Annotated in this window: 101 protein-coding genes and 8 pseudogenes (1 of these 109 running past the window's edge); 48 read left to right on the forward strand and 61 right to left on the reverse strand. The window is 71.8% G+C overall.

Annotated features, from left to right (window positions below; all coding sequences use genetic code 11):
- The 3 genes from ACU6P3_RS21245 to ACU6P3_RS21255 all read left to right on the forward strand — a co-directional run.
- On the forward strand, positions 1-210 hold the 3' end of the coding sequence (locus ACU6P3_RS21245; protein WP_447193661.1) for a cytidine deaminase. 234 nt of this gene lie to the left of the window's left edge; the window shows 210 of its 444 coding nt (coding positions 235-444); the start codon falls outside the window, past its left edge; its stop codon occupies positions 208-210.
- 212 nt (positions 211-422) lie between these two features.
- Positions 423-1,700 (forward strand): thymidine phosphorylase, encoded by a 1,278-nt coding sequence (locus ACU6P3_RS21250; RefSeq protein ID WP_447193662.1) that lies wholly within the window; start codon positions 423-425, stop codon positions 1,698-1,700.
- 97 nt (positions 1,701-1,797) lie between these two features.
- Positions 1,798-2,382 carry a Uma2 family endonuclease gene (locus ACU6P3_RS21255; protein ID WP_447193663.1) on the forward strand — a complete coding sequence of 195 codons (585 nt, stop codon included), beginning with the start codon at positions 1,798-1,800 and terminating at the stop codon, positions 2,380-2,382.
- Here ACU6P3_RS21255 and ACU6P3_RS21260 read toward each other — a convergent pair.
- On the reverse strand, positions 2,375-3,061 hold the full coding sequence (locus tag ACU6P3_RS21260; RefSeq protein ID WP_447193664.1) for an HAD family hydrolase: 687 nt from the start codon (positions 3,059-3,061) through the stop codon (positions 2,375-2,377). The genes ACU6P3_RS21255 and ACU6P3_RS21260 overlap by 8 nt on opposite strands.
- 69 nt (positions 3,062-3,130) lie before the next feature.
- Here ACU6P3_RS21260 and ACU6P3_RS21265 point away from each other — a divergent pair, with 69 nt between their 5' ends.
- The gene (locus tag ACU6P3_RS21265) at positions 3,131-3,517 is read left to right on the forward strand and encodes an STAS domain-containing protein (protein WP_447193665.1); all 387 of its coding nucleotides are present in this window, start codon (positions 3,131-3,133) and stop codon (positions 3,515-3,517) included.
- Positions 3,518-3,564: 47 nt separating this feature from the next.
- Here the strand turns inward: ACU6P3_RS21265 and ACU6P3_RS21270 are convergent, their stop codons facing one another.
- The 4 genes from ACU6P3_RS21270 to ACU6P3_RS21285 all read right to left on the reverse strand — a co-directional run bounded on the left by ACU6P3_RS21270 (position 3,565) and on the right by ACU6P3_RS21285 (position 6,601).
- On the reverse strand, positions 3,565-4,554 hold the full coding sequence (locus tag ACU6P3_RS21270) for a sigma-70 family RNA polymerase sigma factor (protein ID WP_447193666.1): 990 nt from the start codon (positions 4,552-4,554) through the stop codon (positions 3,565-3,567).
- Positions 4,555-4,632: 78 nt separating this feature from the next.
- Positions 4,633-5,364, reverse strand: coding sequence for a L,D-transpeptidase family protein (locus ACU6P3_RS21275; RefSeq protein WP_447193667.1), 732 nt, complete (start codon positions 5,362-5,364; stop codon positions 4,633-4,635).
- A gap of 191 nt (positions 5,365-5,555) precedes the next feature.
- Entirely contained in the window at positions 5,556-5,768 is a 213-nt protein-coding gene (locus ACU6P3_RS21280) for a DUF397 domain-containing protein (RefSeq protein ID WP_447193668.1), read from the reverse strand.
- Positions 5,765-6,601, reverse strand: coding sequence for a helix-turn-helix domain-containing protein (locus tag ACU6P3_RS21285; protein ID WP_447193669.1), 837 nt, complete (start codon positions 6,599-6,601; stop codon positions 5,765-5,767). The genes ACU6P3_RS21280 and ACU6P3_RS21285 overlap by 4 nt, the downstream gene beginning before the upstream one ends.
- Positions 6,602-6,706: 105 nt before the next feature.
- Between ACU6P3_RS21285 and ACU6P3_RS21290 the strand changes: the two are divergent.
- From ACU6P3_RS21290 to ACU6P3_RS21305, 4 genes and pseudogenes are all read left to right on the forward strand, one after another.
- Positions 6,707-6,958 (forward strand): annotated as a pseudogene (locus tag ACU6P3_RS21290) (hypothetical protein); the annotation flags it as partial.
- 63 nt (positions 6,959-7,021) lie between these two features.
- A complete protein-coding gene (locus tag ACU6P3_RS21295) occupies positions 7,022-7,279 on the forward strand; it encodes a DUF7848 domain-containing protein (RefSeq protein ID WP_447198000.1) in 258 nt (85 codons plus the stop codon).
- A complete protein-coding gene (locus ACU6P3_RS21300; protein WP_447193670.1) occupies positions 7,276-7,569 on the forward strand; it encodes a hypothetical protein in 294 nt (97 codons plus the stop codon). Before ACU6P3_RS21295 ends, ACU6P3_RS21300 begins: the two co-directional genes overlap by 4 nt.
- A 264-nt stretch (positions 7,570-7,833) precedes the next feature.
- A complete protein-coding gene (locus ACU6P3_RS21305) occupies positions 7,834-8,907 on the forward strand; it encodes an alkene reductase (protein WP_447193671.1) in 1,074 nt (357 codons plus the stop codon).
- A gap of 108 nt (positions 8,908-9,015) precedes the next feature.
- Here ACU6P3_RS21305 and ACU6P3_RS21310 read toward each other — a convergent pair whose 3' ends face one another.
- A complete protein-coding gene (locus tag ACU6P3_RS21310) occupies positions 9,016-9,441 on the reverse strand; it encodes a VOC family protein (RefSeq protein ID WP_447193672.1) in 426 nt (141 codons plus the stop codon).
- A 63-nt stretch (positions 9,442-9,504) separates the two neighbouring features.
- Between ACU6P3_RS21310 and ACU6P3_RS21315 the strand changes: the two genes are divergently transcribed.
- Positions 9,505-10,590 carry a helix-turn-helix transcriptional regulator gene (locus ACU6P3_RS21315; RefSeq protein ID WP_447193673.1) on the forward strand — a complete coding sequence of 362 codons (1,086 nt, stop codon included), beginning with the start codon at positions 9,505-9,507 and terminating at the stop codon, positions 10,588-10,590.
- A gap of 323 nt (positions 10,591-10,913) precedes the next feature.
- Here ACU6P3_RS21315 and ACU6P3_RS21320 read toward each other — a convergent pair whose 3' ends face one another.
- Positions 10,914-12,233 carry an MFS transporter gene (locus tag ACU6P3_RS21320; protein ID WP_447193674.1) on the reverse strand — a complete coding sequence of 440 codons (1,320 nt, stop codon included), beginning with the start codon at positions 12,231-12,233 and terminating at the stop codon, positions 10,914-10,916.
- 63 nt (positions 12,234-12,296) lie between these two features.
- On the opposite strand from ACU6P3_RS21320, the gene ACU6P3_RS21325 reads away from it, so the two are divergent.
- Positions 12,297-13,283: a LysR family transcriptional regulator gene (locus ACU6P3_RS21325; protein WP_447193675.1), complete on the forward strand. Its 987-nt coding sequence runs from the start codon at positions 12,297-12,299 to the stop codon at positions 13,281-13,283.
- 175 nt (positions 13,284-13,458) lie between these two features.
- Here the strand turns inward: ACU6P3_RS21325 and ACU6P3_RS21330 are convergent, their stop codons facing one another.
- The 4 genes from ACU6P3_RS21330 to ACU6P3_RS21345 all read right to left on the reverse strand — a co-directional run bounded on the left by ACU6P3_RS21330 (position 13,459) and on the right by ACU6P3_RS21345 (position 17,819).
- Positions 13,459-14,022 carry a carboxymuconolactone decarboxylase family protein gene (locus ACU6P3_RS21330; protein WP_447193676.1) on the reverse strand — a complete coding sequence of 188 codons (564 nt, stop codon included), beginning with the start codon at positions 14,020-14,022 and terminating at the stop codon, positions 13,459-13,461.
- Positions 14,023-14,034: 12 nt separating this feature from the next.
- Positions 14,035-15,246, reverse strand: a complete 1,212-nt coding sequence (locus ACU6P3_RS21335; protein WP_447193677.1) for a metal-dependent hydrolase family protein — start codon at positions 15,244-15,246, stop codon at positions 14,035-14,037.
- A 62-nt stretch (positions 15,247-15,308) separates the two neighbouring features.
- On the reverse strand, positions 15,309-16,712 hold the full coding sequence (locus tag ACU6P3_RS21340; protein ID WP_447193678.1) for an L-serine ammonia-lyase: 1,404 nt from the start codon (positions 16,710-16,712) through the stop codon (positions 15,309-15,311).
- A 51-nt stretch (positions 16,713-16,763) separates the two neighbouring features.
- Entirely contained in the window at positions 16,764-17,819 is a 1,056-nt protein-coding gene (locus ACU6P3_RS21345; protein ID WP_447193679.1) for an Lrp/AsnC family transcriptional regulator, read from the reverse strand.
- Positions 17,820-18,151: 332 nt separating this feature from the next.
- On the opposite strand from ACU6P3_RS21345, the gene ACU6P3_RS21350 reads away from it, so the two are divergent.
- Together ACU6P3_RS21350 and ACU6P3_RS21355 are read left to right on the forward strand one after the other, a co-directional pair.
- Entirely contained in the window at positions 18,152-18,997 is an 846-nt protein-coding gene (locus tag ACU6P3_RS21350) for an enoyl-CoA hydratase/isomerase family protein (RefSeq protein ID WP_447198001.1), read from the forward strand.
- A 304-nt stretch (positions 18,998-19,301) separates the two neighbouring features.
- Positions 19,302-20,567: an IS701 family transposase gene (locus ACU6P3_RS21355; protein WP_447193680.1), complete on the forward strand. Its 1,266-nt coding sequence runs from the start codon at positions 19,302-19,304 to the stop codon at positions 20,565-20,567.
- Between the two features lie 275 nt (positions 20,568-20,842).
- Here the strand turns inward: ACU6P3_RS21355 and ACU6P3_RS21360 are convergent, their stop codons facing one another.
- On the reverse strand, positions 20,843-21,592 hold the full coding sequence (locus tag ACU6P3_RS21360) for an SDR family oxidoreductase (RefSeq protein ID WP_447193681.1): 750 nt from the start codon (positions 21,590-21,592) through the stop codon (positions 20,843-20,845).
- A gap of 107 nt (positions 21,593-21,699) precedes the next feature.
- A complete protein-coding gene (locus ACU6P3_RS21365; protein ID WP_447193682.1) occupies positions 21,700-22,452 on the reverse strand; it encodes an SDR family NAD(P)-dependent oxidoreductase in 753 nt (250 codons plus the stop codon).
- Between the two features lie 118 nt (positions 22,453-22,570).
- On the opposite strand from ACU6P3_RS21365, the gene ACU6P3_RS21370 reads away from it, so the two are divergent.
- Positions 22,571-23,170: a TetR/AcrR family transcriptional regulator gene (locus ACU6P3_RS21370; RefSeq protein ID WP_447193683.1), complete on the forward strand. Its 600-nt coding sequence runs from the start codon at positions 22,571-22,573 to the stop codon at positions 23,168-23,170.
- Between the two features lie 156 nt (positions 23,171-23,326).
- On the opposite strand, the gene ACU6P3_RS21375 is transcribed toward ACU6P3_RS21370, so the two are convergent.
- Positions 23,327-24,055, reverse strand: a complete 729-nt coding sequence (locus ACU6P3_RS21375) for an alpha/beta hydrolase (RefSeq protein WP_447198002.1) — start codon at positions 24,053-24,055, stop codon at positions 23,327-23,329.
- Positions 24,056-24,469: 414 nt separating this feature from the next.
- Between ACU6P3_RS21375 and ACU6P3_RS21380 the strand changes: the two genes are divergently transcribed.
- Together ACU6P3_RS21380 and ACU6P3_RS21385 are read left to right on the forward strand one after the other, a co-directional pair.
- Positions 24,470-25,627, forward strand: coding sequence for an adenosine deaminase (locus ACU6P3_RS21380; RefSeq protein WP_447193684.1), 1,158 nt, complete (start codon positions 24,470-24,472; stop codon positions 25,625-25,627).
- A 152-nt stretch (positions 25,628-25,779) separates the two neighbouring features.
- On the forward strand, positions 25,780-26,154 hold the full coding sequence (locus ACU6P3_RS21385) for an ATP-binding protein (protein WP_447193685.1): 375 nt from the start codon (positions 25,780-25,782) through the stop codon (positions 26,152-26,154).
- A 188-nt stretch (positions 26,155-26,342) separates the two neighbouring features.
- On the opposite strand, the gene ACU6P3_RS21390 is transcribed toward ACU6P3_RS21385, so the two are convergent.
- From ACU6P3_RS21390 to afsQ1, 5 genes are all read right to left on the reverse strand, one after another.
- A complete protein-coding gene (locus ACU6P3_RS21390; RefSeq protein WP_030746929.1) occupies positions 26,343-26,543 on the reverse strand; it encodes a PspC domain-containing protein in 201 nt (66 codons plus the stop codon).
- Between the two features lie 180 nt (positions 26,544-26,723).
- A complete protein-coding gene (locus tag ACU6P3_RS21395; protein ID WP_447193686.1) occupies positions 26,724-27,395 on the reverse strand; it encodes a VanZ family protein in 672 nt (223 codons plus the stop codon).
- Positions 27,396-27,568: 173 nt separating this feature from the next.
- The gene (locus tag ACU6P3_RS21400; RefSeq protein WP_447193687.1) at positions 27,569-28,237 is read right to left on the reverse strand and encodes a hypothetical protein; all 669 of its coding nucleotides are present in this window, start codon (positions 28,235-28,237) and stop codon (positions 27,569-27,571) included.
- A 140-nt stretch (positions 28,238-28,377) separates the two neighbouring features.
- On the reverse strand, positions 28,378-30,060 hold the full coding sequence (locus ACU6P3_RS21405; RefSeq protein WP_447193688.1) for an ATP-binding protein: 1,683 nt from the start codon (positions 30,058-30,060) through the stop codon (positions 28,378-28,380).
- Positions 30,057-30,734, reverse strand: a complete 678-nt coding sequence (afsQ1, locus tag ACU6P3_RS21410) for a two-component system response regulator AfsQ1 (protein WP_078854534.1) — start codon at positions 30,732-30,734, stop codon at positions 30,057-30,059. Before afsQ1 ends, ACU6P3_RS21405 begins: the two co-directional genes overlap by 4 nt.
- Before the next feature lie 201 nt (positions 30,735-30,935).
- Here afsQ1 and ACU6P3_RS21415 point away from each other — a divergent pair, with 201 nt between their 5' ends.
- Complete coding sequence (locus ACU6P3_RS21415) at positions 30,936-31,748, forward strand: SigE family RNA polymerase sigma factor (RefSeq protein ID WP_447193689.1); 813 nt, start codon at positions 30,936-30,938, stop codon at positions 31,746-31,748.
- 427 nt (positions 31,749-32,175) lie between these two features.
- On the opposite strand, the pseudogene ACU6P3_RS21420 reads toward ACU6P3_RS21415, so the two are convergent.
- A pseudogene (locus ACU6P3_RS21420) lies at positions 32,176-32,799 on the reverse strand (uridine kinase family protein); the annotation flags it as partial.
- Between the two features lie 205 nt (positions 32,800-33,004).
- On the opposite strand from ACU6P3_RS21420, the gene ACU6P3_RS21425 reads away from it, so the two are divergent.
- Positions 33,005-33,436 (forward strand): hypothetical protein, encoded by a 432-nt coding sequence (locus ACU6P3_RS21425; protein WP_447193690.1) that lies wholly within the window; start codon positions 33,005-33,007, stop codon positions 33,434-33,436.
- A 136-nt stretch (positions 33,437-33,572) separates the two neighbouring features.
- On the opposite strand, the gene ACU6P3_RS21430 is transcribed toward ACU6P3_RS21425, so the two are convergent.
- From ACU6P3_RS21430 to deoC, 3 genes are read right to left on the reverse strand one after another with little or no spacing between them, the layout of a single operon-like run.
- Complete coding sequence (locus ACU6P3_RS21430) at positions 33,573-34,583, reverse strand: aldehyde dehydrogenase family protein (protein WP_447193691.1); 1,011 nt, start codon at positions 34,581-34,583, stop codon at positions 33,573-33,575.
- The gene (locus tag ACU6P3_RS21435; protein ID WP_447193692.1) at positions 34,576-36,087 is read right to left on the reverse strand and encodes an aldehyde dehydrogenase family protein; all 1,512 of its coding nucleotides are present in this window, start codon (positions 36,085-36,087) and stop codon (positions 34,576-34,578) included. The genes ACU6P3_RS21430 and ACU6P3_RS21435 overlap by 8 nt, the downstream gene beginning before the upstream one ends.
- A 60-nt stretch (positions 36,088-36,147) precedes the next feature.
- Positions 36,148-37,095 (reverse strand): deoxyribose-phosphate aldolase, encoded by a 948-nt coding sequence (gene deoC, locus ACU6P3_RS21440; protein ID WP_447198003.1) that lies wholly within the window; start codon positions 37,093-37,095, stop codon positions 36,148-36,150.
- A 436-nt stretch (positions 37,096-37,531) separates the two neighbouring features.
- Here deoC and ACU6P3_RS21445 point away from each other — a divergent pair, with 436 nt between their 5' ends.
- The 6 genes from ACU6P3_RS21445 to ACU6P3_RS21470 all read left to right on the forward strand — a co-directional run bounded on the left by ACU6P3_RS21445 (position 37,532) and on the right by ACU6P3_RS21470 (position 41,976).
- A complete protein-coding gene (locus tag ACU6P3_RS21445) occupies positions 37,532-38,089 on the forward strand; it encodes a PH domain-containing protein (RefSeq protein WP_447198004.1) in 558 nt (185 codons plus the stop codon).
- Between the two features lie 164 nt (positions 38,090-38,253).
- The gene (locus ACU6P3_RS21450; RefSeq protein WP_447193693.1) at positions 38,254-38,994 is read left to right on the forward strand and encodes a MerR family transcriptional regulator; all 741 of its coding nucleotides are present in this window, start codon (positions 38,254-38,256) and stop codon (positions 38,992-38,994) included.
- A 26-nt stretch (positions 38,995-39,020) separates the two neighbouring features.
- Entirely contained in the window at positions 39,021-39,914 is an 894-nt protein-coding gene (locus tag ACU6P3_RS21455) for a hypothetical protein (RefSeq protein WP_447193694.1), read from the forward strand.
- Between the two features lie 161 nt (positions 39,915-40,075).
- Positions 40,076-41,245 (forward strand): serine hydrolase domain-containing protein, encoded by a 1,170-nt coding sequence (locus ACU6P3_RS21460; RefSeq protein WP_447193695.1) that lies wholly within the window; start codon positions 40,076-40,078, stop codon positions 41,243-41,245.
- Positions 41,246-41,320: 75 nt separating this feature from the next.
- Positions 41,321-41,593, forward strand: coding sequence for a hypothetical protein (locus ACU6P3_RS21465; protein ID WP_447193696.1), 273 nt, complete (start codon positions 41,321-41,323; stop codon positions 41,591-41,593).
- Positions 41,590-41,976 carry a hypothetical protein gene (locus ACU6P3_RS21470; protein WP_447193697.1) on the forward strand — a complete coding sequence of 129 codons (387 nt, stop codon included), beginning with the start codon at positions 41,590-41,592 and terminating at the stop codon, positions 41,974-41,976. Before ACU6P3_RS21465 ends, ACU6P3_RS21470 begins: the two co-directional genes overlap by 4 nt.
- Before the next feature lie 78 nt (positions 41,977-42,054).
- Here the strand turns inward: ACU6P3_RS21470 and ACU6P3_RS21475 are convergent, their stop codons facing one another.
- The 3 genes from ACU6P3_RS21475 to ACU6P3_RS21485 form a co-directional block, all read right to left on the reverse strand.
- Complete coding sequence (locus ACU6P3_RS21475; protein WP_447198005.1) at positions 42,055-43,689, reverse strand: phospho-sugar mutase; 1,635 nt, start codon at positions 43,687-43,689, stop codon at positions 42,055-42,057.
- 317 nt (positions 43,690-44,006) lie between these two features.
- A complete protein-coding gene (locus tag ACU6P3_RS21480; protein WP_344272242.1) occupies positions 44,007-44,837 on the reverse strand; it encodes a purine-nucleoside phosphorylase in 831 nt (276 codons plus the stop codon).
- A gap of 109 nt (positions 44,838-44,946) precedes the next feature.
- The gene (locus ACU6P3_RS21485) at positions 44,947-45,384 is read right to left on the reverse strand and encodes a gamma-glutamylcyclotransferase family protein (protein WP_030750233.1); all 438 of its coding nucleotides are present in this window, start codon (positions 45,382-45,384) and stop codon (positions 44,947-44,949) included.
- A gap of 365 nt (positions 45,385-45,749) precedes the next feature.
- Between ACU6P3_RS21485 and ACU6P3_RS21490 the strand changes: the two genes are divergently transcribed.
- Both ACU6P3_RS21490 and ACU6P3_RS21495 read left to right on the forward strand, forming a co-directional pair.
- A complete protein-coding gene (locus ACU6P3_RS21490) occupies positions 45,750-47,189 on the forward strand; it encodes an NAD(P)H-quinone dehydrogenase (protein ID WP_447193698.1) in 1,440 nt (479 codons plus the stop codon).
- A 181-nt stretch (positions 47,190-47,370) separates the two neighbouring features.
- Entirely contained in the window at positions 47,371-48,450 is a 1,080-nt protein-coding gene (locus ACU6P3_RS21495; protein WP_447193699.1) for a DeoR/GlpR family DNA-binding transcription regulator, read from the forward strand.
- A gap of 109 nt (positions 48,451-48,559) precedes the next feature.
- Here ACU6P3_RS21495 and ACU6P3_RS21500 read toward each other — a convergent pair whose 3' ends face one another.
- A complete protein-coding gene (locus tag ACU6P3_RS21500) occupies positions 48,560-49,108 on the reverse strand; it encodes a TetR/AcrR family transcriptional regulator (protein WP_030750224.1) in 549 nt (182 codons plus the stop codon).
- Between the two features lie 231 nt (positions 49,109-49,339).
- Positions 49,340-52,504, reverse strand: coding sequence for an FG-GAP repeat domain-containing protein (locus ACU6P3_RS21505; protein WP_447193700.1), 3,165 nt, complete (start codon positions 52,502-52,504; stop codon positions 49,340-49,342).
- A 245-nt stretch (positions 52,505-52,749) separates the two neighbouring features.
- On the opposite strand from ACU6P3_RS21505, the gene ACU6P3_RS21510 reads away from it, so the two are divergent.
- The 7 genes from ACU6P3_RS21510 to ACU6P3_RS21540 all read left to right on the forward strand — a co-directional run bounded on the left by ACU6P3_RS21510 (position 52,750) and on the right by ACU6P3_RS21540 (position 62,829).
- Positions 52,750-59,244: an RHS repeat domain-containing protein gene (locus ACU6P3_RS21510; protein WP_447193701.1), complete on the forward strand. Its 6,495-nt coding sequence runs from the start codon at positions 52,750-52,752 to the stop codon at positions 59,242-59,244.
- Between the two features lie 26 nt (positions 59,245-59,270).
- The gene (locus ACU6P3_RS21515) at positions 59,271-59,573 is read left to right on the forward strand and encodes a hypothetical protein (protein WP_344284570.1); all 303 of its coding nucleotides are present in this window, start codon (positions 59,271-59,273) and stop codon (positions 59,571-59,573) included.
- A gap of 398 nt (positions 59,574-59,971) precedes the next feature.
- The gene (locus ACU6P3_RS21520; protein ID WP_447193702.1) at positions 59,972-60,181 is read left to right on the forward strand and encodes a hypothetical protein; all 210 of its coding nucleotides are present in this window, start codon (positions 59,972-59,974) and stop codon (positions 60,179-60,181) included.
- Between the two features lie 237 nt (positions 60,182-60,418).
- Positions 60,419-60,841, forward strand: coding sequence for a hypothetical protein (locus ACU6P3_RS21525; RefSeq protein WP_447193703.1), 423 nt, complete (start codon positions 60,419-60,421; stop codon positions 60,839-60,841).
- Between the two features lie 484 nt (positions 60,842-61,325).
- Positions 61,326-61,610 carry a hypothetical protein gene (locus tag ACU6P3_RS21530; RefSeq protein WP_447193704.1) on the forward strand — a complete coding sequence of 95 codons (285 nt, stop codon included), beginning with the start codon at positions 61,326-61,328 and terminating at the stop codon, positions 61,608-61,610.
- A 152-nt stretch (positions 61,611-61,762) separates the two neighbouring features.
- Positions 61,763-62,263, forward strand: coding sequence for a hypothetical protein (locus tag ACU6P3_RS21535; protein WP_447193705.1), 501 nt, complete (start codon positions 61,763-61,765; stop codon positions 62,261-62,263).
- Between the two features lie 23 nt (positions 62,264-62,286).
- Positions 62,287-62,829, forward strand: coding sequence for a hypothetical protein (locus ACU6P3_RS21540; protein ID WP_447193706.1), 543 nt, complete (start codon positions 62,287-62,289; stop codon positions 62,827-62,829).
- A gap of 81 nt (positions 62,830-62,910) precedes the next feature.
- Here ACU6P3_RS21540 and ACU6P3_RS21545 read toward each other — a convergent pair whose 3' ends face one another.
- Positions 62,911-63,063, reverse strand: coding sequence for a hypothetical protein (locus ACU6P3_RS21545; RefSeq protein WP_344284547.1), 153 nt, complete (start codon positions 63,061-63,063; stop codon positions 62,911-62,913).
- Positions 63,060-63,530, reverse strand: a complete 471-nt coding sequence (locus ACU6P3_RS21550; RefSeq protein ID WP_447193707.1) for an ATP-binding protein — start codon at positions 63,528-63,530, stop codon at positions 63,060-63,062. Before ACU6P3_RS21550 ends, ACU6P3_RS21545 begins: the two co-directional genes overlap by 4 nt.
- Before the next feature lie 182 nt (positions 63,531-63,712).
- Between ACU6P3_RS21550 and ACU6P3_RS21555 the strand changes: the two genes are divergently transcribed.
- From ACU6P3_RS21555 to ACU6P3_RS21570, 4 genes are read left to right on the forward strand one after another with little or no spacing between them, the layout of a single operon-like run.
- Entirely contained in the window at positions 63,713-64,564 is an 852-nt protein-coding gene (locus tag ACU6P3_RS21555; protein WP_447193708.1) for a helix-turn-helix domain-containing protein, read from the forward strand.
- An 11-nt stretch (positions 64,565-64,575) separates the two neighbouring features.
- Complete coding sequence (locus ACU6P3_RS21560) at positions 64,576-64,779, forward strand: DUF397 domain-containing protein (protein ID WP_447193709.1); 204 nt, start codon at positions 64,576-64,578, stop codon at positions 64,777-64,779.
- Between the two features lie 10 nt (positions 64,780-64,789).
- Complete coding sequence (locus tag ACU6P3_RS21565; RefSeq protein ID WP_447193710.1) at positions 64,790-65,287, forward strand: YxzC family protein; 498 nt, start codon at positions 64,790-64,792, stop codon at positions 65,285-65,287.
- A gap of 14 nt (positions 65,288-65,301) precedes the next feature.
- The gene (locus ACU6P3_RS21570; RefSeq protein WP_447193711.1) at positions 65,302-65,694 is read left to right on the forward strand and encodes a hypothetical protein; all 393 of its coding nucleotides are present in this window, start codon (positions 65,302-65,304) and stop codon (positions 65,692-65,694) included.
- A 219-nt stretch (positions 65,695-65,913) separates the two neighbouring features.
- On the opposite strand, the gene ACU6P3_RS21575 is transcribed toward ACU6P3_RS21570, so the two are convergent.
- Positions 65,914-67,668, reverse strand: a complete 1,755-nt coding sequence (locus ACU6P3_RS21575; protein WP_030750197.1) for an acetyl/propionyl/methylcrotonyl-CoA carboxylase subunit alpha — start codon at positions 67,666-67,668, stop codon at positions 65,914-65,916.
- 400 nt (positions 67,669-68,068) lie between these two features.
- On the opposite strand from ACU6P3_RS21575, the gene ACU6P3_RS21580 reads away from it, so the two are divergent.
- A complete protein-coding gene (locus ACU6P3_RS21580) occupies positions 68,069-68,587 on the forward strand; it encodes a hypothetical protein (protein ID WP_447193712.1) in 519 nt (172 codons plus the stop codon).
- On the opposite strand, the gene ACU6P3_RS21585 is transcribed toward ACU6P3_RS21580, so the two are convergent.
- From ACU6P3_RS21585 to ACU6P3_RS21605, 5 genes and pseudogenes are all read right to left on the reverse strand, one after another.
- Positions 68,568-69,185: a Maf family protein gene (locus tag ACU6P3_RS21585; RefSeq protein WP_344284527.1), complete on the reverse strand. Its 618-nt coding sequence runs from the start codon at positions 69,183-69,185 to the stop codon at positions 68,568-68,570. The genes ACU6P3_RS21580 and ACU6P3_RS21585 overlap by 20 nt on opposite strands.
- A gap of 253 nt (positions 69,186-69,438) precedes the next feature.
- Positions 69,439-69,567, reverse strand: coding sequence for a morphogenic membrane protein MmpB (gene mmpB, locus ACU6P3_RS21590; protein WP_267958523.1), 129 nt, complete (start codon positions 69,565-69,567; stop codon positions 69,439-69,441).
- 78 nt (positions 69,568-69,645) lie between these two features.
- Positions 69,646-71,175: a sensor histidine kinase gene (locus tag ACU6P3_RS21595; RefSeq protein WP_447193713.1), complete on the reverse strand. Its 1,530-nt coding sequence runs from the start codon at positions 71,173-71,175 to the stop codon at positions 69,646-69,648.
- 149 nt (positions 71,176-71,324) lie between these two features.
- Positions 71,325-71,603 (reverse strand): annotated as a pseudogene (locus ACU6P3_RS21600) (winged helix-turn-helix domain-containing protein); the annotation flags it as partial.
- Between the two features lie 594 nt (positions 71,604-72,197).
- Positions 72,198-72,548, reverse strand: a pseudogene (locus ACU6P3_RS21605) (response regulator transcription factor); the annotation flags it as partial.
- A 236-nt stretch (positions 72,549-72,784) separates the two neighbouring features.
- Between ACU6P3_RS21605 and ACU6P3_RS21610 the strand changes: the two are divergent.
- Together ACU6P3_RS21610 and ACU6P3_RS21615 are read left to right on the forward strand one after the other, a co-directional pair.
- A pseudogene (locus ACU6P3_RS21610) lies at positions 72,785-73,424 on the forward strand (carbonic anhydrase).
- An 808-nt stretch (positions 73,425-74,232) separates the two neighbouring features.
- Entirely contained in the window at positions 74,233-75,903 is a 1,671-nt protein-coding gene (locus ACU6P3_RS21615; protein WP_447198006.1) for a SulP family inorganic anion transporter, read from the forward strand.
- Positions 75,904-76,067: 164 nt separating this feature from the next.
- On the opposite strand, the gene ACU6P3_RS21620 is transcribed toward ACU6P3_RS21615, so the two are convergent.
- Complete coding sequence (locus tag ACU6P3_RS21620) at positions 76,068-76,283, reverse strand: acyl-CoA carboxylase epsilon subunit (protein ID WP_447198007.1); 216 nt, start codon at positions 76,281-76,283, stop codon at positions 76,068-76,070.
- A gap of 26 nt (positions 76,284-76,309) precedes the next feature.
- A complete protein-coding gene (locus tag ACU6P3_RS21625) occupies positions 76,310-77,905 on the reverse strand; it encodes an acyl-CoA carboxylase subunit beta (protein ID WP_447193714.1) in 1,596 nt (531 codons plus the stop codon).
- Positions 77,906-78,100: 195 nt separating this feature from the next.
- On the opposite strand from ACU6P3_RS21625, the gene ACU6P3_RS21630 reads away from it, so the two are divergent.
- A complete protein-coding gene (locus ACU6P3_RS21630) occupies positions 78,101-79,048 on the forward strand; it encodes a biotin--[acetyl-CoA-carboxylase] ligase (protein ID WP_447193715.1) in 948 nt (315 codons plus the stop codon).
- Between the two features lie 77 nt (positions 79,049-79,125).
- Here the strand turns inward: ACU6P3_RS21630 and ACU6P3_RS21635 are convergent, their stop codons facing one another.
- The 3 genes from ACU6P3_RS21635 to ACU6P3_RS21645 form a co-directional block, all read right to left on the reverse strand.
- A complete protein-coding gene (locus tag ACU6P3_RS21635) occupies positions 79,126-80,505 on the reverse strand; it encodes a GGDEF domain-containing protein (RefSeq protein WP_447193716.1) in 1,380 nt (459 codons plus the stop codon).
- A 204-nt stretch (positions 80,506-80,709) separates the two neighbouring features.
- A complete protein-coding gene (locus ACU6P3_RS21640) occupies positions 80,710-81,390 on the reverse strand; it encodes an NAD(P)H-dependent oxidoreductase (RefSeq protein ID WP_447193717.1) in 681 nt (226 codons plus the stop codon).
- Positions 81,391-81,424: 34 nt separating this feature from the next.
- Complete coding sequence (locus ACU6P3_RS21645; protein WP_447193718.1) at positions 81,425-81,760, reverse strand: ArsR/SmtB family transcription factor; 336 nt, start codon at positions 81,758-81,760, stop codon at positions 81,425-81,427.
- 632 nt (positions 81,761-82,392) lie between these two features.
- Between ACU6P3_RS21645 and ACU6P3_RS21650 the strand changes: the two genes are divergently transcribed.
- Entirely contained in the window at positions 82,393-83,079 is a 687-nt protein-coding gene (locus ACU6P3_RS21650; protein ID WP_447193719.1) for a zinc-binding dehydrogenase, read from the forward strand.
- A 37-nt stretch (positions 83,080-83,116) separates the two neighbouring features.
- Here the strand turns inward: ACU6P3_RS21650 and ACU6P3_RS21655 are convergent, their stop codons facing one another.
- The 4 genes from ACU6P3_RS21655 to ACU6P3_RS21670 all read right to left on the reverse strand — a co-directional run bounded on the left by ACU6P3_RS21655 (position 83,117) and on the right by ACU6P3_RS21670 (position 87,936).
- Positions 83,117-83,884 carry an enoyl-CoA hydratase/isomerase family protein gene (locus tag ACU6P3_RS21655; RefSeq protein ID WP_447198008.1) on the reverse strand — a complete coding sequence of 256 codons (768 nt, stop codon included), beginning with the start codon at positions 83,882-83,884 and terminating at the stop codon, positions 83,117-83,119.
- A 398-nt stretch (positions 83,885-84,282) separates the two neighbouring features.
- Positions 84,283-84,540: a hypothetical protein gene (locus tag ACU6P3_RS21660; RefSeq protein WP_447193720.1), complete on the reverse strand. Its 258-nt coding sequence runs from the start codon at positions 84,538-84,540 to the stop codon at positions 84,283-84,285.
- Positions 84,541-84,746: 206 nt separating this feature from the next.
- The gene (locus ACU6P3_RS21665; protein ID WP_344284594.1) at positions 84,747-85,898 is read right to left on the reverse strand and encodes an adenylate/guanylate cyclase domain-containing protein; all 1,152 of its coding nucleotides are present in this window, start codon (positions 85,896-85,898) and stop codon (positions 84,747-84,749) included.
- Between the two features lie 310 nt (positions 85,899-86,208).
- Positions 86,209-87,936, reverse strand: coding sequence for a protein kinase domain-containing protein (locus ACU6P3_RS21670; RefSeq protein WP_447193721.1), 1,728 nt, complete (start codon positions 87,934-87,936; stop codon positions 86,209-86,211).
- A gap of 229 nt (positions 87,937-88,165) precedes the next feature.
- Between ACU6P3_RS21670 and hutH the strand changes: the two genes are divergently transcribed.
- Positions 88,166-89,707: a histidine ammonia-lyase gene (gene hutH / locus ACU6P3_RS21675; RefSeq protein ID WP_447198009.1), complete on the forward strand. Its 1,542-nt coding sequence runs from the start codon at positions 88,166-88,168 to the stop codon at positions 89,705-89,707.
- A gap of 214 nt (positions 89,708-89,921) precedes the next feature.
- On the opposite strand, the gene ACU6P3_RS21680 is transcribed toward hutH, so the two are convergent.
- Positions 89,922-90,236 (reverse strand): hypothetical protein, encoded by a 315-nt coding sequence (locus ACU6P3_RS21680; protein WP_447193722.1) that lies wholly within the window; start codon positions 90,234-90,236, stop codon positions 89,922-89,924.
- A 380-nt stretch (positions 90,237-90,616) separates the two neighbouring features.
- Between ACU6P3_RS21680 and ACU6P3_RS21685 the strand changes: the two genes are divergently transcribed.
- Positions 90,617-91,885 carry a L,D-transpeptidase gene (locus ACU6P3_RS21685; RefSeq protein WP_447198010.1) on the forward strand — a complete coding sequence of 423 codons (1,269 nt, stop codon included), beginning with the start codon at positions 90,617-90,619 and terminating at the stop codon, positions 91,883-91,885.
- 192 nt (positions 91,886-92,077) lie between these two features.
- Here ACU6P3_RS21685 and ACU6P3_RS21690 read toward each other — a convergent pair whose 3' ends face one another.
- From ACU6P3_RS21690 to ACU6P3_RS21710, 5 genes are all read right to left on the reverse strand, one after another.
- The gene (locus ACU6P3_RS21690) at positions 92,078-93,742 is read right to left on the reverse strand and encodes a DUF8823 domain-containing protein (protein WP_447198011.1); all 1,665 of its coding nucleotides are present in this window, start codon (positions 93,740-93,742) and stop codon (positions 92,078-92,080) included.
- A 196-nt stretch (positions 93,743-93,938) separates the two neighbouring features.
- Positions 93,939-95,666, reverse strand: coding sequence for an ABC-F family ATP-binding cassette domain-containing protein (locus tag ACU6P3_RS21695; protein ID WP_447193723.1), 1,728 nt, complete (start codon positions 95,664-95,666; stop codon positions 93,939-93,941).
- 328 nt (positions 95,667-95,994) lie between these two features.
- Positions 95,995-96,918 (reverse strand): zf-HC2 domain-containing protein, encoded by a 924-nt coding sequence (locus tag ACU6P3_RS21700; protein WP_447193724.1) that lies wholly within the window; start codon positions 96,916-96,918, stop codon positions 95,995-95,997.
- Entirely contained in the window at positions 96,915-97,487 is a 573-nt protein-coding gene (locus tag ACU6P3_RS21705; protein ID WP_447193725.1) for an RNA polymerase sigma factor, read from the reverse strand. Before ACU6P3_RS21705 ends, ACU6P3_RS21700 begins: the two co-directional genes overlap by 4 nt.
- 400 nt (positions 97,488-97,887) lie before the next feature.
- On the reverse strand, positions 97,888-99,210 hold the full coding sequence (locus ACU6P3_RS21710; RefSeq protein ID WP_447193726.1) for an HNH endonuclease signature motif containing protein: 1,323 nt from the start codon (positions 99,208-99,210) through the stop codon (positions 97,888-97,890).
- 107 nt (positions 99,211-99,317) lie between these two features.
- Here ACU6P3_RS21710 and ACU6P3_RS21715 point away from each other — a divergent pair.
- Positions 99,318-99,692, forward strand: a pseudogene (locus ACU6P3_RS21715) (helix-turn-helix domain-containing protein); the annotation flags it as partial.
- Positions 99,693-100,019: 327 nt separating this feature from the next.
- Here the strand turns inward: ACU6P3_RS21715 and ACU6P3_RS21720 are convergent.
- Positions 100,020-100,622 carry a ClpP family protease gene (locus ACU6P3_RS21720; RefSeq protein WP_447193727.1) on the reverse strand — a complete coding sequence of 201 codons (603 nt, stop codon included), beginning with the start codon at positions 100,620-100,622 and terminating at the stop codon, positions 100,020-100,022.
- A 1-nt stretch (position 100,623) separates the two neighbouring features.
- Positions 100,624-101,277 carry a ClpP family protease gene (locus ACU6P3_RS21725; protein WP_447193728.1) on the reverse strand — a complete coding sequence of 218 codons (654 nt, stop codon included), beginning with the start codon at positions 101,275-101,277 and terminating at the stop codon, positions 100,624-100,626.
- A gap of 200 nt (positions 101,278-101,477) precedes the next feature.
- On the opposite strand from ACU6P3_RS21725, the pseudogene ACU6P3_RS21730 reads away from it, so the two are divergent.
- Positions 101,478-101,832, forward strand: a pseudogene (locus ACU6P3_RS21730) (sigma-70 family RNA polymerase sigma factor family protein); the annotation flags it as partial.
- A 260-nt stretch (positions 101,833-102,092) separates the two neighbouring features.
- On the opposite strand, the gene ACU6P3_RS21735 reads toward ACU6P3_RS21730, so the two are convergent.
- From ACU6P3_RS21735 to ACU6P3_RS21745, 3 genes are all read right to left on the reverse strand, one after another.
- A complete protein-coding gene (locus tag ACU6P3_RS21735; RefSeq protein WP_447193729.1) occupies positions 102,093-102,509 on the reverse strand; it encodes a Rossmann-fold NAD(P)-binding domain-containing protein in 417 nt (138 codons plus the stop codon).
- Positions 102,491-102,784, reverse strand: a complete 294-nt coding sequence (locus ACU6P3_RS21740) for a fibroblast growth factor (protein ID WP_447193730.1) — start codon at positions 102,782-102,784, stop codon at positions 102,491-102,493. Before ACU6P3_RS21740 ends, ACU6P3_RS21735 begins: the two co-directional genes overlap by 19 nt.
- A gap of 197 nt (positions 102,785-102,981) precedes the next feature.
- On the reverse strand, positions 102,982-103,881 hold the full coding sequence (locus ACU6P3_RS21745; RefSeq protein WP_447193731.1) for an aminoglycoside phosphotransferase family protein: 900 nt from the start codon (positions 103,879-103,881) through the stop codon (positions 102,982-102,984).
- Between the two features lie 573 nt (positions 103,882-104,454).
- Between ACU6P3_RS21745 and ACU6P3_RS21750 the strand changes: the two genes are divergently transcribed.
- Entirely contained in the window at positions 104,455-105,339 is an 885-nt protein-coding gene (locus tag ACU6P3_RS21750) for a helix-turn-helix domain-containing protein (RefSeq protein ID WP_447193732.1), read from the forward strand.
- Positions 105,340-105,357: 18 nt separating this feature from the next.
- Positions 105,358-105,591 (forward strand): DUF397 domain-containing protein, encoded by a 234-nt coding sequence (locus ACU6P3_RS21755; RefSeq protein ID WP_447193733.1) that lies wholly within the window; start codon positions 105,358-105,360, stop codon positions 105,589-105,591.
- A 202-nt stretch (positions 105,592-105,793) separates the two neighbouring features.
- Here the strand turns inward: ACU6P3_RS21755 and msrA are convergent, their stop codons facing one another.
- Both msrA and ACU6P3_RS21765 read right to left on the reverse strand, forming a co-directional pair.
- Positions 105,794-106,459 (reverse strand): peptide-methionine (S)-S-oxide reductase MsrA, encoded by a 666-nt coding sequence (gene msrA / locus ACU6P3_RS21760; protein WP_447193734.1) that lies wholly within the window; start codon positions 106,457-106,459, stop codon positions 105,794-105,796.
- Between the two features lie 279 nt (positions 106,460-106,738).
- Positions 106,739-107,944 carry a hypothetical protein gene (locus ACU6P3_RS21765; protein ID WP_447193735.1) on the reverse strand — a complete coding sequence of 402 codons (1,206 nt, stop codon included), beginning with the start codon at positions 107,942-107,944 and terminating at the stop codon, positions 106,739-106,741.
- 102 nt (positions 107,945-108,046) lie between these two features.
- Between ACU6P3_RS21765 and ACU6P3_RS21770 the strand changes: the two genes are divergently transcribed.
- Entirely contained in the window at positions 108,047-109,270 is a 1,224-nt protein-coding gene (locus ACU6P3_RS21770) for a cystathionine gamma-synthase (RefSeq protein ID WP_447193736.1), read from the forward strand.
- A gap of 107 nt (positions 109,271-109,377) precedes the next feature.
- Here the strand turns inward: ACU6P3_RS21770 and ACU6P3_RS21775 are convergent, their stop codons facing one another.
- From ACU6P3_RS21775 to ACU6P3_RS21785, 3 genes and pseudogenes are all read right to left on the reverse strand, one after another.
- Positions 109,378-109,632, reverse strand: coding sequence for a hypothetical protein (locus tag ACU6P3_RS21775; protein WP_447193737.1), 255 nt, complete (start codon positions 109,630-109,632; stop codon positions 109,378-109,380).
- A gap of 278 nt (positions 109,633-109,910) precedes the next feature.
- A pseudogene (locus tag ACU6P3_RS21780) lies at positions 109,911-110,333 on the reverse strand (sigma factor-like helix-turn-helix DNA-binding protein); the annotation flags it as partial.
- A 126-nt stretch (positions 110,334-110,459) separates the two neighbouring features.
- On the reverse strand, positions 110,460-110,930 hold the full coding sequence (locus ACU6P3_RS21785; RefSeq protein WP_447198012.1) for a MarR family winged helix-turn-helix transcriptional regulator: 471 nt from the start codon (positions 110,928-110,930) through the stop codon (positions 110,460-110,462).
- Positions 110,931-111,348: the final 418 nt, after the last annotated feature.

Consider the following 111,348-nt stretch of genomic DNA (forward strand, 5'->3'; position numbering starts at 1 on the left):
GTCTCGGCCCTCCGCCTGAGCGGCGGCGGCCGGCTCACCCACTTCACCTGCGTGGACGGTACGGGCCAGGTGCTGGTGCCGTGCGGCCGCTGCCGGCAGCTGCTGTACGAGTTCGGCGGCCCGGACCTGGTGCTGGACACCCCGGCGGGGCTGCGGAGGCTGGAGGAGATGCTGCCGCAGTCCTTCGGCCCGGAGCACCTGCGGAAGTAATGGCCCCGGGTCCGTCCACAGGGTGCCTGATGCGTCCCGGCTGCGCACGTCTGCCGGCGAGTGAGCCGAAGGGGGCGCGGCCGCTGTCGAAAGGGAGAGCGCGCGGAGGTTTGTGAGGTACGAGCAAACCGAGCACGGTCGACCGTCGACAGGGGCTTGAAGCGCCCCCGGAGGCGAACCGAGCCTTGAAAAAACAGAACGAAGGGAAAGCCATGGACGTCATCTCCGTCATCCGCACCAAGCGTGACCGGGGCGAGCTGAGCCCGGAGCAGATCGACTGGGTGATCGACGCCTACACGCGGGGCGAGGTCGCCGACGAGCAGATGTCGGCGCTCGCGATGGCGATCCTGCTCAACGGCATGAACCGCGCCGAGATCGCCCGCTGGACCGCCGCCATGATCGCCTCCGGCGAGCGCATGGACTTCTCCGCGCTCTCCCGGCCCACGGCCGACAAGCACTCGACGGGCGGCGTCGGCGACAAGATCACGCTGCCGCTGGCCCCGCTGGTGGCGGCGTGCGGCGCGGCCGTACCGCAGCTCAGCGGGCGCGGCCTCGGCCACACCGGCGGCACCCTGGACAAGCTGGAGGCCATCCCCGGCTGGCGGGCGCTGCTGTCGAACGCCGAGATGCTGGACGTCCTGGACTCCACCGGCGCCGTCATCTGCGCGGCGGGCGACGGGCTGGCCCCGGCGGACCGCAAGCTCTACGCGCTGCGCGATGTCACGGGCACGGTGGAGGCGATCCCGCTGATCGCCTCCTCGATCATGTCCAAGAAGATCGCCGAGGGCACCGGCTCGCTGGTCCTGGACGTCAAGGTCGGCTCCGGCGCCTTCATGAAGACTGTCGAGGACGCCCGTGAGCTGGCCTCCACCATGGTGGGCCTGGGCACCGACCACGGGGTACGGACGGTGGCCCTGCTCACCGACATGTCCACCCCGCTCGGCCGTACGGCGGGCAACGCGCTGGAGGTCCGCGAGTCCGTCGAGGTCCTCGCGGGCGGCGGCCCGGCGGACGTGGTGGAGCTGACCCTGGCCCTGGCGCGCGAGATGCTCGACGCGGCGGGCCTGACGGACGCGGACCCGGCGAAGGCGCTGGCCGACGGCTCGGCGATGGACGTCTGGCGCCGGATGATCAGTGCTCAGGGCGGCGACCCGGACGCGAAGCTCCCGGTGGCCCGCGCACAGCACGTGGTCACGGCCCCGGCGTCCGGCGTCCTGACCCGCCTCGACGCCTACGGGGTCGGCGTCGCCGCCTGGCGCCTCGGCGCGGGCCGCGCCCGTAAGGAGGACCCGGTCCAGGCGGGCGCGGGCGTCGAGCTCCACGCCAAGCCGGGTGAGACGGTCACGGCGGGACAGCCGCTGCTGACCTTGCACACGGACACGCCGGAGAGGTTCGACTACGCGCTCCAGGCGCTGGCGGACACGTACGATGTCGCCCCGGCGGGGACGGCGTACGAGGCGACGCCGGTGGTGCGGGAACGTATCGCCTGATCAGCGAGGACACCCATTCGGATGAACGGGACCGGTGGACGGCCACCGGTCCCGTTCGGCATGCTGAGATCGGTGACGCAACGAAATGGAGACCGCCATGAGCGCACTCACCGTCGACCACGAGCCGGGCCACGGCTGGGACGACCTCGTCCGTATCTGGAAGGAGACGGACGCACCCGAGGGCTACAAGGTGGAGATCATTGAGGGGATCGTCACCGTGTCACCGCCGCCGTCCTGGGACCACAACTTCACTGCCGGCAGGCTGCAGCGTCGTCTGTACACCGTGCTTCCCGAGGAGTGGGAGATCGTCCAAACCCTAGGGACGTCCGTACCGAGCCGTAGAGGCCTTTACATTCCCGATCTCCTGGTGGTGGCGGAAGAAGACAAGCCCGCGCCCGGAGAACTGTTCCCGGCGGGCCGGGCCAAGCTCGCCGTCGAGATCACCTCACGCGGCAACGCCAACCATGACCGCATCGCCAAAGCTCACGGTTACGCCCAGGCCGGCGTCCCGCTCTACCTGCTGCTCGATCCCTGGCACTCGGGCCGGCCGACGGCGACGCTCTACGGGGAACCCCAGGGCGGTACCTACCGCGTCCTGGAGTCGGTCGAGTACGGCGACAAGCTCACCCTCCCCGCCCCCTTCGACCTCACCCTCGACACCGCCACCTTCCCGGTCAGCTGACCGGGAACCCGGCCGCCAGCAGCCCCGGCAACGCGCGCATGTCCTCGAAGACGACCGTGCCGGGGCCCTCCAGGCGGTGCGCCGCCGTCAGGCCGCCCGCGTAGCCGAACGACCGCATGCCGGCGGCCCGGGCCGCCTGGACGCCGTACGGGCTGTCCTCCACCACCACGCAGCGCGCCGGGTCCGCCCCGAGCGTGCGGGCCGCGTGCAGGAACAGGTCCGGGGCGGGCTTGCCCCGGGCGACGTCCTCGGCGCTGAAGATCCGGCCCTCGAAGTGGCCGTACAGCCCCGTCGTCCGAAGATTGCGGCGGATGCCCTTGTGCCCGCCGTTCGAGGCGAGGCAGAACGGGAGCCCGAAGCTCTCCAGCACCTCGGCGATGCCGTCGACCGCCGTCAGTTCCGTGGCGAACGCCTCCTCGTAGAGATGCTTGTACGGCAGGTGCCAGCCCGGCTCCAGCGGGCGCCCCAGCCGCTCCTCGACGGCGGCCTCGTAGATCTCGGACGACGAGCCGACGAAGCGCTCGATGATCTCCTCTTCCGTGAAATGGCAGCCCAGCGCGGCGAATACCCGCGCGTCCACCCGTACGGCGATGCGCTCGCTGTCCACGAGTACGCCGTCGCAGTCGAAGATCACCAGTTCGATCGGCTGGTCGTCGGCAGGTGCGGGATCGAAGGTCATGCCCGGCAGCGTACGGGCCGTGCCGAGGGCGTCGCGATGAGTTCCGGGTGTGTGGCCGGTCTCTTCCGTGTGGATGCCACGGAACCGATCTCGCTCGCCCTTGTCGGCACGCTCACCCCGGCCGACGTGCCGAGGCTGTGCGCGGAGCTGAGCCTCAAGCTCCGCGACACGCCCCGAGCCCCTGGAGACGCCGGCCCGCCCGGGGACATCGGCCCACCCTGGGGCGACGCGGCCCCCGAGGTGGTCCATGACGTGATCTGCGACGTCACCCGGCTCGACCGCGCCAACCTCGCCGCCGTCGACGCCCTGGCCCGGCTGCGCCTCACCGCGCTCCGGCACGGACGCCGACTGCGGCTGGTGGGGGCCGGACGGGAACTGCGGCTGCTGCTGGACCTCGTGGGGCTGGCGGAGGTGGCGGAGGCGCAGCCGTTCGAGCCGTCCGGGGACCCGCCCTGACCGCACCGTCCGCCCCTGTGACGGGCAGCCGCCCGTCCCTGTGACCGTCAGCCGTCAGCCTTCTCCAGCCGAGGCGGCAGGTCGAACAGCGGGAACCAGCGATCCGTGTCCAGGAAGCAGTGCAGCCCGGCGATCCTGCCGTCCTCGATCTCCAGGACCTGGAGCGCCCACGGCACGAACCCGTCGCCCGACTCCGCCGGCTTGTAGTGCGCGAAGGCGGGCGTGCCGTTGGCCACCGTCGGCACCAGGCGCGAGCCCCGGCAGCCCGCGCCGATGGTGAGCATGAAGCCGGTGATGTCGTCGTGGCCCTGGAGCCACAGGTCGAACGGCGGCATCGTGAACTTCGCGTCGTCGTGCAGGAGGGTGGTCAGCGCCTTCATGTCGTAGTCCTCGAACGCCGCCACGTACCGCTCCAGCAGGGCCTTCTGCTCCTCGTCCAGCGGGTTCGCCGGATCGGAGGCGGCAGGGGGCGAGTCGGCGAGCGTGGCGCGCGCACGCTGGAGCGCGCTGTTGACCGAGGCGACCGACGTGTCCAGCAGCTCGGCCACCTCGCTCGCCTTCCACGCCAGCACCTCCCGCAGGATCAGTACGGCGCGCTGCTTGGGCGGCAGGTGCTGGAGCGCGGCGACGAAGGCCAGCCGGATCGTCTCTCGCTCCACCGCCGCCTCGGCCGGGTCCGCCACCGAGGGCAGCACCCGGCCGTCCGGCACCGGCTCGAGCCAGGTCGTCTCCGGGCGGGCGGTGAGCTGGGCCTGAGCCACCGGTGTGGCGGCGGTCAGGTCCATGGGACGGGCCCGGCGATTGCCCGCGTTCAGCATGTCCACGCAGACGTTCGTCGCGATCCGGTACAGCCAGGATCTGAGCGACGACCGCCCCTCGAACTTCTCGAAGCTCCGCCACGCGCGCACCAGCGTGTCCTGCACGGCGTCCTCGGCCTCGAAGGACGACCCGAGCATCCGGTAGCAGTAACCGGTCAGCTCCGTCCGGTACTGCTCCAGCCGGGAATCCGGTTCCTGCGCCGCAACAAGATCACTCATCGGTCACCCCACTCGCCCCGGAGGTCACCCCAAAGACCCCCACACCCCGGAAGCTACAGCAGGGCACTGACAAACGGCTCAGGTTCCCGGCTTACGGCCATAAACGTAGACATCGTCGCCCGTCTTCAGCCGCGACCAGTACGCCGCCGCGTCCTTCGACGTCATGTTCACGCAGCCGTGCGAACCGGGCGGGTTCCACATGCTCAGGTTCGCCGAGTGGAAGGCCTGGCCGCCGTCGAAGAACTGGCTGTAGGGCATGGGCACGTCGTAGATCGTGGAGACGTGGTTCTTGTGCTTCCAGTAGATCTTCTTGAGCCCGGTCCTGGTCTCGTAGCCGTCGCGCCCGGTGCGCACCGGCACGGGCCCGTACACCAGCTTCTTGCCGTCCTGGATCCAGCTCAGCTGCCGCGTGAGGTCGACGCAGGCGATACGGCCCTTGTTCGTCGGGCACTTCTTCGCCTTGTCGGGCGTCTTGCCCGCCGCCTTCTGCTTGTTCATCAGGTCCATCACGCCCCAGGTGACGGGTCCCGCGTAGCCGATCGTCGGGGTGATGCCGTGCTTGGCCTGGAAGGCGCGGGTGGCCTTGCAGTCGGCGGCGGACTGCTTGCCGTCCACCGGCCTGCCCAGGAACTTCTCGACCTTCTTCTGGTACGGGCCGGTGCTGGTGGTGCAGGAGGCCGCCTGCGCGGGCGCGGCCGTGGCCAGCGATACGGCCAGCGGGACCACGAGGCCGGCGATCCCGGCCGTGGCGATCCCCGCGCGACGAGCGCGCGTCAGTCGTTCGGAATGTTGCCGTCTGCGATGTTCCATGTGCCCGGCCCCCTTCAACCCTCAACTCGACGCGTGCCTTTACGCGTTGACGCGTCCTGAAGGGTTGGACACGCCGGGGGCACGCATGGTTGCGCGAGCACGCACGGAAACGACCCCGTCGTACCTCCGACTCGGAGGTACGACGGGGCCGTTCCTGTGGTGGCGCGTACGGAGCCGGGTGCCGGGAAAGGTCAGGCCGCCCCGAACTCCGCGACCTTGACGCCGGCCACGAACGAGGCGAACGCGTCGACGGGGAAGTCCAGGACCGGGCCGCCCGGGTTCTTGGAGTCACGGACGGGGACGATGCCGCGCCCGGCGGCAAGGTTGGCGGCGACCTCGACGCAGTTACCACCGTTGTTGCTGTAGGAGGATTTGAACCAGCGGGGGGTTTCGTCGGACGTCACTGGATGCCCTTTCGTGCCTCTTTGATCACGGCCACGGATGCTGCCTGCGAGAGCGCTTCTGCCTGCAGTTGATGGTAGGCCGTCAGTATGGGAAGCACAGAGGTGGCCTCACGGTCCAAGTGCCCTTGAGCTTGAGACTCGGCATAGGCGACGACCGATCGGTCAGCCATCGTCAGCAAGTTGACCGGCAGATCGAACGGGCGGCGTTCACCTATGTCGAACGGTGCCATCTGGAGCATCGTGTTGGGGCGAGCGGCGAACTCGACCAGTCGTTCAAGCTGAGCGCCCATGACATCGAGCCCGCCGACAGTCCGGCGGACGCAACTCTCGTCCATCACCACGAAGACCATGGGCGGACGTTTTCGCTCCAGTGCCTCTTGTCGCTCCATCAGGAACGACACTCGCTCGCTTGCTTGCTCGGGTGAAATGGCCCCTCTCTGTACGGCGCTCTCGGCCAACACCCGGGCGTAGTCCGGTGTCTGCAACAGTCCGGGAATGATCCCGATCTCGTACAGTCTGATTTCCACTGCCCGGCCCTCGTACCCGACGTACTCGGGAAAGCCCTCCAGCAGGCTGCCGTGCCGAATCTCGCGCCACTGACGCTCGAACGTGTCCGCCGAGTCTCCGGTGCCGAATGCTCGGTCGGCGCTGCGCGCGAAGCGAAAAGTTGGCATCTTGCGACCGGTTTCCACGGCCGAAATATGCGTGCTGGAATATTCCATCCGCTCGGCGAGGTCTTCCTGCTTCCAACCTCGCCCCTCCCGTGAACTGCGGACACGCGCCCCGAAGGCAGCTTCCGGACTGCTCTCCGGGTTCAACTCCTTGCGGTTCAACGGCTGGTACCAGCCTTTCGTCCGTGTCTGACACGTTGAACGGGTCTCGACTCTAGGCCACGCTGAGCCGTGCTGGTAGTCAAACGGTTACGGAGAGGAGTGGTCATGTGTGGAGAGAACGTCCCGTCGACTGGGCAGAATCCCCCGCCCGTCCCCGCCCACGGCGCGCTCATGGTGGACACCAGTCGTGGTGACCGAGTTGGAGAGTTCCGAGGGCTCGCCGGCCCGTACTGGTCCCTGCGTCCCGTCGGCGGCGGGCACGAGTGGGAGGCCGAGCCCCGGCACGTCCGGCCGCCGACCGTCGCCGAACGGCTGCGTATCGAGAACGCGCGGCAGAACGCCCGGAGCCGGGGCGACGCGCACTCGGCCGTCTTCACCGCCGCCCTCGCCTCGATCCTCACGCCCGAACGGAGCGCGGACATGGGGCGGCGCCACGGATTCGTCGACTGGACCATCACGCCGAACCGCGCGGGCGATCCGCCCACCCTTCACACCTTCCGGTGCGCGGCCGAGAGTGACGACGGGAAGCGGTGCGGCGCGGAATCCCCCACCTCCGAGCTGTTCGAGACCGCCAGAGGCTGGACGTTCTCCCACGTGAGGGACCACCCGCAGCACACGGACTTCACGGAAGTGATCCAACGCCCATGGACGCTGCTGCGCACGGAGGCCCCGTCGTGAGCCCGATCGCCCGGTACGGCGCACCGCGCGCCGACCGGCCCAGCACTCCCGCGCCCGCCCGGACGGAGGACGGCAACGACTGGACCTGGGGAGCGTGTTGGGGCTGGTGCGAGCGGCCATGGCTTCGCGTGCTGTGGGTGGGAACCGCCACCATCCCCGGTGGCCAGGTCGCGGATCTCTACTACTGCGGCTCCTGCGTCCGGCGCATGTGCCGCAGCGTACAGAGCCACGCCCGGCCGCACACGCACCTGCGTGTGCTCGACTCCGGGCAGGAGGAGGCCGGGAAGTGAAGTCCGTCAAGCACGTCGGATGGTGGCTGCTCGCCTCCGGCGCCACGGTGTTGGTGTGCTCGGCCGCGCTGTGCTTCCTGATCATCGGTCTTGCCGTTGACGGCTTCCGGTAGCACGCCGTCAAGCGGCGGCGGGGCGGGCGTCGTGGCGGGCCCGGGCTGTGACCCCGGCCACATGGCTTGTCTCTCACATTGACGTCAGGTTTTAGCGTGCTTGTCGGGCCCGCCTTTCCAGGGCCTCTGACGCGTACGAAGGAGTTCCGCCATGACCACGCTGTTCGACCGCCACCGCCTCGGCGGTCTGGAGCTGCCCAACCGTGTCGTGATGGCCCCGATGAGCCGGGTCCGGGCCGCGGCCGGGGGCCTCGCGACCCCGTCCATGGCGGTCTACTACGCCCAGCGGGCCACCGCCGGGCTGATCATCAGCGAGGGGGTGCAGCCGAGCCTGGTCGGGCAGTCCAACCCGGGCACCCCGGGTCTGCACACCGACGAGCAGGTGGCGGCGTGGCGGCCCGTCACCGACGCGGTGCACGCCAACGGCGGGCGCATCTTCGCCCAGATCATGCACGGCGGCCGGGTCTCGCACCCCGACACCACCGGTCTCCAGCCGGTCGGGCCCTCGGCCGTCGCCGCCGTGGGTGACGTGTTCACCCCGACCGGGCCGCAGCCCGCGCCGGTCCCGCGCGCCCTGGACACCTCCGAGGTGCCCGAGCAGGCCCGTTCGTACGCCGAGGCCGCCCGGCGCGCTGTCGACGCCGGGTTCGACGGCGTCGAACTGCACGGCGCGAATGGCTACTTGATCTCGCAGTTCCTGTCCTCCAACGCCAACCTGCGCACCGACTCCTACGGCGGCCCCATCGCCCACCGCATCCGCTTCGCCGTCGAGGCGGTCGCCGCCACGGTGGACGCGGTGGGCGCGGCCCGCACCGCCATCAGGCTCTCGCCCGGCGGCACCTTCTGGGGCGTCGAGGAGACGGAGGTGCCGGAACTGTACGCGGCCCTGCTCGCCGAACTCGCCCGCTTCGACCTCGCCTACGTGCACCTGGAGGCGACCGCCGAGGAGGAGGTACTGCTCGGGCTGCGCCGCGCGTGGCCCGGCACCCTGATCGTGAACCCGGTGCTCCCGATGGGCCCGAAGCAGACCGACCGGGCCGAGGCCGACCACTGGCTCGGTCTGGGCGCTGACCTGATCAGCTTCGGCCGCGCCTTCATCGCAAATCCCGACCTGGTGGAACGGCTCCGCACCGGCCTGCCGGTCGCCCCCGTCGACACGGCCACGTACTACCAGGGTGGCGACGCGGGCTACCTCACCTACCCGGCGTACCAGTACACCGCCTGATCGGAGCGGGCGAGCGGGCGAGCGGGCGGACAGGCGAGCGGGCGGACAGGCGTCAGAGTTCCTCCTGTCCGCCGACGGGCGGGCCGGCCCGCCCCGTGCCCGTCGCGGTCAGGCCAGGTTCGTGACGCAGAAGGGGTGACCGGCAGGGTCCAGCAGTACCCGCCACCGGTCCGGGTTCGGCTGCTCCTGCGCCTTGACGGCACCCAGCGACACCAGCCGGGCCTCGGCCTCGTCCAGGTCCGCCACCCCCAGCTCCAGGTGCGCCTGCTTTCCCCGTTCCCCCGTGGGGTCCGGCCAGGCCGGCGGGCGGTAGTCGGGCAGCCGGTAGAAGCCCAGCCCCGGGGCCCCCTCCTGGCCGAGCATGATGAAGTCGTCGCCGGCGTACACCGTGGGCAGGGCGAGGGCCTCGCCGTAGAAGCGGGCCAGTTCGGCGGGGTCCGCGCAGTCGAAGGTGACGGCGGCGTAGCGGATGGCGGGCGCGGCGGCCGCCGGGGTTCCCGTGGTTCCCGTGGATTCCGTGGTTTCTGCGTTCATGCGGACGACGTTAGAACCGGACCAGGACAGTTACGGTCCTGGTCGTGCCGCACACTTCCGGGTGTGATCAGTACCTCCGCCCGGCTGCTGCGCCTGGTCTCCCTGCTGTCCTCACGTCCGTCCTGGACCTGTGACGAACTCGCCGAGCGCATGGGCGTCACCGACCGCACGGTCCGCCGCGACGTCGCCCGGCTGCGCGAACTGGGCTACGGCGTCGAGTCCGACCCGGGGCCGTGGGGCGGCTACCGCATGGGCCGGGGGACGCGGGTGCCCCCGCTGATCCTGGACGACGAGGAGGCGCTGGCGGTGGCCGTCGGGCTGCGCGAGGCAGCGCTGAGCGGGGTGCTCGGCAGCGACCAGGCCGCGCTGTCCGCGATGCTCAAGCTGCGCCAGGTGCTGCCGGGGCGGGTCGCGGACCGGCTCGGTGATCTGGACGCGGCGTTCGTCACCGCGCCCTGGCCCGGGGGGTGGCAGATACGGCCCGGCGTGCTGCTGAACCTGGCCACCGTGTGCCGTGCGGGTGAGCGCGTCCGGCTCTCGTACCGCGACCGGGAGGGCAGGAGCACGGTACGGGAGGCCGACCCGTACCGGCTGGTGCGCGCGCGGCGCCGCTGGTACCTGGTGGCGCGGGACGTGGCCCGGGACGAGTGGCGGACGTTCCGTGCCGACCGGGTGGTGGAGGCGCGGCCGACCGGGGAACCGGTGGACATCTCGGAGCCGCCCGATCCGGCACTGCTCGTCGCCCACGGCATCGCGGCGAGCGCGTACCCGATGTCCGTGACGGTCCGCCTGCCGATGCCGATGGACCGCGCGCTGCGGCTGATACCGGCGACGGTCGGCACCCACCGCCCGGACGGCCCGGACGCGACGATCACCGAGGTCGGCGGCCCGGACGCGGACGGCCTGGCGCGCTACCTGCTGGGCCTGGCCACGCCGCTACGGGTGCTGGCGCCCGACGAGGTACGCGAGGCGCTGCTGCGCCACACGCGAGAGCTGCTGGCCGCCAATGTCTCTTCGAGGCCGGACGCCGCGCCGGGCGCCGCGCCGGAGGCCGACGCTCCGCCGACGCCGGACGGACCGCTCCTGACCGAGGTCCCGCCCGCCACCGACGCGCCGACAGCGACCGACGGCGTCACGCCGACCGGATGACGTGCCCCCGGTGCCTGCCGTCCGGACCGCCACGGGCCCGGGGCACGGGGGCCGCGCCCCGAGGCGCACGTCACAGGACACCACGCCGTCGAACAGCCACCGGCCTTTCGCCGCCCTTGGGCGCTCCGCGCCGCGTCGCCCCGGAGACCCGCAGCCCTGGGCGACCCGCGCCGACGACGGTCCAGGCCCGTGCGGGGGGCCAAGGCCTGGACTGAGCCGGTCAGTCCGGATCCGGTCCGGACCGCGCTGGGCCAGGTCCGAGGGCTGCCCGGGCCGGGCCCGAACCGTGCACCCGCGCCGACCGGGCCCGCACCACCGCCGCGTCAGCGCCCCACGGCTTCCGCGCGCGTCAGCGCGCCGCCGCGGCGTTCGATACGGGCCGCCCTCGTCCCGTACAGCGTGATCGACACGACCCCGAGCACCGCCAGCAGGCCGAGGCCCACCGTCGCCGCCCAGCCGCCCGCGTGGAAGGCCACCGCGCCGAGCGTGCCGCCCGCGCTGGAGCCCAGGTAGTACGCCGACTGGTAGAGCGCGGACGCCTGCGCGCGGCCCGTCTTCGCCGTACCGCTCACCGCCGACGAGGCGACCGCGTGGCCCGCGAAGAAGCCGGCCGTGATCAGGACCAGCCCCGGCACCACCGCCACCATCGTGTCCGCCAGGGAGAGCAGCAGTCCGGCCGCCGTCGTGCTCACCGCCAGGTACAGCGCGCCGCGCCGGCCCACGCGCCCGACCAGCTTGCCGGACGACGAGGACGAGACCGTGCCCACCAGGTAGACCAGGAAGACGGAGCCGATGAGGCCCTGCGGGAGGCCGAAGGGCTCCGCCGCCAGCCGGTAGCCGATCACGGTGTACACGCCGCCGAAGACGGTCATGAACAGCGCGCCGATCGCGTACAGGCGCAGCAGCAACGGGTCCGACAGATGCCCGCCGACCGTCCGCGCCAGTGCGCGCGGGCTGAGCGAACGGGCGGTGAAGTTGCGTGCCCGGGGGACCAGCAGGCGGAAGGCGACCGCGCAGGCCACGGCCATCAGCCCGACCGCGCCGAGCGCCACGCGCCAGCCCCACAGCTGGGCGGCCCAGCCGGTGACGATACGGCCGCTCATGCCGCCGACGCTGTTGCCCGCGACGAACAGGCCGACCGCCGTGACCAGCGCCCTCGGCCGTACCTCCTCCGCGAGGAACGCCATCGCCGAGGCCGGCAGCCCGGCCAGCGCGGCGCCCTGGACGGCGCGCAGCGCGATCAGCGTCTCGATGTTCGGCGCGAACGGCACCAGCAGCCCGACCGCCACCGCGACCGCGAGCGAGGCGGTCATCATCGAGCGCCGCCCGAACCGCTCGGACAGCGCGCTCAGCGGCAGTACGCACAGCGCCAGCGCGCCCGTCGCCGCCGACACCGTCCAACTGGCCTGGCCGGCACTCACGCCGAGTCCGGCGGAGATGGCGGGCAGCAGGGCCTGCGTCGAGTACAGGAGCGCGAACGTCGCGACTCCGGCGGCGAAGAGCGCGAAGCTCATCCGGCGGTAGCCGGGACGGCCGGGGGCGAGCAGTTCGGGGGCAGCGGTAGCGGGAGCGTCGGTGGACGCGGACGGCGCGGCGGAGGCACCCGGCGTGGTGGCGGGTGCCTCGGTACTGGCGGAAGGCATGTCTCCGAAGCTAGACACGGCATCTTCATGCGTCCAATGCATGGAATGGCGATAATCGTTCCCATGGTGCATGAACGCAGTTCAGGGCCGCGGCTGTCATGGAACGGTTACGAAAACAACATCCAGGCGATCTCCCATCTCGACGCGGAGTCCTGGCCGGCCGTCCTCGCGCCGCGCCTCGCGTACTTCGCGGGCGTGGCGCGGCACGAGCATGTGACCCGCGCCGCGCGGGAGATGGGCGTACCGCAGTCCACGCTGTCCCGGGCGATGGTGCGGCTGGAGGAGGACCTGGGGATCGCGCTGTTCGCCCGCAGGGGCCGTACGGTCACCCTCACCCCCGCGGGCCGTACGTTCCTGGGCTCCGTGGAACGCGCCCTGGCGGAGGTGGAGCGGGCCGCCGAATCCGTACGGGCCGACGCGGACCCGGCCTCCGGCAAGGTCGCCTTCGGCTTTCTGCACACGATGGGCTCGGAGACCGTACCCGCCCTGATCAGGGCCTTCCGCGCCGACCACCCGAGGGTGCGCTTCCAGCTCGTGCAGAACTACGGCGAGGCGATGATCGAGCGGCTGCGCGCGGGCGAGCTCGACCTGTGCCTCACCTCGCCGGTGCCGGACGCGCCCGACCTGGTCGCCCGCAGGCTGGACGAGCAGCGGCTGCTGCTGGTCGTCCCCGACGACCACCGGCTCGCGGGCCGCAGGCGGGTCCGGCTGGCCGAGGCCGCCGACGAAACCTTCGTCACGCTGGAACCGGGCTACGGGCTGCGCCGGATCACCGACGACCTGTGCGCCGAGGCGGGCTTCCGGCCGCGCGTCGCCTTCGAGGGGGAGGAGGCGGAGACCCTGCGGGGCCTGGTCGCGGCCGGGCTGGGCGTCGCGCTGCTGCCACCACCGGCCGTGCCCCGCCCGGGAGTCGTGGAACTGACGGTCACGGCCCCGCGCGCGGCCCGCGAGATCGGCGTCGCCTGGCTCGCAGGCCACCAGGACACCCCGCCGGTGGCGGCCTTCAAGCGCTTCCTGCTCTCCCGCAGGGGCCAACTGCTCCCGGACTGAGGGAGACGGCAGGGCGTTGACGAGTACCGACCGGGGCCCGGCCCGGACCGCCGTCGCCCAGGTGCCGGTCGCCGAGGGCCTCGCGCGACCCTCCTGCCGCGGACTGCCCGAAAGGGCGCCGGGCAGGCCGGCCCGGCGCCCTTTCGGGCCCGGGCACGGGCTCGCTGACGCGGAGTCAGTCGCCGTCGGGCGGCAGTGGCACGTCGTACGCATTGAGGATCGCCGAGATGGCGGCATACTGCGCGACGAGGAAGACGAGTTCAGCCATGCCGGAGTCGCCGAAGGTGCGGACCCCGGCTCGGTAAAGCGCGCCCGGCAAAGGCGCGCCGCTGTGCAGCCGGTCAGCCACATCGTGAGCGACCGTTTCCTCGGCGGTCATGCCTGCCGGGCGCTGCCCCGCGACCAGGCCCTCGACGATGTCCTCCGGCAGACCGACGGCCAGCGCGACCCGGGAGTGCGAGTACAGCTCGTAGGCCGCGGCATACCGCGAGCCCGTGGTGAGAATCGCCACCTCGCGCACCCGTGCGGGCAGGACGGAGGCGCCGGTGCCGGCCGTGAACCACTCCAGCAGCGGGCGGGCGAGCCCGGGAAAGCGGAGCATCACCGGGAAAGGGCCGATGAGCGCGCCATCGGGATCGGTCGAGGTGAACGGCGCGGGCAACCCGGCCATGAGCTGTCGGACGTGATCGTCGAGCGAGCGCTGCTCGGCTGTCAGTTCGCCGGGCTTGATCGAGGGCATGCGCACAGCGCGTCACCGTACCTGCGTGCCGTCGAGCCACACCTGACGGACCCGGCCGCGAAGGTCGTCGAGATCGGACAGACTGCCCGCGATGACGACCACATCCGCGAGCTTGCCGGCTGCCAACGTTCCGGCGGTGTCGAATCGGAGGAGTTCGGCCGCGCTCGACGTCGTGGCGCGCCAGGCGTCCAGCGCGGACATCGACGAGGAGTTCACCATCAGAGCGAGTTCTTTGAGGTTGCTCGCTGCCGGGCTCCAGTAGGGCGGGCTGTCGGTCCCCATGGCGATCTTCACTCCCGCCTGGACGGCGAGTGCGAAGCTCGCCTGATGAGCTTCGAGGGCCTCACGGGCAAGGTTGGCGTTCTCTTCCGGGATCGGTAGGCCGCTCTCGGCGGCGTCAATGATGGCGCGTGTTGCCGACAGCGTGGGAACGAGCCAGGCGCCGCGCTCGAGCATGAGGTCGACTGCTTCGTCGTCCAGGTAGTAGCCGTGTTCGATGGAACGGACGCCGGCCCGCAAGGCTGCCTTGATTCCCTCGGTCCCCTGCGCGTGGGCGAATACGTAGGTGTCGGCCGCGGCGGCCTCGGCGACGATCACCGCCAGCTCGTCGGCGCGAAAATGGGCGTGGCGGGGATTATCGCCCGGAGACATGACTCCGCCGGTGGTGGCGATCTTGACTGCGTCGGCTCCCGCGCGCAGGACTTCACGGACTCCTCGCCGCACTCCGTCCGGGCCGTCGACGATCGGGTTGGGCCGTCCGGGGTGTGCCGTCATCATCGGGATCGATCGATGACCTCCCGAGGGGAGATGGACATCGCCGTGCCCGCCCGTTTGGGACAGCATCGAGATCGCGATCTGCAGTCGCGGTCCCTCGATGAGTTCTTGTGCGATCGCCTGCTTCACCCCCAGGTCCGCGCCCGCGGCATCTCGGGCAGAGGTGATGCCTTGGTCGAGCAGGAGCGACAGGTTGCGCCGCGCTTCGTAATACTGCAGGGAGAAGGCTTGTTGTTCGGCGCGTGCGAGGTTGAAGTCCCGGGTCATCACGTGCACGTGGCAGTCGAACAGCCCGGGGACGACCGACATTCCGGAGCAGTCCACAACGTGATCACCGTCCAGATCGGTCCCGATATCGACGACGTGGCGGCCTTCGATGACGAGGTCGGCCATGCCTGCTGAGGTTCCGTCGAAGACGGTCCCGTTCTTGAAGACTGTGCGGATTGCCATGGCTCCTCATTTCCTGATGGTTCGACCGCGCAGGTTGGGTGCGGAGGGTGCCTGACGCGGCTTCAGCACTCGACAACGTTGACGGCCAGCCCGCCCAGGGCCGTCTCCTTGTACTTGTGGTTCATGTCCGCGCCGGTCTCACGCATGGTGGCGATGACCTGGTCCAGCGAGACGTGATGGTTGCCGTCGCCCCAGAGCGCCATGCGCGCGGCGTTGATCGCTTTCACTGCGGCGATCGCGTTGCGTTCGATGCAGGGCACCTGTACGAGGCCGGCAACGGGATCACAGGTCAGGCCGAGATTGTGCTCCAGCGCGATCTCGGCGGCGTTCTCCACCTGGCGCGGTGTACCGCCGAGGATCTCGGCCAGTCCGGCCGCAGCCATCGCAGACGCGGAACCGACCTCGCCTTGACAACCCACCTCGGCACCGGAGATCGAGGCGTTGGCCTTGCAGAGGCTGCCCACCGCCGTGGCGGTGAGCAGAAACCTCTCGACGATGTCGTTGCGTGAGTCCTCGTCGGCGCCCTTGCCGGCAGCCGTGTAGTTCAACGCGTAGAACAGTACGGCGGGGATGATGCCGGCCGCACCGTTGGTCGGTGCGGTCACGACGCGACCACCGCTGGCGTTCTCCTCGTTCACTGCCAACGCGATGAAGTTGACACGCTCTTGCCAGTACTGCTCACTGTGCTCGGGGTCCTCGCGGTCCAATCGCGACGCCCACGCACCGGCTCGACGACGGACGCCGAGGCCACCAGGGAGCATCCCTGTCCGCGATACAGCCGCCGTGACGCACGTTTGCATCGTGTCCCACAGTTCGCGCAACCCCTGGCCGAGGTCGGTGTGCGAGCGCCCCGCGAGTTCGTTGTCGCGTATCACGTCGCAGATGCGGGAACCTGTCTGGTCGCAGACAGCGAGCAGCTCCGCCGCCGTGCGGAACGGGTGTGGAACCGACGTCGGTCGCTCGCCGGAGGGGCGCTCCTCACCGCCGTCGCGGACAACGAACCCGCCTCCGACGGAGTAGTACGTATCTGATCGAACAACAACGCCGGCATGGCCGTACGCCGTGAACGTCAACGCGTTCGGATGGCGCGGACGGACGGTCAACGGTCGCAGCACGAAGTCCTCGATCCGGCAGGGGATTCGTCGCCCCGCGCCCAGGCTCACCGTGCCGGATGCCGTGATGTCCGCCAGCCTTCGCTCAACTTCCCCGGAGTCGATCCTCGCTGATTCCGCACCATCCAAGCCGAGAAGCACCGCGGTGAACGTGCCGTGCCCGTGTCCGGTCGCGGCGAGCGAGCCGAATATCTCCACGCGCACTGATTCGACACTGTTTGCCGTGCCCGCTCGTCGCAGGTCCTTCGCGAAGGCGGCGGCTGCCTTCATCGGCCCGACTGTGTGCGAACTCGAGGGCCCGATCCCGATAGTGAACAGGTCGAAGACACCGACAGGAGCTGTCGAAGTGGTCATGACGCAGGACGGTAGTCCGCGCTCGTTATGGTTCCGGCCTGGTGCAGGTTTTCACTCGAAAGACGCGTCCGGCTGAGGCATATTGGTCAGCAGAGGGCTGAATTCGCCAGTGGCGCGCCCACGGGCATCGAGGCGGTGTCCTTCCTTCTTGACCGTGCGCAGCACGACGGAGCGGTCGGCGATGCTGACGCCGGGAAGTTTCTCCTCCAGGACGACCTCGAGCCGCTGCACGTCAGCCAGCGTCGGCAACCACACGGCGAGGATGAGGTTGTACTGCCCGACAGTCGAGACCGCGAGGCGGATCTCGCCGATACGCGTGAGCACAGACCCGACGCGCTGTACGAGCGCGGCAGGGACCCGGAGGAAGTACCACGCATGAACCGGTCGGCCTGATTGCGCCTTTGCCATATCCAGGCGGATGTCCAGTCGGCCTTGCGCGCTCATGGCGGCAACCACATCCCGCACCCGGCGCTGGCCCACGCCGAGGGTTCTCGCCAGGAAGGCCACTGTCGCCCTGCCATCCGTTCCCAGCAGGCGAAGGAGTTGGTCCTCCAGTTGAGAGTCGACGCGGCTGCTCGGGGATCGCGAGACCTCGACGCTCCGCTCCACCGCGGCGATCTCCCCGGCCGACAGGGAGCGAAGACGCCACTGACCACCGTCCACGAACGGCGACGTGAACAAGTGGGCCCGGGTCGCCCGAATCCCGTCAAGTGCCGGTACCCGCATCATCAAATACGCCGTCAGCGCATCCATGCTGGATGTGGCCACCAGCACGAGCATCTCGCGTCCCCCGGCCGTGAGGTCCACCGTGAACGCTTCACTGTCCGCCGCGATCTCCTGTGCGAGACCGAGCGTGGCGGCAGGGTGGGCTTCGATCTCCAGTATGGCCGACGGCCCTCTCAGCTCCGGGCCGGGATGGCCGGACACCCATGCGATGCCGGCCTCGACGATGCGTTCCCAGCGCCGGGCGAGGGTGACCGCGTCGACCCCGATAATCGGCGCCAGCGCAGCCCAGCGTGCTCGCGGGTTGATCTGGAGGGCATGGATGAGCCGCCGATCGAGCTCATCGAGGTCGTAGTCCTGCCGACTCTCGTCCAAATGACTCATAGGACGTGACTCTAGGTTACGGGAAAAGGTCGATGCTTCGGCGGGCATGCGGTTGTTCAAGCGCAATGTGCCGAAACATCCTGACGTGGCTCCGTGCGGAGATTCCACGCGCCGCGACTCGCGATTCCCTTTGAGTGCCGGCGTGGAGCTCGTGACGCCGGCCGAATTGCGGCAGAAGAGCGCGCCTGCCTGTCGTCAACCTTCACCGGGGTCGGCTTCTGGGGACTTTTCCTGCGTCGCCGGTCATGTCGCTTCCTCGCGGAGCAATGATCTCCACGTTGGCGAGAGCGTCGGTATCCCGGCGCTGACGAAGGAGGACGACCTTGGCGACCATGTCAGACCCCCGGTGGGAAGGCCACGTTCCACCGACCGCATTTGAGGAGTACTCCGAGAAGTACGCCGCCTTCTTCAAGATGCGCAGGGAGAACGGGATCATCGAGCTTCGGCTCCACACCGACGGCGGTCCGTACGTCCACAACTGGCCCGCCCACAACGCGTGGAACCGGGTGTGGCAGGACGTGGGCAACGACCCCGACAACCATGTCCTCATCCTGACCGGCACCGGCGAGACCTGGTTCCGGGGCGACCCGGAGGAGTCGTGGCCGCGGCCCGTCGTGGAGGAGGAGCCCGACTACATCTTCCAGCAGACCATCGACGCGTGGAAGCTGATCGAGAACTTCGTCAACAACCTCGACATCCCGACGATCGCGGCGGTGAACGGTCCCGGGATCCACACCGAGTTCGCGCTACTGAGCGACATCACTCTGGCCGCGGAAGACGCGGACTTCATGGATCCGCACTTCATGGCGGGCACCGCGCCGGGAGACGGACTCTCGCTCGCCCTGCAGCACCTGATGGGCACGAAGCGGGCGGCCTACGACATCTACAGTGGTCGCTCCATCCCCGCGCGGAAAGCACTCGACTACGGACTCGTCAGCGACGTGCTTCCGCGTGAGGAGCTCCTGCCGAAGGCGTGGGCGATCGCGGGCGACATCATGAAGCGCCCGCGGTTCGCCCGCTGGGCAACCCACAACATCGTGTCTCGCCCCTGGCGCAAGCTCGTTGCCGAAGACTTCGGTTTCCACTTCTCGCAGCAGATGCTCGCCACCGTCGCCGCCAAGCGACAGATTCCCGACCCCGACCTGGTCGTCGAGGCGCGCTCACGCAGAGTGTGGTGAGAACCTGAGGGACGAAGCGGGTTGTCGGCCGCCGTCACGGACGGCGGCCGACACTCGCCCGCTGGTCTCATCGGGGTGTTGCCGGGAGGCGAGCCAGTTCCAGGCGAGCGCCGGTGAAACATCTGTTCGGTCAGGGCGGGGCGGCGGATCCTTGGATCCGCCGCCCCGCCCTGGCCGCCTTCCGCGACGCGAGGATGATCGGCGTCCGGCAAGGTTCCCTGCCGCTGACGCGGCACTAGTAGTGCTTGGTCATGTGCGGTCTGGGATGGCGTGTCTTTTTGATTGGTCGTGTCGTTGACCGGGTGTGCTGGGTGGGGAGTTGGCTGCGGTCCGGTGTGATCTGGAGGACTTCGCGGCGGAGATGTTCGAGCCGTTCGCGCGGGTGGATCAGCGACGGTGGGGTGTGGTCTATCTGCGGGGTCTGCTGCTGGACGGCGGGCGTAAGTCGGTGGAGCCGATGGCCGCCCGCCTGGGTGGGGACGGGAACCGTCAGGCCCTGGCCCACTTCGTCACTTCCAGTCCGTGGGATGCAGCGCATGTGCGGGCCCGGTTGGCCTGGCGCATGGAGCCGGTCATCAAGCCCACCGCGCTGATCATCGATGACACCGGGTTCCTCAAGGACGGGGACGCGTCCGCGTGCGTGACCCGGCAGTACACCGGCACAGCGGGCAAAGTCACCAACTGCCAGGCCGGCGTCTCTCTGCACCTGGCTTCCCACGGTGCCTCGGCGGCGGTGAACTGGCGTCTGTTCCTGCCCGGGAGCTGGGACCCCGCCTCGCCGAAGGCAGATCCGGCCAAAGTGGCCCGCCGTGCCAGGTGCGCCATCCCCGCCGAGGTGGGCCATGTCGAGAAGTGGCAGCTGGCCCTCGACATGATCGACGAGACGCGGTCCTGGGGCATCGAAGTACCCCAGGTCATCACCGACGGCGGCTACGGGGACACCGCCGCCTTCCGGCTCGGCCTGGAAGAACGCGGTCTCGACTATGTGGTGGGCATCTCGACCACGACCACGGCGCACCCCGGGGATGCACAGCCGTGCACCCCGGCCTACCCCGGCCTGGGCCGACGGCCGGTCCCGGCCTACCCCGAGCGAGCACAGACCGTGAAGAGCCTGGTCATCGCGGCCGGGAAACGTGCCGCGCGGCCGGTGCAGTGGCGGGAGGGATCGAGGCCGGGCACTGGCCACAGCGGACGCAAGCGCATGTACTCGCGCTTCGTGGCCCTGCGGGTCCGGCCTGCCGGACGTGAGATCCGCAAGGCCACGGCTGGCACCGGGCTCCCGGCCCGCTGGCTGCTGGCCGAATGGCCCGCCGACCAGGACGAGCCCGTGCAGTTCTGGCTCTCCAACCTGCCCGAGACCACTCCGCTGCCCGTCCTCGTGCGCACCGCGAAGCTCCGCTGGCGCATCGAGAACGACTACCGCGAGATGAAGCAGACCCTGGGCCTGGCCCACTTCGAAGGCCGGACATGGCCAGGCTGGCACCACCACGTCACCCTTGTCTCGGTCGCCCACGCCTTCTGCACCCTGCAGCGACTGAGCCGATCCCCAAAAGAGACGGCGTCGGCCTGAGCCTCTACCAAGTCGTTCGCGAGCTGCAATTACTCCTCGCGATCTGGACCGGCGCCTGCCCCACCTGTCACCGCGACATGCCACACCCCGCACCAACATGACCAAGCACTACTAGTGCCCCTCCCGGCAACGTTTGCCCCGTCGCGACGCCCGGCACGCGCGCTCGCCGCGTTGGCCACAAGCCCAGGTAGCTCCGCTACATGGACTTCTGCCCGCCTTGCGATCACACGCACCGGACGCCGCTCCTTGACGGGCAAACCTTGCCGGTCGCGGCACTAGTAAGCGAGCTCTCCGATGCCGCCATCGACGCGCAGCACGGTGCCGGCGGTGTAGGCGGACTCGTCCGAGGCGAGATAGACGGCTGCCTTCGCCAGCTCGGTGGCCGTTCCCAGGCGGTGGAGGGGCACGGTCCGGCGGAGTTCCTCGTAGAGGGCGGCTTGGCGCTCGGGGCCAAGCGGCGCGAACGCGTTGGTGACAGTCGGCCCCGGGCTCAGTCCGTTGACGCGGACACCGCGGCCCTTCAACTCATACGTCAGCCCACGGGCATAGGACAGCAGGCCCGCCTTGGCCGCACCGTAGACCGTCGCGTTCTCGTGTCCGATGAAAGCGGAGACCGAACCGACGAGGATGACCGAGGATTGCTGCGAGAAGAGCGGCAGCAGATCTCTGATCAGGAAGAACGGCGACTTGAGGTTAGTGGCGACGAGCCTGTCGAATGCCTCCTCGGTCCATTCCTCGAACGGGAGGTGGGTGACGTCGGCGGCGTTGCTCATCAGGATGTCGAGCTTTGGCCATTCCGCTCGCAGCCGCGCTGCGAGCGCCGCTTGGCCGGGTACGTCGCCGGCGTCGCTGACGATGGTCAGCAGCGGACCCTCCAGTTGTCGGGCGGCCTCGTCCAGTCTTTCGCGCGAGCGGCCGGTGATCGCGACAGACGCTCCCTCGGCGAGGAACTCGCGGGCTGTTTCGAGGCCGATGCCGCTCGTTCCCCCTGTGATGAGTGCGTGCTTTCCGTCAAGGCGGCCCATGAAAATCGTCTCCTTGTGTGGCGCCGACGAGGCGCGCGTGGTTCAAAAACGCTGACGGGCTGTCCCCGTCGGTACGGCGCACTGTTCGGCGGGCAGCCGGTCTCGACTCAGATGGCGGTTCGGCCACCGTCGGCGGCCACGGTCGTCCCGGTCACGTAACTGGCTCGGTCGCCGGCGAGGAAGGCGATCACATGTGCCACTTCGGCCGGATCGGAGGTGCGCTTGAGCGCGGTGGTCAGGCCCATGCCACCCATGTCCGGGCCCATCGCCGCGACCACCTTCGAGGTGCGCATCGGGCCCGGAGCGACGGCGTTGACCCGCACGTTCGCCGGGGCGAACTCCGCCGCCCAGGTGCGGGTCAACGATTCGATGGCCGCCTTGGTGGCGCCGTAGACGGCCATGCCCGGCATGCCGAGGCCGGCCGCGGTGGAGCTGACGCTGACGATGCTGCCGCCGCCGTTGGCGGCCATCTTCGGCGCGACGAGCGCGGTGAGCAGGAACGCGGCCCGTACATTGACCGCGAAGGCGGCGTCATAGCTCGCAATGTCCTGCTCGGTGGTCGGGCTGAACGTCATGACGCTCGCATTGTTGATCAATATGTCCACTGCTCCGGCGTCCTCGACCAGACGGCGCACGGCCTCCGCGTCGACCAGATCGGCTGCGACGAAGCGCACCGTCCCGGCGGCGGACCCGCCACCGGCCGCCCGAAGGTCATCCACGGCCTCGGCGCCGCGTTCCGGATCGGTGCCGGTGATGATCACGTCGGCTCCCTGTGCGGCCAGGACCCTGGCCGTCGCATGCCCGAGTCCGCCGACCGCGCCGGATCCGGTGATGAGGGCCGTCCTGCCTGCCAATTCCATTGCTTCACCCTTCGTGTCGACGTGCGTTCCGCCGACTTATGTGCAGCCGTTCAAGAAGTGATGTGGGCGAAGCTACGACTTCTTGAACGGGCTGTCAAGAAGTTGTAGGGTCGGGAACGTGGCACGAACTGGACGCCCTCGCGAGTTCGACAAGGACAAGACGCTGGAGCGCGCGCTTGAACTGTTCTGGGCCCGGGGGTACGGGGCTACGTCGATCCAGGACCTGGTCGACGCGCTGGCTGTCGAGCGCGGCAGCCTCTACGGAACATTCGGGGACAAGCGCCGTTTCTACCTCAAAGCTGTCAGGCTCTACTGGGACGTGTACGAGCGGCGCCTGACCGTCGCGCTCGACACCGCCCCACTCCTGCCGGCGCTTCGTGAGATCCTGACCCACCCCACGCGCCTGGACGAACTGGTCTCCGACGTGGGGGTGCCGAACGGCTGCCTCGTCGGCAACGCGACCGCCGAACTCGTGCCGTATGACAACGAGGCCACGGAAATCGTCGCCCGCTCATATCGCCGGTTCACCGACATCGTCACCGACGCACTGCGCCGCGCACAGGCCGCCGGGGAAGTCACCGACAGTGCCGACCCCGAGGCCCAGGCCCAGCTCCTGCTGTACGTCGTCCAAGGTCTCTCGCTCGTGTCGAGGGCAGGTCTCGACAGGGGCGCTGCCCTGGCCGCGGTCGACGCCGCGATCAACGGCTTGCGGGCGTGACCGGGCACGATCAGCCGGCGGTTGCGGGTCATGAAGGTCATTGAACGCTGAGGCGAGGGGCAAGGCGTCCCGAGCGACGTCGCGACCGCCGCGCGAGCCTGACGCGCCGGACCGAGTCGCCAACCGCTACCCCGGTGAACCTTCCCGGTCAGAGCACTACGGCCGCAAGGATCGGCCGAAACCCGCTGCCAGGGGCATCCTCAGTCCCAGGGGCGGCGGCGCCGCCAGGGCGTCGGCGACCGGGCGGGAGTACGCCCGCGGCAGCAGTGCGCCGATCACGAAGTCCGATGCCAGTGCCAGGACTTCGGCGTGGTGCTGGCGCAGCGCGTGACCGTCCGAGTGGACCTCGAAGCGGCAGATGTCCCGGTTGACCTTCTTGGCGCGCTCGGCGAGACGGTAGGAGAGGTCCGGGTCGGCCCGCGCGTCGTTCGTGCCGTGCACGATCATGACCTGACGGCCAGTCAACTGACGTACGGGTTCCGGGTCCGCCGCCCGGTCGGCGGCCGGCAGGGACGGGGACATCGCGAGGACCGCGCCGACCGCCGGGTGGCCTGCGGCGCGGAGTGCGGCCCGGCCGCCCGTGCCGTGCCCGACGAGGCAGACAGGGACGTCGCCGTACCGCCGTGCGGCCTCGTCCGCCGCCCACTCGGCGTCGGCCGCGAGACGCGCGTCCTCGCCGTTCCGGCCGCGCCCGCCGTAGTGCACCAGGTGCACGACCAGCCCCTCGCGCGCCCCCGCGCGGGCCAGCGAGCGCGCGAGGGGCAGCATCCGGGCGTACGCCACGGGGGAGGGGCGCCGGGTGGAGTCGGGGTCACCCGAGGGGAGGACGAGGATCGCGCCCGCGACCGCCGTCCCCGCGTCGAGCCCCGAGACCGCCCGCCCCAGCCGTGCCCCGCCGCCGGGCCTGAGCCATGCCACCGGCCAGGTGCCCCGCCAGGAACGGGCTTGCCCCGACGCCGACGCCGACGCCGATGTCCGGGCCGTCCCCGAGGCTGCTCCCGGCGACGAGGCCGCCCCCGCCGGAGCCGACCCCCGCTCCGAGGGGGCTCCCGTCCCCGAGGCTGCCCCCGCTCCCGCCCCCGCCGCCGCCCCCGCCGCCGGGGCCTGAGCCGCGCGTCCGGCGCGTCCCGCGCGTGTCGTGCCGTTCCCCCGGGCCGCCGATCTGTCCTCCGGGCCGGGAACCGCCTGCTGTCCCATGGCAGAACAGTCTCAGAAGGACAGGTGTACGCCACCCGTCCGCCCGGTCACTGTTACATATCGGCCAAGGTGATCTACGCGCGTAGGAGTTAGAGTGCGGAGATGACGAGCCAGCTGACCGGCCAGACGACGAGCCAGGCCGAACGACCGCCCAGCCCCGACCAGATCCGCCGCGCGCCCAAGGTCCTCCTCCACGACCACCTGGACGGCGGGCTCCGCCCCGCCACGATCGCCGACCTCGCCCGTGAGACCGGCTACGACGCGCTGCCCGAGCGGGAGCCCGAGCGGCTCGGGCGCTGGTTCCGCGAGGCCGCCGACTCCGGTTCGCTGGAGCGCTACCTGGAGACGTTCGCGCACACCTGTGCCGTCATGCAGACCAGGGACGCGCTCGTCCGCGTCGCCGCCGAGTGCGCCGAGGACCTCGCCGCCGACGGTGTCGTCTACGCGGAGGTCCGCTACGCGCCCGAGCAGCACCTGGAGCGCGGACTCACCCTCGAAGAGGTGGTGGAGGCGGTCAACGAGGGCTTCCGCGAGGGTGAACGGCGGGCTCAGGCCGCCGGGCACCGCATCCGCGTCGGCGCCCTGCTCACCGCGATGCGGCACGCCGCCCGGGCCCTGGAGATCGCCGAACTGGCCAACGCCTACCGCGACTCGGGCGTCGTCGGCTTCGACATCGCGGGCGCCGAGGCCGGTTACCCGCCCACCCGCCACCTCGACGCCTTCGAGTACCTGAAGCGGGAGAACAACCACTTCACGATCCACGCGGGCGAGGCGTTCGGCCTGCCCTCGATCTGGCAGGCGCTCCAGTGGTGCGGCGCCGACCGGCTGGGCCACGGCGTGCGCATCATCGACGACATCGAGGTCGCCCAGGACGGCTCGGTGTCGCTGGGCCGGCTCGCCGCGTACGTGCGGGACAAGCGCATTCCGCTGGAGATGTGCCCCAGTTCCAACCTCCAGACCGGCGCGGCACCCTCGATCGGCGAGCACCCCATCGGACTGCTGCGCCGGCTCCACTTCCGTACGACGGTGAACACCGACAACCGTCTGATGAGCGGGACGAGCATGAGCGGGGAATTCGAGCTGCTGGTCGACGCGTTCGGCTACACGCTCGACGACATGCAGTGGTTCACCGTCAATGCGATGAAATCAGCATTCATTCCTTTCGATGAACGACTGGCCATGATCAATGACGTGATCAAGCCCGGATACGCCGAGTTGAAATCCGAATGGCTGTTCAGGCAGACCGCAGTGACCAGCTAGTTCGGTGGCGTAGCACAGCGGAAGCGCGGGTCGGGGCGCGGTCGGGAACACGAAATCCCGGCCGTACCCGGATGTTTGCGGCGGCGGCCGTCGCTGGCTAACTTGCGGAGCCGCCCGCATTCGCTCCCAAGGATCCAAGGACGCAATTCCAGATGAAGAAGTCCGCTGTGCAGACCCTCGGTGTCGCCGCCCTCGGCGCCGCCATCGCCGTCACCGCCGCCGGCACCGCCTCCGCCGCCTCTTCCGCCGGGTCCCGGGCCGGCTCGGCGCTGGACTCCGTCACCACGGCTGTCCCGGCGACCGTGAACGGGGTCGCCAAGCAGCTCCCGGCGCCCGTCCCCGAGGCGGTCGAGACGGGCACGAGCACGCTCGGTTCGGTCGGCTCGGCCACGCCCGAGATGCTGAAGACGCTCCAGACCCTCCAGGCCAACAACCCCCTCATGAGGCTGCTCGGCGGCCTGCCGATCGGCCAGCTGGGCCAGCTGACGAAGGGTGTCGGCGTCAACGGCGCCAACCTCGGCGGCTGACGGCCGCCCTCGGCGGCCGGCGGCAGGGCTGGAGCACGACCAGGGCCCCGGGCATCTGACGGGGCTCCGCCCGTACGGGTATCCCCGTCCCCGTACGGCCGCGCCGGGGCGTGCGTCGGAACCCGGACACGGACTCCGACGCACGCCCCGCTTCGTGTGCGGGAGCGCTACGTGTGGTCCGTGCGCGGTCACCAGGCGGTCGACGGTGTCTTCTCGCCGGGCAGCAGGATCCACAGCGCCAGGTAGAGCAGGAACTGCGGGCCCGGCAGCAGGCACGAGACCACGAAGATCAGCCGTACCGTGTTGGCGGACATGCCGAAGCGTCGTGCCAGCCCCGCGCATACGCCGCCGATCAGGCGTCCGTCGCGAGGGCGTACGAGTGCGGCCATGAGGGCTCCTTGGAGAATGGCCGGCGGGTCCGTGAGGACCGGCCGGGACAGGTGGTCCGGTCGGGCCGGACGGGTGGTGTCACCCGCTCCGGCGGTTCGACGGCCGGCGGCCGAGGTGTTTCGTCACCGTTCCGTTCGATATCTCCATGGTGCTCCCGGACCCGCCTCGGCCGCGTCGCTCTACGGGGCGACGCCGACCCTGGGAATCGTCGGGGTCGCGCCCTGGGGCGGGTCCTCCTGGGGGACGGGCCCCGGCTGGTCCTCGTGGCCGACCTCGGACGCGCACCGTACGGCCCGGTCCCGCGCCGCCGGGTCCCGCGCGATCCGGTCCCGTGCCGCCCGGTCCCGTGCCGTACGTGACCGGGCCGTACGACTCCGCGCGGTACGGGCACGCCGCCCACGACGCAGCCTGGCCCGGCCCGCGGGCACCACCGCCAGATGGGCCAGGGCCACCCCGGCCGTGTTGAGCAGCAGCGAGTCCACGTCGACCACCCGGCCGGGCACGCCCGTCTGCAGCAGCTCGATGCCCAGCGAGATCAGCGCGCCCGCGGTGACCGTACGGGCCAGGGAAGCCCAGAAGGAGACGGCGAGCCGCCCGCCCGCCATGGGCAGCAGCACACCGAGCGGGGCCAGCAGCACCAGCCCCGAGCCGATCCGCCGGGCGGCCTCCACGGGGCCCAGCGCGAGATCCGCCCTGATCCCGGCGAACGGCGTCAGATTGGCCGCGTTCACCCACAGGACGTCCAGCGGGCGCAGCGTCAGCCACGCCACCAGCAGCAGGTGCGCGAGGAGGAGGGCGAGCCCCGCCGTACGCAAACGGATGGCGGCACCGCCGCCCGGACCTTGAGGCACGCACCCGTAGACGCGGTGTCCGGCGGCATCGGTTCCGCCGCCTCCGGAAGAACGGCGTCATGAGACAGGCGTCACGCCCGGGGCGGTCCGTCGTGACGTGTGCGTGGCGCACGGGACCCCCGTGCCGACGGGCACGCGCGGGCCCGTGACCGGGGCCTACCGCGGCTTCCTGCTCACGGGTGCTCCTGGGGGCCGGCCGAATCGGACGGCCCCGAGGGAGTGGCGGCCGGATCCGAGGGGGCGGCCCCCGGTATGCGGGGCGGTGCCGCCGTGTCCGGGCGGGACTTCGTCCGCTGGTCGCAGGGGTAGCCACGGACCGGATAGTCGCCGGGCCCGCCCAGTACCACATCGGCGTCCGGCGACGTGACCGTCCCGCTCGCCGAGAGGGTGCACACGATCTGCGCGAGCGCGGTCGTCGGCAGGTCCTCCGGCTGGACACTCAGCCGCAGCGCGTCCGACGGATCGCCCTTCCGGGGCCCGGAGACGGTCAGCGGCCCCCGAACGGACGTGGTGAAGCCCGCCGCGCGCTCGGCGGCGGGCGGCCGCGTCTGCAACTCGTCGAGGAGTGCCTGGGCGGCCCGCGGCCCGCTGTCGCGCGTCGCCCCGTCCGGTATCCGCACGGCGCGCTCCACCGGCACCAGTCCGGAGGCGCACAGCAGATACACCTGCGCGGGCACGCCCGCCGGGTCCTGGGTGCCCGGGCCGTCGCCGGACACCTCGCAGGGCAGCCGCGACGGCGCGGGCCCGGCGTCCACGGGCACCGAGGTCGTCCTGATCCCGCAGCCGGTCGCGGTGAGGGCGACGAGCGCGACGACGGCCCCGGCGGTCGCGGCGAGCCGCACACGGGCGCGCCCGGTGCCGCGTGGCCGTCCGGCCCCGGCTCCGGTCTCGGCCCGAGTCCCGCGCTCCGCCTCGGCCCCGGTTCCCGTCCCGGCTGCGACACGGCCGGCGGCCCGCAACGTATGGTTCCCCCCGCTGGCCGTCACGGTGTGTCGCCTTCCTCTCCCGGTTCCCGTTCCGCCCGCTCCTGATCCGGGGCGCGCCCCTCCCGGGGCAGTCGCAGCACGAACATCGCGCCCCCGTCCGGCACATTCTCGGCCGTGATGTCGCCGCCGTGGATGTGCGCGTTCTCCATCGCGATCGACAGGCCGAGGCCGCTGCCCTCCGAGCGCGGCCGGGAAGCGCTCGCCTTGTAGAAGCGGTCGAAGACGTGCGGCAGGACCTCCTCGGGGATGCCGGGGCCGTGGTCCCGCACCTCGATGACCAGTTCGTCGTCCGCCGTGCGCACCGCGACCCGGACGGGCGAACCGCCGTGTTTGAGCGCGTTGCCGATCAGGTTCGCCAGGATCACGTCGAGCCGCCGCGGATCGAGCCGCGCCATGATGCCGCGCTCGGCGTCCAGTTCGACCGCGTCCAGCCAGGCACGCGCGTCGACGCACGCCGTGACCTGGTCGGCCACGTCGACGTCGTCCAGGACGAGACGGGCCGTACCCGCGTCGAACCGGGTGACCTCCATCAGGTTCTCGACCAGCACATTGAGCCTGCGGGTCTCGCTCACCACCAGGGTCACGGCCGGCGCGATCATCGGATCGAGGTTGTCGGCCTCCTCCTCCAGCACCTCCGTCACGGCGGTGAGCGCGGTCAGCGGCGTGCGCAGCTCGTGCGACATGTCGGCGACGAAGCGGCGGCTGGACTCCTCCCGCGCGCTCATGTCCGCCACCTTTTTCTGCAAGGACTCGGCGGTGTTGTTGAACGTGCGGGAGAGATCGGCCAGTTCGTCCGTCCCCGTCACTCTGAGCCGGGTGTCCAGCTTGCCCTCGCCCAGCCGGCGCGAGGCGTCGCCGAGCCGCTGAACAGGGCGCAGTACGGTCGTGGCCGCGGCCTGCGCGAGCAGCGCGGACCCCACGAGCGCGAGGGCCGCGGCGATCCCGAGCGACCAGGCGAGCGAGTTGAGGTCGGCGCGCTCCTGGGAGAGCGACTTCGACATGTATCCGACCGGCCCGCCGCCGGTGATCCGGGTGCCGCCGACGAGGTAGGGCGTGCCGTCGCGCTCGGTGCGCTGCCAGAAGAGGTGGTACGGGTGCGGGTTGCCGGACGTGACCTTCTGCTTGTCGTTGACGGCCTTGCGCAGCGCGGCCGGTACGTCGTCCAGCGTGAAGGCGTCCGGGTCGGAGACGCCGACGACGGGCTTGCCCGCGTCCCGCTCGCCGATCAGCAGGACGCTGTAACCGGAGTTGTTGCCCGCGATCTGCTCCGCGGTGGTCTGGAGGTCGCTCTGGCCGGCCCGCACGGGCAGTTGCGCGGCGCGGTTCTGCATCTCCTGGCGGAAGTCGTTGAGGGCCGAGTCCTGCGTACGCGTCAGTACGGCCTCGCGGTTGAGCCAGTACGCGATGCCGGAGGCGGAGACGGCGGCGGTCAGGGCGACGGCCCCGAAGACGGCCACGAGCCGCAGGCGCAGGCTGGTCAGGCGCAGCCCGGCGAGGATGAACCGGCGCGCGCCGCCATGGCCGGCCGTGCGCCGTCCGGCGGCGTGCCGCTCGTCCGCGTGCTGCTCGTCCGCGTGCTGTCCGTTCGCGGACCGGTCGGTCGAGGACCGGTCGTTCGTGGGCGGGTCGTCGGTGGAGGCGACGTGCCGGCCCGCCCCGGGGTGTTCGCTGTGGCTCACGAAGGCGCGTCCAGCCGGTAGCCCACACCCCGTACCGTACGGATCAGGGTCGGCGAGGACGGTACGTCCTCCACCTTCGCCCGCAGCCGCTGCACACACGCGTCCACCAGGCGGGAGTCGCCCAGGTAGTCGTGCTCCCACACCAGCCGCAGCAACTGCTGCCGGGACAGTGCCTGCCCGGGGCGGCGGCTCAGCTCCAGCAGCAGCCGCAGCTCCGTCGGCGTGAGCTGAAGGTCCTCGCCGTTCTTGGTGACCGTCATCGCCGACCGGTCGATCACGAGGCTGCCGTACGTCGCCGAGTCCGTGGACTCCCGCTCGCCGCGCCGCAGCACCGCGCGGATCCGGGCGTCCAGCACCCGTCCCTGCACGGGTTTGACCACGTAGTCGTCGGCACCGGACTCCAGGCCGACCACCACGTCGATGTCGTCGCTGCGCGCGGTCAGCAGGATGATCGGCAGCTGATCGGTGCGCCGGATGCGCCGGCACACCTCGAAGCCGTCGATGCCGGGCAGCATCACGTCCAGCACGATCAGGTCGGGCCGCTGCTCACGGAGCAGTTTCAGGCCGTCCTCTCCCGTCGCCGCGGTGGCCACGCGGTGGCCCTGGCGGGACAGCGAGAGTTCGAGGGCCGTGCGGATGGAATCGTCGTCCTCGATCAGCAACAGGAAAGGCACGGAGGCCATTCTGTCCCATAGGGGGACCGGAGTTCGACCGGCGTCTTCTTCGCACCATTTCCTCACCCGACGCTCAAGCTCCCTGGCCCCCTGTGACAGGCCTGTGACAGTCGGAGGACAGCGCCATGAAACTGCCCCGGCAAGCTCATTGGCACAACGAACGAGGCAACTCCAACTGACGGGGGGCGCGGGATGAACGCGATGAACGCAACGCACGGCGGCACCACCATGAACGCGGTGGTCACGCGTCTTCACGACCTCACGGTCACGCGGAGCGTTGAGAAGTCCGGCGCCGTGAACGGGCGGGGGTGCGTTCGCGGCGCCGGGCGTCAGCACAAGCCGTCGTACATGACGGTGGTCGACGCGGACAGGCCGGGCCTCGGGGGAGGCGCGTACGGGCGGCCGGCGGGGGAGCGCGGCGAGCGGCCGGAGCGCGCCGGTGGCCCTGACGGGACGGGCCGGGCGGACGGCGCGGACCGCGCGTCGGCGGAGGCCGAGGCCGCGTTCACCGCGTACGTGCGGGAGCGCCGCGCGTCCCTGTACGCCACGGCCTACCACCTGACCGGCGACCGGTACGAGGCGGAGGACCTGCTCCAGAGCGCGCTCTTCTCCACCTACCGGGCCTGGGACAGGATCAGCGACAAGGCGGCCGTCGGGGGCTATCTGCGCCGCACGATGACCAACCTGCACATCAGCGCCTGGCGCCGGCGCAAGCTCAACGAGTACCCGACGGAGGAGCTCCCGGAGACGGTGGGCGACACCGACGCCATGCGCGGTACGGAACTGCGCGCGGTGCTCTGGCAGGCGCTCGCCCGGCTGCCCGAACTCCAGCGCACGATGCTGGTCCTGCGCTACTACGAGGGCCGTACCGATCCGGAGATCGCGGACATCCTCGACATCAGTGTCGGCACGGTGAAGTCGAGCATCTGGCGGTCGCTCCGCCGGCTGCGGGAGGACGACGTCCTCAGCTTCGGCCGTGACGAGGAAGAGTCCTTCGGCGAACTGGTCGCCTGAGGGCCGTCCCGGGTGGACCACCGGGACACACGGGGGAGCGGGACCCGCCGTTCTCGGGGGAGACGGCGGGAGCGCGGGGGAACGACGGGGGAACACCGGGGGAACCGAGGGGGAGGAACGCATCCTCGCGCAGGCGGCGGATGTGCCACGAGGGGTCGGGGGAGACACGGGGGACCCAACGGGGGATCACGGGGGATCACGGGGGATCACGGGGAGAGAGGCGGGACCGTACGGGCCGGGGGGCCCGTACGGTCCCGCCTCGCGTGTGCCGCCCGCCTCAGCGGCGGCCCGTGCTCGTGCTCCGGCCCGCGCCCGTACCCGTGTTCCTGCCCGTGGTGCCGCTCGGGCCCGCGACGGTCGTCGTGGTGGTCGCCGTGACCGGCCCCGGTTCCGTGTCCGGCACGTTCGCGGAGACCTGGGCGGGCACGGAACGCGCCATCACGCAGCGTCCGGCCGCGGCGGCGGTGATACGGCTCAGCGCCTCCGCCTTTCCGCACGGGTGCGCGCCCAGCGCCGTCTGCCGCGCCACGATCGCGCGCTCGCCGCGCATCAGCCGCCAGCCCCGCCGCAGCAGGAACGGCACCGACTTGCGCCCCTCGCGCAGATCACGTGCCAGCCGCCGCCGGAAGGTCGTCGACGGGCGCCCGCGCAGGCAGAGCGCGTCGGCCAGCACGCCCAGCTCCTGACACCGGGCGACGATGTCGGCGGCGAAGATGCCCTCCGCGAGGAACAGGGGCGTGCGTCCGATGTCGAGCGCCTCCGTGCCCACTCGTGCGCTGGTGGCGATGGAGTAGACGGGAACGGTCGTACGCCCCCCGCGGCACAGCTCCGCGATCGCGGCGACGGCGGCCTCCGTGTCCCAGGACCGCGCGGAGTCCCAGTCGACGTCCGTCGTGCCCGGGACCAGGGGCAACGTCGGATCGTCGCCCTCCTTGTAGAAGTCGTCGAGTCGCAGCACGGGCAGGCCGGTACGGGCGGCGAGGGACGACTTTCCGGAGCCGGAGGGCCCCGCGAGCAGCACGACCCTGGTCGGCAGGGAAGGAGAAGTCACGGGACACCAGTGTGCGGCATGAATCCTGACGGTGGACACCGGAAGGCGAATTGGTGACGCGTGGTGGCGCGAACCACGCGGAGCGGCTACGGTGCGTGCCGCTACGATGACGGTGTGTATGCCGCACCCCTCGCGACTTCCGGCATCACCCTCATCCCTCCGTATCCCTTCTCATTCCCCGCACTTCCGGCAGGCAGGACATCTCATGGCACGTCACGCAGCTCGTACCTCCCAGGGATCCCCGCGCCGCGCCCTGCTGCGCGCCGGGCTGACCGTCACCGCCGCGGGCGCGGCCCTCGGGCTGGGCGGCGGTACGGCGGCGCAGGCGGTCGAGCCCACCGGCGCGACCGTGGCGAACGGTGACACCGAACTCGCCACGGCGGCCACCGCCGCGGGCCAGGGTGTCTCCGGCGCACTCGGTCACGCGGCGGCCGGGGCGCTGGGTCCGGTCAAGAACCTCAAGCTCAACCCGCTGGCCGGCACGGGCGTTGACCCGCTGGACAACGCGGTGGGCACCCGGATCGCCGACTTCAAGCCGCTCTCCACCGCGCCGTTGACCGACCCGCTGACCAAGGGCAGCGCCTCGCTCAAGGACTTCCCCGTGATCGGCGGCGTGCTCGGCGCGCTGCCGGGCTGACGGCCGGTGGCGGCGCGCGCCCGTCGCGTACAGAGCGATGCGAACGTCCCGCTTCCCCTGTGAACGGGGGAAGCGGGACGTGGCGTCGAGTCGCCGGCACCGCCGGTGGGCAGTTGCCGTCAGTACGCCGTTGCCGTCAGTACCCCGAGCCGGAGGCTCCCAGGCTGCCCGTCGGGTGCCAGACCGTCTTCGTCTCCAGGAAGGCCGTCAGGCGGCGCGTGCCCGGGTCGGCGGACCAGTCCGCCGGGGCGTTGGTGGGCGAGGGGCGCAGGACGCGCTTGAGGTTGTCCGCGGCGGCGGTCTCCAGGTCCTTCGCCGTCGCCTCGTCCGCCCCGGTGAGGTCGATCCCGTTCACGTCCTGGTGCGCGGCGAGCGGGGCCGCGACCTCGGCCGTGCGGCCGGAGAGGATGTTGACCACCCCGCCGGGCAGGTCGGACGTGGCGAGCACCTCGCCCAGGGAGAGCGCGGGCAGGGGAGCCTTCTCGCTCGCGACCACCACCGTCGTGCAGCCCGTGGCGATCACCGGGGCGATCACCGAGACCAGGCCCAGGAAGGAGGATTCCTGGGGCGCCAGGACGGCCACCACGCCGGCCGGTTCGGGCGTGGAGAGGTTGAAGTACGGCCCGGCCACCGGGTTCGCGCCGCCGATGACCTGGGCGATCTTGTCGGTCCAGCCCGCGTACCAGACCCAGCGGTCGACCGCGGCGTCCACGACCGCCCCGGCCCGCTCCGGCGGCAGGCCCTCGGCGTCCGCGACCTCGGCGACGAACTGCTCCCGGCGGCCCTCCAGCATCTCGGCGATCCGGTAGAGGACCTGGCCGCGGTTGTACGCGGTGGCCCCCGACCAGCCGCCGAACGCCTTGCGGGCCGCGACGACCGCGTCCCGGGCGTCCTTGCGGGAGGACTGCGGCGCGTTCGCCAGCCAGGTGCCTGCGGAGTCGGTCACTTCGTACACCCGGCCGCTCTCGGAACGGGGGAACTTGCCCCCGACGTACAGCTTGTAGGTCTTGAACACGCTCAGCCGCGCGCGGCCCGGGTGCGTGTCGGACGACGGTTGCTTCTTCGAGGTCTCAGCGGTCTTCGCGGTGTCGGTGCTCTTCGCCGTTTCAGCGGTCTTCGCGGTCTTCGCGCGGGGGGTGTCAGACATCGAGGTACGCCTCCAGGCCGTGGCGGCCGCCCTCGCGGCCGTAGCCCGATTCCTTGTAGCCGCCGAACGGCGAGGTCGGGTCGAACTTGTTGAACGTGTTGGCCCAGACGACACCCGCCCGGAGCTTGCTCGCGACCGCGAGGATCCGCGAGCCCTTCTCGGTCCAGATGCCCGCCGACAGGCCGTACGGCGTGTTGTTGGCCTTGGCCACGGCCTCGTCCGGGGTGCGGAACGTCAGCACGGAGAGCACCGGGCCGAAGATCTCGTCGCGCGCGACCGTGTGCGCCTGGGTGACGTTCGTGAAGAGCGTCGGCGCGAACCAGTAGCCGGCGGACGGCAGCACGCAGTCGGGCGACCAGCGTTCGGCGCCCTCGGCCTCGCCCGTCTCCGCGAGCGCGGTGATACGGGCCAGCTGCTCGGCCGAGTTGATCGCGCCGAGGTCGGTGTTCTTGTCCAGCGGATCGCCCACGCGCAGCGTGGCCAGCCGCCGCTTGAGCGCGTCCAGCACCTCGTCGTGGACCGACTCCTGGACCAGCAGCCGGGAGCCCGCGCAGCAGACCTGCCCCTGGTTGAAGAAGATCCCGTTCACGATGCCCTCGACGGCCTGGTCGACGGGTGCGTCGTCGAAGACGATGTTGGCGCCCTTGCCGCCCAGTTCGAGCGTGACCTTCTTGTCCGTGCCCGCCACCTGGCGGGCGATCGCCTTGCCCACGCCGGTCGAGCCGGTGAACGCCACCTTGTCCACGCCGGGGTGCGCGACCAGCGCCGCGCCGGTCGCGCCGTCGCCGGTGACGATGTTGACCACGCCCCGGGGGAGCCCGGCCTGGCGGCAGATGTCGGCGAAGAACAGCGCGGAGAGCGGGGTCGTCTCGGCCGGCTTGAGCACGACGGTGTTGCCGGTGGCCAGCGCCGGGGCGATCTTCCACGCGAGCATGAGCAGCGGGAAGTTCCACGGGATGACCTGGCCCGCCACGCCGAGGGGGCGCGGGTCCGGCCCGGCGTGTCCTTCCGCGGTCCTCCGGCCGAATCCGGCGTGGGCCAGCTTGTCGGCCCAGCCCGCGTAGTAGAAGAAGTGCGCCGCGACGAGCGGGAGGTCCGTGTCGCGGGTCTCCCGGATCGGCTTGCCGTTGTCGAGCGTCTCCAGGACCGCCAGTTCGCGCGAACGCTCCTGGATGATGCGCGCGATCCGGAACAGGTACTTGGCGCGCTCGGCGCCGGGCAGCGCGGACCACGTCGAGAACGCCTTGCGCGCCGCCCGTACGGCGCGGTCGACGTCCTCGTCGCCGGCCTGGGTGTACTCGGCCAGGACTTCCTCGGTGGCCGGGTTGACCGTCTTGCGCAGACCGCCGCCCGTACCGCCGCCGCGCGTGGCGTCGGAGCTCTCGGTGAACTCGCCGTCGATGAACAGGCCGTAGGACGGCGCGAGGTCGACCACACCACGGGACTCGGGCGCCGGGGCGTACGCGAAGGGAGACGGGGACGCCGTCGGGCGCGAGGAGGTCATGGGGGTCTCAGCGCGCATCGAGGTCTCAGGGGCCATCGGGGTTTCAGGGGCCATGGGGGATCAGTCCACCGTCACGTAGTCGGGGCCGGAGTACCGGCCGGTGCTGAGCTTCTGGCGCTGCATCAGCAAATCGTTCAGCAGGCTGGAGGCGCCGAACCGGAACCAGTGGTTGTCCAGCCAGTCCGCGCCCACGGTCTCGTTGACCAGGACCAGGAACTTGACCGCGTCCTTGCTGCTGCGGATGCCGCCCGCGGGTTTCACCCCGACCTGTACGCCCGTCCGCTCCCGGAAGTCGCGCACCGCCTGCAGCATCAGGAGCGTGTTGGCGGGGGTGGCGTTGACCCCGACCTTGCCGGTGGACGTCTTGATGAAGTCGGCCCCGGCGAGCATGCCGAGCCAGGAGGCGCGGCGGATGTTGTCGTACGTGGAGAGCTCGCCGGTCTCGAAGATGACCTTGAGGCGGGCGGCCCCGGCCGCCTCCTTCACCGCGCGGATCTCCTCGTACACCTTCAGGTACCGCCCGGAGAGGAACGCGCCGCGGTCGATGACCATGTCGATCTCGTCGGCACCGGCGGCGACCGCGTCGCGGGTGTCCGCCAGCTTCACCCCGAGCGCGGCGCGGCCGGCGGGGAAGGCGGTCGCGACGGAGGCGACCTTCACCCCGGACCCGGCGAGCGCGGTGGCGGCCGTCTCCACCATGTCGGGGTAGACGCAGACGGCGGCGGTCGCCGGGGCCGTACGGTCGGTCGGGTCGGGGCGGAGGGCCTTGGCGGCGAGCGCCCGGACCTTGCCCGGGGTGTCCGCGCCTTCGAGCGTCGTCAGATCGATCATGGAGATGGCCAGATCGATGGCGTACGCCTTGGCCGTGGTCTTGATCGACCGCGTCCCGAGCGAGGCGGCGCGCGCTTCGAGGCCGACGGCGTCGACGCCGGGCAGCCCATGGAGGAAGCGGCGCAACACGCTGTCGGACGCGGTCACGTCTGCGAGTGCGGAGGTGATGGTGGGCATGGTCACCAGGTGAGCATATCTACGCGCGTAGTGGATTGGGTAGGGGGTCCCGGACCGGTGCGGTGTCCGGTGCGGTGAGGAGGGAGGGCCCGGACGGGGCGAGGGGGCGCCCGGGGCCGTACGGCAGAATCGGCGTATGACGAGCCCCAGCCCCGAGCAGCAGCCCGCCGAGGAGCGGGACGCCGAGCAGCGGTCCGGTGAGCGGCCCGCCGAGCAGGCGCCCGAGCAGCGGTCCGGTGAGCAGCCGCGTGAGCGTCGGCCCGCCGAACGATCCGCCGAGCGGGCGTCCGGGCGGGCGCGTGCCGAGCGGTCGTCGGCGGAGAGGTCCTCGGCCGAGCGGTCGTCGGCCGTACGGCAGCCCGCCGGGCAGCCCTCGGGCGCGGGGCGGTCCGCCGGGCCCGCCTACGCCGATCGCGTCTACCGGTCGGCGGGTGGTATCGCGGGCGGCGCGATGATGCTCCTGATCATCCTCTGGCTCGGCGGCGACGCGCTGGTCCGGGGCACGGGCCGGACGCCATGGCTGGCGCTCGCGGGGATGCTGTTCGCGGTCCCGCTCATCGCCGCGTACACCGTGCGCCCGGCGGTCTTCGCGAACCGGGACCGGCTGCGCGTCAGGAACCCGCTGCGGACGATCACCCTGCCCTGGGGAGTGGTCACGGACGTGCGGGCGCGGTTCTCGTGCGAGGTGTTCACCGAATCGGGGAAGTACCAGATGTGGGCGGTGCCGGTGTCGTTGCGGCAGCGCAAGCGCGCGAACCGGCGCCAGGGCGCGCCCACGCGCTCCGACCCCTTCGCCGCGCCCGGCACCGAGACCCCGCGGACACCGACGCCCGCACTGGCGGACCAGGCGGTGGCCGACCTCCGTGACCTCTCGGAGCGCGCCGGGTCCCGCCCCGAGGCGCAGGGCGAGCCGGTGGTGCGCTGGGCGTACGAGGTCATCGCCCCGGCCCTGGCCGGACTGGTCCTCCTCGTGGTGCTGCTGCTCACGGGCTGATCGGTGGACTCGCGGGCACGCGCCCGGGCCGTCTTTTGTGTCCCCGGTTGCGCTGAAGCGCACAAAGGACACAGGTCCCGCCGTGGACGCGGCCGGCGGGCCGCCTCCGCGCCTGACCTTGTCGCCCTTGACCTTGTCGCAGCGGCAGGGTTTCTACTGGCGCCATGCGCATCGGAGAGATCGCCGCGCTCGTCGGAGTCACCTCCCGGGCCGTGCGGCACTACCACCACATCGGTCTCCTGCCCGAGCCCCTGCGACGGGCCAACGGGTACCGCGTCTACGGCATCCGCGACGCCGTCGTGCTGGCCCGGATCCGGCGGCTGACCGAGCTCGGACTCGCCCTGGACGAGGTACGCGACGTCCTCGCGGACGACTCCGGGCGCGAACTGGCCGAGGTGCTGAGCGAGCTGGACGCCGACCTCGCGCGCCAGGAACACGAGCTCCGGCGGCGCCGAGAGGTACTCGCGGGTCTGCTGGAGGGACCGCTCACGCCGGACGCGCCGCTGTCCCCCGCGCTCGCCGAGCTGCTGAGGGCCGCGCCCGCCACCGCGTCGCCGGCCGCAGCCAAGGACCGCGAGCACCTGATCCTGCTGGACTCGACGGTCGGCAGCGACGTCCTGTTCACGGCGCTGCGGCGCATCGCCGAGGACCCCGCCATGCTGTCGGTGTACGGACGGCTGGACGAACTGGACGGGGCGGCGACGGACGATCCGCGCGTCGCGGCACTGGCCGACGAACTGGCCGCCGCCGTACCCGACGCGGTCCTGGCCGCGATCCCGGACGGCGGCCCGGTGGCGACGGGGTTCGGAGAGGCGCTGCTCGCCGACTATCCGCCCGCCCAGGCCGAGGTGGTGCGCCGGGTGATGGCACGGCTGGCCGTCCGGATGCGCGAGAGGGCGTCATGAGGAAGGGGGCCGAGAGTCAGGAGGGCATGAGCACGGGGGGCGTGAGCACGGGGGGCGTGAGCCTGCGCGCCGCGCGGGCGGCGGCCGGGGCGGTGCTGCCCGCCGAGGCGGCCGTCCTGGTGTGCCTGGTGGCCGGCGTACGGATCCCCGGAGCGGTCCTGGTGGTGGCCGAGGCGCTGGTGGCGACCGTACTCGTGCTGGAGGCCGTGGTCCTGTGGCGGCTGTACGCCACTCGGCGACAGGCCGGCGCCGGCCGGCGGCACGCCGTGCGGGGCGCGCTGCGGACGTTGGTCCCCGTGGGCGCGCGCCGGCTCGTCGCGTACGAGATCCGGGCCCTGCGCAGCCTCGGGCTGTGGTTGCTGCGCCGCCGCCACCAGGTCCCCGACGGCGCGCTGGCCGTCGCGTACACCGGGCCGCAGACGGCCATGATGTACGGGCTGCTCTTCGTCTCCGTCGTGGAGACGGTTCTGCTGGCACTGGTGATCCCCTGGCCGGTCGTGCACGCGATCCTGCTCGTCCTCGACGTGTACGGGGTCGTGCTGATCCTCGGCCTGCACGCGTCGTGCGTGGTCCGGCCGCACGTCGTGGGAGCCGACGGCTCGCTGCGCGTGCGGTACGGCGGACTGTTCGACCTGCGGGTTCCGGCCGCCTCCGTCGCCGCCGCCAGGGTCGAGCGGCGCTACCCCGGCGGGCGGCTGCTGGAGCTGAGCGCGGACGGGGTGCTCGACCTCGTGGTGGGCGGGCAGACCACGGTGACGGTGGAGCTGACGGAGCCGGTGGAGTTCGTACGGCCGCTCGGCGCGCGGGGCTTCGCCCGGACGCTCCGGTTCCACGCGGACGACCCGCGTGAGACGGTCGCCGCGCTCACCCGGGTTCGGACGGATCCGGGGCGGAGTACGGCGGGACCGACGCCGCGCTGAGCGTCCCGTAGGGATGTCCGCTCCCGACTCCCCGGGCGGGCATGGGGGATGCCCCTGAGAACGATCAGGGGGAGCGCCGTCTTCGATGAGGATCCGGGAGCGCCGCGCCCGTCGCCAGGATGAGGTCGTTCGGACACCATCAGCTGGAGAGGCAGTCCCTTATGCGCGTTACCCCGTTCAACCGCCGTGCCGTGCTCGTGACCGTATCGACCGTCCTCGCTCTCGGAGTGGGCGCGGGATCCGCCGTGGCCCTGCCCCGGCAGGAGCGCGTACCCGGGGCCGGCGGAGGCGCGGTGTCACGCGTCGCCGAGCATCCGCGGGCCGAGGCGCTGCGGGCCGCGCTCGTGGGCCTGCCGGACGGTGAGGCGACGAGCGCGGTCGTGCGCGCCGGCGGACGGGACGGGTGGTGGGAGGGAAGCGCCGGGGTGCGGGAGGTACGGCGGCAGAGTCCCGCCGTCGCGGACGGGCGGTTCCGGGCCGGGTCGGTGACGAAGGTCGTGACGGCCGCCCTGGTGCTGAGACTCGCCGCCGACGGCAAGGTGAACCTGGACAGACCGGTGCAGAGTTATCTGCCGGACCTGCTGACGCCGGAGTTCGAGCCCGTCTCCGTACGGCAGTTGCTCAACCACACCAGCGGCATTCAGCCGGGGGACGGCTTCGGCGATTCCTGGGAGGAGAGTTACGCGCACCGGTTCGACACGCTGAATCCCGAGGACGTGGTGGCCGCAGGGGTGGCGAAGGGGCCGGAGTTCAGCCCGGGGACGCGGCAGCACTACCTGAACGTCAACTACACGATCCTCGCGATGCTGGTCGAGAAGGTGACGGGGCGGACGTACGAGGAGGGGGCGGCCCGGTACGTCCTCGGGCCCGCCGGCATGCGGCGGACCTCGTTCCCCGGCACCGACCCGCGTCTGCACGGCCCGCACAACCGGGGCTACCAGCTGGTCGACGGGAAGCTCGTGGACGTGACCGAGTGGAACGTGTCGGACCGGTGGGCGGCAGGCGACATGATCTCGACCGTGGACGACCTGGAGCGGCTGATGACCTCGCTGTTCCGCGGCAGGATCGTGCCGCGACCGCAACTGGAGGAGATGTTCACCGTTCCCGCGGGCGTCGCGGGCGCCACCAAGTCGGCCGGACTGGAGCGGTTCGAGATCGACGGCGTCGAGGTGTGGGGCAAGACGGGCGCGCGCCCCGGTTACAACACCGCCATGGTCGCCACCCGGGACCTCTCCCGCACGGTCGTCTACTCGGTGACCGGCACCGACGCGCACGCCCAGGGGCTGCGGATCGGCCAGCGCTTCGGCTTCCCGGCGTTTCTCCAGGATTGAGGTCCCGCCCGGACCCGTACGCGGCCCGCTGCCGGGGCGAGTGTGGTGGCGTATACGTCGTCGTATACTCTCGGCATGACCGATGCCATGCTGAGAGTTCCTGTCGAGGTACGTGACCGTCTCGCCGTCATCGCCGAATCTCGTGGAACATCGATTCGTCAACTGGTGCAGGAGTTCGCCGAGAGCACTCTCACCGACGAGGAGCGTCGCGAGCGGGCGGAACGGGCTCGCGCTTACCTGGCGGAGAACTTCGGTGTCGAGGTGACCGACGAGGAGAGTGCGGCGATGGGACGCAGGCTGCGCGACGAGTTCGCCCGGCAGCAGCCGCCCGGAGCCGCTGCCGCATGATCCAGCACCACCTTGTCCTGGACGCGCCCACGTTGCTCGCCCTGTCCGGGAATCGACAGGTGTCCGCCTTGATCCACCGGGCGTATTTCGAGCCCGAAACCAGGCTGTGGGTGCCGGTGCTGTCCGCCCTGGAAGCGGACGCGGAGTATGCGGGGCTGGCGGAGCACATCGGGCAACTGGACGTCATCCACACCGTGGACCTGGACTATCCCGCCATGCTGGCCGTCGCGCGGTTGTGCAGGGACGGGGTCCCGGCGGGAGTCGCGGCGGCCGCACACGCGGCACAAAACCTCCCCGAGTGGGGAGCCGACGCCTTGGTCGCCACGGTGGCTCCGAAGACGTACGAGGGGCTCGAGGTGCCGCTTCTCGACCTCAACCGCTGAGACGGCGCCGGCCGGCGGTGTGCGGGCGGGACGGCCGGTGGCAGCCGTCCCGTACGCGCGTGGCCGAACAGGGCCGCGTCAGATGCCGGCGGCCGTCGCCAGGTCCTTCTTCAGCGCCGCGAGCAGCTCCGTACCCGTCGTCCGGGCCGACGGGAGGGCCGGCGCGTCCTCGACCGGGACCACCACCTCCAGGTAGCACTTGAGCTTCGGCTCGGTGCCGCTGGGGCGGACGATGACGCGGGCCCGGTACGCGCCCTCCAGGTGGTAGCGCAGGCCGTCCGTGGGCGGCAGGCCGCCGGGGCCCTCGGTGAGGTCTTCGGCGGAGACGACGTTCAGCCCGGCCAGGGCGCGCGGCGGTGTCTCGCGCAGGCGCCGCATCGCCGCCGCGATCAGGGACAGGTCCTGGACGCGGACCGAGAGCTGGTCCGTGGCGTGCAGGCCGTGGGTGACGGCCAGGTCGTCGAGGAGGTCGGTGAGCGTGCGGTCCTTGGCGGCCAGCTCCGAGGCCAGCTCGGCGACCAGCAGCGCGGCGGTGATGCCGTCCTTGTCGCGGACGCCGTCCGGGTCGACGCAGTAGCCGAGCGCCTCCTCGTAGCCGTACCGCAGGCCCGGCGCGCGGGCGATCCACTTGAAGCCGGTCAGCGTCTCCTCGTGCCGGACGCCCGCCGCCGCCGCGATCCGGCCGAGCAGCGACGACGAGACGATCGACTCGGCGAACGTGCCCGTCGCCCCCTTGTGCACCAGGTGCGCGGCGAGGAGCGCGCCGACCTCGTCGCCGCGCAGCATCCGCCAGCCGCCCTCGGCGGCCTCGTCGGGCACGGCCACGGCACAGCGGTCGGCGTCCGGGTCGTTGGCGATGACCAGGTCGGGCCGTACGCGCCGGGCCGTGGCGAAGGCCAGGTCCATCGCGCCCGGCTCCTCCGGGTTGGGGAACGCGACCGTCGGGAAGGCCGGATCCGGCTCGGCCTGCTCGGCGACCAGCGTGGGCGCGGGGAAACCGGCCCGCGCGAAGGCCGCGAGGAGGGTGTCCGTGCCGACACCGTGCATCGCCGTGTACACGACGCGCGCGGTACGGGGCGTGCCCGGTGTCAGGACCGCGTCCGTACGCTCCAGGTACGCCGCCAGGACCTCGTCCCCGAGGGTCTGCCAGCCGCTCTCCGGGCGCGCCAGGCCGGCCAGCGCGCCCACCGCGTCGATCTCGGCCGCGATCTCGCCGTCCGCCGGCGGCACGATCTGGGTTCCGCCGCCGAGGTAGACCTTGTAGCCGTTGTCCCGGGGCGGGTTGTGGCTGGCGGTGACCTCCACGCCGGCCACGGCGTTCAGGTGCCGTACGGCGAACGCCAGGACCGGGGTGGGCAGCGGGCCCGGCAGCACGGCCGCGCGCAGGCCCGCCCCCGTCATCACGGCCGCCGTGTCCCGGGCGAAGTCCGCCGACTTGTAGCGGGCGTCGTAGCCGATGACGACCAGGCCGTCGCCCTCGCCCCGCTTCCCGAGGTACGCGGCGAGGCCGGCCGCGGCCCGGATGACGACCGCGCGGTTCATGCGCATGGGGCCGGCGCCGAGTTCCCCGCGCAGCCCGGCGGTGCCGAACTGGAGCGTGCCGGCGAACCGTTCGCCCAGCGCGTCGAGGTCACGGGCCTCGATGAGCCGGGCCAGTTCCTCGCGGGTGTCGTCGTCCGGGTCCTCGGCCAGCCAGGCCGCGGCGCGGTCCATGAGGCCCTGTGCCTCGCGGTCCTCCGGGGCGCGGTCCCGGCTGTCGCCTGCCTCGGGAGCCCGGAGAGCCTCGGGAGCCGCGGGCGTCCCGGGCGTCCCGCGGGAGACCCCCGCGGGCTTCGGGTCCCGTGTGTCCCGAGTCGTGTGCGCGGCCCGCGGTGTCCGCCGGTCCCGCTCGATCCTGTCGTCCTGCTGCACGGTGGACGTACCTCCTCGTCGTGGCTCTCGCCGCCGTCGCGATCGCTGTCGTCGTGATCGCTGTCGTACGGAGTCCCCCGACCCCGTGTCGACCCTCGGGTGCCCCGTTCCCCGGATCCTCAGATCCGGTGCAGCACCCGCCCCAGCAGCTCGCCCATCCGTGTCGCCGAGTCCCGGCCCGCCTGGAGGACCTCCTCGTGGTTGAGGGGTTCGCCCGTCAGGCCGGCCGCCAGGTTGGTCACCAGCGAGATGCCGAGCACTTCGGCGCCCGCCTCGCGGGCCGCGATCGCCTCCAGGACCGTGGACATGCCGACCAGGTCGCCGCCCATGACCCGGACCATGTTGATCTCCGCGGGCGTCTCGTAGTGCGGGCCGGGGAACTGGACGTACACGCCCTCCTCCAGGCTCGGGTCGATCTCCTTGCAGAGCGCGCGCAGCCGGGGCGAGTAGAGGTCCGTCAGGTCCACGAAGTTGGCGCCGGTGATCGGCGAGACCGCGGTGAGGTTGATGTGGTCGCTGATCAGTACGGGCTGGCCGGGGCGCATGCCCTCGCGCAGGCCGCCGCAGCCGTTGGTCAGGACGACGGTCTTGCAGCCGGCCGCGACGGCGGTACGGACGCCGTGCGCGACGGCCGCGACGCCGTGGCCCTCGTAGTAGTGCGTACGGCCGAGGAAGACCAGCGCGCGCCGCTCGGCGATCCGGTACGAGCGGATCGTGCCGCCGTGTCCCGCCACGGCGGGCGGCGGGAACCCGGGCAGCTCGGTGACCGGGATCTCCGCCTCCGGCGTCCCGAGCGCGTCGACGGCCGGTGCCCAGCCGGAGCCCATCACCAGGGCGATGTCGTGCGTCGCGGCGCCGGTGAGCTGTCTGAGGCGCTCGGCGGCGGCGTCGGCGGTGGCGTGCGGGGCGGCGGGTCCGTCGGCGTCGGCCGGAATAACAGATGCGTTCACGCGGACGAGGGTAGCCGGTCATGCCCTACGCGCGTAGATGCTTCCGGCGTGATCTTCCGATGATCTGCGGATCGTTATCGTCCTTGGGCGCTTCGCGCGCCCGCCGCCCTCAGCAGGGGCGCTTGCGCAGCTCCATCACGTAGTCGTGCGGCGCGCCCGCCGACTCCGCCGCGTCCGCGATCTCGCCCAGGTAGCGCGCCGACGGCAGTCCGCCCTCGTACCCGTTCAGGACGTACAGCCAGGCCGGCTCCTCGCCGTCCAGGGTGTGCACCCGTACCCGCATCCGCCGGTAGATGTCGAGGCCCACGCCCTCCCAGCGGTCCATGGAGTCCTCGTCCATCGGCGCCAGGTCGTACAGCGCGACGAAGACCTGGGAGCGCGGGGCCTCCACGATGGTGGCCAGTGCTCCCTCCCAGCCCATCTGCTCGCCGCCGAAGGTCAGCCGCCAGCCGTTGAGCCAGCCCGTGCCGCGCAGCGGGGAATGCGGGGCGCGGCGGGTCATCAGCCGCGCGTCGAGGTTGCCGGCGTACGCGGCGTAGAGCGACATGGGTCGAGAGTACGGGAGGTACGGGCGTGGTCGCCGGTGCACCGGCCGGTGCGGTGTGGTGGCAGCGCCGGGCGCGGCACCCGGCGGCGGCGGGGCCGGCGTCGCGGCCGGGGCGCCGCGACAGGCGCGGCCCGCGGGGCCGTGGCAGGGGGCGCGCGGGAGCGGCCGGACCGGGGCGGGCAAAGCCCCGGCCGGGGTCCGAAGGGCTCCGGCCTCGTCGATTCCCGGATGGCGGGCCCCGGCGGGAGGCCGCGTGGAGCGTGCGGGACAATGGAGTGCGTACTGCATCCCCCGGGGGCTCCTCCCCCGGAACCCCGGCCGGGGCGGCAGACGGGCCGGGTCGACAACGCGAGGCGGACTTTTTCGTGACCCGGATCGTGATCATCGGCGGCGGACCCGGCGGCTACGAGGCGGCCCTGGTGGGCGCCCAGCTCGGCGCGGAGGTGACCGTCGTCGACTGCGACGGCCTCGGCGGGGCCTCGGTGCTCACCGACTGCGTACCGTCCAAGACCCTCATCGCGACGGCCGAGGTGATGACCACCTTCGACTCCTCGTACGAGGAGCTGGGCATCATCGTCGCCGACGACACGCCCCCGCTGGCGCGGTCGGCCCGCGTCGTCGGGGTCGACCTGGGCAAGGTCAACCGGCGGGTGAAGCGCCTCGCTCTCGCCCAGTCCCACGACATCACGGCCTCCGTCACCCGGGCCGGCGCGCGCGTGCTGCGCGGGCGCGGGCGGCTCCAGGGCCGGCAGGGCGTGGACGGTTCCCGCCAGGTGGTCGTGACGGCGGCGGACGGCAGCGAGGAGACGCTGACCGCCGACGCCGTGCTGATCGCGACCGGCGGCCATCCGCGCGAGATCCCCGACGCGCTGCCGGACGGTGAGCGGATCCTGAACTGGACGCAGGTGTACGACCTCGACGAGCTGCCGGAGGAGCTGATCGTGGTCGGTTCCGGCGTCACCGGCGCCGAGTTCGCGGGCGCCTACCAGGCGCTGGGTTCGCGCGTCACGCTCGTCTCCTCGCGCGACCGCGTGCTGCCGGGCGAGGACCCGGACGCCGCGGGCGTCCTGGAGGACGTCTTCCGGCGGCGCGGCATGAACGTGATGTCCCGCTCCCGCGCCGAGTCCGCCAAGCGCGTCGGCGACCGGGTCGAGGTCACCCTCTCCGACGGCCGGACCATCTCCGGTACGCACTGCCTGATGGCCGTCGGCGCCATACCCAACACGGCGGGCATGGGCCTGGAGGAGGCCGGTGTCCTGCTCAAGGGGTCCGGCCACATCAAGACGGACCGGGTCTCCCGCACCTCCGCGCCCGGTGTGTACGCGGCCGGTGACGTCACCGGCGTCTTCGCCCTCGCGTCGGTCGCGGCGATGCAGGGCCGGATCGCGATGTACCACTTCCTGGGCGACGCGGTGACGCCGCTCAACCTCAAGACCGTCTCGGCGAACGTCTTCACCGACCCCGAGATCGCCACCGTCGGTCACAGCCAGGCGGACATCGACGCGGGCCGGATCGACGCCCGGGCCGTCAAGCTGCCGCTGCTGCGCAACCCGCGCGCCAAGATGCAGGGGATCAGGGACGGCTTCGTCAAGATCTTCGCCCGCCCGGGGACCGGGATCGTGGTCGGCGGCGTGGTCGTCGCCCCCCGCGCGAGCGAGCTGATCCACCCGATCTCGCTCGCGGTCGACAACAACCTGACCGTGGAGCAGATCGCGAAGGCGTTCACGGTGTACCCGTCGCTGTCGGGTTCGATCGCGGAGGTCGCGCGGCAGCTGCACACGCGGAAGACGGGCGACGAGAGCTGATTCCGCGATGCCCGCGTCCGTGCGGTCACGCCCGGTTCTGTCCGGGCGGCGGAGCGGCCGTTTGGGTCGGTTGACCGTTGGAACGCCCCTTATACCACCGAGCGTGCCCGTCTGTGCGCAACTTCTGTTTTTCGGCGCAAACTGCTGAAAGCGGATGGTCGTTGGCGTTACTGTCAGTTTCGTGTTCGCTGCAGAACGTCGTCAATTGATCCTCGAAATGGTGCGCGCGAACGGAGCCGTGTCGCTCCGTGAGCTCGCCCGTGTCGTCCAGACCTCCGAAGTGACCGTACGGCGGGACGTGCGGGCTCTCGAGGCAGAAGGACTCCTCGACCGCCGGCACGGCGGTGCGGTGTTGCCGGGTGGATTCACGCGAGAGTCCGGCTTCCCGCAAAAGTCCCATCTCGCAACGGCGGAGAAGACGGCCATCGCCGATCTCGCCGCCGGCCTCGTCGAAGAGGGCGAGGCCGTGGTGGTCGGCGCCGGTACGACCACGCAGGAGCTGGCCCGCCGGCTCGCGCGGATCCCCGGGCTGACCGTCGTCACCAACTCCCTGCTGGTCGCCCAGGCGCTGGCCCACGCCAACCGGGTGGAAGTCGTCATGACGGGAGGGACGTTACGCGGCTCGAACTACGCGTTGGTCGGCAGCGGCGCGGAGCAGTCCCTCCAGGGCCTGCGGGTCACGCGCGCGTTCCTGAGCGGGAGCGGGCTGACCGCGGAGCGCGGCCTCTCCACGTCCAACATGCTCTCCGCCAGTGTCGACCGGGCGCTGGTGCAGGCGGCGGCGGAGGTCGTGGTGCTCGCCGACCACACGAAGCTCGGTACGGACACGATGTTCCAGACCGTGCCGACCGAGCTGATCAGCCGCCTGGTGACCGACGAACCGCCCGCGCACGACGACCGTGCCGGGACCGAGCTCCAGGCGCTCGCGGACCAGGGCGTGCAGATCGCCGTGGCGGGGGCCGGCGGCGCGGCCGGCTCCGGTGGCGCGGGGATCGGGGGCGGGCTGGGCGGAGCCGGTACGTCCGGCCTGTCCGGCGGCCCGGGTGTCCCGGGCGGGTCCGGTACGGCCGGCGGCCCGGGCGCCGAGGGTGGCGGCCTGTCCGGCCGGCAGCCCCGCCGCGACCTCCCCCTGCCGGGTCAGCGCCGCACGCACACGGGCGGCCCGGCGGGCGGCCCCGGGGCCGGGCTCCGGAGCACATCGGGCCCGTCGGCGCAGGAGCCCGGCGAGCGGGCGCGGGTGGCGGACATACGGCGGCGATAACGGCCGACCCGGCAGGCGTCGACGGGCCGGTGCCGGGGAGGGCCGCGGCGCGGGCGACCGGCGGGGCCCGGCCCGCGCGGGGCCCGCTCCTGCCTGCCCCGGCGCTCGCTCAGGGTTTGAGCCCCGTCAGCGTCAGTCTCAGCAGCCGGTCCGCCAGCTCCGGGTCGTCCGGAGCGCCTTCCGCCGCCAGGGCGATCGCGTTCGTCAGCTGCATCAGGTCGTCGATGGACACCTCGGCCCGTACCTGACCGGTCTCCTGTGCGCGGACCAGCAGGCGCTCGCCCGCGCCGCGCAGGGGGATGTTGCACCGGGACAGGGCCGAACTCTCGTCGTGCGAGGCGGCCATGAGCGCGCGGGAGAGGCCCCGGTACTCGCCGGCGTGGGCGATCAGGGCGCGCAGCCAGGCCACGAGGGCGCCGCAGGGCCGGTCGTCGGAGGCGGCCAGTTCGCGCGAGCGCTCCAGCAGGGCGGTCAGGGCCTCCTGGAACACCGCGCTGAGCAGGGCGTGCCGGTTGGGGAAGTGGCGGTAGAGCGTGCCGATGCCGACCCCGGCGCGGCGTGCCACGTCTTCGAGGGAGGCGTCCGCGCCGTGTTCCGCGAACGTGGCGCGGGCCTCGGTGAGCAGCCGGTCGTAGTTACGGCGCGCGTCGGCACGCATGGGCCGGGGCGGCGCCGTGGGCCGGGCCGGGAACGGGGTCGGGGGCGGTGCCGTACTCCTCGCCATGGCGGTCGGTCCTTCCTGTCCGTGGCGCACCAGGATGCCACCGCCGGACCCCGACATGCCGCCGGGTTCGGACAGGTGTCCGAACCCGGCGGCTCCTTTTCAGGAGGCGATCGGCCAACGGTCAACTGCTGACCGGAAGACGGTCAGCAGTTGACCGGAAGGCGGTCAGGAGATGGCCTTGATGGCCTGCCAGCCGCCCGTGCCCACGACCGACGGCGTGCCCACGCCGTCCTTGCGGCCCGGGACGAACTCCAGTCCGGCCGTGGTGTTGGCCGTCGTCGTCCACAGGTCCGCGATGCCGTCGCCGTCCACGTCGCCCGGAGCGGTGATCAGCGGCCGGGCGGCCGGGGTCCAGCCGGTGGCGTGGACGGTGCGGTTGACCGGGGCGCCGAAGGCGGACGGGTCCGTACCGCCGTCCGGTACGCCGTCGGCGTCCATGTCCAGGGCGGTGCCGTGGTAGACGTACAGCGTGCCGTTGGTGTGACGGGCCATCAGATCGATGAGTCCGTCCCCGTCCACGTCGCCCGGGGAGACGAGGGTCATGGCGCCCCAGCCGCTGTTGCCGATCGGGTAGCCGGACTCGATGGTGCCGCCCGAGTAGCCGGGCAGGAACCACAGCTGGTCGCCGATGACCGCCACGAAGTCCGGGTTGTACTGCTCGGAGTCGGGCGTCAGATCGCCCACCGACACGATCTGCTTGATCGCGGCGGTGTCGGTGACGGCGCCGGTGTCCTCGTCCGGGAAGACGTACACCTGCTGTCGGGTGTCCTCCGAGACCTGGCCCAGGCCGTCGTTCGGGAACAGCCACAGCTTGCCGTCGTTCCGGCGGGCGACCAGGTCCTCGTAGCCGTCCTCGGTCCAGTCGCCCCGGTGGGTGAGCAGCGCGCCCTCCCAGGCCCCGTTCGTGGACAGGAAGGAGGCGGCGGCCACGTTGCCCTTGGCGTCCGTGCCGGAGTACAGCCGCAGGTTGTTCGTGCCGTCGACGGCGTAGAAGTCGGGCGCGCCGTCGCCGTTCACGTCACCGGGCTCGTCGCGCACGCCGGGGCTCGCCGCGTAGAACTTGTACGGGTACGTCGGGCTGGTGTTCTTGCCCGCGTCCACGCTCTGCACGTACACCGTGTGCGGGCCGGGGGAGAGCGGGGTGACCTTGATGCTCACGCCGCCGCCGGGCGCGGCCGGCTTGACCACGATGTTCGCGGGGGTGCGGTCCAGGCTCCACCGGTACTCGGTGACGTCCGCGACACCGCCGGACCCGATGGTGAAGGTCCCCTCCGTGCGGGCCAGGGCGCCGTCGGTGTCCTCCGGGTACTCCGCCGAGGCGACCGTCGGCGCCACGGCCGGGGCCGTCGGGTCGAAGGCGAAGCGGCAGCCGGGCGCGCCGAGGGTCGGGGTCCAGTCGGAGGCGAAGGAGGCGTCGTTCGGGTCCTCCGCCTGGGCCTTCCAGGAGAACTGGCCGTTGCTGAGGCCCTTGTACTGGTTGAGGAGCGTCTTCGATACGACGACCGAGGCCCGCGCGCCCTTGGAGTCGGACGCCTTCACGGCCACCTTGACCTTCTTGTCGAAGAAGACCCCGGGGTCACCGTCGTGCTTGCCGGTCGCCCACAGGTGGAACTGGACGTTGACGTCGCCGCCGTCCGGGTCCCAGACCTGGGCGGTCAGCGTGACGTCCGTGTTGCCGACGGTCACGTACGAGCCGTTGTTGCCACAGTCGTTGAGGGGCGACTTCGTGCTGGGGATGGTGTCCAGCGCCCACGGGTTCTTCGGCAGCCGGTTGTACTCGACGATCAGCTTGGCGTCCGGCTTGAACTTCTTCCAGCTGTACGTGTCCTTGTTGTCCTCCGCGCTCTGCGGGGCGCGCAGGCCGAAGGTGATGCTGGGCCAGTTCTTGGCGGCGGCGTTGACCGCGGCTTTCGTGGCGGTGAAGTCGACGGCCTTGTCCGGGCAGCCGACGCCCTCGTTGCCGTGCGCGTAGTTGCGGCTGTCCTGGCGGTCGGCCCAGGACGGCTGCTTGTTCCAGGTCGTCGCGGAGCTGATCGCGCCGGTCTGCCACAGCTCGACCGGCTTGGGGGTGCAGGACCAGGAGTGGGTCTCGGTGATCTGGAACTGGGCGTCGATCACCTTGACCCCGGCCAGCGCCTTGGAGTCGATGCGGAAGAACGACCGGGCCGTGCCGCCGGACGAGCTCTCGTAGCCGACGCGCGCCTCGTTGGTGGTCTTGCCGTCCCAGCCCGTGCCGTTCCAGTAACTGTCGTTGGGGTGGGGCTTGTACGCGATCGTCCACGCCTGGCGCTGGCCGGTGAAGCGCGGGTCGATGTAGACCGGGAAGGTCGTGGTCGGGGCGTCGAGCAGCTTCTGGTCCGGTTCGAGGCGGAGGGTGCCGTCCAGGACGGTGACGCCGACGCTCGCGCTGTTCGCCCCGGGGGTGAGCCCGCCGCCTGCGGCGTCGGGGGCGGAGGCGCTGTCAGGGGCGGTGGCGGTGGCGGACGATCCGGCGGCGGTCCTCGCCGCCGCCTTCGGACCGGCCGCCGTGGGTGCCGATGCCGGCGGTGCCGACTCCGGCGCGGTCGTGGAGTCCCACATCCGTGCCGACGAGGTGGCGAAGACGGTCTGCCCGGCAGGGTTGAGCGCCTTCAGGGAGCCGCTCTCCGGGTCCTTGCGCAGGTCCAGACCGTCCGACGAGAGGCCGAAATCGATCGTTTCCAGCTCGGGATTATTGGCTGCTTCGGCCGTCTTGACGATCAAAGCTTGGCTGAAACCATCCACATCGGCCTTGAGGGCCAGGTCGACCCCCGGCAGCACCTCGCGGTAGGTGGCGGTCGCCCCCTCCAGCACCGGGGCGGGCAGGGCGTTCGGCCAGGTCAGCGACAGGGTGCGGCCCTGGTCACGGAGTACGACGAGGGGCTCGGAACCGCCCGCGGAGAAGGTCACGTGGCCCGCGGCGGCCTTGGGCGCGATCCGGTCCCGGGCCGGGGCGAGGGTGGTGTCGATCGCCTTCCAGGCCCCTTCCCTCTTCACCCGGACCGGCATGGTGTGCTGGGTCAGCTTGAGCGTTCCGCCCGGCTGCGCGTAGACCTCGCTGGTCTCCGTACGGGCCGACACGACCTCGACCGGCTCACCGCTGCGCTGGGCCCGCGCGAGCGCGTCGGCCTCCGAAGTCGCGGGTGTCGCAGGCGAGTTGGATGCCTTCTCGGGTGTCGCGGCGGGCGCGGTGCCCGGTGCGGCGACGGCCGTCGGCGTCAGGCCGAGCGCGCCGCTGATGACAAGTGCGGTGATCGTGGCGCGCGCGGAGCGTCTCGCCGCTCCCCGTCTCCTCCTGAACATGTCTGGCATGGGTGAGTCCCCCGGTTCCTTTCGGCTCTTGGGCGAGTTCGGCCGAACAGTACACGTCGCACATGCCAACCCTTTGCTGTCTTTTCGCAACTCGGGTGTCGAAGGTTGGCCAACTTCTTACTTGATTCTCACATTTGTTGACGCTTAGCGTCTGCGCGATCACATCGTTCAGATGCTTAAGATGGGGGAGAGCTGTGCAGCAACTGTTGAGGCAGTTGCGCTATTTGGGCCACTGGCATAGATCCGTGTCATTCGTGGTCTTCATGGCGTTTTTCATCAACTTCATACCGGCCGACCCGGCGGCGGCCGGATCCGGCAAGGTTCGGTTGGCCGAATTGAAGCGGGACCGGTCCGTCTCCGGCCGTGAGTTCAGGCCGGATCGCCCGCAGGTCAAGGACGACGCCGCCCAGGACTGGCGGCCGGACCGGGCGAAGGTTCCGGTCGGCGAGTACCTGGTCCAGGTGGCCGGCGCCGACGACGGGAAGTCCGCGGGCAAGCCCGAGCGGAAGCCCGCCGCCAAGGGCCTCGGCACCGGCTCCGGTACCGGCCTCGGTCTTGGCTCCGGTTCAGGTTCCGGTTCCGGGCTGGGCGACGCCCCGGCGAGCGGTCTCACCACCGCCCCGGTGACCCTGCGTCCCGCGCCGTCCGCCAAGGCTCCGTCCTCGGCCCGCACGCGCGGTGCCGCCCCCGACGCGTCCGCCGTACCCGCGGCCCCCGGCACCGCCGCGCGCGTCGCGATGAAGGACGCCGCCACCGCCCGTAAGGCCGGTGTCGACGGCATCGTCCTCACCGCCGCCCCGGCCGGCGAGTCCACCGAGCGCGCCGCCTCCGGGGCCGTCGAACTGGCCCTGGACTACGCCTCGTTCAAACACCTCTACGGCGGCGACTGGGGCTCCCGGCTCCGCCTGGTCCAGCTGCCCGGCTGCGCCCTGACCACTCCCGAGCTGGAGCGCTGCCGTACCCGTACGGCACTGCCCAGCACCAACGACGCGGCGGACGAGACGGTCTCGGCGACCGTCGACCTGTCCGCTCCGGCGCAGGTCAAGACGGCCTCCGCCACCCCCGTCGTCCTCGCCGCCGTCGCGGACGCCTCCGGCCCCGGCGGCAGCCACGAGGCCACCTCGCTCTCCCCCTCCGGCTCCTGGATGGCGGGCAGTTCCTCCGGCGGCTTCTCCTGGACCTACCCGATCGAGGCGGCCGAGGTCCCCGGCGGGCCGCAGCCCGAGGTCGAGCTCTCGTACTCCTCGCAGGCCGTGGACGGCCGTACCGCGTCCACGAACGCGCAGTCGTCCTGGATCGCCGAGGGCTGGGACTACGAGCCCGGCTTCATCGAGCGCCGCTTCCGCTCCTGCTCCGACGACAAGGGCAAGGTCGACGACAAGGCGCCCAACAACACCGGCGACAGCGGTGACCTGTGCTGGGGCTCCGACCACGTCGTGATGTCGCTCGGCGGCAACTCCACCGAACTGGTCAAGGAGGTCAAGGACGGCAAGGAGACCTGGCGTCCGGCCGACGACGACGGCTCCCGACTCGAGCACGCCTCCGGCGCCGAGAACGGCGCCAAGGACGGCGAGTACTGGATCCTGACCACCACCGACGGTACGAAGTACCACTTCGGGCTGAACAAGCTGCCGGGCGCCCCCGCCGACAAGCGGACCAACTCGGCGCTCACCGTCCCGGTGTTCGGCAACCACCCCGGCGAGCCGTGCCACGCCACCGCGTTCATGGACTCCGACTGCGCGCAGGCGTACCGCTGGAACCTCGACTACGTCGTGGACCCGCTGGGCGACGCCATGTCGCTGTGGTGGAACAAGGAGACCAACTACTACGGCCAGAACATGAAGGCCGACCAGCAGATCGCCTACACCCGCGCCGGCTACCTCGACCGGATCGACTACGGCCAGCGCTCGGACACCCTGTTCACCGCGCAGCCCGCGGGCCGGGTCGTCTTCGACACCGCCGAGCGCTGCATCCCGGCGGCCGGGGACACCTTCGACTGCGCCGTCTCCAAGCGGACCAAGGAGAACAACGCCAAGTACTGGCCGGACGTCCCGCTGGACCAGGAGTGCAAGTCCGGCGAGAAGTGCACCGACAAGTACTCCCCGACCTTCTGGTCCACCAAGCGGCTGACGAAGATCACCACCCAGGTGCTCTCCGGCACCGCGCTGAAGACCGTCGACTCCTGGGCGCTGGAGCAGTCGTACCCGAAGACCGGTGACGGCACCTCCCCGGCCCTCTGGCTGGAGTCGATCACCCGTACCGGTTACGACGCCGCGGGCGCCACGGCCACCATGCCGAAGGTCACCTTCGCCGGCATCGAGATGGACAACCGCGTCGACAAGGTCGAGGGCCTGCCGCCCTTCTCCCGCAAGCGGATCCACGCCATCGACACCGAGACCGGCGGCCGGATCGCCATCACGTACTCGCAGCGCGAGTGCTCGGCGCTGGCCCCGGTGAAGATGCCGGCCTCGCCCGAGTCGAACACGATGCGCTGCTTCCCGCAGTACTGGACGCCCAAGGGCGCGCTGAACCCGGTGAAGGACTGGTTCCACAAGTACGTCGTGGAGCAGGTCCGCGAGGAGGACCTCGTCACCGACAGCCCGGCCAAGGTCACCAGCTACGAGTACCTCGACGGGGTCGCCTGGGCCTACGACGACAGCGAGTTCACCGAGAACAAGCACCGCACCTGGTCCCAGTACCGGGGCTACGAGCGGGTCCGCACCCGCCTCGGCGCGGGCGACGACGTCAAGCAGCTCTCCGAGCACCGCTACTTCCGCGGCATGCACGGCGACAAGCTGCCGTCGGGCACCCGTACGGCCCGGATCGAGGACTCCGAGGGCGGCACGTACGACGACCTGCCGCAGTACCAGGGTCAGCTGCGCGAGCAGATCACCTACGAGTCCGACGGCGGGAAGATCGACTCGACGGTCGTGACCACCCCCTGGTCGGTGAAGACCGCCACGCGCCCGCGCACCGGCACCACGCCGCTGGAGGCGTGGATGACCCGGCCGGCGACCGTACGGACCCGGGAGCGCGTCAAGGGCGAGACCTGGCGCACCTCGACCGAGACCACCAAGTACGACGCCTACGGCATGCCGTACGAGGTGGACGAGACGACGCCGGGCGGCACCCGCAAGTGCGCCACGACGACGTACGTCCGCAACGAGAGCGCGTACCTGATGGAGTCGGAGTCCCGCGAGGTGACCCGCATGGGCGCCTGCGGTACCACCACCGGCGAGGTCATCGAGGACACCCGCACCCTCTACGACGGCAAGGCGTTCGGCGCCGCGCCCACCAAGGGCCTGCCCACCGAGGTGCAGGAGCTGGACGAGAACGGCACCGGCTACCTGACGATCGACAGGACCGAGTACGACATCCACGGCCGCGAGAGCGCGACCTGGGACGCCGAGAACCGCAAGACCTCGGTCGTCAACACGCCGGCGACGATCGCGCCGCCGGTCAAGACGGTCTCCACCGACCCGCTCGGTTTCACCGAGACGACCGAGTTCGACCCGCTGCGCGGCCTGTCGCTCGCGGAGACGGACACGAACGGCAAGCGGTCGGCGATGGAGTACGACCCGCTGGGCCGGCTCCTGAAGGTGTGGGAGATCGACCGTGACCAGAAGACCCAGACGCCGAACGCGACGTACGACTACACCGTGCGCCGCGACGGCCCGACGGTCGTCACGAACCGCTCGCTGAAGGACAACGGCGAGTACGCGGTCTCCTACGAGCTCCTGGACGGCCTGCTGCGCGAGCGGCAGACGCAGGACGCGGCGGTCGGGGGCGGCGGCCGGATCGTCAACGACACGTTCTACGACTCGGCCGGCCGCGAGTGGAAGACCAACGACGGCTACTTCAACAGCGCCGCGCCGGAGCCGAAGCTGCTCCAGGTCGGGGACAACGAGGTGCCGGCCCAGACCCGCACCGTCTTCGACGGTCTCGGCCAGCCCAACGCGGAGATCAGCTACCACAAGGGGAACGAGCAGGTCCGCAGCACCACCGAGCGGGACGGCGACGTCACCACGACCGTTCCGCCGAAGGGCGACACGGTCACGGCGACCTTCGAGGACGCCGAGGGCCGGACGGAGAGGCTCCGCGAGTACACGAAGGAGGACCGCAGCGCCTGGCGGGACACGGTCTACGAGTACGACGCGCTCGACCAGGTCAAGAAGATCACCGCTCCCGGTGGCGCGGTGACGACGTTCGAGTACGACGGGCGGGGCCGGCAGAAGTCGATCACGGACCCGGACGGCGGCACGACGACGTTCGGGTACGACACGAGCGACAACCTGGTGTCGACCACGGACCCGCGCGGCAACACGCTTGTCACCACGTACGACGCGATCGGGCGACCGACGTCGTTGCGTGAGGACAGTGAGACCGGGCCCAAGCGGATCGAGTGGACCTACGACTCTCTGCTCAAGGGAGAGCCGACGGCGTCGATCAGGTACCACAACGGCCGGGAGTACCGGGACGAGGTCACCGAATACGACAACGCCTACCGGGTGAAGTCCAGCAAGCTGGTCATCCCGGCTGAGGAGACCGGCCTCGCCGGTACTTATACGTACAGTTACGACTACACTCCCACCGGCAACCTCGCCTGGGCGCAAGTACCCGGCTTGGGCGGGCTGACCACGGAACGGGTGGTCTTCCGCTACAACTCGGACGACCTGCCGATCTACATCGGCGGCGCGTCGACGTACCTGAACGACGTGCAGTACTCGGCCTTCGGCGAGATCCTGCGCACCGAGGCGGGCCCGCTCAACCGGAAGGTCTACGGGTCGTACGTCTACGACGAGTTCACGCGCCGGCTCCAGCAGTCGACGTTCGACCGCTCGGCGGCACCGGCCAGGATCACGGACACCGGCTACACGTACGACCAGGCCGGCAATGTCACCAAGATCGTGGACACACCGGGGGCGGCGACGCCGGGTGACGGCAAGACCGACACTCAGTGCTTTGTCTACGACCAACTGCGCCAGATGACCTCGGCGTGGACGGCCACGGACGGTTGTGCGGCGGCTCCGTCGAAGGAGACCGTCGGCGGGCCGGACGCGTACTGGCACACGTACGAGTTCGACGAGGCGGGCAACCGCAAGAAGCTCGTCGAGCACGACACCGCCGGTGACACCGCCAAGGACGTGACTCGTACGTACGCGTACGGCAAGTCCGGTGTCGGCGGCCCGAACGCGCTGGCGGAGGTGAAGTCGGCCGGTCCCGGTGGGGAGCGGCTGAACACCTTCGAGTACGACAAGGCGGGCAACACCACCAAGCGCCAACGGGACGGTGTGACGCAAACACTGGAATGGGACAAGGAAGGGGAACTCTCCTCAGTCTCCGAGCCCGTGGCGGGCGGCGGCACCAAAACCACGACGTATCTCTACGGTGCCTCGGGTGAGCGTCTGATCAGGACGGGCGCGGACGGAGCCAGAACTCTTTACCTGGGCGACGCCGAACTGACGGTCAGCGCGGACCAGCTCTCGGTCAAGGCGGAGCGGTTCTACGCCCACCCCGACGGCTCGACGACCGTCCGGTCCACAGGCGGTGGGCGTCAGTTGATGCTGGCCGACCACCACGGCACGTCGAACACGGTGATCGACATGGTCGGCGCCGGTATGGAGGTCACCCGGCGCAAGTCGATGCCGTTCGGCGAGGAGCGCGGTGGGCAGCCGGACTCATGGCCCGGCCAGCGTGGGTTCGTGGGCGGCACGGTGGACCAGGACACGGGGCTGACCCGGCTCGGTGCCCGTGACTACGACCCGGCGACGGGCCGGTTCATCTCGGTCGACCCGATGGTCGACTACAGCCAGCCGGCCACGATGAACCCGTACGCCTACAGCAACAACGCGCCGGCCACGTTCTCCGACCCCGAAGGGCTGTTCTTCCCGATCCTGATCGGTATCGCGGCCCGGATCGCCATCCAGGCGGCGATCCGCGCGGCGGCCCGCCGTGCGGCGCAGATCGCGGCCCGCAAGGCGGCCCAGGCGCTGGCCCGGCGGCTTGCCGCCCAGGCCCGCAAGCGGGCGCTGGCGCTGGCCCGGAAGAAGGCGGCGGCCAAGGCGCGGCGCGAGGCGGCCAAGCGCGCGGCGGCCCGTCGTGCGGCGGCCAAGCGCGCGGCCCAGCGCGCGGCGGCGAAGCGCGCGGCGCAGCGCAGAGCGGCGGCGCAGGCCAGGGCACGCGCTCAGCGCGCGGCGGCCAAGCGCGCGGCGGCAAGGCGAGCGGCAGCTCGCAAGGCGGCCGCGCGGCCGAAGCCCAGGCCGAAGCCGCGCAGTCAGCCCAAGCCCAAACCGCGTCCGTCGCAGGCGAAGAAACCGGCCCGCAAGGTGGTCGAGGAGGTCAAGGAGGAGGCCAAGGAGCAGGCTCGGGACGCGGTGACGGAGACGGTGTCGAACCAGACGGAAGCCCCCGTCTCCGCCTGCACCCAGAACTCCGACTGCACGGTTCACACCAACCAGCCCGACAAGATAACCGGCTATACGAAGCACGGGCTGATGCAGGCCATCGGCCGCAACGACGGTCGTGGTGTGAACCTCTCCAAGATGGTGGACGCCATGCGGGACCCCAAGAAGGTCACGCATCAGGAGACGGACAGAGGACTCACCTGGAAATTCGTCGGCCGTGGAGGCAAGGCCGCCCAGGTGGTCGTGGACGCCACGGGTAGGGTCATCACAGCGTTCGGGAAGTCCCGTGGCATCACCCCGGGCAAGCGATCGTCCAGACCCAAGGACATGCACTGAGTGCGGGGAAACACAGGAGCCTCAACATGACAGGGCAGGCAATGTCGAAGCGCGGCGGAGCCGAGAAGCACGAGCAGCCACAGTGGTTCACGGGAGGTCCCGCGCTCCATCGTTTCCTGCTCGAAATGACGTCGTCGGAGGGCGCGTTGCGCGCGATGGCGACCGCTTCCTCGCAACCGTCGGAAGAAGACAGCGAGACGATGCTGGATTTCCTCTCCGACCAACTCGTCAGCATCGGGTACACGGGGGACTGGGAGGAGCCGAACGAGAAGGGCCGCAAAATCGAAGCACTCATCGACGTGTTCAACGACCTGATTCCCGAGGACTGACCGGGGGACCCGGATCCGGGCAAGAGGCTGTCGGAAGCTTTGTGCGCACCGGGTGTCCCACACCCGGCGCGTGAAGCCCGGAGTAGTGCGACACGACATGTCCGGCCGGGGGCTCTGCCCCCGGCCGGACATGTTCGTCCTGCGGAGGAACGCACAGTGAGTGCTGCGCATTACGGCACCCATCCGGAGGTGCTGTCGCGTTTCTTGGGTGATCTCACCCCGGAGGAGCAAGGACGGGTGCGGTTCCTCGACGCGGCTGAGAACGCGCTTGCGTCGAGGAACGCAGCCTCAACCAGTATCCGCAGACCGGCGGGAGTCTTGAGTTCCCGGACGATTCGGCCGTCGAACAGTGCGAGGCGGCCACGGAGGTCGAAGCCGCGGAGCTGCTGGCCGAGTGGGTGAACGCGCACATCGACCCGGAGACGGAGGTCGTGGCGATGTGGGGCAACTACGTTGTGCCGACACTCGCGATGCCGTCCCGGATCCTGGCCGATCACGCTGGAGCGGTGGTGGCGTCGAGCAGCGATGTGTGGGTCTACGCCGATCGTGAAGGCCTCATCATCGAGCGCTTTCATGACGGGCGTACGACGCTCGCGCGGGTGAACTGAGTTCCCGGTCTGCTCCTCCCCTCACCTTCGCACACGCGGGTGTGGAGAGGAGCAGACCTTGGGGAGCGATTGCGAAACCGCCTGTACGGGGATGCGGCAGTCCTTCCTGATGGCGTACGCGCACCGCGTCGGCGAACGTCCGGCCATGGCGACCGAGCGGGCGGCCGCGGCGGCGCCCCGAACCAACTGGAGTACGCAGTGTCTGCCGCCGGTCAACAACCAATCAAATCCGTTCTGTTGAGCGTCCATGAGCAGGACAGGCTGCTGGATGAGTTCGCAGTGCGATGCTTCCTCGCCTTCGAATTCGGAGAGGAATCGGAAGTCACGCGTCAGCTCCTGATCGACACGTCGGACGGGCATCCCAGACTGACACTCCACCATTCGTTCCGAATCGTCGACTGGGAGAAGAGCCAGGAGCATAGTGAGCTCAACTTCGATGTGGCGCTGACGTTTACGGATGTGGACTGTACGGCCGAGGCATCGGTCATGGCGTTGCTGGAGTGGCAGATGGGTGAGTTCGGAGTGGGCACCCATACCCTCTACCGCGCCTTTGACAGTCACGTGCCGCTGGATGACGCTCTGGCCATTCTCGCCGAACGCGTGGCACAGCTGTGCGCGCTGGACGATGTGCCCGGCCGTCTTGGACTGCGCCGGTCGTGACACCATGAAATGATGGCAGCGCCTCTGGCGCCGGTGGGAATTCTGCGTCCGGGGCGAAGCTCCCGGCCGCCCCGTCGGGGGCCGACTCCTCCCGCCCCGGCCCCGCGCCGCCAGACTCGGCGACGCACCAGCCCGGGCGTATGCTGCCTCTCCCGCCCGGGCCCGATCCTGCCGAAAGAGGCCGCCCCTGCGCCGCCTCGGCAGGTTGCCGCTGGTTTGCGGGTGGCGCCGGTGGCATCAGGACGAACGGGGGAGTGCCAGGGGTGTGCGACGCTGGAGCGGCTGCGGTCGCGGCGAACGCTTCGCGTGGCGCGTATGCGCGCGCTCCGAGGTGTGGCAGGCGTGCGTTCGCGAGCCCTCCGTACGTTCGCGGAATAGGTGGCGACCGGGGAAATCGGACATCCGGTGGAGAGCGCCGTGGTGCGTCGCCGGCTCGAAAGCGGCCCGACTCCGAGCGCCGGCTCGCCCAGTAGGAAGGCATTCGATGGCTGTTGAACACATCCTCGCGTGTGCCTTCGCGAGCCTCGCGGTGTCCATTGATCTTGCGGACGATGACGAGATCGACCCGGATGTCGCGACGGATCTCGTGGAACCGGTCGCGGCTTTGTTCCGGGACGTACCGGCGGAGGACCGTGCGGCCCTGGCGGCTCTGCTCCGCGAGTGCGCGGAGCTGGAGACGGATCCGGTGCGCCAGAGGTCGATGCTGGCTCTTCCCGAGGACATCGGTTTGCTCGACGAGGACGGGGACGGGGACGGGGACGAGGGCTGAACCGGCTTCAAGCGACATGGGCCTCTTTGAGGAGCACCGATTCGAATGCGGTAGCGCCAGCCGTACGCGCGCGGCGTGGGCGTTGACGGCCGGGCAGCCTCCGTTACTACGACGGAGAACTCTGGTCGATGTGAAGCGTGGAGAGTGGGGGGATGAAAACGGTGAGCAAGAGCCTCGCCGAGATCGAGGTCTCGCGGATCGCCTGGGAGCAGTTCCCCGCGCTGGGGGACAGGTCGGAGGGCGTCCCGGACGCCCTGCGGCGGTTGTTCGCCGCGCGGACCGAGGGCGAGGCGGCGAGCGCGTACTGGGATCTCGAGAATGTGGTCGTCGTGCAGGGGCAGTTGTACGCGGCCGCGCTGCCGACGGTTTCCGTGTTGCTGGCGGCTCTCATGGACGATCTTTCCGCCGACGCGCGGGATCTGGTGCTGGAGCTGATTCACCAGATCGTCGCGGGCGAGGCCGACGAGGACGAGGTGGCGCGCGGCAACGGGGATCTCGGGGACCGTTGCCGGGAGGCGGCCCGTGCTGGACTGTGGCTCGTGTACCGCGAGTTGGGGTCCCGGCGTCGGGAAACGGCGGAGGCCGTCCTGGAGCGGATCGAGGCCGACGGGGCACGGCGGGCCGCGTTCCTCGCGGGGCTACGAGGTAAGTGAACCAGCCGGGCGGGGGAGGGCTCGTGGACTACGACTGGGCCGCGCTGCGCTGTTTCGCGGGGAGCGCCGCGGGGCTGCCGGCGGCCGTGCGGGATCTGCTCTCCGCCGCGACCGGGGCGACGGCGGAGGAGGCGTACTGGCGTATCGACGGTGTCGCGCTGGTACAGGGCCGGCTGTCCGAGTCCTGTACGGCTGTGTGCGCTGAGTTGGTGAGCGGGTTGCCCGGTGCGACGGAGCACGGCCGTCGGCAGGCCCTCGATCTGCTGGCGCAGATCTCGGGCGGCTACGAGGAGCACGTCGATTCCGCCGACGTGGGGCCCGTCTCGTACGCGGCGTGCATGCGGGAGATCGTGCGCGGGTTTCCGCTCTACCGGGAGCGTGTCGAGACGGATCTCGACGCCAGTTGTGTGGACCTGATCCTCATGTGCGGTCTGGCCGACGAGCGGCTGCGGGATGCTGTGGAAAGGGTGTTGGAGCGCGCTCTGGATGCCGCGTCCGACCGTGATCCGAGGGAGCTGATCGTCAACTCCCTGGAGGACCTGAGGGGTGAGGCGTCCGGCGTGTGAGCCGTGGCGACGGTTCGCCGCTGTGCGGCGCCGACGTACAGGCGAGGTCGTCGGGTCTTGTGTCCTGCGTTGCGTTGAGCGCTACGTTCCGCCCGACTGGCGGTGACAGACGTCGAGGAACAGCAGTACGGACAGCAGCCAGGCGGCGGTGAGCCCGAGCGTGGTGGCTCCGCGCCGTAGCCGGCGCGCGTGGGCGTGGGCGATGTTCCGCATGCGGTCCTGCGTGCGCGTCATGTCAGGTCGGCGATGAGCAAGGACGCGGTCGGTGCGAACGCGCCTCGGCATTCCCGTTCGTACACCGCGCGAATCACCGGTGGGACCTTCAGGCGGAAGAAGACGGCCTTGCCGCCGTCCACCGGGCGCGAGCCGTAGTCGGCGGCCAACTCGGAGACCAGGGCGAGGCCGCGACCGCCCTCGTCGTCCTCGGCGGGCTGCCTGGGTACGGGGACGCCGAGCCCGGTGTCGACGACCGCGAGGGTGAACACGTCGGCCGCCACACCGAATTCGACGCGGCAGCCGAGGGTGCCGTGGGCGTGCAGTACGGCGTTGGTGACCAGCTCCGAGGTGAGGAGCGCGGCGGTGTATGCGGTGTCTCGGTCGTACTCCCAGGCCAGCAGGGCGAATTGGACGGCCCTGCGTGCCTTGCCGGGGGCCTCGTCGGTGGCGTCGAAGCGGTAGCCGCGCCAGATGTGGACCTTCATCTCGCTCCCGTGCAAGTGATCGCTGTCCGCACTCGATTGGATGCGGACGGTGTGCATCGCAAGCTAGGGTGACTGTAGCCTCTGCGCAAGTTGCTACTCGCGAATTGCGCACGAACGGGTTGCTTCGTGGCCGTGCGACGCCCCCGAGGCGACAACGTGGAGTCTCGATGGAGGGAGATCCGATGCCCGCAGGACGGAAGCCAACGGTCAGGAGTCGGAGGCTGGGAGCCACGATGAAGGGTCTGCGGGCGGCGGCCGGCCTTGATCAGGCCGCTGCGGCCGCCGCGATCGACGGCTCGGTCACCAAGATCAGCCGCATGGAGCGGGGGCAGGTGAGGGCGCGCATCCTGGAAGTCCGTGCCCTTCTGGACCTCTACGGGGTTGACGGCGCGGAACGGGAACAGCTGATTCAGCTTGCCCGCGACAGCAACAAGCGGGGATGGTGGGTGGACTTCAGTGACACCGTGGACGCGAGCTACGCGCAGTACATCTCGATGGAGCAGGACGCCACGCATATCCGTACCTGGGAGACGGCCCTCATTCCCGGCCTGTTGCAGACGCCCGGCTATGTGCGTGATGTGTTGCGGGCGAACCCTACGGTGGTGCCCGCGGCGCGGGCTGCGGACTTCGTGAGGGTACGGCAGGAGCGTCAGGCGCGGATCGAGGAGGACGGCGTGCGCTTCGCCGCTGTCATCTGGGAACCGGCCGTCGCCGCACTCGCGGCTCCGGGCGATGCCAATGAGGAGCAGCTCGCCCATCTGCTGGAGGTGGGGAAGCGGCACAACGTCACGCTCCAGGTGCTCCCGCTCGCCAAGAGCAGGGCCGCCTGCGTTTCAGGCCCCTTCGTGGCTTTCTCGTTCGGCGAGGGGCCGACGCTGGAGGCGGTGACGCACGAGAGTCTGACCGGCACCATGGTGCTGGAGGAGGCGGCGGCGCTCGACCGCTACACCTACGCTTACGACGCGCTCAGCGCTGCCGCTCTGGGGCCGGAGGAGACAGCGGAGTTCATTGCCGCGCTGATCGAGCGTGCTTGAGGGAGGAAAGTGTGGAAGAGACCAGGATTGCCGGGACGTTCCGGAAGTCTTCCTACTCGGGTCAGGCGGGCAACTGCCTGGAGTTCGCCCGCACCTTCGGGGGCGGCGGTGCCGTCCGGGACAGCAAGGATCCGCGTAGGGGGACTCAGTTCTACGCACTGGGGGAATGGGAGGCGTTCATATCCGCCGTGAAAGGCGGTGAGTTCGGCGGATGAGTCGCACGCCGTGAGCGGTGACGTTCCGACCCTGGAGGCCGTCAGGGCCCGGCTCGTCGGGCTGGCCGACGGCACCGTGGACCGTGAGTCCGCCGGGGGCTGGGCCTGGGTGTGGGTGGCCGAGCGGGACACCGAGGTCACGGACCGGCGGCTCTGGCGTCATCTGGACACGTTGAGCGGGGCCGACAGCATGGTCGACCCGGACACCTATCTCTACGACCGCACGGACTTCGAGGACTGGCTCCGGGAGCTGCCGCCACCGGCCTGGTTCCCGGCGGGCCCGGACTCGTACCGGCTCCTCCTGGACCTCGCCCCGGCCGGGAGCCCGGAGCGTATGGTCGTGACCGCGGTCGGCGCCCCCGACGCCGACGGAGTCGCCGCCGTGCTGGACCTTCTCGCCGAGCGGCTCGTGAGCGTCGGATACGACGGGGGCTGGGAAGAACCCAACGCGACCGGGCGGCGGATCGAGGCGCTCATCGACGTGTTCGGCGGCCTGGGAGAGGGGTGAGGGGGTGATGCGGCGTGTTCGTGGCGCGGTTCCAGGAGATCGCGCGGGCGACGGGGTGGCGGTCGCCGGTCACGCCGTACCGGGCGCTGGAAGCGTGGGCGGAGTTCGTCGACGACTGCAGGGACGGATACCCGGCCACCCTCTTCGAGTACATGGACGACCTTTCCGTCCGGCGGTTCCTCCAGGCCGTTGTCAACGACCCGGTCATCCGGCGGTGCCCGGAAGCCACCTGGTTCGGCGCGGAACTCGCCCGCACCGACGCGCGGTTCCGGGAACTCCTGGCCGACGGTCTCGACGTGCCGGGCGGCGGAGGGCCCTGGTGGGAGCGGGCGATTCCGGGCAGAGGCGGCGAGGAGATGGCCGCGACCGCGCGTGAACTCCTCGGCCTGGAGATCGACGTTGTGTGACTGCCGACGCGGCGGTCCCTCCCCCTCGGGTGGCGGAGGGGCCGCCGGTCACGAGGCGGAGCGGGACCTGACGGGCCGCCACCTACCCGGCACGAGGATGCGCGGCCGGCTCCCGTCGAGGCGCTTTGCCCACTCACTGACGACCGAGCCGGGACGCGGCTGCGCCCCGCCGAGTCGCCAAGGCCCGGCGGGGCACAGCCGCGAACGTGGGACCGGACGTCAGTCCTTGATCTCGCAGATCGTCGCGCCCGACGTCACCGACGCGCCGACCGTCGCCGCCAGGCCCTTGACCGTGCCCGAGCGGTGCGCGTTCAGGGGCTGTTCCATCTTCATGGCCTCCAGGACGACCACCAGGTCGCCCTCCTTGACCTCCTGGCCCTCCTCCACCGCGATCTTGACGATCGTGCCCTGCATCGGGGAGGTGAGCGTGTCACCGGACGCCGCCGAGGCGGACTTCTTGGCCGCCCGGCGCTTGGGCTTGGCGCCGGCGGCGAGGCCGGTGCGGGCCAGGGACATGCCCAGGCTGCTCGGCAGCGACACCTCCAGGCGCTTGCCGCCGACCTCGACCACCACCGTCTCGCGGCCCGGCTCCTCGTCCGCGTCCGAGCCGACGGGGGCGGCGAAGGGGGCGATGTCGTTGACGAACTCCGTCTCGATCCAGCGCGTGTGGATCCGGAACGGGTCGGACGTGAACGCCGGGTCGGTGACGACCTTGCGGTGGAACGTCAGCGCCGTCGCCATGCCCTCGACGGTGAACTCGTCCAGCGCGCGCGCCGCGCGCTGCAACGCCTGCTCGCGCGTCGCGCCCGTGACGATCAGCTTGGCCAGCAGCGAGTCCCAGGCCGGGCCGATCACCGAACCCGACTCGACCCCCGCGTCCAGCCGGACGCCCGGGCCCGCCGGCGGGGCGAAGGCGGTGACTGTACCGGGCGCGGGGAGGAAGTTGCGGCCCGGGTCCTCGCCGTTGATACGGAACTCGAACGAGTGCCCGCGCACCGGCGGGTCGTCGTAGCCCAGCTCCTCGCCGTCCGCGATCCGGAACATCTCACGGACCAGGTCCAGGCCCGTGACCTCCTCGGTGACCGGGTGCTCCACCTGCAGACGCGTGTTGACCTCCAGGAAGGAGATCGTGCCGTCGGCGCCGACGAGGAACTCGACCGTCCCCGCGCCGACGTAGCCCGCTTCCTTCAGGATCGCCTTGGACGCCGCGTACAGCTCGGCGTTCTGCGCGTCGCTCAGGAACGGCGCCGGGGCCTCCTCGACCAGCTTCTGGTGGCGGCGCTGGAGCGAGCAGTCACGCGTCGAGACGACGACCACGTTGCCGTGCTGGTCGGCCAGGCACTGGGTCTCCACGTGCCGGGGCTTGTCCAGGTAGCGCTCCACGAAGCACTCACCGCGGCCGAACGCCGCGACCGCCTCGCGCACCGCCGAGTCGTACAGCTCCGGGACCTCTTCGAGCGTACGGGCGACCTTCAGGCCGCGACCGCCGCCGCCGAAGGCCGCCTTGATGGCGATCGGCAGGCCGTGCTCCTCGGCGAACGCGACGACCTCCGCCGCGCCCGAGACCGGGTCGGGGGTGCCGGCCACCAGCGGGGCGCCGGCGCGCTGCGCGATGTGGCGCGCGGCGACCTTGTCGCCGAGGTCGCGGATCGCCTGCGGCGGCGGGCCGATCCAGGTCAGGCCCGCGTCCAGGACGGCCTGGGCGAACTCGGCGTTCTCGGACAGGAAGCCGTAGCCCGGGTGGATCGCGTCCGCCCCCGAGTCCTTGGCGGCCTGGAGCACCTTGGCCATGTCCAGATAGCTGGCGGCCGGGGTGTCACCGCCCAGGGCGAACGCCTCGTCTGCGGCGCGGACGTGCAGGGCGTCCCGGTCCGGGTCGGCGTAGACGGCTACGCTCGCGATCCCGGCATCCCGGCAGGCACGGGCGACGCGGACAGCGATTTCGCCACGGTTGGCGATGAGCACCTTGCGCACGATGGCTCCCTCCTTGAATCGAGCTGAGTTTAGGGACTGCCGACACGCCCCATCGAGCAGTCCCCACAGGTGAGCTTGCCCACACGGAGCGTGGTCCGGCGCGATCCTGGGCGTGCCCAAGCCGGGAAATCCCTTGTGATCCCACGGTACGCCGGGAATCCCCGTCGCACAGTAGCGGGCGAGTGTGCGACGACTCTCTGTCCGAGTGCCCCTCGGCGCGCGGGGTTTCTTTGTCGAGTCCCTACGAACGGACCAATGAATCTTTGCCGTCGGGCGGACCCTTGTCCGACGGTTTACCCGTGAGTAGCGTGCGTGAAGGGTGCCGTACCGAGTGTCCCGTCGGGGGAAGAACGGTGACGGCGAACCGTGGACGGTGACACGAGGGGAAGGGGCGGCCGTGATGAGCGGGCGGACACGCCGGGCCGTGGCCGGGACGACCGCGGTCGTCCTGCTGCTGGAGGCCGTCGGCATCGTCTTCGTCAACGGCGTGCTGGCCACGGTCGTCGACAACCAGCGGATGTCCCTGGCCGGCCTGGACCCTTCGGCCATGTCCGCCGGCACCTGGGTGACGGGCGGCGGCTTCGGCGGCTGCCTGCTGCTGTGCGCGGGGGTCCTTGCCCGTACGGCGGTACGGGACCGGGCCCCCGGCCGCTTCGGCAGGACCGTGCTGGTCGGCTGCGCGGTGGTGCACGGGGTGCTGGGTGCGGTCGCGGTGGGGCTGGTGGGCTGGACGGCGTTCGGGGTGCTGATGGTGGTCCTGGGGCTGTTGGTGCTGACGTTGCTGGCGTACGAGCCGACGCCGATGCCGTCCCCGACGCCGATGCCGTCCCCGATGCCGACGCCGTCCCCGGGCAGGTCTGCCGAGGGTCCTCACGGTCCCGACGACACCCCGGATGCGGTCAGACCCACAGGTCCGTGATCGCGACCCCGTGCTCCCCGAGCAGCCGGCGCAGCAGTGGCAGCGACAGGCCGATCACATTGCCGTGATTGCCCTCGATCGCGTCCACGAACGGCGCCGAGCGGCCGTCCAGGGTGAACGCGCCCGCGACGTGGAGGGGTTCGCCCGAGGCGACGTACGCGGCGATCTCGGCGTCGGACGGGTGACCGAACCGTACGGTGGTCGACGCCGTCTCCGCCGCGCCGGCGCCCGTCACCGTGTCGATCACGCAGTGCCCGGTCCGCAGCACGCCCGCGCGGCCGCGCATCGACTTCCAGCGCGCCGTGGCCTCCTCCGCGTCGGCGGGCTTGCCGAGCGCGTCGCCGTCCAGTTCGAGGACGGAGTCGCAGCCGACGACCAGCGCGCCCGCCGCCTCGGGGCGGGCCGCTACGGCGGTGGCCTTGGCCCGGGCCAGGACGAGCGCCAGCTCGGCGGGCGTCGGCGCGGACAGCGCGTCCTCGTCGACCCCACTGACGATCACCTCGGGGGCGAGCCCGGCCTGGCGGAGCAGCCCGAGGCGGGCGGGGGACGCGGAGGCGAGCACGAGCCGGCGGCGCGGCGCGGTCTGCTGATCGGTCATGGGGCCATCGTAGGAGCTCCGTGCTCGGCGCCGGTCGGCGGAGTGGTTCCGTACCGCCGCCGATGCCGGGGGCCGCCCGTACCGCGCCCGCCGGGCGCGGCCCCGTACCCGCCTCCGCCGTGGCCGGAGGAGTTCCGTACCCGCCTCCGCCGTGGCCGGAGGAGTTCCGTACCCGCCTCCGCCGTGGCCGAAGAGAGCCCCGTACCTTGCCGCCCTGTCGGCGGCCGCCGCGCCGCCCCGTACCGCCGCCCTCTCAGCGCAGGCCCAGTACCACCATCGCCAGCACCACCGCCAGCGCCAGCAGCGGCCCGGCGCGGCGCATCATGCCCTGCGCCTCGCGCATGTCCTCGGGGGGCCTGTTCTCGGGTTCGGACCACAGCATGTCTTCGATACTCCGGCCGACGGGGGCCGGGCGCCTGAGTACCCGTACTCAAGGTGCGCCCCGGGCGCTCCCGCCCGCTCAGGGAGCGACTTGCCGGCCCCTGCGGCCCCGGCCCCCGCCCGCACCGGCGCCCGCCGTCACTCCCGTACCCATGCCCGGGCCCGCACCCGCACCCGCGCCGACCGGTGCGCGGCGGCGCGGGTGGGGGATGCCGGTGAAGCCGCCCGTGCGCCGGGGGAGCACCGACTGGAGGCGGATGACCGCCTTGAGGCCACCGCCCGGCGCCGGCAGCAGAAGCGCCTCGCCGCCGCCGGCCAGGGTCAGGCGCTGGACGAGGGCCAGGCCCAGGCCCGTACCGCCCTTCGGTGAGTCCGGCGCGCGCCAGAACCGGTCGAAGGCGCGGCGGCGCTGTTCCGCCGTCATCCCCGGGCCCTGGTCGGCGACATGCAGCTCCGCGCCGGTCGTGCGCAGCCGCCGGCCGACCGTCACCGCGCTGCCCCTCGGGGCCACGCGCAGGGCGTTCGAGAGCAGGTTGTCCAGGATCTGTTCGACGGCGCCCGGCACGGCGAGGGCGGTGCCGACCGGGTTGCCCACGGCCACGAGCCGTACCCCGTACTGCTCGAACAGCCCGGACCAGGCCGCCACCCGCTCCTCCACCGCGAGGTCCAGGTCGACGGGCTCCGGCGTCAGCGCCTTCTCCTCCATGCGCGCCAGCGCCAGCAGGCCCTCCACCATCCGGGCCAGCCGCTCGGTCTCGGTCATCGCCGCGGTGAGGTTCCCGCGCAGATGGGGCGGGACGTCGGCCTCCAGGTTGTCCAGCCGCAGGCGTAGCGCGGCGAGCGGGGTCTTGAGCTGGTGGGACGCCTCGCCCGCGAACGCGCTCTGGGAGGCGAGCAGTTGTTCCAGCAGCGCGGCCGTACGGTTGAACGTGGCGGCCAGGACGCGCACTTCGGGCGGGCCCGTCGTGACCGACGCCGGGGTGGCGAGGCTGCCGCTCGCCAGTGTTTGCGTGGCCCGCTCCAGTTCACGGATGGGCCGGCCGATCCAGCGGGCGAGAGCGAAGGCCACCGTGGCCACGGCGACCAGCACCCCGAGCCCGCCCAGGGCCAGGCCGAGCCACACGCGGTGCACGTCGGAGGCGATCGCCTCGGTGGGAACGGCCAGGCGTACGGCACCTTGGAGCGTCCGGCCGTGTTTGACCGGGACGGCCACCGAGAGCCAGCTGACGCCCCCGATGCTGGTGGTGTGGACATCGGCGCCGCTGCCGCCGCGCAGCGCCTCGGCGATCTCGGGGCGGTTCGCCAGAGCCGCCTGTTCGTCGGCGGCGAGCGGGTGGGAGGTGGCGATCAGGCCACCGGCGGCGTTCACGACGAGGACCTGGCCGCCGATCCGGTTCGCGCAGGTGACGACCCGTGCGGCGAGTTCGCCCGAGCCGTCGTACGCGAGGGAGAGGGAGGCGTAGTCGGCGACCGACTCGGCCTCCTGGTGGGCCGCGTTGGTGGCGCGCTCGCGCTCGGCCCGGCTGTAGACGTAGCCGAGCGGCAGCTCCAGGCAGAGGAGGACGAGGGCGGAGAGGGTCAGGTAGCTGAGCAGAAGTCGGCGCGTCATCCTGCCCGCTTCTCCCGGTAGTCGGAGCTCGTGTATGTGCCGGATCCCGAGTATGTGCCGGATCCCGAGTACGTGCCGGAGTCGGTGTACATGCCGGAGGCCGAGGGAGAGGCCGAGGGGGAGCCTGACGGGGATTCCGCGCCCGAGGCGGGGACACGGACGGCCAGGCGCAGCCCGACCCCGCGCAGGGTCTGGATCCAGGCCGGGTTGCCCAGCTTGCGCCGCAGGGTGGCCACGTGCACGTCCAGGGTCTTGGTCGGGCCGTGGAAGTTCGGGTCCCAGACCCGGTCGAGGATCTGCTGCCGGGAGTAGACCGCTCCGGGGTCCTCGGTCAGCAGGGCCAGCAGGTCGAACTCCTTGGGGGTGAGGCTGACCGGCGTCTCGCCGACCCAGACCTGGCGGGTCCGCCGGTCCACGACCAGGGCGCCGGTGGGGGACGACGCGTCCTGGCCGGCCGATGACGCGGTGCCGGTGCCGGTGCTGGTTCCGGGACCGCTCTCGGCGCCGGGGGGCTGCTTCCGGCGCCTCCGCTGCCCGGACTCCCGCGCGGCTTCGGACCCCGGCTGTGTTGCCCGTGGTTCCCGCGTTGCCCGCGCTTCCGTCACGGGGGCCGGCCCGAAGCCAGGCCCCGCCCCCGGTCCGGGCGGCCCGTAGCCCGGGCCGAAGTCGTGTCCGTAGCCCGGGCCGTACCCCTGGCCGACTCCCTGGCCGGGGTCGCCCCAGGCCGGAGCGGCCGGCGGCCGCTCCGGGCCGGTGGTCGCGTACGGCGAGGACGCGACGGGCGGGAAGGGGGCCGAGTACGGGAAGGTTCCCGTGACCTCGACACCGATGGCGGCCTGCGTGCCCCCGAAGGCCCCGGAGCCCACGGCCGGGGTGCCCTGGGGAGGCGTTCCGCCGGCCGGAGTGCCGGCCGGAGTGCCGTGCGGAGGAGTGCCTACGGCCTGCTGCCGGCCCTGGCCCTGGCCCTGGAGCGGCGGCGTCTGTCCCTGGAGCTGCGCCTGCCCCGTGTTCGCCCAGGCCGCCGTGCGCCGGGTCACGGCCCGGATGCGGGCGATCAACTCCCTTACGCTGAACGGCTTCGCGAGATAGTCGTCCGCGCCCAGTTCCAGACCCAGCACCCGGTCCGCCTCCGTGCCCCGCGCCGTGAGCATGATGATCGGCACGTCCGAGACCTGGCGGATGCCCCGGCAGACGTCGATCCCGTCCATGTCCGGCAGCCCCAGGTCGAGCAGGACGATGTCCCCGTACGGGCCGCTCAGCCCGGCGGCGCCGGTGGACACGTGGCGCACCGTCAGCCCGTAGCGGCCCAGCCCCTCGACCAGCGGCTCGGCGATCGTCTCGTCGTCCTCGATGAGCAAGGTCCTCAGTGTCATTAAGTTCCGTCTCTCCGTGAATTCGGACGACGCATGTTCCTGGATATGACGCGCCGGGCGAACACCGTACAAGAATCGAATTCGATCCACACGGCTTTTGCTCGACTGGGAGGCAGGTCACAGTTCCTGGTCAAATAATGGCGTCGCGCTAGTGTCCTTCTAACCTTCGTCTTGCATGACACTCTCTACGGTGTTGAGGCAGGTCCAAGCCCCAACAGGCCGCTGGGAGGCATCACATGCAGGCTCTTCTCGAACGCGCCCGCTCGTTCCGTCGCCGGGTGGATTTCGAAAGCGATACGTACCGAAAACTGGCCGACGGTCAATTCCCGGAAGCCCTTTTCGTGGCATGCTCGGATTCCCGTGTCATTCCTGCTCTGATCACGGGTGCGCGGCCCGGCGAGGTATTCGAGATACGCAATGCGGGCAACATCGTGCCCCCCGCACCGGCCGGACCAGGCGTGCGGTGAGGGCGCCACCGTTGAGTACGCGGTGGAGGTGCTGAACGTTCAGGACATCGTCGTCTGCGGTCACTCGCACTGCGGCGCCATGGGCGCGCTGGCCAGCCACCAGGACCTCTCCGCCCTGCCCGGGGTCGGCGCCTGGCTGGACGTGGCGCGGCCCCGGCTGGCCTCCGTACTGGAACGCGAGCCGACCGGACCGGCCGCGACCTCGTCCGAGGGGTGGAAGGAACTGGTCACCGAACTGACGCAGCTCAATGTGCGGGCGCAGCTCGCGGCACTGCGGGAGTACCCGGCGGTACGGCGGCGGCTGGACGAGGGCAGGCTCCGGCTGCACGGCTGGTACTACGAGGTGCACACGGGCCGGGTCTGGGAGCTGGACCCGAGCGGCGAGCACTTCCTGGTGCACGCGTCATGAGCACCGAACGGGACTGGGGCCCGGCCGGCTACCCCGGACAGGGACCCGGAGGCGGGGGCGGCGCCGGCGGCTCCAACGGTGGCGGCGGCGGTGGTGATCGCGGCCCGGGCCGGGCGTACGGCAACGGCCGGGGCGGTGAACGGGCGTACAGCGGCGGCGACGCGTACGGGGAGTCGTACGGCGGCCCGTACGCGGACGAGGCCTACGCGGACGAGGCGTACGCGGGCGGTTCACCGTACGCGGGCGGTTCGTCCTACGGTGCCGACGGGGCGTACGGGGCGTACGGGGAGCCGTACGGCGCGGCGGAACCGCACGGGCCGGCCCCCTCCCATGGGCCGGCCCCCTCGCACGGGCCGGTTCCCGCCCACGGAGGCGGCTCCCGGCCCGGCTACGTCAGCCAGGGCTACGTCGGCGAGGGCCACCCGGGCGCGGCGGGCGGTGGCCGCCACCGCGCGGCCCCGGCCGGCCGGGGGCCCGCGGCGCCCCCGCGCCGGGCGGCGGCTCGCTGCCGCCCGACCCCTTCGAACCGTACGACTCCTCCTTCGAGGCATCCGTCGCCGCCTTCGACGGGTTCGACGCGTTCGGCTCGCACGGTGCCTCCTCCTTCGCGGAGGGCCGGGAGGCCGGGTCCTCCTACGGGAAGCCCCCGTCCGAGCCGCCGCGCCAGGACCGGGCGCCGCGCCGGGCGGCCGGCGGGGCGCGGCGGGGCGGGCGGACCGGTGCGGAGCCCGGCGGCGGAGCCGCGGGCACCGGACCCGCGGGCGGCGGGCCGGGCGGGAAGTTCCCTGGCGGTACGTTCGTCGAGGGGCTGCTGGGCAACACCCAGGGCGTCAACATCACCAACGAGATCGTCGCGTCCTTCGTCGTCTTCCTCGTGGCGCTCCCCCTGTGCATCGGTGTGGCCGTGGCCTCCGGCGCCCCCGCCGAACTCGGCATCATCTCCGGGGTCATCGGCGGGCTGGTGGTCGGCGCGGCGCGTGGCAGCACCCTCCAGGTCAGCGGCCCGGCAGCCGGTCTCGCGGCGCTGGTCGCGGAGGCGATCGCGCAGCACGGGCTGGCCATGCTCGGTGTGATCGTGCTGGCGGCCGGTGTGCTCCAGATCGGGCTCGGCCTGATCCGGCTCGGCCGGATGTTCCAGGCGACGTCGATCGCCGTGGTGCAGGGCATGCTGGCCGGTATCGGACTGCCCCTGATGTTCAGCCAGGCGTATCCGATGATGGACGCGAAGGCCATCGGCGTGGCCTACGAGAACATGCTCGGCGTTCCCGGGCTGATCGCGGACACGCTGTCCGATCCGCAGAAGACCATCGCGGCGGCCCTCGGCATCTCCACGGTCGTCCTGAGCTTCATGTGGAAGAAGGTGCCGGCGCCGCTCAACAAGATGCCGGCCGCGCTGGTCGCGGTGGCCGGCGGCATGGTCGTCGCCGCCCTGCCCGGGGTCCGGATCAACACGCTCCAGGTCGGCAACCTGCTGGCGTCCGTGCAACTCCCCGGCCCCACGCAGTTCGCGGCCCTCGCCAACGGCGCCGTCCTGACCACCGTGGTCACCTTCACGATCATCGCCTCGGCGGAGAGCCTGTTCACGGCCGCCGCCGTGGACCGGATGCACAGCGGCGAACGCACCCGCTACAACACCGAGCTGATCGCCCAGGGCGCGGGCAACACCGTGGCCGGCCTCCTCGGCGCGCTGCCGATCACGGCCGTGGTGGCCCGTAGCTCGGCCAACGTCGCGGCGGGTGCCAGGACGAAGATCTCCCGCACGCTGCACGGTCTGTGGCTGCTCGCCTTCGCGCTGCTCCTGCCGAACGTGCTCGCGCTGATCCCCATCTGCGTGCTGGCGGGGGTGCTGGTGCACAGCGGCTGGAAGCTGTTCGCGCCCGCCGAGTTCCCGAAGATGTGGAAGCAGGACCGGGGCGAGTTCGCGGTCATGACCGTGACCACGGTCGTGATCGTCGCGACCGCGCTGCTGGAGGGCGTCCTGGTGGGCCTCGCGGCGGGCATCGTCCTGGCCGCGCTGCGGATGTCGCAGACGTCGGTGCGCACCACCGTCGAGGGCGACACCGCGAAGCTGGTCATGACCGGGAACGTGACCTTCCTGCGGCTGCCGAAGCTGATCGACGCCCTGGAGGAGGTCGCGTCGGCGGGGATGCCCAGGATCCGGCTGGACCTGACCGGGGTGACGCACTGGGACCACGCCTGCCGCAGCCAGGTGGACGAGTTCGTGGCGCAGCAGCGCGGTACGGGCGAGGTACGGGTGGAACTGCTCCGCCCGAACCTGCCGAACGCCCCCACGCCTCCGGCGGCCCCGCCCACCCCGGCGGGCGGCCCGGCGCACGAGCCCGGCCCGACGGCGGAGTGGTTCTACCTCGACCCGACGCCGATGGAGGACGTCATGGAGTCCATGGGAGCGGGAGCGGGAGCGGGCGCCGGAGCCGGCGCGGGAGGCGGATACGACGGCGGCCAGGTACGCATGCGCTGAGCCGCCCCGTGAGGCCGGCGGTCACGGGGGCCCGGCAGGACGGCGGCCCCCGTACACGGTGAACCCGTAGGCCCGGTACGCCCCCACGGAACAGAAGGCGCCGTCGCCCCCATGGACGGCGCCTTCCTCGCGCCCGCTCCTGTCAGCGCCCCGCGCCCCGTCCGCTAACCGGGCCAGTACGTGCGGGCCCAGGCCCGTGGCCCCGGGCGGGGCAGGGGGCGGCGGGCGATCCTGTCCGGTGCCGACCAGGCGGCGGCGGGGCGCCCGCCCGCCGGGCCCGGCGGCGGCGCCTCGGCCGCCGCGGCGGCTCGGGCCCGGACCACCGCCAGCGCGGCGGCCAGTTCCTCGCGGGTCGGGTTGCCGCGTACGACCTTGATCATCAGCAGCTCCTGGGCTCGGCGCGGGTTCACAGCGGGATGTTGCCGTGCTTCTTCGGGGGCAGGCTCTCGCGCTTGGTCCGCAGCTGGCGCAGCCCCTTCACGATGTGCGCCCGGGTGTCCGACGGCATGATCACCGCGTCCACGTATCCGCGTTCCGCCGCCACGTACGGGTTGAGCAGGGCGTCCTCGTACTCCTCGATCAGCCGGGCGCGGGTCTCCTCCCGCGCGGCCTCGTCACCGGCGGCGGCGATCGTCCGGCGGTGCAGGATGTTCACCGCGCCCTGCGCGCCCATGACCGCGATCTGCGCGGTGGGCCACGCCACGTTGAGGTCGGCGCCCAGGTGCTTGGAGCCCATGACGTCGTACGCGCCGCCGAACGCCTTGCGGGTGATGACCGTGATCAGCGGGACGGTGGCCTCCGCGTACGCGTAGATCAGCTTGGCGCCGCGCCGGATGATCCCGCCGTACTCCTGGTCGACGCCGGGCAGGAAGCCCGGCACGTCCACGAACGTCAGGACGGGGACGTTGAACGCGTCGCAGGTACGGACGAACCGCGCGGCCTTCTCCGAGGCGTTGATGTCGAGGCAGCCCGCGAACTGCAGCGGCTGGTTGGCGACGATCCCCACCGGGTAACCCTCGACGCGGCCGAAGCCGGTGATGATGTTCGGCGCGAACAGCGCCTGGGTCTCGAGGAACTCCCCGTCGTCCAGGACGTGTTCGACGGCGGTGTGCATGTCGTAGGGCTGGTTCGCGGAATCCGGGATCAGCGTGTCCAGCTCGCGGTCCTCGTCCGTCACCGCCGGCTCGGCCTCCTCGGGGAAGGCGGGCGGCTCGGAGAGGTTGTTGGAAGGGAGGTAGGAGAGCAGGGACTTGACGTACTCGATGGCGTCCTTCTCGTCGCCCGCCATGTGGTGGGCCACGCCGGAGGTCGTGTTGTGCGTACGGGCTCCGCCCAGCTCCTCGAAGCCGACGTCCTCACCCGTCACCGTCTTGATGACGTCGGGCCCCGTGATGAACATGTGCGAGGTCCGGTCCACCATCACCGTGAAGTCGGTGATCGCGGGGGAGTAGACGGCGCCTCCCGCGCACGGGCCCACGATCAGGCTGATCTGCGGGACGACCCCGGACGCGTGCACGTTGCGACGGAAGATCTCCGCGAAGAGACCCAGCGCGGCCACGCCCTCCTGGATGCGGGCGCCGCCGCCGTCGTTGATGCCGATGACCGGGCAGCCGGTCTTCAGCGCGAAGTCCATGACCTTGACGATCTTCTCGCCGTATACCTCGCCGAGCGAGCCGCCGAAGATCGTGAAGTCCTGCGAGTACACGCAGACCGGGCGGCCGTCGACCGTGCCGTAACCGGTGATGACGCCGTCCCCGTACGGGCGGTTCTTCTCGATGCCGAAGCTGGTGGAGCGGTGCCGGGCGAACTCGTCCAGTTCGACGAACGACCCCTCGTCCAGCAGCAGCCCGATCCGCTCGCGGGCCGTCAGCTTGCCCTTGGCATGCTGTTTCTCCACGGCGCGCGCGGATCCGGCGTGGGTGGCTTCCTCGATGCGGCGCTGTAGGTCCGCGATCTTGCCCGCGGTGGTGTGGCTGCTGGTGCTGGCTTCCTGCTGGGACATCGGGGTGCGGCTCCCTGCGGGGTCGGGGTCGGTTCCTGCTGGGCCGTTCTGCTGATCCGTCGCTGATGAACGGTGCTGGTCGCTGCTGATGACGGTGGAGCTGATGGCTGAGCCGGTGGTTGCTACTGATCCGTAGCGTATAGCCGCCGATGCGGGATCGGCGGTGCGGTGTTTGCCACATCTAGGGTGGCTCGTATGACGGAGCCGAACACCCCGGGGGAAACCCCGCCGAGTACCCCCGCCGGCCGCTGGTCGGACCTGGAGCGCCCCCCGCTGAACACGCGCTCGCTGCGCCGTGGGCTGATCAGGCCGGGCGGACTGTGGACCTCGCTCGACGTGGTCGACGCGACGGGCTCCACCAACTCGGACCTCGCCGAGCGCGTCACGCGGGCCGCCGTGCGCGGGGAGCCGGCCCCGGCCGAGGGCGCGGTGCTGGTCGCCGAGGAACAGACGGCGGGCCGGGGCCGGCTGGACCGCCGCTGGTCGGCGCCCGCGCGCTCGGGCCTGTTCTTCTCCGTCCTGCTCCGGCCGGGCCCGGCCGTGCCCGTCGAGCGGTACGGCTGGCTGCCCCTGCTCGCCGGGGTCGCCGCCGCGACCGGGCTGGCGCGGGGCGCGGGCGTGGACATGTCCCTGAAGTGGCCGAACGACCTCCTGGTGACCGTGGCGGGCGAGGAACGCAAGGCGGGCGGCATCCTCGCCGAACGCGCGGGCGAGGACGCCGTGATCATGGGCATCGGCCTGAACGTCTCCCTGCACGCCTCGGAACTGCCCGTCGCCACGGCCGGTTCGCTGGCCCTGGCCAACGCGGTGTCCCTGGACCGCGACACCCTGCTGCGGTCCGTCCTGCGGTCGCTGGAGAGCTGGTACGAACGCTGGCGCGAGGCCGCCGGCGACCCGGCCGCGTCGCGCCTGCAGGAGGCGTACGTGGCGGGCTGCGCGACGCTGGGCCGTACCGTACGGGCCCAACTGCCGGGGGACCGCGAACTGGTGGGGGAGGCGGCGGCGGTCGACGGCGACGGCCGCCTGGTGGTACGGACGGCGGACGGCGCCCGGCATCCGGTGGGGGCGGGGGACGTGGTGCACGTACGGGGGGTCCAGGGCGGGCCGTTCGGGGGCGGCGGTCCGGTCGCGCGGCGGGCGTGACAGGCGGACAGACGTGAGAGGCGGGCGTGACAGGCGGACAGGCGTGAGGGGTGACGGCGTGACGTTCGGCCGGGCCGTCACGCGTCCCGGAAGCGGCGGCGGTCCGCGCCCCGGCGCGGCGGCGTCTCCGCCAGGCGCAGCACCTCGTCGTCGCGGCCCGCGACCACCACCGCGCCCCGCATCCGAGCCGCCTTCGCCCGGTACTGCGCCGCGTCCGCCAAGCGGAACAGACGGCGGGCCGAGCGGACCTCGCCGATCGGGTCGCCCGTCGACGCCATTCCGCACGCGACGCCCTCGCCCGTCTCCAGCTCGTCCGCCCGCGCGCACAGCTCCGTGACCGCGGCGATCACCTCGTCCGGTCCCGGCCCCACGGTCACGAGGCAGAACTCGTCCCCGCCCAGCCGCCCCGCCAGCGCCCCCGGCAGGCGGGCGCCGTATACGGACAGCAGCGTGGCGAACCGTTCCAGCAGCCGGTCGCCCACCGCGTGGCCCTGGGTGTCGTTGACCCTCTTGAGGCCGTTGAGGTCGCAGACGACCAGGCTGACCACGACGTGCTCCGTGCGGTGCCGGCCGATCGCCTCGTCCAGCAGCCGGTCCACCGCGCGCCGGTTCGCCAGCCCGGTCAGCGGGTCGGTGAAGGCGAGCCGGCGGACCTCTTCGAGCCGTTCCGTCTGGGCGATTCCCGCCGCGACCGCCGACGCGACGACGGTGGCGAAGTCCGCGTCGTCCGCGTCGAAGACGGCGGCGCCCCGCGGCCGGGCCACGTACAGCTCGCCCCACGCCCGGCCGTGGCAGACGACCGGCGCGACGACGCAGCTGCCCCGGCCGCGCCGCCACAGCGCGGCGGCGCGCTCCCCGCGCCCGTGGGGGTCGGTGGCGGGCCCCGCAGCGGCGGCGAGCGGCGCGGCACGGCCGGTGGCACGGCCGGGGGCGGGCCCGCCGTTTCCGCCTCCGGTACGGCCGGCCGCCGGGTCCGGCAGCGGCAGGCCCCCGCCCGTTTCCGCCTGCCCAGGAAGCGGCAGGCTCTCGCCCGTCTCCACCTGCCCAGGAAGCGGCAGGCTCTCGCCCGTCTCCACCTGCTCGGGCCCGGGCGGGCCCGGCTCCGTACCCTCCGCTTCCGTTCCGGTGTCCTCCGCTTCCGGCCCGGTCCGCTCCGGTCCCGGCTCCGCCGTCTCCACCCACGCGCCCGGCGCCGCGTCCGTGATCTCCGGGAACCGGTGGACCGGGTACGTCTCGTCGTCCGGGAACTCCTCCTCGCCCTCCGCCAGGGCCCCCACATTGACCAGCACCCTGAGCCGGCCCAGGTCCCGCTCCCACAGCGACAGCGCCGCGAAGCTCCCGCCGAGCGCCTCGCACGCGCCGCGCGCAGCCGCCCGCCAGGCGTCCTGGGGTGTGACGGCCGACGCCATCGCCTGCGACAGGGCCACCACGGCGCGCAGTCGCCGATCCACTGCCATCACCCCAGCCTAGGCCGTGTTCGAGAAGTCCCGCCCGCTCGGCGAGGCGTGGCACGCGTCCCTCAGCTACCGCTGAGAGGGGTCCCCTGCCGCGTTGTCGGAGTCGCCCGAGTACGTCCCGGCCCGTCGGCGACGCCGATCCTCCGCCTTGCGATCGCACGCGCCGGACGCCGCCGAGCCCGCCCTTCGGGCGCACGGCGCCACTCAGCGCACGCTGAGCTTCGAATCCGCCGCGATGAGAGCGACCGACTGTCGGACCGCCTCCAGCGCCGCTGCCCTTTCCTGGCCGGTCATGCGGGCCGGCCCATAGGTGACCACGGGGTCGAGGACCTGGTAGCCGACGAACTCGAGCATGCCGCGGTGGATGTGAAACAGGAAGTCGTCCATCGGCCCGAAGGCGCCGCCGGGCCGGAACGACTCACTGGGCCCGCCGGTCGTGAGCAGCAGCATCGCTCGCTTACCGGCGAGCGCCGCGTCGCCGAAGAGTCCGAAGTCCCCGCCGAAGACCCCGCCCATCACGAAGACCCGGTCCACCCATCCCTTGAGGATGGCGGGCAGCGAGAACCACCACATCGGGAACGACAGCACGAGCAGGTCAGCGGCGAGCAACCGATCGAGATGGGCCTTGACGGTCGCGTCGAGCGTCCCGTCCTCGACCGCGCGCATCTGCTCGGCCTGCGGCTTGAACGGGCCGTCCGCCGGCGCGAATTCCTCACGGGAGAGTGCCGGGGCCCAGGCATCGGCATAGAGGTCGAGGACGTCGACGCGGTAGCCGGCGTCGCGCAGGGCCTGAGCCGCGGTGGCCATCTGGGCGGTGCTGAACGAGTGGGGCTCGGGGTGGGCGTGAACGAACAGGGCGGTGGGGGCAGCCTCAGAGGTCGACATGAGGAAATCATATCGACATATTGCGATGCGTCAATCAGATGGTGGTGCCGATCGCCCGTGCCACCTGCTCCAGCCGCTCTTCGTCGCGCCGGAAGTGAGTCCACTTGCCCACCCGGGTGGGACGCACGAGTCCCGCCCGCTCCAGCGTGCTCATGTAGCTGGAGACGGTCGACTGTGCGAGCCCCGACTTCGCCTGGATATGGGTGACACACACACCGACCGACTGGCGGTCCGCGATCGGCTCGTACTCGCGGAAGTGCGTGTCGGGATCCTTCAGCCACTGCATGATCTGCAAACGGGCAGGGTTGCCGAGGGCCTTGAACACCTCGATCAGATCCGCCCCCGACCTCGATCCCGCCGTCACGGCCATGAGTCGCCTCCCTCGCCAGACACTCCGACACACCACGATATCTCGATACCTGCTCGTTGCCCAAGCTGCGTCGATGCCCAAGGAAACAGATACCCGGCCATGGGGCGACGGTTTCGTACGACCGTCCGAGGCCGCCGATTGGGAGCATCTCCTGAGTGCCGTGACCGATCTGCCGTGGTCGCTGCGCTTTCCGTCGCCGTCACCGCCGTCCCCGCCGTCGGACCCGGACCGGGGTCCAGCGGTGGTCCGGCGTCGTTGGATCGATGACATCGCCCTGGTGGACTGGGAGTCCGGCCCGTTCAGTGGGGTACGCGGCGCCCGTCAGATCGCGGAGACGGGAGACGACTACCTGATCGTCTCCGTGATGGGCGCGGGAAGCGCGGTCTTCCGCCAGGACGGTCACGACTGGCTGCCGCGCCCGGGCGATGCCCTGTTCTGGGAGAGCCGCCGTCCGGCGCGGGTGACGGCACGCGAGCCCGTCGTCGCGCGCAGTGTCATGGTGCGACGCCGTCTCCTCGAGGACGCGGGGTGCTGGATGGGCGGGGGTGAGCCGGCGCGCGGCCCGGTGCCTGAGACGCAACTGCTACGGAGCTATCTGGACTCCCCTCGGCGCATCGCTTCCCCGGCGAGCGATGCGGGCATCGCTCGAGGACCTGCTGGGTGTACTGGGCCCGACCGGCATCACCGCCTGGCTCGCGGTGGAGATCGCCGACCCGCGGCCGGGCCGGACGGTCGTGGTCTCCGCGGCCGCCGGCGCGGTGGGGTCGATCGCCGGTCAGCTCGCGAAGGAACGCGGCGCACGGGTGGTCGGGCTGGCCGGAGGGCCGGACAAGTGCCGTTACGTCGTCGAGGAACTGGGCTTCGACGCCTGCGTCGACCGACGCGAACCGCACTGGCGCGACCGGCTCGACGAGGCCACCCCCGACGGCGTCGACGCGGACATCGAGAACGCCGGCGGGGAGATACTGGACCATGTGCTCAGCAGGATCAACACCGGAGCGCGGCTCGCGATGTGCGGCATGATCGCCGACTACAGCGCCGACCCCGCCCAGCGCCACGGCATCCGGAACCTGGTGGAGCTGGTCGAGCAGCGTGCCACCGCGCGCGGTTTCCAGGTCGCCGACCATGTCGACCGCTTCGACGAGATCACCGGGGAACTGGCCGTCCGGCTCGGCGACGGCCGACTGCGGCACGAGCGGGTCGTCCTGGACGGGCTGGAGCACGCGCCGGAGGCGCTCGCCCGCATCTTCCGGGGCGACAGCCGCGGCAAGGTCCTCGTCCGGGTCGCACCCGACGATGCCACAAGCGGCACCGACTGACGGTGGCCCGACGCGGCCCGGGCGCCCGGGCCCCGGTTCAGGCGCCGGGCCACTCCGGCGTGCGCTTCTCGTTGAACGCCGCCACGCCCTCCGCCCGGTCCCCGGAGAACGCCACCGACCGCCACGCGGCGTCCTCCACCTCCAGGCCCGCCCGCAGGTCGAGCCCGTGCCCGAGCCGCAGGGCGCGTTTGGCGGCGCGCAGGCCGACGGGGGAGTTCGCGGCGATACGGTCCGCCAGGGCGAGGGCCTCGTCCCGGTCTGCCCCCTCGTCCACCAGCCGGTCGACCAGCCCCAGCCCGGCCGCTTCCGCCGCCGCCACCCGCCGGGCCGTGAACACCAGCTCCGCGGCCCGCGCCGCGCCGACCCGCCGGGGCAGCAACTGCGTACCGCCGCCTCCGGGGATCACCCCGACCGACACCTCGGGCAGCCCGACGACCGCCGTCCCGTCCGCGACGATCAGGTCGCAGGCCAGCGCCAGCTCGAAGCCGCCGCCCAGGGCGAAGCCGTGCACGGCGGCGACGGTCGGCATGGGAAGTTCCAGGACGCCGGTGTACGCGGCGCGGGCGGTCGGCCGCTGCCGTACCAGTTCGGCGTCCGTCAGCGCGTTGCGCTCCTTGAGGTCCGCGCCGACGCAGAAGGCGCGCGCGTGCGTCGAGGTCAGGACCGTGACCCGGACGGTCCGGTCGGCGGCCAGCGCGTCGCACGCGGCGGCGAGACACCGGGCCATCTCGGTCGAGACGGCGTTCATGGCCCCGGGCCGGTCCAGGACCAGTTCCGCGACGTGCCCGCGCCCGTGCCGCCGCACGGCGACGAACTCCCCGAACCGCTGCTCGGCCCCGGGCTCCGGGCCGGCCCCGGCCTCGTGCCCGGTCTTCTGCCCGTCCTCGTGCCCCTGCTCGGTCCCAGTCACGGCGTCTCCCGGTTGCGTCAACGACGGTTCACGTGTTGTGCCGGGAGGAGAGCCTAGTGCCGCGACCGGCAGGGTTTGCCCGTCAAGGAGCGGCGTCCGGTGCGTGTGATCGCAAGGCGGCCGGAAGTCCATGTAGCGGAGCTACCTGGGCTTGTGGCCAACGCGGCGAGCGCGCGTGCCGGGCGTCGCGACGGGGCAAACGTTGCCGGGAGGGGCAAAGTGCCGGGAGGGCCGCCGGCCGGGTTCGTCCGGATCACCAGATTGTTGATCCGAACGAAACCGCACAGTCGTGGTCAAGCGGCTTCGGGATCCAGCTCGAACGTGAAATAGATGCTCAGACAGTAGGGCTCGTCCTCGTCGTGGAAGAAGTCCCACGACACGTCCACCAGGCGGATTTTTTGTTCCCGCACCCACTCATGGGCCTTCTTGAAGACTTCCGCGGCGGTTGTGGCGAGGAACAGCTTCCTGGCGATGGGATGCACCCCGGTCTCAGCGTCCGAGTCGTCGAAACCCTCCGGAACATCCAGGCAGAAGTTGGGATCCAGCGCCATGGAGTGAGCCCTTCCCGTCGGTTTACCGGTACGAGTCGACAGAGGCCGATCCTCTGAGCACGACGCCCGGTAAGACCGCCGCACGCCCAGGAAGGGTTGCTTCCGCCGACTGTGCGGCGAGGTGACACAGCCGGTGCGACGCGCGGTGATCCGAACGACGCGGCCTGGTGCCGCGACGGGGCGAACCTCGCCGGGAGAGGTACTGGCTAGGACTCGCGCCGGCCCAGGAGCCATGGCTCGACCACGCCGAGCCCGCGCACCGGCCGCTGCCACATCGGGCGGAGCCCGAAGCGGTACTCCGGCGCGGTCTCGCCCTCCTTCTCGGCCTTCGCCGCCGCCTCCGCCGCCTCCGTCTCGGAGGCGGGCGCGTCGCCCGTGCGGATCAGTTCCTCCGCGAACGCGCCGTCGACCAGGACCGTGTCCTTCGGCGCTATCGAGGTGAGCCGGCTCGCCAGGTTCACCGTCGTGCCGAAGACATCGCCCATCCGGGTGGTGACCGTCCCGAAGGCGATGCCCACGCGCAGCGCCGGCATCGTCGCGTCGTGCTTGAGCGTCTCGATCAGCCGCAGCGCGATCTCGGCGGCCGTGCCCGCGTCGTCCACCGCGTACAGCACCTCGTCGCCCAGCGTCTTGACCAGCCGGCCGCCGTGCGCGGCGACCAGGTCGGCGGAGGTCGTCTCGAACGCCTCGACCAGCTCGCCGAGCTCCTCTTCCTCCAGCCTGCGGGTCAGCCGCGTGAACCCGACGAGATCCGCGAACCCGACCGCCAGCCGCCGGTCCACCATCTCCTCGTCGTCGGCCGCCTGGACCACCCGGCCGGTCGCGGCGGCGAGCTGGCGCCGCCAGACGTAGACGAGGAACTCCTCCAGTTCCGGCAGCAGCAGTTCGATGAGGGGGTAGGTGACCTCGGTGCGGGTCATGCCCGGCTCGGGGGGCTCGGTGAGCCCCTCCAGGAACGAGTCGATCTGCCACTCCGCCAGCCGGGCGGTCGTCTGCCCCGTCGACCGGGCGACCTGGATGGCCATCGGCTCGCTGAGCAGTCCCGCCTCCACCAGACCCGCCAGCCGCCGCAGCGCCAGGACGTCGGCCTCGGTCAGCGCGCTGGCCTGCCCGATGTCCGCGAAGCCCATGGCCCGCCAGAACCGGGAGGCGAGATCCATCGAGACCCCGGCGGTCCGGGCGGCCTGGAAGGGGGTGTAGCGCCGTTCCGCGCCCAGGATCAGCTGTTCGAGCCGGATGGCGAGGGGATCGTCCGTCGGCTCGGCCGTGTGGTCGACGTCGTGGTGCGGGGTCGGATATCCGGCGGAGTCCGACGGCGGCGGGGTGTCCTCTCCGGAATTCGAATCGTCGACGGTCACCAGCCGCCTCCTGCCCGTTCCCTGCGCACTGCCCTGCCGATCTGTCGTGGACCGCCTCAACGATACGGCAGATGTGCCCTGGCTCACGTCTCGCGTCCCCACCTGCCAGCGTAGGCGGCGGCCGTGCTCCGGCGCCGGGATACGGAGATACGCGGCTTCGGGGAGGGCGGTGACGAAGCTTTACGGGGGCGGGGCCGGGGCCTCCGGGGAGCCGGTCTCCCCCGGGGGCGGCCTAGACCGGCGGGGGTCGGGGACGGCGCGGGGAGCAGCGGGAGGCGGCCGCCCGCCGGCGGCCGGTGCGCGCCGGTGGTCAGTGCCCCGTACCCGCCGCCCACAGCGGCGGTTCGTTCTCCCGGCCGACCACCACGTCGCCGTTCGCCTGGAGGATCAGGTTCGCGCCGTCGTTGTCCGCCGTGTTCGAGGCCCAGACCGGGCTGTTCTCGGCGTTGTAGACGACCAGGTTGCCGTCCGGCTGGAAGAGGGCGCGGTTGCCCTCGCCCATGGCCATCGAGGCCCAGCGGACGGTGCCGTTCTCGTCGTGGATTACCAGGTTGCCGTCCACCTGCATGATCAGCTTCGCCCGGGCGGACTCGAGGAACGTGCCCGCGGTCAGTTCACGCGGCGCCTGGACGACCAGGACCTCCGGGGGGCCGGCCGGGTCCTGGGGAGCCCCCGCGCCGGGCGGCGCGGGGGCGTCGGACGGGTCGGTCCGCTCGTCCTCGCCGGCCGGGCCGTCCACCTCGGCCGGGGCCTTCGCCGCGGACGAGGACGAGGTCCGGGGCTTCTTCGGCCGGTCGTCCGCGCGGTCGTCCGAGCGGTCCCTGGCGACGAGCAGAACGGCTGTCGTCGCCATGATCGCCATGACAACGGCCAGCGTTGACACAGGCCATATCCATCGTCTGCGCCGGGCCGGCTCCGTACCCGCCGGCACCTCACCCGGTACCGCACCGACCGGTGCCGCACCGACCGGTACCGCCGCGGCCGGCATCCCGCCCGCCGTCCGCGCCGGGGGCGTCGCGACCATCGTCGCGGCCACCGTCGCGGCCAGGTCCGCCGGCTCGACCCGCGTCGGGGTCTCCACCACGTCGACCCGGGTCGGGGTCTCCACGACCCCGGCCCGCGTCGACGTCTCCACGAGCGCGCGCACCGGCTCTTCCCGCGCCTCCGCCTCCCCCTCCAGCGCCGGGGGACACACCTCGGACCACCGGCCGGGCACGGCGCCCACCCCCTCCAGGCGCTCGCCGAGCTGGTCGGCCGTGGGCCGGGCGGCCGGGTCCTTGGCCAGGCAGTCCCGCAGGATCGGCAGGAGCTTCTCCGGTACGCCCGCGAGGTCGGGCTCCTCGTGCACGATCCGGTAGAGCAGCGCGGGCGCGGCCGAGCCGCCCGTGCCCGTGGGGGAGAAGGGGCCGCGCCCGGTGGCCGCGCAGGCCACCACGGCCGCCAGCGAGAACACGTCGGCGGGCGCCCCCACGTCCGTTCCGACGGCCTGCTCCGGCGCGAGATAGCCGGGCGAGCCGATCACGCCGCCCGTCCGCGTGTGCCGGGGATCGTCGGCGGCGCGCGCGACACCGAAGTCGATCAGCCGGGGCCGCTCGCGCGCCAGCAGCACATTGCTGGGCTTGACGTCCCGGTGGACCATGGCCGCGCCGTGCACCGCCCGCAGCGCGCCGGTCAGTTCGGCGGCCAGCGACAGCACGGCCGGCTCCGGCAGCGGTCCGTACCCCTCGAGCCACTCGCCCAGCGACGGCGCGGGCACGTACTCGGTCGCCAGCCACTGCGGGCGCGCGCCGGCCGGGCTGTAGTCCACGACCGTCGCGGTCCAGGGCGACCGCACCCGGTCGCTGTTGCGTATCTCCCGGACGAACCGCTCCTCGAACCCCGGCTCGTCACCGAGTTCGGCGCGGATCGTCTTCACCGCCAGCGGCCGGCCCGAGGCCGTGCGCGACAGGTACACCTGCCCCATCCCGCCGCCGCCGAGCCGGGCGAGCAGCGGGTAACCGCCCACAACGGACGGGTCCGCGGGATCCAGGTCTTCCATGGGGTGTGCGTCCTCCCGGTCCTCGCGCGCCGATCCGGTCCACCGCGCGTCGTAGCGTCGTAGCCTCAGCAGAGTACGGGCTGGGTCGGACACCCGGTAATCGCGCGCGCCACCGGCCTTCCCGACGCCTCGCGCCCGGCGTTCCGGGGGCCGCCACAGCCGTTCCGGGGGGCCCGGCGCAGCCGTAGTGACACCCCCGGATTCAATCCGTAGGCTCCTGAATATGGATATGCACACAGTCGTGGTGGGGACGTCCGGGGTCACCGCCGAGGACGTCGTCGCCGTGGCCCGGCGCCGGGCCCGCGTGGAACTCTCCGGGGAAGCCCTCGACGCGCTCGCCGCCGCGCGCGAGGTCGTGGACGCGCTCGCCGCCAAACCCGAGCCGGTGTACGGGGTCTCCACCGGGTTCGGCGCCCTCGCCACCCGGCACATCGGTCAGGACCTGCGCGCGCGCCTCCAGCGCAACATCGTCCGGTCGCACGCCGCCGGCATGGGCCCGCGCGTCGAGACCGAGGTCGTCCGCGCGCTGATGTTCCTGCGGCTGAAGACCCTGGCCTCGGGACATACCGGCGTACGCCCCGAGGTGGCACGGGCCATGGCCGGACTGCTCAACGCGGGGATCACCCCGGTCGTCCACGAGTTCGGCTCCCTCGGCTGCTCCGGCGACCTCGCGCCGCTCTCGCACTGCGCGCTGGCCCTCATGGGCGAGGGCGACGCGGAAGGGCCGGACGGTACGGTGCGCCCCGTCGCCGAACTCCTCGCCGAGCACGGCATCGAGCCCGTCCGGCTCCGGGAGAAGGAAGGGCTCGCCCTGCTCAACGGCACCGACGGCATGCTCGGCATGCTGGTGCTGGCCATCGCCGACCTGGGCCGCCTGTACACCTCGGCCGACATCACCGCCGCCCTGACCCTGGAAGCGCTCCTCGGCACCGACCGGGTGCTGGCCCCGGAACTGCACGCCATCCGCCCGCACCCGGGCCAGGGCGCCAGCGCCGCCAACATGCTGCGGGTGCTCGCCGGATCCGAGCTGACCGGCCACTTCCAGCAGGAGGAGGCGCCCCGCGTCCAGGACGCCTACTCCGTGCGCTGCGCCCCGCAGGTCGCCGGGGCCGGCCGGGACACGCTCGCGTACGCCTCCGTGGTCGCCGGCCGCGAACTGGCGTCGGCCGTCGACAACCCGGTCGTCCTGCCCGACGGACGGGTCGAGTCCAACGGGAACTTCCACGGCGCGCCCGTCGGCTACGTCCTGGACTTCCTGGCCATCGCCGCCGCCGACCTCGGCTCCATCGCGGAGCGGCGCACCGACCGGCTCCTGGACCGCAACCGCTCGCACGGACTGCCCGCCTTCCTCGCCGAGGACCCCGGGGTGGACTCGGGCCTGATGATCGCCCAGTACACCCAGGCCGCCCTGGTCAGTGAGATGAAGCGGCTCGCGGTGCCCGCCTCGGTCGACTCCATCCCGTCCTCCGCGATGCAGGAGGACCACGTCTCGATGGGCTGGTCCGCGGCGCGCAAGCTCCGTACCGCGGTCGACAACCTGACCCGGATCGTCGCCGTCGAGCTCTACGCGGCCACCCGCGCGATCGAGCTGCGCCACGGCCTGACGCCCGCGCCCGCGTCCCGCGCCGCCATCGCCGCGCTGCGCGCCGCCGGCGTCCAGGGGCCGGGGCCGGACCGCTTCCTCGCCCCCGACCTGGCGGCGGCGGACGCGTTCGTACGGGAGGGAGCCCTCGTCGCGGCGGTGGAGCCGGTGACCGGGCCGCTGGCGTAAGGACGACGGGTGCGACGGGGCGGCGGATGACGTGAAGGCGGATGCGACGGGAAGGCGGAGAGGACAGGCCGGCCGGACGGACCTGGCGTCGATCGTGTCGATGGACGCCACATCGGTGTCGACGGACGTCAAGGCGCAGGCAAGAGACGTCAAAAAGACCCTAAAAGGTGCCAGGGGCGTCACGCGGGCCGAAGTCGCCGGACGACGAAGGCTGTCAGAGCGGGTTCCGGGCTCCCCGGCGGACGGAGTACGTCACGAACCCCGCGCCGACGAGCAGGAAGGCGGTCCCGCCGAACAGGTATGGCGTGGTGTCCACGGCCCCCGTGTCCGCGAGCACCGGCGGCGGGGCGTCGCCCGACTCCCCGCCGGTGCCTGCCGCGTCGTCACCGGTGACCTCCGCGCCGGCCGCCCCGGCTCCGCCCGTCGCGCCTGTCTCGCCGGTGGCGTTCGCGGACGGAACGAACCACAGGGCGCAGAGCAGGGTTCCGGCCGCGGTGGCCGTCAGCAGCGGTCGGCGTGCGACGGACACGTGATCGATCCCCCCTTGTGACGGGCTTGTGACGGCCCTTGTGACGGCGCTGAATTGGGCCGAGCGCCGATGCTAGTGAAAGCGGCGGGTCAGGGGAAAGTCGCGGTGCTCCGGAACCTTCCGGTCCCCGTCGCGGAAGGCAGGGGAGATAGAGGTGTATGGGGTGATATGTCCTGGCGTGAAGATGTCCATGGTGGCGACGGCTGTTCGGGGGTGGTGCGCGGACGTGACACTCTGGTAGGCCCGGACGGCCGCGGCAGGCGGGCCGAGCCTGGCGCATTCCCGTCGGCGAGTGGTGTCCACCACACCTCCCGCCGGAGTGGAACCGGACGAACCGGAACAGGCGTTCTTAACGATTATCGGCAGGGTAAGCGGCGATGATGGAGAAGCGTGTGATGACGGACAGCAAGCGGCGCAAAGGTCTGATGGCCGCGTCCGCACTGCTCGGCGGCGTTCTGGTCCTTTCGGCCTGCAGCGACGAGGGCGGCGACAAGAACGCCGACGGCTCGAAGAACTCCTCGTCGCAGGCCCAGGTGGACGAAGCGGCCGCCAAGGAGACGTCCGAGGCCCAGATAGCCATCTCGCCCAAGAACGGTGCGACGAACGCGGGCATCAACAACGACGCCAAGGTCACGGTCAGCAAGGGCACGCTGACGAACGTGACCATGACCACCGCGGACGGCACCGACGTCAAGGGCACCCTGTCCGGCGACTCGAAGAGCTGGAAGCCGGACGGCCAGCTCGAACGCTCCACCGGCTACAAGATCGTCGCAACGGCCAAGGACGCCAAGGGCCGTGAGGCCCACGAGAACTCCTCCTTCACCACCGTCTCGCCCGACAACAGCTTCATCGGGAACTTCACCCCCGAGGACGGCTCCACGGTCGGTGTCGGCATGCCGGTCTCGATCAACTTCGACAAGGCGATCACCGACAAGAAGGCCGTGCAGGACGGGATCGAGGTCACGTCGAGCAGCGGCCAGGAGGTCGTGGGCCACTGGTTCAGCCAGCAGCGCCTCGACTTCCGCCCGGAGGAGTACTGGAAGGGCGGCTCCACGGTCACCCTCAAGCTGAACCTGGACGGGGTCGAGGGCGCCCCGGGCGTCACCGGCGTCCAGCAGAAGACGGTCACGTTCAAGATCGGCCGCAACCAGGTCAGCACGGTCGACGCCAAGAGCAAGACCATGACCGTCACCCGGGACGGCAAGACGATCAAGACCATCCCGATCTCCGCCGGTTCGCCCGACAACACGACCTACAACGGTCAGATGGTGATCTCCGAGAAGTTCAAGGAGACCCGGATGAACGGTGCCACGGTCGGCTTCACGGACGACGACGGCAAGGGCGAGTACGACATCAAGGACGTCCCGCACGCGATGCGGCTGTCCACGTCGGGCACGTTCATCCACGGCAACTACTGGGGTGCCAAGTCCATTTTCGGCAACGTCAACACCAGCCACGGCTGTGTGGGTCTGTCGGACACGAAGGGCGCGAACGACCCCAACACCCCCGGCGCGTGGTTCTTCAACAACTCGATGGTCGGTGACGTCGTCATCGTCAAGAACTCCGACGACAAGACCATCAAGCCCGACAACGGCCTCAACGGCTGGAACCTGAACTGGGCCGACTGGCAGGCCGGTTCGGCCGCCTGATCCGGCCTCGTAGCCTTCCCTCCCCTCCCTGACACCTCGACGGCGGCGGCACCCCACGGTGCCGCCGCCGTATCCATGCGGTCCGCGTTCCCGTCGCGTACCGGGACAGCGGGGCGCTTGCCCCGGGCGCCGGGACGGGCACGGGGACGACGGGCACGGGCACGGGGACGGCGGGCACGGCCCCAGGGCCGGTCAGCCGCAGCCCGCGCCGCCTCCGAAGCCGTGACGGAGGCGGTCGGCGTACCCCGAGCCCAGGCGGTACTCGCCCGCTGTCCGGACCGTCAGCCGGGTCCAGCCGTCCGCCGCGCGGCCCACGCACGCGCCCGGGGCCGTGAGCCAGGGGGAGTACGCCACGCGTACCGTCACCGACCCGGCGGCCGGCATCCGCACGACCAGGTCCGCCGCGCCGGTCCTGACGACGGTGCCGGGCGCCGACACCAGCGGGACCGCGTCGCGGACGCGGTAGACCGTCCAGTCCTCGTCCTGCCAGAGCCGCTCCAGCCACTCCGGTTCGCTCCGTACCAGCGCGGCCTCCGCCTCGGCCGGCCCGTCCGGCCGCCCGTGGTGCAGGACGACCAGTCCCACCGCGAAGCGGTCCAGCCAGGCCCGGTACGTGGCCGGCGTCAGCGTGCCGTCGTAGAACAGCCGGCCGCGTTCGACGTCGAGCTGCCGGTTCCAGCCGCGCGCCATGGTGATGTGCGGGGCGAGGACGTCGGCCTCGCGGTGGTTGCGGGCCGGGACGGCCTCCACCCGGGTCCGGTCGGCGCCGAACCGCTCCAGGGCGGCCAGCAGACCGTCGGTGCGCGCGGCCCACGAGGGCACGGTGTTGGACACGGCGAGGTCGTCCTCGGTCTTGTCGACCAGCCAGCCCGTATTGACGCAGACGGCGACCGCCAGCACCAGCCCCGGCAGAGCGGCCCGCGCGGTACGGAACCGGGGCGCGCCGTCGTACGCGGCCCGCCCGGCGGGGGACCGGCGCCCGCCCGGCCCGGTCACCGCCTCTCCGGCAGGGCCCGGCACACGGGCCGGCAGCGCCGCGAGCAGCACCGGCGGGCCCGCGAGCCCCACCAGCCGCTCCACGTTCGTCCCGATCGGCGAGCTGACCAGGAACGTCAGGACCACCCCGACCGCGTACACGGCCGCGCCGTAGCGCACCGTACGCCAGCCGCGCGGCACCGCGAGACACACCGCCGCGCAGACGAGGAGCGGCATCGTGAGCTTGCCGGGCGCCATCGGCTGTTCGCCGTGGAAGGGGAAGAGCACGGTCACCGCGGCGACCACGGCGAACGGCGGCACGATCAGCGCGGCACCCCTCGCCCACCGCCGCTCCAGCAGGTACGCCGCGCCCGCCACGACCAGGAACAGCCCCGCCACCGGACTGGCCAGGGCGGTCAGCGCGGCGGCCGGCCACGCCTGTACGGGGCGCCGTATCCGGCCCAGCGCGACCAGCCCGAGGGCCGTGCCCAGCGCGAACGTCGTCCGCCCCGACGCGACGTTGCACCACAGGGCCGCCGCGCCGAGCAGCGCGGGCCACACCGGGTGCCGCACCCCCGCCCGTACGAACAGCAGCGCCAGCACCCAGGTCCCGGCGAGCCCGGCCGCGACCGACACGGCGCGCACGCCCAGAAACGCCATCAGCGGGGGCGCGAGGACGCTGTAGTTGACGGTGTGCGTGCCGCCGTACCAGGCAAGGTTGTACGCCGAGCCCGGGTGCCGGTCCGCGAAAGACGCCCACGCGAACTGCGCGGCCAGATCGCCCCCGCCGGTGGCGAGCACGGTGGCCCACAGGACGTAGGCCGGTACGGAGAGCGCAGTGACGAGGAGGGGGACGCGGGGGACACGGGGGAGGCGGGGCAGCCGTCGCCAGGCCCGGCGGACGGCCGGCTCGCGACCGTCCGCCGTACGATCCGTCACGAGCCCCGCGCCGCTCCCCGTACGCTCCGTGCTGTCCGTACGGACCAGCGCCCCTTTTCGCACCCTCTGGAAGATCCCCACCGCGCCCACACTATGTGGTGCCGCCGCGCGCCGGTTCGGAGTCCGGCACAGCCGGGGCTCACTCCGGAGGCAGCGCCCTCCCCTCCCGCAACTCCAGCCGTGTCCCCGCGAAGCCGTCCCGGAAACGGCGGTCGTGGGAGACCACCACGACCGTCCCCTCGTACCTCCGCAGCGCCTCCTCCAACTCCTCCACCAGGGACAGCGCCACGTGGTTCGTCGGCTCGTCCAGGACCAGCAGACCGGCCGGGCGGGTCACCAGGCGGGCGAGAGCGAGCCTGCGGCGCTGGCCCGCCGAGAGCGCGGCCACCGGCACGGGCAGGTCGTCGGGGCGGAACAGTCCGAGTGCCAGCAGTTCGTCGGCGTACTGCTCGTAGCCCGCGTGTTCCCCGCGTTCCCCGCGTCCACCGTGTTCCTCCGTCACGCCGGGGCGTCCGGCCGCGAAGGCGTGCAGCAGGGGGAGCGGAGAGGGCACGGCGGGCAGTTCCTGCGGCAGGTAACCGACCCGGGCGGTGCGGCGCACCGTACCGGCGTCGGGCCGCAGGTCACCGGCCAGGACGCGGAGCAGCGTGCTCTTGCCGGCGCCGTTGGGACCGGTCACCAGGAGCCGTTCGCCGGCGGCCAGGCGCAGGGCGGACAGCCGCAGCCGGTCGCCGACCACGATGTCGGTCAGTTCGGCGACCGGGCTGCCACCCTTGCCGTCCCCGCTGTTGCCGCCCGTACCGCTTCCGCCCGCACCGCTTCCGCCCGCACCGCTTCCGTCGCCGTCGGATGTGAACGGCGCCGTGAACCGGAGAGGTTCCGGAGGTGGCGGCACCGGCGTGGCGCGTAGCCGCCACAGCCGCTGCCTGGCCGCCCTGACCTGCCCCGACAGCTTCGCCTCGTGCGAGCGGCGGTGCTTGCCGAAGCCTTGCCCGGGGTCCTTTCCGGTGGCCGTGAGCCGCTGTCCGGCCGCGGCGAGAAGCTCCTCGGTACGGGCCAGTTCGGCCAGGTACTCCAGGTGGTCCTGTTCCCAACGGCGGCGGGCGGCGGCCTTCGCCGTACGGTAGCCCTGCCAGCCGTCGCCGTACCGGGTGACCGTTCGGGTGTCCCGGTCGACCTCCAGGATCGTCGTCGCGATCCGCTCCAGGAACACCCGGTCGTGGGTGACCGCGACCACCGTGCCCCGGTGCGCCCTGAGCTGGTCCTCCAGCCAGGTGGTGGCCCGCAGGTCGAGGTGGTTGGTCGGCTCGTCCAGCAGCAGCAGTTCCGGCGCGGCGGCCAGCACGCAGCCGAGCGCCAGCCGGGACCGCTCGCCGCCCGAGAGCGTGCCGAGCGGGCGGTCGCGGCCGGTGCGGGCGAGGCCGAGGGCGTCGAGCGCGGCGTCGACCCGGGCGTCCGCCTCGTACCCGCCGCGTTCCTCGTACGCCGTCAGCAGGTCCCCGTACGCGGCGAGTTCCGCCTCGTCGGCGTCACCGAGTGCCGCCTCGGCCGCCGCGATCCGCCGCTCCAGCTCGCGCAGGTCGGCGAGGGCGGAGTCGACGGCGTCCTGGACCGTCAGGGCGGGGTCGAGGTCGAGGGTCTGGGCGAGGTGGCCGACGCCCCCGGGGAAGACGACGGTGATCTCGCCGGTGTCCGGCCGCTCGGCCCCGGCGATCAGCCGGAGCAGGGTGGACTTGCCGGAGCCGTTCTCCCCGATGACACCGGCCTTCTCGCCGGGCCGTACGGTCAGGCCGACCTGGTCGAGGACCGACCGGTCGCCGTACGTCTTGGAAACGTCCTTCAACGCCAATTGGGCGCGTTCGCGCATGACTTTCTTCCTGTGATGTGCCGCCCGGGGCATGCCGAGGCGCCCGCGTCACAGCGGGGGCCGGGTGCCGGGCAGGGCTGATTCCGTCAGGGCCTGAAGGGAAGGCCCGGAATCACAGGAAGTAGTAGTGCGCGAACATGGGGCAGATGGTAGCGGCGCGTTCCCGCACGCGGCCAATGGTTATCGCGGTGCGCGGTGCGCGGTGCGCGGTGCGCGGTGCGCGGGGGCGCGGGCCGGAGGCTGGACGTGGGCCGGGAACGTCGCGTGGGCGTGGGTCCAGTCGTGCGCTCGGGGCACGGCGTGCGCGGGTACAGCCTCCTCGGCCTCCTCAGCGGTGGGTGCCGAGGAGGCTGTACGCGGTTCGCCGCCGGACCACGACCAGAGCGCCGAACGCTACGAGGGCTCCCCAGACCGGCAGGGAGTCCGCCTGGAGGGCGACCGGTATCCCGCCGACGGCCAGGGTCGGCGCGACGATCACGCCCGCCCAGGCCGCGACCAGCACGATCGCCGCCCTGGTCATCCCGATCAGCCCGCCGAGCGCGAGCGTGCCCGTGGTGAAGGCCAGGCAGGGCAGGAGCCACTGGCCGACCGTGGTGCCGGTGACGGCCCCCGCGAACAGCAGGGCGGAGCCCACCACGGCGAGTATCGCGGTCGTGCGCCGGAGGACGAGTTCCAGTCCTGCGCGCGGGGTCGCGGCGATGAGTTCGTACGCCGGGTCGACGCCACGGGCCCAGGCGGTGGCGACGCCCAGCACGGGCAGTACGGGGGCCACCAGGAGGACGGGCGGGACGGCGGACGCGTCCGTCCGGTCGAGGACCACGGCGAACAGCGTGACCAGGACCGTCATCCCCAGCCACGGCAGCGTCACCGGCGACGCCCACGCAGAGAGAGCCGGCACCCAGCGGCGGCGTCGGCGCGCGGGCGGTGTCGTCGGCAATCGGGCCGCCAGTTCCGCCCAGACGCCCTCGACCAGCGCGTCCACGGCCGGCGCGGTGATGCGGGCGGCGGTGCCGAGCCGGGCACGGCAGAGCGCGCAGCTTTCCAGGTGGGCCTCGACGGCCCAGAGTTCGTCGGGGTGGATGTCGGAGTCGCCGCGTGCGTACCGGCTGATCAGCGACTCGGAGACGTGGTGCGGGCGGGGAGGAGCCGTGGGCCCGGGAAGACCGGGAACGCGCGTGCTTCCGGCAGGTTGCCGGTCTCCCGCAGACGCTGCCTGTCCCTTCGGATCTTCTGTGCAGTCCTCTGCGCTCATGACAGCATCTCCCGCATCACCCTCCGTGCCCGCCGCGCGCGGGTCTTGACAGTGCCCTCCGGTACGCCGAGCAGGACGGACGTCTCCCGTACCGACAGTCCGTCGAGCACCATGGACCGCAGCACGTCGCGCAGTTCCGGCGCCAGCCGCCGCAGCGCGTCACCGACCTCGCCCTCGATCCCGGCCGCGAGCACCTCGTCCTCGGCGGCGGGCGCCACGGTGCCGGCCGGGGATGACGCCGCGATGGCGCCGGGCAGTTGTGCCTGGTGCGCGCGTCGGCGGAAGGCGTCGACGAGCCGCCGCGCCGCGATCGTCCACAGCCAGCCGACGGCCGTACCGCCCACCGCGGACCCCGCGAACGCGCTCGCCGCGCGCCACACCGCCAGATAGGTCTCCTGCATGACCTCGGCCACGATCTGCTCGTCGGCGCAGCGCCGACGCAGCCGTACGGCGAGCCAGGGCGCGGTGCGCCGGTACAGCTCCTCGAACGCGCCGCGGTCGCCCTTGGCGATCAGCCGGACGAGGCGCGCCTCGTCGAGCTCCGCCGGTGTTCTCCTGAGTGGTCCCACACCGGCAAGATGCCCGGGTCAGGCGCGAGGTTTTCACACAGGTGTGGCGTGCGCCACAGCGTGGCGGAGAGTGCGTCCCAGGCCGCTCGTACCGGGCGCACCCGCCCCTCGTATCCCGGCCACGCGGCCACGTGTACCGGCAGGGGTGCCACGCTAGAACACGGATCACTGGGATGCTGTAACAGTGTTATGTGGAGGGTGTGCCGATGCTGCCGCGATCTCGTGTGTGCCGCGTTGCGTACCGGCAGCGCGGCGACGCCAAACTTCGATGCTCGGGCCCCACCGACTTACAAGCCGCTCATGACGTCGGATGTGGACCGACCGTGTCGAAGAGCCGTGGACCGACGTCCGGTTGGCGTTCGACAGGCCGATGGTGTTCCGGCCAGGCTCGTCCATGACCTCAGCATTTGTGACTCTCCGGCTCCGTCACAGTTGACATGTGCCGCTCGCGCGCGACACGGAGGAAGATCGCGCTCAGTTCGTATCGGGTCCGTCCTCTCGTCTTCACCGCATGGCAGTTGGGGCAGAGAGCGATCATCTGGCTCGGGTGGTCGGGTCCACCGCGCGCTATCTCCACGATGTGGTCGACTTCCAGTATCGGCTTGCCGCCATCCGTGACATCGTCCGGCTGTCCGGTGCATTTCGGGTTCTCGCACAGCCCCTCGCTGCGAAGGAGTACAGCCTTCCGGGCCCACCCCGACCGCACGGGGTCCCGAACCACCCGCTCCCGCCGCCGGCCGCGAACGAACTCCTCGCGTAGGGCGACGAGTGTGCACATTTTCTCGTACTGCGCCGCCCGAGCCACGGGATCCATGAGCATCGGCGACATGTCGGCAGTGCTGCCCCTGCCCCGGTCCTTGCCGTCGGCGGTCCCGTCCCCAGGCGGCCTGCCCGCAGCCGATGGACCGTCGATGGCGGTAGCGGTGGCCGGCACGCTGCCCGTCGCATCGTCGGTCACCGACTCCACATGCAGGCCCACCTCCTCCAGCAGCGGTATCTCGTCCAGCCCACCGAAGAACCGGCCGACGATCGCCTCCATCATCTTGACCCGAGCCTCGCCCGAGTCGCGCACGAGCTTGTGGACGGGCGCCGCGAGACCGCCGGCAGGGCGGTGCTCGGCGAACCACCGGCGGGGTCCTGAGTTGTCATGGGCGAGTGGGACGCTCCCTGTATGTCCCTGAAGCGACCAGAGACCAGAGTGGTACAACGACGCGACGGGATAGTGAGGACGCGCCACTTCGCCGCGCTGGCCATGGTGCATCAGCAACTGGTTCAGCGCCGCGCTGGTCTCGTCCCAGGGAAGTACGCGCGGTTCGCCGCGGAAGGCCCGGCCGATGGCCCACAGGAGCGCGATGGGCTGATACAAGCGAGGCCCTGACTCCGCGTGATTGACGCGCAGCTTCCAGACGCGGTCGACGAGCGCCTCCGTGGTCGCGTCCGGCGCTGCGAGGTGGACGACCTCGAAGCCCAGCCGCCCCAGCAGCTTGGCTGCGTGGTCTCGGCCGCCGGAGAACTCTGAGGGGGCCAGCGGTGCCTGACCCGGAAGGCAACCGTGAGCCGCGCCGACGATCGCCTTCGAGTCGTACTGCCGCCCGTCTATCGCGAGCATGTAGGTCACGGCGGGCCTGAAGCCATAGCGAGACAAGAACGCGTCGCGTCCGAGGTGGTTGTACTCCTCGACAGCGCTCAGGACTTCGGACCTGCTGATGTCGGTCAGTGCCATGGCGTCAACCGTAGGACGGGCCACTGACATCCCGCCGCCGCGCGATTTCGCCGGGGGCGGAACGCCGCTCGGGGCCGGTCCCGGGGTGGGCCTCATACTCTGGAGCGGTGAGCAGCCACGCGCCGAAGCAAGCCCGCGTCATTCCGTTGCGCCCGGTTCCCGCGGCGCCCGAGTCCCCTGCGCGGCGGCCCGGTGTGCGGCAGCCGGTGGGGCGGGAGCCTCTGTGGCGGCATGTCGTGGGTGCGGTGTTGCGCCGTGAGCGGCTTGCTCAGGAGCGGACGCTCAAGGACGTGGCCGAGGCGGCGCGGATCTCGATGCCGTACCTCTCCGAGTTGGAGCGCGGTCGCAAGGAAGCCTCGTCGGAGGTCCTCGCGGCCGCCGCTCGCGCCCTGGGGCTCGGGCTGGCCGAGCTGCTCTCCCTGGCACAGGGGGAGTTGGTCGGGGCCCGACGGGCGAGGCGTGACCGCGGTGACGTCGCGCCGGGCGGGGCGGCCGGGCGGCGTCCCGGCGGCCACGACCGGGGGCACCCGGAGGCGGGGGCGGAGGCCGAGGCGGAGGCGCCCGCGTCGAGGGCCACGTCCGTCGTCGAGCCGTCCCCCGAACGCGCCGGGAGCCACCGGGCGACCACCTCGCGGCACGACGGGCTCTGCCTCGCCGCCTGAGCGTCGTGCCGCGTGGGGAGGGGCCCGTACCGCCAGGACGTCAGACAGCGTGGCGGGCAGTACGCCAGACCGCGCGTCAGGCAGTGCGTGCGGCACGGCGCCTGTGGTCAGGACGTCCCGTACCTACGGGTAGCGGTGACGGCGGCGTCAGACGCTGACGGCCCGGCGGCCGAGCACCTCGTCGGCCAGCCCGTACGCCACGGCCTCCCGGGCCGTGAACACGCGGTCCCGGTCCATGTGTTCGCGCAGCGTCGCCACGTCGTGGTGCGTGTGCCGGGACAGCACCTCCTCCACCTGGGAGCGGATCCGCATCATCTCTTTGGCCTCGAGCGTGAGGTCGGACACCGTTCCCCGCCGGCCGCCGCTCGCCGGCTGTCCCAGCAGCACCCGGGCGTGGTCGAGGACGAACCGCCGCCCGGGATCGCCACCCGCCAGCAGCACCGCCGCGGTCGAGGCCGCCTGCCCGACGCAGTACGTCGATATCGGCGCCCGGACGAAGGTCATCGTGTCGTAGATCGCCATGAGCGAGGTGTACGAGCCGCCGGGTGAGTTGATGTAGATCGCGATCTCGCGCTCCGGACTCGACGACTCCAGGTGGAGCAGCTGGGCGATGACGACGTTGGCCACGCCGTCGTCGATCTCCGTGCCCAGGAAGATGAGCCGCTCGGACAGCAGCCGGCTGTAGATGTCGTACGCCCGTTCCCCCTGCGGTGTGCGCTCCACGACCGTCGGGATCGTGTACTGCCCCATGTCAGAGCCCCACCTTCCGCGGCCGCCCGGCCGGCCGCACGTCCTCCAGCGACTCGACCACGTGATCGACCATCCCGTACGCCTTGGCCTGCGCGGCCGTGAACCACCGGTCGCGGTCGCCGTCGCGCGAGATCGTCTCCTCGGTCTGGCCGGTGTGCTCGGCGGTGATCCGTTCGATGGCCTTCTTGGTGAACTCGAGGTTCTCGGCCTGGATGGCGATGTCGGCGGCGGTGCCGCCGATGCCGGAGGACGGCTGGTGCATCATGATCCGGGCGTTCGGCAGCGCGAAGCGCTTGCCCGCCGTGCCGACGGTCAGCAGGAACTGGCCCATGCTGGCGGCGAACCCCATGGCCAGCGTGGACACGTCGTTCGGGATCAGCCGCATCGTGTCGTAGATGGCCAGCCCCGCGGTCACGGAGCCGCCGGGGCTGTTGATGTACAGGCTGATGTCGGTCCGCGGGTCCTCGGCGGACAGGAGCAGCATCTGCGCGCAGACCCGGTTCGCCGACACGTCGTCCACCTGCGTGCCGAGCAGCACGATCCGCTGCGTGAGGAGCTGCGCGGCGAGGTGGTCGTCGAACCGGGTCGCGGGCGTGTCGCCCTCCGCGGCGCGGGGGGCCGGGGCGGGCCCCTGGCCGGTGAACAGTGGTGACATCGGACCTCCCGAAGTGGCGCGGCGCCCGTCGCCGCGGTCCCCTCCACCCTTGCCCCGCCCCGCCGTCGGTGTCGGAAATCTCGGCCGGGAGCAGATTCGCCGAGGGCAGAGCGCGCGGTCGGCGCGCCACGGGCGAAAGCAGGCCAGCAGCACACTGGCGATCGATTGCCATCGATTACCGATCAGGATCGATTGACTTTCGGGCCGACGCGGTGCGGCAGGCCAAAGAGGCGTGGGAGGCCAGGGACATCGCGGCCCTCGTCGACCTCCTCGACCCGGCCGCCGTGATGACCGCCGACGGCGGCGGCATGGCCGATACCGTCCTGCGTCCGATCGAGGGCGGCCCAGTACATGGTCGCCATCGCCGGCAGGACTCCGGGGCTCGAACTCCTGGAGCGGTCGGTCAACGGTGCGCCGGGTCTGGTGGCCCGGCGGGCCGGCACCGTACTGACCGTGGCCTCGTTCGATGTCGTCGACGGCCGCGTCACCCGGATCTGGGCGGTCCGCAACCCGGAGAAGTTGCGGCCGTGGGGGCGGGAGGGGCGGGCCGGCTAGCCGGTGCGGGGCGCGGCTCACGGTTACGGGCCGGGGCCGGGCGGTGTGGCGTGCTGCTCCCTGTCGGGTCCGACCACGCACTCAACGCAACGCCTGACGCAAAAGACTCCGACAAGACCCCGCTCGAACTGCGCCGGGTGCCGGACAACGGCGCGGAGTCCCCGGGCGAACGGTCGGCCCCGGCGTCTCGGACGCGCAGCCCGGGAGGCGCCCGCGCCGCCCGACCGCGGTAGCCCGTCGAGTTCGGTCGGAAGAGAACCTCAAACGGCGACGAGCGTGACCCGTTCCCCGCAAAGCTTGGCCATGTCATCAACGTCAGAGGTCAGTATCACAACGGGCCCGGGCTGGTGTATGGCCGTGACCGCCACTATGGCGTCGATGGCGTACTTGTGCCCGTGCAGACCAGCTCGCGTCAGCAGGTCTGCCGCCTCTTTCGACCACTCGACGCTCAGTGGCTTGATGTCGAGTTGGGACAGTACAAAGTGCCAGCGCGCCGATTTGATGCCTGAGTGGTGCGCTTCGATGAGCGTTGCTCCGCTGACCACCCGGTTCGCGCCGCGCTCCAGTGCGGCGCGAACCAGTGCGAGAACGCTGCGATCCTGTTCCAGATACAGGGAGAGGCCCTGGCTGTCCAGGATGAGCGTCCCCCCGCTACCTGCTATCCGGCGGCGCGCCACTGGTTCTCCCGTTGCTCCGCCCGCGCCCAGACGCCGGCAGCGGCTTGCATCTCGCTCCCTGTGAGGTCTCCATGCTCGTTTTCGTACTCGGCGAGGTACGACGCCGTTGCCTGGTTACGGAGGTGTTCCTCAACAGCGGTGGCGATCAGCGCGGAAATACCACGGCGCCCAGCCACTTCGCGCAGTGCCAGCACTGTCCCTTCGGGCAGGGACACGCTTATGGCCTTGGCAGGCCCTTCGCCGATTCCTGGTGCTGCTGTCTCCCTTTCCACCATGGGGACAGTTTAGCAATTAGATTGCTATTCTGGCGTGCCGTGCCGCGGGGGTCATGGGCGCGCGGTCTCACTCCGAGGAGGTGGGTGCGGGCGCCGTCGGACAGGAGCCGCCCCGGCGCTCGCCGGTTTGCCGGGCGCTGTCCGGACGAGGCGGAGCGGCTTGCCCCGCGGGCAGCACGTGAGGTGATGCGCCGGTCTCAGACCTCTGCCGGCACCGCTCGGATCACGTGCCGGGCGTTGTGCGCCATCGCCGGGTTCGTGTTCCGGTAGTACGGCAGGGCGACCAGCGCCTGCGAGAGCGTCCGTCCCCGGCCGCGGACCCAGGTCGCGTCGTCCACGCCCAGCGCCTCGCGGAAGACTTCCCTCGCATCGGCAGGCAGCAGATTCCACGCGGGGAACAGATCGCAGGCCGGATCGCCCGTCCCCAGGCACCCGAAGTCGATGACCGCGGTCAGCCTGCCACCGTTCACCAGCAGGTTGCCGGGCATGAGATCGCCGTGCAGCCATACCGGCGGCCCGTCCCAGACCGGGGCCCGCAGCGCCTCCTCCCATACGGCGGTGGCGCCGTCGCAGTCGACGTCCTCCTGCGGGATTCCCCGCAGTTCCTCGATCGCCGCCCGGGTGTCCGCGTCGAGCGAGGCGACCGGCCCGCCGCGGTGGGCCCGCGGCGCGCCCGGCAGAGTGATGCTTCGCATGGCCGCCACGAACCCGGCCAGATCCTCGGCCAGCGGCACCGGCGCGCTCAGGGCTCCCGCTTCGGGATTGTCCCCCGCCAGCCACCGGTACACCGACCAGGGCCACGGGTATCCCTCGGCGGGCCTTCCGTCCCCGAGCACCTCGGGCACGGGCGTGGGCAGGTGGCGCGCGAGCCGGGGCAGCCATGTCCGCTCCAACGACACGTCGTCGGCCCCGCCCCGCACCAGCGGCAGCCGTACGACCATGTCATCGCCCAGCCGGTACATGGCGTTGACCGTGCCGCCGGACGGAAAACGCTGGATCGCCAGTTCCGCCCACTGCGGGAACTGCCCGGCGACCAGTCGTCGTACGAGGCCGTCGTCGATGGGGTGCGTGCCGGGGTGCATCTGCCCTGCGTTCATGGCACGTCATCCGACCGGCGGACGCCGACGAGCGTCAAACCCTTTTCCGTCGCTGCACATGCTCGACGTCGCAGGCTCAACCACCCGCCCCCGCAACGCCGTCCGGGCCGGGCACCCACACCACGCGCGCGCTGACCTCCGTCCCCCACCCGAACCTTCCGGCGGCGCGTTCCGGCGAGCGCACGCTCATCCGGGTGCCGCCGCAGACGCTCACGACCTCCGCGTACCCGTCGAACGCCATCCCCCCACGCGGCGACCCTCGCGTCCGCGTCCTCGACGGGGCACCCCTCGGGCTCGTACGACTGGACGACGGCGAAGAGCCGGGGCGCGGTGTCGGCGACCAACTCATCTGTGAGGGTGCGGTATTCGTCCCGGGTGAGCGGTGGAGGGGCGGCGGGCGAGGCGGCTCCGGTTGGTTCGACTGACATCATGTCCTCCCGCTTTGTGTGACCAGGCGGCTTCTGTCCGTGACGCTATGGGAATGGATGATGCGGAAAAAGTGGGTCTTTCATTTTTACTCCGTAGGGGTCACCTGTCCGCGGCCCGGAACGGGCGCAAGAGTGAGAGGCGGTAATGACGTTGAGCCAGTACGGCGGATCGTCGGTGGTGCGACGCTGGCAGCTCGCCGACTCCCTCAAGAGCCTGCGTGAACAGGCGGGATTCACGCAGGAGCAGGCGGTCGGCAAGCTCAAGGAGGGGGCGGGGCGTTGGTCCCCGGCGAAACTCTCCCGCATCGAGACACGAGTTCACCGCGTCAAGCCACGGGAGGTCGAACAGCTCCTGGACGCGTACGGCGTCACCGACAGTGACCTCCGCAGCAGTTTGGTGCAGTTGTCCGCCGCATCTGCGGAGCAGGGATGGTGGGTCAGCTTCGCCGATGAACTGCCGGACGCGGTCAAGCAGCTCCTCAGCATCGAGAGCGGCCTGGTGGACCTCCGTGACTTTCAACCTCAGTTGTTGCACGGACTGTTGCAGACCGCTGATTACGCCCGCGCGGCGATGAATGCCGTATCGCCGGGCGCCTTCGGCTCCGAAGAACTCGAACGTCGCGTTACGGCCCGGATGATGCGCCAGCATGTACTGGCCAAGGATGCTCCGCCGCGTACGCACTTCATCATCGACCAGGCAGCCCTGGAGCGTGTCATCGGCAACGCGGCCATCATGCGCGCACAGCTGCGAAAGCTTCTCGAAGTCGCGCAAGGGCCGGCTGTGACCATTCAGGTTCTGCCTCGAAACGCTGGCGGAAGTCCAGGCCTCGAAGGCCCCTTCGCTGTGCTCTCGTTGCCGGAGCCCATTCCCGACATCGGCTACACCGAAGGGCCGGCGGGTATGGTCTACATCGAGGACCGCGAGCAGGTCCGCTCATGGACGCTGAGGTTCGGCATCCTCACTGAGCTGGCGCTTTCGTGCGCAGACTCGAGGGAGGTCATCGCTGAGGCGATGGAGTCGTACGCATGAGACCGGGGGCAGAAGGCGATGTCGGAGACGGACCCGCTGGCGGAGCTGACGTGGCGCAAGAGCAGCTTCTCCGGCGGCAGCAACGGCGGCGGCGGCGGCGACTGCGTCGAGGCCGCGCTCCTGCCGGACGGGGGCATCGCGTTCCGGGACAGCAAGAATCCGCAGGCGGGTGTCCTGGTGTTCGCCGGTGCGTCGGCGGTGTCCTGGCTCGGGAGGGTCAAGTCGGGCGCGTACGGGGTGTGCGACGGCTGAGCGAACGCGGTCGCACAGTGCCCATCGGCCGGGGCAGTCGCTGTTGAGTCGTTCCGGGTGGGGCGATCACCTGGTCTTCGGGGTCGAGTCTCCCAGGCACGGGCGTCAAGCGGCGCGCGGCACGAGGTGACTTGGAGATTGTCCGCCGATTCGGGCGGTGATCACCCGAATGGGGCGTCCCCGGCGCTGTGGAGGGCTCGGACTACTCCCCGGCCGGGGCCACGCCGATCGGGCAGGAGACGCCCGTGCCGCCCAGGCCGCAGTAGCCCGCCGGGTTCTTGTCCAGGTACTGCTGGTGGTAGTCCTCCGCCGGGTAGAACTCGCGGCCGTCCGCCGGGAGGATCTCCGTCGTGATCGTGCCGTAGCCCGAACCCGTGAGGACCCGCTGGTACGCGGCGCGGGAGGCCTCGGCCGCCGCCGCCTGGGCGGGGGAGTGGGTGTAGACGGCCGAGCGGTACTGCGTGCCCACGTCGTTGCCCTGGCGGAAGCCCTGGGTCGGGTTGTGGGACTCCCAGAACAGCTTCAGCAGCTCGGCGTACGAAACCGTCTTCGGGTCGAAGACGACGCGGACCGCCTCCGTGTGACCCGTCAGGCCCGAGCAGACCTCCTCGTAGGTCGGGTTCGGCGTGGAGCCGCCCTGGTAGCCGACCAGGGTCGTCCACACGCCCTCCCGCTGCCAGAACGTACGCTCCGCGCCCCAGAAACAGCCGAGCCCGAAGTCCGCGACCTCCAGGCCGTCCGGGTACGGGCCGACCAGGGGGTTGCCGAGGACCGTGTGACGGGAGGGGACGGTGAAGGACGGCTCGGGACGGCCCCGGAGCGCCTGCTCGGGGGTGGGGAGCTCGGGGGTGCGGCGGGACAGGAACATGGGGGCGGTCTCCTCGACGTCTCCTCGGCGGCTTTCGGGCCTGCCCGGACAACGCGCGAGGTCGCCGGGACATTCCGCTCGGCGCGTTTCCGCCCGTCGCGCCCACCGCCCGTGTCCCGGCTCGTCGCCGCCCGCACATCTGTGTCCCGGCGCGTCGCGTTCCCACGCCCGTCCCGGGTGCCCGGTGTCCAGGGCGGCCCCGCGCCCGGGTGCCCGGCGTTCAGGCGTCCGGCTCCCGGCCCCCGGCTTCGGTCTCCCGCCCCGCCTCGGGGGCGTGGGTCACTGCGGCAGCGTCGCCGGGCTCCCGCCGTTCGCCTCGTACCCCGCCACCGCCAGCGCGCGGTACACCGCGTACTCGGCCGCCGGATCGCCGTCGTGCGTCCACGGCAGCGCCCCGACATGGCCGTCCACCCGCACGATCTGGTTCATCGCCTCCGCCCAGCGCTCGCTCCGGACCAGGAACAGCACCAGCAGGTGCCGTACGTGCGCGAGCATCGGGTCGTCCGGGCGCGCGGCGTGCACCGCGTAGAGCGCGCCCTCCACCGCCTTCGTGACCGTCTCGCCCTCGTAGAAGCCGCGCACGAGATTGACCTCGGGCAGGTGCTCGAACAGCGCGAACAGGGGCAGCGCCGCCAGCAGCGAGCCCTGTGGGGCGCGGGCCGCGGCCGCCGTCGCGAACCGCTCGGCCTCCTGGCGCGAGCCGTGCCACTTCTCGCACCAGTAGTGCAGCGCGGCCAGATGCGCCCCCATGTGCGCCGGCGCGCGGTCGATCACGTTCGCCCACAGCTGGTCGAACTGCTCGTGGGAGTAGCCGAGTCCCCGGGCCACGGCCAGTTCGATGATGTACGGCACGGGGTCGCCCGGCGCCGCCAGCGCCGCTTCCCCGCAGACCGTACGGGCCTCCTCCAGGATGATCCGGAACTCGTCCGTACCGCTGGACGAGGACCGCCAGGCCTGCTGGACCAGGAACTCCGCGTACACCGCCGCGCAACCCGGGTCCTCGGGCGCCTCCGACCGCCAGGCCCGCAGCCAGGCGCCGCCCGCCGGCCGTCCGGCCGCCGCCTCCGCCCGAGGCTCCTCGTACGGCCCCTCGTGCTGCCCCTTGCGCAGGTCGACCCGTCCCTCGTGTCCCTCGCCTCCCTGGTGCGGGGGCCGCTCCTGGAGCTCCAGCGACGCCGCCCCGGCGAACGCCTGCACCCGCTGCCAGCGCACCTCCCCCTCCTTCTCGGTACCGGCGAGCAGCTGCGAGGCGGCCCGCCAGTCCTGAGTGCGCTGGACGAGATCGAGCACGTCGAGGAGATCCTGGTCGGGGCCGGGCAGCCGGACGTCCAGCTCCTCCTGGCGTGCGAAGCCGTACGCGGCCGGATCGGCGGCATACGGTGAACCGGGGGCGACCAGGCGAATTCCGCCACGGCGACGTCGGACGTACGGGACGACGACCGCGGCCAGCAGGCCCATGGCGATCAGGAACCAGAGAATCTCCATGGCCCCATTGTCCCGGACGGAGTACGGACCCGGATGCGGGCCCGGCGCGCGCCGCGACGGGCCGCCACGGCGGGCGCCCTCTCGGCGCTACGCTCGGGACCCATGAGCCAGCAGCACAACAGCGAGCAGCGCAACAGCGAGCAGAACCACGGCGGTCAGCGTCACGGAGGTCAGCGCGACAGCGCCGAGCCCCGGCACTTCGAAACGCTCGCCATCCACGCGGGCAACACCGCCGACCCCCTCACCGGCGCGGTCGTACCCCCCATCTACCAGGTGTCCACCTACAAGCAGGACGGGGTGGGCGGACTGCGCGGGGGCTACGAGTACAGCCGCAGCGCGAACCCCACCCGTACCGCCCTGGAGGAGAACCTCGCCGCACTGGAGGGCGGCCGGCGCGGGCTCGCCTTCGCCTCGGGGCTGGCGGCGGAGGACTGCCTGCTGCGTGCGCTGCTGGCGCCCGGCGACCACGTGGTCATCCCGGACGACGCGTACGGCGGTACGTTCCGGCTCTTCGCCAAGGTCGTCTCGCGGTGGGGCGTGGAGTGGTCGGTCGCGGACACCTCCGACCCGGAGGCGGTCCGGGCCGCGCTCACCCCCCGTACGAAGGCGATCTGGGTCGAGACGCCCTCGAACCCGCTCCTCGGCATCACCGACATCGCCGCCCTCGCCGGTGTCGCGCGTGCGGCCGGGGTGCGGCTCGTCGTCGACAACACCTTCGCCAGCCCCTACCTCCAGCAGCCGCTCGCGCTCGGCGCGGACGTCGTCGTCCACTCCACGACGAAGTACATGGGCGGGCACTCCGACGTCGTCGGCGGCGCGCTGATCGTGAACGACGTCGAGCTGGCGGACGAACTCGCCTTCCACCAGAACGCGATGGGCGCGGTCGCCGGGCCTTTCGACGCGTGGCTGGTGCTGCGGGGCATCAAGACGCTCGCTGTCCGCATGGACCGGCACAGCGAGAACGCGACCCGGATCGCGGAGATGCTCACGGAGCACCCGCGCGTCTCGAAGGTCCTCTACCCGGGCCTGCCCGACCACCCGGGCCACGAGGTGGCCGCCAAGCAGATGAAGGCGTTCGGCGGGATGGTCTCCTTCCAGGTCGCGGACGGTGAGGAGGCGGCGGTCGCGGTCTGCGACCGGGCCGAGCTGTTCACGCTGGGCGAGTCCCTGGGCGGGGTGGAGTCCCTGATCGAACACCCGGGGCGCATGACGCACGCGTCGGCGGCGGGGTCGGCGCTGGAGGTGCCGGCGGACCTGGTACGGCTGTCGGTGGGGATCGAGTCGGCGGAGGACCTGCTGGCGGACCTCCGGCGCGCGCTGGGCTGAAGGACCGCGCCGGGCAGAGAACCGTGCCGGACGGGGGACCGGGCCGGCACGCGTCACCGTGGGGGACGCGCCACCGTGCCGGGGCGCGGGACGGTGCGGCGGGCCGTCTACCAGCCCTCCAGCGGCGGCGTCAGGTCCGTGGGCGGCACCGCCCACGGGTGCACCGCCCAGGCCCAGACCGCGAACAGCACCGCCGCCGTGGCCAGCACCGTCCACAGCGCGGCCCGAGCGGCCCGGCGCCCGCGACGGAGGCGTACGCCGCGGGCGGTGGCCCGGGGGACGAGGCCGGGCGGGAGGGACACCGGGAGGGTAGGCTCCAGCAGGCCGCGGAGCACCACTTCTTTCCGGTTCGCGCCGCTCACGGGCCGCCCCGTCCGTCGGGCCGCGCGGTGGTGTCGGGCCGCGCGGTGGCGTCGATTCGTTCGGCGGCGGGTGACGGGCGCGCGGGCGCGGAGCCCGGGCGGGTGCCGCACGGAGTCGCGCGCGGCGACGGCTCCGGCGCCGGGGGCGAGCGGTCGCCCGCCCTTTCCGCGGCCCTGTCCGCTGCCGGGCCCCCATCTCCGCCGTCGCGCCCGGACCCGCTCCCGGCCCCGCGCCCGGCCCGCGTCACACCGGTCCGGCGGGCCGTCGCGTAGCCCCGGGCCAGCGCCCGTGCGTAGACCGCGTGCACCCGTTCCGCGGGAAGGCCGGTCAACGCGGCCGTCTGTTCCTCGGGCAGGCCCTCGTACAGGCGCAGCACCAGCACCAGCCGCTCCTGCGGGCCCAGGCCGGCCAGGACGCCCGTGGCCGGGCGGCGCCGACGGGTGTGCCAGGCGGTGGCGGCGAAGCGGCGGACCAGTTCCCCGCGAGTGCGGTCGTACGGGTCGTCGTCCGCGGGCCTTTCCCATTCCGCGTACGTACGGGCCAGCGCCGCGACCAGCAGCCGTTCCGCACGTGGGGCGGCGCCCGGCGGCTCGCCCGTGAGGAGTCCGGCCACATGCAGCAGCCGGCCGGTCGCGCCCGCCGCGAATGCCTCGAACTCCCGGGCCCGCCGGCGGTCCAGAGCCGCCCGCCGCTCTCGCACGACCTCATATCAGGACGACGGGGGCACCGTGGTCAAGAGGGCCTCCTGTGGCCGGGCGCCTCGCCCGGCCACCCGGGCCCGCCCTGGACGGGACCTGGACGGGGACGGGACGGATCCGGATCCGCCCTACCGGCCGCGGCTCTCTCCGGCACCGGCCTCCCCGGGCGCCTCCTGCTCCGCTCCCGGCAGCCTCGCCGCCCGGGCCGCCAGCGCCCCGTTGAAGCGGGTGAGCAGCGTCGTGAACGCGTCCCGCTCCTCCTCCGTCCAGCCCTCCGTCACCTGTGCCATCAGCTCGCGCCGCGACGAGCGGACCTCTTCCAGCCGGGCGAGCCCGCGCACCGACAGCTCCAGGACGACCGCGCGGCCGTCCTCGGGGTGCGAGGTGCGCATGACCAGGCCCGTGTCGACCAGCGGGGCGACCTGGCGGGTGACGGTCGAGGAGTCGATGCCCATCCCGGCGGCCAGCGCCTTGACGCCCATGGGGCCCTCCTGGTCGAGCCGGTTGAGCAGGAGGTACGCGGCGCGGTCCATCGAGTTGCGGACCTGCCCGACGCCACCGAGCCGGGTCTGTTCGGCCCGCCGGGCGAAGACGGCCACCTGGTGCTGGAGGGCATCGAGGAGTCCGGCGTCCGCGAAGGGGGCGGCGGACGTGTCCGGGGCCGGCGTCCCCGAGGCCGGGGCCGCCGTCTCCGGGGAGGCCGTCTCCGGGGGCGTGGCCTCGGGGGTCGGTTCCGCCGAGGATGCCGTCTCGCGGGAGGCCGACGCAGCGGAAGTCATGTCCTGAATGGGGGGCATGGCTGGGGGCTCTCTCGTGCGGGGGTCGGTTGGTGGGGGCAAGGGTACGCGGCCCTGCCCCCACCCGTACCAGCCGCGTACGAAGGACGAACGAACGACGAACAGGTGACGGCGGACGTCCACGGGCGACCGCCCCGGATCCGCCCGCTTTGCCCGGTCCGCCCGCCCCCGCGCTCGCCGCCCGCCCCTCGGTCGGCCTCCCGTCCCCCGCCCGCCGCTC

The sequence above is a fragment of the Streptomyces hebeiensis genome (assembly GCF_052983195.1).

Excerpts from the sequence above, each read along its gene's own strand:
- ACU6P3_RS21250 (WP_447193662.1), top strand. The coding sequence starts at position 423 with ATGGACGTCATCTCCGTCATCCGCACCAAGCGTGACCGGGGCGAGCTG.
- ACU6P3_RS21255 (WP_447193663.1), top strand. The coding sequence starts at position 1,798 with ATGAGCGCACTCACCGTCGACCACGAGCCGGGCCACGGCTGGGACGAC.
- ACU6P3_RS21260 (WP_447193664.1), bottom strand. The coding sequence starts at position 3,061 with ATGACCTTCGATCCCGCACCTGCCGACGACCAGCCGATCGAACTGGTG.
- ACU6P3_RS21270 (WP_447193666.1), bottom strand. The coding sequence starts at position 4,554 with ATGAGTGATCTTGTTGCGGCGCAGGAACCGGATTCCCGGCTGGAGCAG.
- ACU6P3_RS21275 (WP_447193667.1), bottom strand. The coding sequence starts at position 5,364 with ATGGAACATCGCAGACGGCAACATTCCGAACGACTGACGCGCGCTCGT.
- ACU6P3_RS21295 (WP_447198000.1), top strand. The coding sequence starts at position 7,022 with ATGGGGCGGCGCCACGGATTCGTCGACTGGACCATCACGCCGAACCGC.
- ACU6P3_RS21305 (WP_447193671.1), top strand. The coding sequence starts at position 7,834 with ATGACCACGCTGTTCGACCGCCACCGCCTCGGCGGTCTGGAGCTGCCC.
- ACU6P3_RS21310 (WP_447193672.1), bottom strand. The coding sequence starts at position 9,441 with ATGAACGCAGAAACCACGGAATCCACGGGAACCACGGGAACCCCGGCG.
- ACU6P3_RS21320 (WP_447193674.1), bottom strand. The coding sequence starts at position 12,233 with ATGCCTTCCGCCAGTACCGAGGCACCCGCCACCACGCCGGGTGCCTCC.
- ACU6P3_RS21325 (WP_447193675.1), top strand. The coding sequence starts at position 12,297 with ATGGTGCATGAACGCAGTTCAGGGCCGCGGCTGTCATGGAACGGTTAC.
- ACU6P3_RS21330 (WP_447193676.1), bottom strand. The coding sequence starts at position 14,022 with ATGCCCTCGATCAAGCCCGGCGAACTGACAGCCGAGCAGCGCTCGCTC.
- ACU6P3_RS21335 (WP_447193677.1), bottom strand. The coding sequence starts at position 15,246 with ATGGCAATCCGCACAGTCTTCAAGAACGGGACCGTCTTCGACGGAACC.
- ACU6P3_RS21340 (WP_447193678.1), bottom strand. The coding sequence starts at position 16,712 with ATGACCACTTCGACAGCTCCTGTCGGTGTCTTCGACCTGTTCACTATC.
- ACU6P3_RS21345 (WP_447193679.1), bottom strand. The coding sequence starts at position 17,819 with ATGAGTCATTTGGACGAGAGTCGGCAGGACTACGACCTCGATGAGCTC.
- ACU6P3_RS21350 (WP_447198001.1), top strand. The coding sequence starts at position 18,152 with ATGTCAGACCCCCGGTGGGAAGGCCACGTTCCACCGACCGCATTTGAG.
- ACU6P3_RS21360 (WP_447193681.1), bottom strand. The coding sequence starts at position 21,592 with ATGGGCCGCCTTGACGGAAAGCACGCACTCATCACAGGGGGAACGAGC.
- ACU6P3_RS21365 (WP_447193682.1), bottom strand. The coding sequence starts at position 22,452 with ATGGAATTGGCAGGCAGGACGGCCCTCATCACCGGATCCGGCGCGGTC.
- ACU6P3_RS21380 (WP_447193684.1), top strand. The coding sequence starts at position 24,470 with ATGACGAGCCAGCTGACCGGCCAGACGACGAGCCAGGCCGAACGACCG.
- ACU6P3_RS21385 (WP_447193685.1), top strand. The coding sequence starts at position 25,780 with ATGAAGAAGTCCGCTGTGCAGACCCTCGGTGTCGCCGCCCTCGGCGCC.
- ACU6P3_RS21390 (WP_030746929.1), bottom strand. The coding sequence starts at position 26,543 with ATGGCCGCACTCGTACGCCCTCGCGACGGACGCCTGATCGGCGGCGTA.
- ACU6P3_RS21415 (WP_447193689.1), top strand. The coding sequence starts at position 30,936 with ATGAACGCAACGCACGGCGGCACCACCATGAACGCGGTGGTCACGCGT.
- ACU6P3_RS21425 (WP_447193690.1), top strand. The coding sequence starts at position 33,005 with ATGGCACGTCACGCAGCTCGTACCTCCCAGGGATCCCCGCGCCGCGCC.
- ACU6P3_RS21430 (WP_447193691.1), bottom strand. The coding sequence starts at position 34,583 with ATGTCTGACACCCCCCGCGCGAAGACCGCGAAGACCGCTGAAACGGCG.
- ACU6P3_RS21435 (WP_447193692.1), bottom strand. The coding sequence starts at position 36,087 with ATGACCTCCTCGCGCCCGACGGCGTCCCCGTCTCCCTTCGCGTACGCC.
- deoC (WP_447198003.1), bottom strand. The coding sequence starts at position 37,095 with ATGCCCACCATCACCTCCGCACTCGCAGACGTGACCGCGTCCGACAGC.
- ACU6P3_RS21450 (WP_447193693.1), top strand. The coding sequence starts at position 38,254 with ATGCGCATCGGAGAGATCGCCGCGCTCGTCGGAGTCACCTCCCGGGCC.
- ACU6P3_RS21455 (WP_447193694.1), top strand. The coding sequence starts at position 39,021 with ATGAGCACGGGGGGCGTGAGCACGGGGGGCGTGAGCCTGCGCGCCGCG.
- ACU6P3_RS21460 (WP_447193695.1), top strand. The coding sequence starts at position 40,076 with ATGCGCGTTACCCCGTTCAACCGCCGTGCCGTGCTCGTGACCGTATCG.
- ACU6P3_RS21465 (WP_447193696.1), top strand. The coding sequence starts at position 41,321 with ATGACCGATGCCATGCTGAGAGTTCCTGTCGAGGTACGTGACCGTCTC.
- ACU6P3_RS21470 (WP_447193697.1), top strand. The coding sequence starts at position 41,590 with ATGATCCAGCACCACCTTGTCCTGGACGCGCCCACGTTGCTCGCCCTG.
- ACU6P3_RS21475 (WP_447198005.1), bottom strand. The coding sequence starts at position 43,689 with ATGGACCGCGCCGCGGCCTGGCTGGCCGAGGACCCGGACGACGACACC.
- ACU6P3_RS21485 (WP_030750233.1), bottom strand. The coding sequence starts at position 45,384 with ATGTCGCTCTACGCCGCGTACGCCGGCAACCTCGACGCGCGGCTGATG.
- ACU6P3_RS21500 (WP_030750224.1), bottom strand. The coding sequence starts at position 49,108 with ATGCGTGCCGACGCGCGCCGTAACTACGACCGGCTGCTCACCGAGGCC.
- ACU6P3_RS21505 (WP_447193700.1), bottom strand. The coding sequence starts at position 52,504 with ATGCCAGACATGTTCAGGAGGAGACGGGGAGCGGCGAGACGCTCCGCG.
- ACU6P3_RS21515 (WP_344284570.1), top strand. The coding sequence starts at position 59,271 with ATGACAGGGCAGGCAATGTCGAAGCGCGGCGGAGCCGAGAAGCACGAG.
- ACU6P3_RS21530 (WP_447193704.1), top strand. The coding sequence starts at position 61,326 with ATGGCTGTTGAACACATCCTCGCGTGTGCCTTCGCGAGCCTCGCGGTG.
- ACU6P3_RS21535 (WP_447193705.1), top strand. The coding sequence starts at position 61,763 with ATGAAAACGGTGAGCAAGAGCCTCGCCGAGATCGAGGTCTCGCGGATC.
- ACU6P3_RS21545 (WP_344284547.1), bottom strand. The coding sequence starts at position 63,063 with ATGACGCGCACGCAGGACCGCATGCGGAACATCGCCCACGCCCACGCG.
- ACU6P3_RS21550 (WP_447193707.1), bottom strand. The coding sequence starts at position 63,530 with ATGAAGGTCCACATCTGGCGCGGCTACCGCTTCGACGCCACCGACGAG.
- ACU6P3_RS21555 (WP_447193708.1), top strand. The coding sequence starts at position 63,713 with ATGCCCGCAGGACGGAAGCCAACGGTCAGGAGTCGGAGGCTGGGAGCC.
- ACU6P3_RS21580 (WP_447193712.1), top strand. The coding sequence starts at position 68,069 with ATGAGCGGGCGGACACGCCGGGCCGTGGCCGGGACGACCGCGGTCGTC.
- ACU6P3_RS21585 (WP_344284527.1), bottom strand. The coding sequence starts at position 69,185 with ATGACCGATCAGCAGACCGCGCCGCGCCGCCGGCTCGTGCTCGCCTCC.
- mmpB (WP_267958523.1), bottom strand. The coding sequence starts at position 69,567 with ATGCTGTGGTCCGAACCCGAGAACAGGCCCCCCGAGGACATGCGCGAG.
- ACU6P3_RS21595 (WP_447193713.1), bottom strand. The coding sequence starts at position 71,175 with ATGACGCGCCGACTTCTGCTCAGCTACCTGACCCTCTCCGCCCTCGTC.
- ACU6P3_RS21620 (WP_447198007.1), bottom strand. The coding sequence starts at position 76,283 with ATGATCAAGGTCGTACGCGGCAACCCGACCCGCGAGGAACTGGCCGCC.
- ACU6P3_RS21625 (WP_447193714.1), bottom strand. The coding sequence starts at position 77,905 with ATGTCCCAGCAGGAAGCCAGCACCAGCAGCCACACCACCGCGGGCAAG.
- ACU6P3_RS21630 (WP_447193715.1), top strand. The coding sequence starts at position 78,101 with ATGACGGAGCCGAACACCCCGGGGGAAACCCCGCCGAGTACCCCCGCC.
- ACU6P3_RS21635 (WP_447193716.1), bottom strand. The coding sequence starts at position 80,505 with ATGGCAGTGGATCGGCGACTGCGCGCCGTGGTGGCCCTGTCGCAGGCG.
- ACU6P3_RS21640 (WP_447193717.1), bottom strand. The coding sequence starts at position 81,390 with ATGTCGACCTCTGAGGCTGCCCCCACCGCCCTGTTCGTTCACGCCCAC.
- ACU6P3_RS21645 (WP_447193718.1), bottom strand. The coding sequence starts at position 81,760 with ATGGCCGTGACGGCGGGATCGAGGTCGGGGGCGGATCTGATCGAGGTG.
- ACU6P3_RS21650 (WP_447193719.1), top strand. The coding sequence starts at position 82,393 with ATGCGGGCATCGCTCGAGGACCTGCTGGGTGTACTGGGCCCGACCGGC.
- ACU6P3_RS21660 (WP_447193720.1), bottom strand. The coding sequence starts at position 84,540 with ATGGCGCTGGATCCCAACTTCTGCCTGGATGTTCCGGAGGGTTTCGAC.
- ACU6P3_RS21670 (WP_447193721.1), bottom strand. The coding sequence starts at position 87,936 with ATGGAAGACCTGGATCCCGCGGACCCGTCCGTTGTGGGCGGTTACCCG.
- hutH (WP_447198009.1), top strand. The coding sequence starts at position 88,166 with ATGCACACAGTCGTGGTGGGGACGTCCGGGGTCACCGCCGAGGACGTC.
- ACU6P3_RS21685 (WP_447198010.1), top strand. The coding sequence starts at position 90,617 with ATGGAGAAGCGTGTGATGACGGACAGCAAGCGGCGCAAAGGTCTGATG.
- ACU6P3_RS21695 (WP_447193723.1), bottom strand. The coding sequence starts at position 95,666 with ATGCGCGAACGCGCCCAATTGGCGTTGAAGGACGTTTCCAAGACGTAC.
- ACU6P3_RS21700 (WP_447193724.1), bottom strand. The coding sequence starts at position 96,918 with ATGAGCGCAGAGGACTGCACAGAAGATCCGAAGGGACAGGCAGCGTCT.
- ACU6P3_RS21710 (WP_447193726.1), bottom strand. The coding sequence starts at position 99,210 with ATGGCACTGACCGACATCAGCAGGTCCGAAGTCCTGAGCGCTGTCGAG.
- ACU6P3_RS21720 (WP_447193727.1), bottom strand. The coding sequence starts at position 100,622 with ATGGGGCAGTACACGATCCCGACGGTCGTGGAGCGCACACCGCAGGGG.
- ACU6P3_RS21725 (WP_447193728.1), bottom strand. The coding sequence starts at position 101,277 with ATGTCACCACTGTTCACCGGCCAGGGGCCCGCCCCGGCCCCCCGCGCC.
- ACU6P3_RS21740 (WP_447193730.1), bottom strand. The coding sequence starts at position 102,784 with ATGGTGGAAAGGGAGACAGCAGCACCAGGAATCGGCGAAGGGCCTGCC.
- ACU6P3_RS21745 (WP_447193731.1), bottom strand. The coding sequence starts at position 103,881 with ATGAACGCAGGGCAGATGCACCCCGGCACGCACCCCATCGACGACGGC.
- ACU6P3_RS21750 (WP_447193732.1), top strand. The coding sequence starts at position 104,455 with ATGACGTTGAGCCAGTACGGCGGATCGTCGGTGGTGCGACGCTGGCAG.
- ACU6P3_RS21755 (WP_447193733.1), top strand. The coding sequence starts at position 105,358 with ATGTCGGAGACGGACCCGCTGGCGGAGCTGACGTGGCGCAAGAGCAGC.
- msrA (WP_447193734.1), bottom strand. The coding sequence starts at position 106,459 with ATGTTCCTGTCCCGCCGCACCCCCGAGCTCCCCACCCCCGAGCAGGCG.
- ACU6P3_RS21765 (WP_447193735.1), bottom strand. The coding sequence starts at position 107,944 with ATGGAGATTCTCTGGTTCCTGATCGCCATGGGCCTGCTGGCCGCGGTC.
- ACU6P3_RS21770 (WP_447193736.1), top strand. The coding sequence starts at position 108,047 with ATGAGCCAGCAGCACAACAGCGAGCAGCGCAACAGCGAGCAGAACCAC.